Genomic DNA, 114,584 nt, shown 5'->3' with positions numbered 1-114,584 from the left:
TTCTTTAACAGTCTTGCTGTTGGGGCTGTTTTTTACGGCTGCGGAAATATTGTTATAAACGTCTGTTAACCGCGCATCCGCAAAAACCCGGACGGCAGATAACAACAGTATTATTAATAAGCAGTATTTCCTCATATATATATTCTAAAAGAGGGAAATAAAACAAGCAAGGGCCTAATGGCCCATATTGCATATAGGACTTTAGGCCTTTGGTTTAAAAGGTGAGTTATTTTTTTCTTTTTTTCAGATTTTCGTAAACTGAGGACAGCAGTATGTACGCCGCCATAAATCCGCTTACTAAAAAACCTATTAAACCTATTACCGGAATATCATTCCATCTGGGAGCTATGTTTGCGTGCACCATGATAGACGAACCTATTATAAGCGAGCCCAGCGCAATGCCAAATACCAGACGATTGCTGGCTTCTTCCAAGCTTCTTCTTAATTTGCCCAGATGTCTGTGCTCAAACTCAATTTTTATATGCCCCTGTTTTGCTTTGTTGAGAATCTCCCGTATATCGCGGGGGGCGTTTTCAATAAGTTTTTTTGTTTCCATTAAGGTTATTATGGAAGACATCGCAAAACCTTTGGGGCTAAGGCGGTTTTTTATTATTGTTTGGGAAAATTCTTTTATTACCGCCATTGCGCTAAACTCGGGGTCTAACTGGCGGCCCACGCCTTCAATGGTAATTAAAGATTTTACCATGAAAGAAAAGTTTGGCGGCATATTTAGTTCAAATTCAGGCAGCATTTGCGTTAAAGATAAAAGCAATTCGCCAACGTTTATTTCTTCAAGCGGCAAGTCAATGTAACGCTCGATAAGCTTTTCAACCCTGTATTCTATTTCGCGCGTTTGGAGGTGGTCAGGCCTGTTAACTATTGTAAGTATTGTGCTTGTCACAAGTGAAGAGTTGCGGTACATCAGCGCCACTATTAAGGTGCCCAAATCATCTTTTTGCGATTGGCTCAAACTGCCCATCATACCAAAATCAATAAAACATATTTTATTGTTTTCTAAAATTATTATGTTGCCCGGGTGTGGGTCGGCATGAAAAAAGCCATCTATGAAAATCTGTTTTAGAATTATCTGCGCGCCGTTTTTGGCTATCAGCCCGCGGTCGTAACCTTCAAGGTTTTCCTCAGCTATGCGGCTTACTTTAACGCCTTCTATAAGTTCCATGGTAAGCACGCGTTTGGCGGAATATTTTTTGTGCGCTTTTAATACGTGCACGCGTCCGTCTTTTTGGAAATTTCTTTGAAACCGCTCTATATTAAGTCTTTCTTTATTAAAATCAAGTTCTTCTTTTATATGTTCTTCAAATTGTTTAATTATGCCCACGGGGTTAAAATATTTTAATTCCGTGATATTATTTCCCGCCAAAGAGGCAAGATTATGCAGTATTTCAACGTCTACGCCAATAATTTCTTCAATACCCGGGCGCTGCACTTTGACAGCAACGGTGGTTGCATCAGGCAGCCTTGCTTTATGCACTTGTGCAATAGAGGCAGCGGCTATAGGTTTTTTACTGAAATAGGAAAAATTTTCACTTATTTTGCCTTCAAGTTCGCTTTCAACTATTTTAACAGCCTCTTCATGCTCAAAAGGGGGTACGGTGTCTTGCAGTTTTTCAAGTTCTTTAATTAATTGCAGGGGAATAATATCCGGACGGTTGCTTAACATTTGCCCAAGTTTTATGAATGTTGGGCCAAGTTCTTCCAATGCCATTCTTATATTTTCCCATTTGTTAAAAGAAGAAACGGATTTATTATCCACTTTGGGAAGCAGTTTTTTTGTGAAGGGAAACATATCCGTTATTTTAAGGCTGCGCATTATGTCGCCCATTCCGTATTTAACCAAAATGGTAACAATTTCCGTATAACGGTGTGTATGGCGTATGGTTTTTGAAACAAATCCAAACATATAATTTACCCCTTTAAATAATAATCCCGCGCGCTTTAGCCGCGCGCGGGATTTAAAACAATTTTATTTCTTTTTATAAGTTGTTTTTTTTGCGGTTTTGGCTTTAAGCTGTTGTTTTAATTTTGCTATTTCAGCTTTAAGCGCGTCCGCTTCTTTTTTGCTTACAAACCCCATTTTCATTACGGCGTTTTTAACACTGTCATCGATATGTTTGGATAATTCTTTTTTAGCTTCTTCAGCTTGTTTCACCGCTTTGTCAACAAACATTTTGCCTTCTTTGGCTTCCATTTTGCTGTCTTTTACTAATTTTTTTGCGATTTCTTCAACTTTCTTTTTTCCTTTTAAAGCCATTCCTATGCCGGAATAAAATGCCGTTTCTAAGTTTTTCATAGCAGTACCCTCAGACTAAGATAACTTCTAGTATGATTGTACTAAATTAATGCTTTGTTTTTTTGTAAATAAAATGGAGGTTTTTACTTGTTATGCCGGAAACAAAATACGAAAAGTTATTTTTTTCTTTAATTATGGTGTTTGTAATGGTTTATTTTATGACTTTATATAACGCCGTTTATAAAACAGGTTTTAAAGGTTATGTTCTTTTATACGCCTTGCTTAGTATGTGGCCCGAAGCGTTGGGTGCGTTTTTTATGCAAAAGTTTATAGGTGGGCCGCTTTCTTCTAAACTGATTTATTATTTTATAGATTTTAAAAAAGCCGATAAAAAAACAATTATCACCGCGAGAAGGTTTTGCACAGTGCTTGTTATGGCGCCGTGTATGACTTTATTTGTAAGTATTTTACATAATGGCCTAAGCGCGCGCTTACCTTTATATTGGGGAGCATCACTGGCGCGCAATTTCGGCTTTGCTCTTTGTTTGCAGCTGTTCTTAGCAGGTCCGTTTGTAAATTTTGTTTTTCAAATAGTTTTCAGAAGGAAATCCGAAGCGTAAAAAAAGCCCGCTTAAAAGCGGGCTTTTTGTTTTTTTACTGTTGTTGTTCAAAAGGGTTAAAAATTAATAAAACTTTTTCGTCATTATTGTTTTTTGCATAAAGAAATAACTGGCCTTTTGAATATGACCACTGGTAAACTTTTGACATAAGCTGAAAGTATTCGTGTTCAGCCAAACCTTCGGGGGTTTTTATACCCATCATCATTGTGCTGCCAAAGTGTTTAAAAGAAATTTCGTTTTTTTCGCCCAATGTAAACGGGCCGAAGTATCTGTTGGGAGCGGCTTTGCCAGAAACGCGGTCTTCACTAAACTGCAGGGTATAAATGTCCCTAAAATATTCGTCCTGTTTAAGGTTGGCGTGGTCAAAGGTTACTTTGCCCGCTGTTTTTACCTGTGAAAGCTGCCATATGGTGCCTTTAACGTCATTGTTAAAATCGCCTTCATTTTTTACGGTTTTAGACGCTGAGCATGCTGCGAATAAAAAGCCGCATACCGCGATAACAGCTGTAAGAACAGTTGCTTTTTTTATATTCATATTAGTTTCCCTCACCTTTTAATTTGTCACTTATATTATATTAATTTTATTAATAAAATTAATTTTCAAACTGAAAATATAAATTACTTAGCAAAATCGGAAGCTCTTAACACAAACTCCCTTACCCCTTCGGGCGGAGTATCATGTCTTTCCAAAGGGTGGTTAAAATGGAAAACAACAGTTTCCTCTTTAATTGAAGGTTTTATTAATTTAAACGTAAAAGTCTGCGTGTGCGGATTGCCAAGCCTTGTAGGTTCAAACGCGCCTTTGGTACTTTCTTCCGATACCAGTTGCACCATTTTAAGATTTTCAGGCTTGTTTAAAAACCATATATAACCCGTGTCGCCGTTATACATTAAAGAAAGCGAATGCGTTTTATACGCATTCAAATCTTTTTGCTGGCGGTTTTTATCCTGTTTGCCTGCGCAGGCCGCTATAAAAAGAACAATAGCAAACAACGCTATGTATTTTTTCATAAGGAACTCCTAAAATAAATTTCCTACGTTTATATTTTAATAAAATTTTAAAACGCGTACTTTAAACTTAGGCCTATCATTTGGCTTCGGGCGTTTTCATATTTCGCGGGGGTGCCGTGTTCCGTAGTACCGGATAAATCTTTTACATACATATAAGAATAGGATATATCCGCGCCCCAGTTGCTTCTTTTATAACCTAAACCCGTGCTGAAGATATGCCTGTCATCCGCGGGTACCATTGTATCCATAAAATCAGGGTTAATGGGGGATTCGTCATATACATAACCAAAACGTATATCCCAATTTTCTGTTACCGCAAATTCCATGCCGGAAGAAAGGCGGAAAACGTCCCTATAATGCTTATACTCGTTTGAAGATCCTTTTGACAAATCGTCATAATCGATTTTAAGCTGTTTATAAGAACTCCAAAACACGCCGGTGATGCCCGCTTCAAGAATAAGCCTTTCTGTAGGTGTAAACGAAAGGCCGAAAGCTAGCTGATCAGGCAAAGCGAGCGCGGCGGTAGCGTCGCCCGTGGCGGGGCTGTATAAACCGTGTCCCGTTACCTTTCCGCTGGCCAAATGTCTTGTTTTTGTGCGGTAAGTAACGGCGGCGGCCCATTTATCAGCCCATTCGGGCTTATAATGAAGGCCGAAGTTAGCGCCCCAGGTTATGGAATCACCTTCAATTTCAATTCTGTTTGCGTTGCCGGGGCCTTTTTCCTCTGTTAAACTGGCGTACATAATTTCAAAACCGCCTGCTAAAGAAAGCTCGTCCGTTACTTGGGAAGCCATAACCGGGTTAAAGGAGTATGTTACCAAATCCATTCTGTAGGACTGTCTTTCCGATATCGCGGGCAGCCAGGTGCCGTAATCTTTATATTTGCCGCCAAGCCCAAAGCGTGAAAAGAAACCCACGCCTAAGACTATATGTTCTCTCATTTGCTTGGTAAAATAGAAGGTCGGCAGGTAAAAAACGCCTGTTTCTAAATCTCTTTTATCATTGTTTAACGAGGTTGAACCTTCAACTATAATGGCTGTTACGCCCGCTTGTATTTGGGCACCTTCTAATTGTGTGATAAGAGCGGGGTTTGAAGCTATGGAGGCGGGTTCCGCTTTGTTTGCCAGTACGGCGCCGCCCATGGCGTTGCCCCTTGCGCTGAATTCATAAAGCGCGAATCCCGCCGCGTTTAAATAAATTCCACAGCAAAACGGCATTAAACATAATAATGCTTTTTTTAATATTTTAAATTTCATAAATTTCCTTTTAATTTTTTTCGTTCCAAACGCTTTAAATACCCTAAACTGGCGTAAAAGCGGAAATATTGCCCGCCATGGGCAATAGAATTAGGTTAATTAAAAAGAATTGCTATACCGGAGTGAAGAAAGACCTAAAGAAGTTAAGTTCCTGCAAAAGGGATAGTTTTTGAAAGTTTTCCTTAATAATAAAATTATATACATAAACATTTTTTAAGTTTTTGTTTTTACTTTTTTTTGAAACGGGTAAAAAAAATGCCAAAACCTTTACAACTAAAAAAGGCAAAATTAAGGCAAATAACGAAATTATTATTAAAAGAATATTTTCCATATAAAAAGTTATCCTATTTGTTAAGTATAACAAAAAAAGAATTTAACCGCTACATTTAAAATGGGAGTTGTTTTGATAATGCTTAACACATCTTGTTTTATATTAAAACGCTGTGTTTGCCGGGCGCTTATACGGTATATTGTGCCTTTCAGCGTCGGAAGAAGTGGTTTTGCTTTACGGACAGGCGTTTATTTTTTACAAATAGCTATAGTGATGTTTTTTGGTATTTCTCACCCCATTTATACAAAGAATCTAAAACAGGCCTTAAACTTAATCCTTTTTCGGATAAAGAATATTCTACCCTGGGCGGAACTTCCGCATAAACTTTTCTTAATACAAGGCCGTGTTTTTCCATTTCTCGTAAATTGGAAGTTAAAACTTTTTGCGTTACCGATCCTATGGATTTTTTAAGTTCTCCAAAGCGTTTTGTGCCGTTTATTAAATCCCTTATTATCAATACTTTCCATTTATCTCCTATTAAAAACAGTGTTACTTCAACAGGGCATAAAGGTAATTTTTTTTTCATAAAGAACTCCTTTTTATGTTTACAATAGTATCTAAAAGGATGCTAGATAACTTTTAAGTGCTTACTTTACAAAACATACTAATAGTTATTATTATACTATAAAGGTTTAAAAAAGGAGAATAAATATATGTCTAAAAAGATGGAAATAACTAAGGAAGAAGCAAACTTCACTGCGTTAAATATAGGGAAATTTGATGATTTGTCTAAATATACCGAAACAAAAGGAAAGGTGTTTTTAAAAGAAATGATTAAAGCCACTTCGGTTGAAATTTCTTTTCAGCTGCTTCCCGCGGGCACAAGACTGCCTTTCGCGCATATTCATAAACAAAATGAAGAAGTTTACATAGTTATAAAAGGCAAAGGAATTTTTGAGGTTGACGGCGTTTCTTTTCCTATAGAAGAGGGAAGTCTGGTAAGAGTGGCACCCAAAGGCAAAAGGATATTGGAAAGCGCGCCAGACTCCGAAATGGTGTATATGGTTGTGCAGGCCAAGGAAAATTCCTTGCGGCAATGGACGCAAAATGACGGCGTAATCGCTTAAATATAAATAAATTAAAACCCCGCTTAAGCCGGCGGGTTTTTTTTTATTTTTAAAATGATTTGGGTATAATGATTCGGATATATAGATAAGGTGCAAAAAACAGTTTTACGTATATCTTTTTTAAAAATTATATATTGAAAATCAAAATATTGATATATAAAATATTGATATAATAGATTATATCGGTAAAAGCGCCTGAAAATATGAGCGGAAAGCGCAAAACGGGATTTGAGAAAATCTTTGTTTAAGTAAAATGCGGCTAAGGAAGTAGGCTCATATAGATTTATTAAAAATGTTTACTTTCCTTGTCGCTTCTTTCCATAAAGCTCCTTAAGTTTTCAGTAAGGGAGCGGTTTTCATTTAATATAGTTCATTGTAAAGGTTTATTATGGATAAAGGCAAAGTACTTATAGTTGACGGATACTCCACAGGTAAATATTATGCTGACCGCCTAAAAGAAAGAGGCATTACTCCTTTTCACCTTACTTCGGGGATGGAAAAAAATACTTCACTTCCGCAAGATGTTATTGAAAAATACATTGCCTCGCAAATAGGGACAAGTTATCAAACAACTTATCTCATGCCTGATTCACTCCAGTCCTTGTTGGAAGAATTTGGCAAACATAATTTCGCCGCTGTTATACCCGGTACGGAAAGCGGCGTGGAAGTAGCGGAACGTTTGTCCGAATACTTTAAACTGCCTTCCAATGATTTTAAGACAGTTGCCCTTAGAAGGGATAAGCACCTTATGCAGCAGGCTCTTAAAAACGCGGGCTTAAAATATATCTCTTTTTTAAAAACAGCCAAGGTTGAAGAGGCTCTTTCCTGGATTGAAAAAAATAATTTTAAAAAAATTGTTATAAAACCGCTTATGAGCGCGGGAACTGACGGTGTTAAAGTTTGTGAAGATAAGGACAGCGTAAAAAAGGCTTTTGAGTCTTTGATAGGCACAAAAGACGGCTTTGGCAGAAAAAATGACGAGGTTTTGGTTGAGCAGTTTATAGAAGGCAAAGAAATTGTTGTTAACTGCGTTTCGCGCGGGGGGGAGCATATTTTAACTGATGTAATGATTTACAACAAAATATTAACCGTTGATAAAAACCCTGTATACGACGCTTCTCTTTTAATAAAAAACCTTACTCCGGAATTTAAAGAATGCGTAGATTATACTTTTAAAGTTCTTAATGTTTTGGGTATTAAATACGGCGCGTCCCACACGGAAATAATGCTTACACCCGAAGGCCCGGTTCTTATAGAAACAGGCGCCAGAGTTATGGGAAGGCTTAGCGAAATTTATTGGGAAGCCTTGGGCCGCAACAGCATTGATTTGATTCTTGACAGCTATCTTGACGGCGTAAAGCATAAAGAAAATATGCTTAAGCCTTATAATCCCAAAAAATCTTTTCTTTATAAATATTTTATTTCTTATGCGAATGCGGAAATATCTTCCCTTCCTGTTTTTGACAGTTTAGGGGAGCTTCCCTGCGTTAGAGAGCTGACTTTTGCGCTTGCCCGGCAAAGTATGCGCGTTAAAAAAACTATTGATATGCCTACAATGCCCGGTGAAGGTGTTTTTATAAGCGAGCAAGAGGAAGAGATTATAAACGCCTATAAAACCGCGCGATTTTTAGAAGTTTGCGCGCCCGGCCTTTTGTATGAGCCTAAAGACGCCGTGCCTATGGCTTTTGAAAAGGAACTTTTAGCAAAAATTAAGGATAAAGGCTCTTTATGTGATGAATATGACACTCTTTTTAAAGGTTTTGAATTAAAATATAAAGATTTTGAAAACAGTGTTTTATATGTTTTAAATGACTTAATGCTGCCCTGCCTTAACGGTGAAATTGGAGATGTGTATATAGCGGGCAAACAGCTTTATGAGGATAAACGGACTAAAGAAACTCTTATCCCTAATCCGTTTTACAGCGTTTTTCTTCCCGTGGCCGCGGAGCCCTTTTTATTTAAAACAGGAGATAAAGGCCGCATCGAAAAAACCGGGGAAATAAAAATTTTATAATTTTAAGGAAACCTATCATGCCCATACAACAAAGAAAAACAACTCCCGAAGTTTGGCCCCTTACATATAATGAACGCCAAATAATTACAGAATACGGCATAAACCCCGGCAGCACTGTATATAACATTAAATTTGAGTTTACAATAACGGGCGAGCTGGACGAAATAAAGTTTGAGAAAGCCCTTTGCCGTCTTATTGAAAGGCATAGGATTATGCGTTCCCACTATCCTTTGCGGGAAAATAAATTTATCCGTAAAATTTTTGATAAAGTATCAAATGTTCTTACAATCAAAGAATGTTCCTTACAACTCGCTAAAGAAGAAATAAACGCTTCCAATAAACCGTATGATATCTCCAATGATAAATTATTCCGCTTTACTCTTTTTAAAGTCGGACAAAAAAAGAATATTTTTCTTTTTGAGGCGCACCACATAATTATTGACGGCATAGGTATAAGTATTTTTATAAATGAACTTTGGCAGCTTTATGAAAATGAAAATCTAAAGCTTCCTTTACAGGCTGATTATCTTGACTTCGCCGTTTCACAACAAAACAATGAGGAAGAACTTAAAAAGAAAAAAAAGTTCTTTAAAAATATTTTCGTTGACGGTGTGCCTGAAAATGACATGCCCATCGCAATAGCTAAAAGGCCTGACGTGCTGCCCGCAAGCAACAGCCGTTTGGAAAGTGTTATAGAAGCAAACATGATTTTAAATAAAGCAAAAGAGTTTGGCGTAATGCCTTATGTTATTATAATGGCGGCCTGCGCGGTAACGATAGGCAAGTATTGCGCGAGTGAAGATATTACATTCGGTTCAGCCATGAGCGGCAGAGATACGGAAGAAACGAAAAATATTGTAGGTATGTTTTCAAATATAATTCCGCTTCGTTTAAAACCAAAAGGGGATATGCTTTTAAAAGATTTTATTGCCGAAGCGGCAGTCCTTTTAAAAGAAGCTAAAAAAAACCAGTCCTATCCTTTGTCTTCGCTTGTTTCTTCTTTTGTGTCGCGCCGTGATTTAAGCAGGCATCCTCTATTTGATGTTATCGTAAATTATTTATATGAGTTTCCTGACGTGAATGTGGCAGGCCTTACAATCAGGCAGGAGCCGCGTAATACGGAAGGCTACCCGGTTGATTTACAATTTGAATTTCTGCGGCGGGGGGATATTATCAGGCTGGTTTTGTCCTACTCGGATATTCTTTATGAAAGCCGTATTCCTAAAAATATTTTAGAGCAGCTTGAATTTGTTATTAAAAATATAACCGCAAAAGGCAGTGAGGAAAAGAAACTTTCTTCTATTTCACTCCTTCCGGAGCCTCAAAGAAACCATATTCTTAAAAAGTTTAAAGGTTCGGAAATAGAATATGATAAAACAATGACGGTGATTGACGTTTTTGAGCAAAACGCCAAAGATTTTCCCGAAAATCCCGCAATAAAATATGAGGATAAAGTTTTAACTTATAAGCAGGTAAAAAATATTTCTGACAATATTGCCGCTAAACTTAGGGAGAGGGGAGTAAAAAAGGGTGACTGCATTGCTATTTTGGTAAAACGAAGCGAGCTTATGCCCGTTTGTGTTTTAGGCGCGGTTAAAGCGGGCGCGGCTTATGTGCCTTTTGATTTTGTGTATCCGCCCGAAAGGCTTAAATTTATGTTGCAGCAAACTAAAGCCAAAATTTTGATAGCCGACGAGGATCTTCTTTATCTTTTGCCGGAATGTGAATGCGGTGTTTTACTTACGAAAGATATTTATTTTCTTAAATCGCCTGAAGATAAAAAAGATATTGCCGGCGTAGCCCCTTCAGATTGCGCGGTGGTGCTTTATACATCAGGCACGACAGGCACTCCTAAAGGCGTTATTATAACGCATGCTAACATTATGGCTTTGTGCGTTTGGGTTAAGCAAAAGCTTGGCGTTAAAAATACAGACAATATGGCAACTTACGCCAGCTTTGGTTTTGACGCTTCCATGATGGATATTTTTTCTTCCCTATACTGCGGCTCTTGCCTGCATGTAATAGCCGATGAACTTAAACTTGACCTTACCAGGTTAAATGATTATTTTGAAAAAAACAGCGTAACAAGCGTTTTTATGACAACTCAAATGGGCCGCAAATTCGCCGAAACAATAAGCAATAATTCTTTAAAATACCTTATGGTAGGCGGGGAAGCTTTGGTTCCATTAGAACCGCCAAAAGGCTATCTTTTATATAACGGCTACGGCCCCACGGAGTGCACCGCCTGCGCCAGTATGTTTATAGTTGATAAGTTATATGAGCGTATACCTTTGGGTAAGCCTGTGCCTAACAGCGCTATTTTTATGCTTGATAAATATAATAACATAGCTCCCGTAGGAGTAGTGGGTGAACTTTGTATAGCAGGCCCGCAGCTTGCAAAAGGTTACTTGGATAACCCCCAAGAAACTAAAGAAAAATTTGTGGAAAATCCTTTTATCCGTGAAGCGGGTTTTGACAAAATATACCGAACAGGCGATATAGCCAGATATTTACCCGGCGGGGATATTGATTTTATGGGCAGGCGTGATTCCCAGGTAAAAATACGCGGTTTCAGGGTTGAGCTTACCGAAATAGAAGGCAGAATACGCGCATACCCCGCCGTAAAAGACGCGGTTGTTATTGCTAATGACGCTCCGGGCGGCGGTAAAAGAGCGCTTGCTTATATAGTGGCGGATAAAAAAATTGATATAACAGAGCTTCATAAGTTTATTGAGCAGGAACTTCCTTCTTATATGGTGCCCGCCACTACAACTCAGATTGAGGCTATTCCCTTTAATCCTAACGGTAAAGTCGCTCACCGCAAATTGCCGCCGCCGGTATTCGGAGTAGTCAGGAGAGATAATTTTGCCGCTCCTCAAGGCATTGCGGAAAAAGAAATTGCAATTATATGGGCTGAAATTTTGGGAATAAAACTTGATAAAATAAGCGCTAATGACAATTTTTTTGATCTTGGCGGAACTTCTTTATCAACAACGGAACTTGTTTTAAGGATAAGGGAAATTTTTAATAAAAAAATTAACCCCGCGGAAATTTTTCGTTACCCGGTACTTAGGCAGCAATCCGAATATTTGTCTAAAAACAACCCTTTTCCAATGATTCATGTTTTCTCTGATAAAGGGGCCAAAAATCCTATGTTTTTTGTGCATACGGGCAACACCGGGCCGGAAGCGTATTTGCCGCTGGCAAGAAAGTTAAGAAAAGACTGTCCTTTTTACGGGATAGAGCCGTATAACCTTTTCCAAGATAAGGAAATCATTGCAGGCGTGGAAAATATTGCAAAAAAATATATTCAATATATGCATGCCGTAAAGCCGCAAGGCCCGTATATTTTGGGAGGATGGTCCTTCGGAGGATTGGTTGCTTATGAGATGGCCGCGCAACTAAGCGCGCAAGGCGAAAGTATTGAAAAACTTTTTTTGCTAGATCCGGGCGTTGATTATTCCGAGCAAAGAAAAAAGCTTAATGATAAATTAAACCAAACATCTTTCTTTCATGACTATCTTAAAAATGACCCTATGTTTGAAAGATTTAAAAAGCTGGGCCTTACAGAAAGGCTGGTTGAAAACAATAAAAGAATGATGAATGATATTTTTTCCTATAATCCCAAGCCTTACGGCGGTAAGGTAATATTGTTTAAATCTACAAAAATATCACCTGTTCCAAGAATGATTAAAGGTGAGTTAAGAGAATTGCTTTTTACCGCCCAGACAGAAGAGATTGGGAGAATTGATAACGGCTTTTCCAAATATGTAAATAATTTGGAAATTATAAAAATAGAGGCTGTTCATGACGATTTTATGAAAGGCGGCGCGCTTGAGAAAATAATTGCCAGAATAAATAAGGATGAGTAACAGTGAAAATAAAACAATATTATAATAATATTTTAGGTGAAAATCTGGGTAGTTTTTTAAAGGCCAATATAATGGCGTTTATAGGCCTTAATATAGGTATTATCGGCGTTAACTGGTTTATTATAAACGTTACGGGGCAAAACAGGATTTTAGGTGTTTATGGGGCGGTTTCATTAATAGCGTCTTTTTGCGCGTTGCTGTTTTTCGGCTCTCTGGCTGATAAATATAATAAGATAAAAATACTTAAGTTTTGTCTGCTTATAGAAGCATTTATTTTTATTGCTGCGGCAGGGCTTAATTATTTGAACTTTCCGGTTATTTTTCTTATTTACGGTTTGGCTGTGTTAAGCATGCCTGTTATGATGCTGTATGCGGCGGTTTCCCGCGCCGCTTTGGCGCAAGTTGCTCCCGCGCAAAAACTTATTAAAGGCAATTCTGTTTTTGAAATAGCAATACAATGCGGTGCAGTTTTAGCGGCGCTGGCTACCGGATTTATATACCACGGTTTCGGGTTTAACGTTCTTATGCTTACCGCCTCTTTTACTTTATTGCTTTCTTACATTATGTTAGATGAAGATTTGGCCGGAACGGATTTAAATTCCAAATCTCACGCGGGGAAAACCTATTTTGAAAATTTAAAAGAAGGTTTGCGGTATTTTAGAGAAAATAAAGTTTTGCTGCTGTTTGGTTTAATAGTGTTTTTCCCAGGTATAGTTATCGCTGCGTCTAATACTGTTATTCCCGGTTATGTTGAGCAGTTTTTAAAGCAGGATTCAAGAGTATACGGAGCGGGGGAAATGTTTTTTGCTTCCGGCGCGCTGCTTTCGGGTTTTCTTACAGCGTGGGTTTCGTCATTTATAAAAAAAGAACTCCTGCAGTTTGTTTTATTTGTTTTATCTGCCGCGGTGCTTTTTAGTTTCTCATTAAACAGATTTGTGGCGGGTTTTTATATCGCGATATTTCTAAGCGGTTTGTTTATAGCTTCTTTAAGAATTATTTTAAACGCTAAATTTATGGAGCTTACCGGCAAAGAATTTCTTGGGCGCACCATTGTGTTTTTAACGGCAATTACAACCGTTTTTCAGGCCGCGTTGGTTTATTTTATAGGTTATTATATGGACGTGTTTAAAGTTACCGACGGATATCTGATTTTAACAATAGTGATTTTGGCGGGATTTGCGGGGGTTTATATTTTAAAACCGGAACAAAAAAAAAGAGAGCCTTAATAACTCTTCCTCAAGTTAATTTTTGTTAAAAGCACTTATTCCAAAACGTATTGCGGGAATAATGGCAAACTTAAAATAAAGATTGCAAAACCTGCGGATATGCGTTTAAATGAAATTGATATATTTGCTAAAACCCCTCTTAAACCAGCGGGGTTTTTTTATTATAATTAACTTTTTGTTTACAGTATCAGGCGGGTTTTAAAGCTATTTTCTCTTTGAGGCGGCATTTTATTAATTTAAGAGCCATTATACACTCAAGTTTCTATAAAAATACAGGAGGGAAAAATCCTTAGTTGTTGTTTTTTAGTAATTAATATTAATTATTTTATTTAAATATGTTGTAGAATAGGTTGCAGTCAAAATATTTGGAGGAGGCTTTAGTATATGAGGAGAGTTTTTGCAGCGTTTATTTTTATCGTAACAAGCATAGTTTCCTATGCTCAAATTGCCGACCCTTTGTTTATGCCTAAAAAAGGGAATTTCGTGTCGGAAACAGAGTTTTCTTTAAATAAACTTTACCGCGGTCTTGGGAGTAATTTTCCAATGTTTGCGTCCGATCCAAAAATATATACGGTTAAACAAACCATAGGTTACGCTGTAGCGGATAATCTTTACATAAGTCTAGGAATTGGCTACGGCAAAGTGGATATCGACGCCAACCCGGCCTTAACTTCGGATGATTTAAGCAAGTCCGGTTTTACTGACCCGGAGTTAACTCTTCGCTACAGGATAAGCGATGATATAGGGCAAAATATGCTGTTAGATGTTGTGGCGTACGCAAGGGTTTCTGTTTTTGACAGCTACCTTAAAAACGAGAAAAGTTTTGACATAACGGGCGGTGCGCCAACGGTAGACATAAACAGCGGCCCCGCTTTAGGTGCAGACGAATATTACCTTTATTTTTTAACCGGTAAAAAAGTTGACAATATTTCTTTTGCTCTTAGGGCCGGAGGGGGATATATATCAGCCATAGAGCTTGTTGATAATTTTGAAAACCAATGGTATTTTTGGGCGGGTTTCAGCGGCAGATATTATCTGACCGAAAAGCATGCGCTGGGTTTTGATTTTGATTATAATTACCACAGCTCTATTATAGATGTTGGCGGCAACAGCCAGCCTGATACGGAAAGGAATTATACAAATATAGTTTACGGGGTTTCTTATGATTTCAGTTTAACCCAAACCGTGGCTTTTAGCGCTTTTTACCGTGAGCAGATATTTGATATAGCGGTAGATAAAAAGCCTTATAACTTAGGTTTAAAAATGAAAGCTTTATTTTAAACAGTGTTAATTTATATATAAAAACCGCGGCGTTTTGTAAGAGCCGCGGTTTTTATTTTGTGTTTTAAACACAAAAAGGATATTATCCGCGCTCTATGTTAAATAAATAAGTAGCACGATTGCGCGGCTTTGAAATGCCTGCCGCGTATAAACATAGTATAAAAAACTATGCTTTTTAAAATTATGTTCTTTCATATCTTAAAGACAGATTTCTGTGGAGTGAATTAATATGCTTATGACTGCAACATAGGTCTAAATACCTATAATAAAGTAGGTCTTTAGACCCCTGTTTTTATCTCTCTCTATATGCTATGTTTATATATGGAATTTTCTTATATGGAGGTAGTATGAAAAAACTAATTATCTTTTCAGGGTTGCTTATATTGTGCATTTCCATATTTGCGCAAAACAATCCAAAAAAAAATTCTAATAAAGAATTGAATACTGAAATCAGTTCTTTGCAAGATCTTTTCCCAACAAACCAAGCTATTAACCTCAAAAATATAGATATTGAACAGATACTAACCCTTCATCCATCCAATGCTTCCAATTATAAAAGTCGAATTTTTAAAGAGGATGGCAAAGGAATTTCAAAAAAAATTGAGGCCTTGCAAACAAGGCTGCAAAAAAATAAGATATCAAACAAAGAGAAAGAATTCCTTTCTGACGTCATAGCTAAGTTATCGCTAGAAAACTCCAAACCTGTGATATCCCAAGATTATCGCCCAGGATATATAGAAACTATAGAAAGATTGATGCTATCCCCTGAAAAAATTAAAAAACACTATGCTTCTAAAGTAAAAAACACCATTAAAATGCAAAATCCTTTTGAAGTATTAAAGAGCAGAATTATTCTTTTGGGTGAAAATCACGTATATAGATCCCCTTCAGTATCTATGGTAAAAAACATCATTGCTTACAACAAAACCGCCAAAGAAGAAGATAAAATAACACATCTATTACTTGAGTTTGATGAAAGTGTAAATTTTGGATATGATTTTCTAAAACAAAACATTAATATTATTCAAGATGAAAAAGAATTATTGAACGCTGCCGTTGTGTATGCTAAGGAACACTATCCCAACATTGCGACACATGAACAACTAAAGCATTGGATTTATTTGACGTATTTGATACTAAAAGAATCTCCTGAAATTTATTGTTACGCCTATGATTCAAACGGAAGTGTTTCTACTAGAAATAGAATTGCCGTCTCCTTTATCTCTTCTTTGGCTTCTGCTCAAGAAAATAAGATTGTTGTGATCGCAGGTATGGGCCATATAATAAAAAGTAATGTTGATAATTCTCTTGCGCTTGCTTATTATAACGTAAAGTACAGCATTCCTTCTATTCTAAAACAATATATACCAGAAAAGGAAATACTCTCTGTAACAATTGTTGGCGGGAAACCGTGGAGAGAAGGAGAAATATTGTTTGGCGCTTCCGCTAAAGACGAATTTTTAGATTATTCAGATTATATCCGTTTTGAAGCAACAAAAGCATCAAGCAAAAAATTTGCTCTAAAACTGGACCCAAATACAGATGGGTTTGATTATTTATTATATTTTGATGAAACCTCGTCCTACCAGTAATAAAAAATACCGCGCAATATTGCGCGGTATTTTTTGTCCGGTTTATAAATAAATGCCTTTCTTTACTTAGTAGGTTTTAGGACTATCTTGATAACTAGATAACAAGGTATATTACGGTTATAAAAAGGGGTTTTGTAGTGCAAAAATAAAGGCCGCGCTAGCGCGGCCTTATGAACAATGGTTCTATTTACGTCTCCCGAAAATTAAAGAAAGTATAAATAAAATTACCGCCACTATCAAGACAATTTTACCTATCCAAGCCGCAGTGCCCGATACTTCCCCAAACCCAAGAAACGCCGCACCTACGGCTACTATAAAAAATACTATCGCCCATTTAAACATAAGCTTACCTCCCCAGTTTTTTATTTTTAAATTATTATTTTAATCTTGTTAAAAAACTACCCCCTTAATATACTCTAACATACTATGCAAAGTTTAACAGTACTAGTATGTTTTGCGCAAAATGAATTTTTATATAGTCTAAAAGCATTCTTCCTAGTGTAAGGAATTGCTTGCTATATCACTTTTATTAAGGTCTACTCTAATTGTAATTAAATGAAAAGGGAGAAAAAATGAAAAAAACAGCGATAGCGGTATTTGCGCTTATATTAATGAGTTTATCTGCAAATGCGGAAGTATTTGTGGGAGTAAAGGGCGGTATCGGCGCCAGCGACGATAACGTCAGAGATCTTATGAACGGAGATTATTCTTATTCTGACCGGGACGGTATCATTGGCGCGGAAATAGGATATGACTTTAACTCCGGACACTCCAGCAGAATAGGTGTTAAAGTGGGGTTAAATTCCTTCGGTAAAATAGATTCCGAGGATAAAACCGTGCATGAGGATTTATTGCTTAAAAACACAATAACTGTTCCTTTAACGGTTTATTATAAATATGCTCCTAATGAGACGGGTGTTCATTTTTGGATTGGTGGCGGCGCCACCTGGGCCAGCCTTAAATTCCAAAATGATATAGATAACCTGAGCGGAACAGAGACAGAAATCTTTCCTCATGCGGCTGCAGGCGTGGAGTGGAGGATAGTAAAGCTTATAGGTGTAGGTTTGGATGTCGGCTATAACTTTGACGCCAAGATATCTAATAACGGAATGTACCGGGATTTTACCGGGCTTGAAGGCTTTGCGGGAGTTAAGATATATTTCTTTTAAACTTATGACAAAAGTCTAAAACAAAAAACTCACCAATTCTTAGACCAGTGAGTTTTCTGTTTTAGAAATGGCTTCCGTTACTTAGTAAATTTTATGAGTATCTGGAAAGTTTCTAAGGGGCATTTATGTTTGTTATTTCTTTGGGTTAAGAACTTTTTTAGCCCATATCAAATTACATGTGTTACAGCGGTATGTAAATTTGGTTTTTCCTGTTTGGGTAGGGGAAATAGTTTTATTACATTTTTTGCATGTATCTGTTGGAAGGCTCATTGTTATTTAAACTCCTATGTGTAGTTATGATATATGCAGGGAAAGTTTTCTCCACATATGGACAAAAATTATTTACTACTGTTATTCATATATAAGTATATAATTTTTTGTTTGATTATATAGTAAAAGCAGACTTCAGCACGGGTATTTATTTTAAATGCTCCTTGCCACTACAAAAGAAATTCTAAGGTGGTCCGGAACGTGGTTGCTTTAGGCTGAGTTTTTAAGATGTAAAAAGCAAAACCCCTCTTAGTATCTCTAAGAGGGGTTTTCTAAGGTGAACTCCCCGGGCTGGATGGGCCTCTCGGGAATGATTTTTCTGACGTGTTTTTTTAAGAAAGGTATTTTTACGTCGGAGTATTTAGTATTATTGATATTTTTAGTAATGGCAAACCGAACTGGCATTGTCATCCTTTTTGTCATCCCTAAAACATTGTGCCTTTGATTTTTGTTTTATATTCTTGGATAACCTTCGCCTCAGTATCGTGTATATAAATCATGGTTGTTTCCAGTTTGGAATGACCCATAGCTTTTTGAATTGAAAAAGGGTCAATGCCTTGCTCGGCAGAAAAAGAGCCGAAGTTGTGTCTTAATAAATGAAATTTTGTATACGGAATACCTAGCTCGTGCGCCAATCTTCTAAACAGAGCAGATATAACTTCAGGGGTCTTAGGGGAACTGCCATCTTTAAACGCCACAATATGAGTGTTTTTTGAAGAACCCTTGTTTTTCAATAAATATTGTCTTAGTGGTTTTAGAAGAGGAATTTCTCTATCTTCATAATCCTTAGGGATATAATTCTCTTTCTTTTGCACATAAATAACACCCCTATCCCAGTTAACATCCGTCCATTCCGCCTGAAAAACTTCTTCTACTCTCATACCAGCATAAGAGCCCAGCATAATGGCCGCCTTAAGCATTGAGTCGGCATTCTTATATAGTTTTTTTAAATGGTCTTTAGAATATTTTATTAGACGGCCTTTGGCTTCTTTAAATTTAGGTACAAGTTTCCAAGAATGTTTTGGATAATTATAATCTTTGATTTCTTCTGCTTCTCTCAGCATTTTAATGATTACACGGCGTTCTCTATTTATAGAGTATTTGCCACGCCCTTCTTTGTCCATTTCGGAGACAAATTTTGAGACGGATTTTTCATCAATATCTATCAAATATTTAGGAGCAATGATTCTGTTGAAGTCTTCTATGGCTTTGTTTACAAAGCGTTTAGTGGTTTTATCTTGAATGGAGTATTTATCTGTATAATCCCTGCAATAGGCTCCCCAGAGGGTTTTTTCCTTGAGTGTGTCCAAAGGCGTGGGCAAGCCTGCAAGTTTTAATTTAACGTAGTTTTTAGCGTCATTAACATTGCTTCCTAGCGTTTTGCGATGCCTGCCAATCTCTGCCCGGTAAAAATCACAAAGATATATATCCCCAACCTTAAATAGTCCGGGGCAATCTTTAACTGGGATGCGTTCAGTGATTTTTCGGGGCACTCTTTTTCCTTTTTCGCTTCTTAGGATTCTTATTTGTAAAGGTTTTTTTCTTCTTCTGGCATTAATTTATATATCTGCGATTATTTGAAGAACATCATTAACAAAGTTTAAGGTTTTTCCTTTTTGTCGATAATTACACCATACTGAAACGCCATAGGCAGACTCAACCTTGCGATCCTCTAAGCAAACACCCCAAGATGCCTCTACTTGATGTTTGGTCATCCCTACTGAAATTTCGCCTTTATTTATCTTGTCTAGTGTAGATTTAGACCAATTCGCTCCGTAGGCTTTTATAACAATATCTCTATATTTTTGTTGTTCCTGTTGAGCTTTTTTGTCAGCCTGTCTTTGTTTTATAAGAGGGTTTATATCGGTAAATGAGTATGGGATTTGATCCGGCAGTTCTGCAGTAATATAATTATCGTCATCTATCATTAATTTAAAAGCGGCGGAGTCATAATTTCCCCATTTCACATCTTTAATTTTATATGGTTTGTTTTTTTCTGCATCATAACTTGTTGTATATCCTTTCTCGTTATCTCTGCTAATACCCCTAAATATAGATGTTGGATATAGCGTTTTTCCGATATAAAAATCCCTTGCAATATCTAAATCCTCTAGGATATCAACACAATCTAGTGGATATATTTTTTTTGTTTTTATAGTTTTTGTTTTCCCATTATCTTTAGTTTCTTCTAAAACCAAGGACTTATTTTTATAGTCAATATCTTTAATAAGAAGGACCTTGTCGACATACTTATTTTTTTCAAACTTCTTATCGCCTATTCTGCAATGGGTGCCCAGAACAGTTCTTTGCTTTAAAAAAATAAAGTGCTTTCCAATATAGCGTTGATAGTTGTCTGCATTTATCTTTACTGCGAATGCAGGCACAACAAATAAGCAAAAGAGTAGAGTGAATAATAGTTTTTTCATATATTACCTCGCTAAAAAGAAAATAATAATTGCATCAATCACTACGAATGAAACAAGTTGCCAGTTTTTAAATGGCGTTGGATAAGTCTTATTTAATAGTTTGTGTGTGAGTAGATAAGCAGCGTAGAAGAGAGCAAGTATTAAAACGATTAGTATTATCGTCTGAGTCATAACATCCCCCTATTTTTTGTTTTTTTCTTCTAAGAATTTAGGTCTCCTTTTTCTTGCAGGAGGTCTAAACTCGTCAATTACTTTGGCTTGAATTTCTATCTCATGTATGGACCCAAAAATAGGTTCATATGCATCATTATCAGGAATAAGCCAAATAGTATTACTTTCTAAATAAAAGCGTTTTAATGTACATTCATCTTCTAGTCGTGCAATTACTATTTCTCCTTCGGAGACATCTGTTATAGTGCATTTCCTTAGAATAATGGTAGTTCCTTCTTTTAGTGATGGCTCCATACAGTCGCCGCGAACTTTTGCGGCATAATCATTATCATCTCCACGAAGAACAGGAATATAAAGTGAAGGAGTCTCCTCGAGTATCGCACAGTTAAATCTATCGGCGTAAATTTCCCCCATAAACGGTACATAGTTGTTGATACGAACCATCTCCATTGTTGGCAAATCTTTTTTACTTTTATCCTGAATGCCAAAAATTTCTTTTATTTCTTTTTCAGACTTTTTAAATATTTTAGATATGGCAATAATATTGTCAGATCCCGGCTTTATTCTTCCCGAAATCCAACCAGAAACGGCACTTTCGCCAACATCTAACTTGGTGGCTAATTTTTTTTGAGAGCCTTTTAAAACGCCATTGTTCCACTCTTTTAATAGAGCTTCTATTTTATTCATATCCTCACTCCTCGTCGTAAAATGAGGGCATAAGACACCCCCTTGACTTTCTTCACTATTTTTACTAAACTTAATATAGATAGTGAAGTGAGGCTTGTTCCTAGTCAAACTGGACAAATCTTGCAGAGGGCGGCGGTGAAACAAAAGCTAAAGCGCAAACGGCCGAAACCACCGAACCTCAAAAATAAAACCGCAATGCCAAAGCGGACTTATGCGATAGATGAAAATTTAGGTAGCAAAATTTAGTTCAGGTTATGACCTAAGCTAATAAGTAAAGTCTTAACATCGCATAAGAACCGCAAACCTTAAAAGCAGAGATTAAACACCTCTGTATCCTGGCAGGATTATTTTAAGGGCTTGCGGTTTTTATTGTACCAAATTTAACGAAATTAGACTAAGAAGAGAGGTTTGAGATGATAGCAATAAAAAACACATGGGAAGAAAAATCTGCCCTATACAAACAGAAGTCGAAGGTTATTACGCGTCAGGGGATAGTGTTCATAAATTCCTTTGAGGTTGCCCTCCGATTAGGAGAGGACGTGAAAAACATTCAATGGAAGGCCAAATACGGACGCTTTAGGGATATTGCAAAAAGATGGGGAAAGCTGTATTGGTTCCAAGAAAAAGACATTAACAGACTTATGGGAGTGTAATATGGCCACTATAAAAAATTTCATTTTGATTTTTGAAGGCAGGCGCAACCCACGCAAAAATGAAAAGCGCGTCTTAACAGTTTTTGCAGTTCTTATATATATTGCACTTTTGGCAATTTAAAGCTTATGAAAAAATATTTAACACACTTTTTAATCAAAACTCTAAGCCGTGTAGATTACACCTTTAAGGCACCTTTAAAAATAGATGTGTGGGTGCTTGTTGGGCCGGACGGTATGGATTGGGATTGTGAAGAAATAAGCATAAGACACATTGGCAAAGGGATTTTAAACTATGGGCCTGTGTACCCAATGCTTAGGCATATAGGCGATACAAAAGACCTGCTACGGCTGTTTTGGGCGTATTTAATAAGGGATTAAGAATGACATTGCAAGAAGCTTTAGACAAGGCGCGGCGCGCGGCAAATGGGGCAATACAAATATGGGGCTTAACGGAGCCAGCGCAAGCCAATGCAATGAAGCAAATACAAGAAATTTACGAAGGTTATTTAAAACAAGTTGAGGTTAAAGAAAATGGAACACAATCCAAGTGTAAGAATTAAGAAGGTTAAGGACTTTGTTAAAACACGCAAAATTGAGCGCGCGCAGATGAAAGCCGCCAAAGCCAAATTAACCCGCAAAGAAAAGAAAGCGGCAAACTTTTACGGCTTAAATATTTACTTTAAGGGTGCGGCTTGTGATAAGTGTGGCGTTCTTAGAGATCGCACCGGAAAGAAAGTCAAAAGGCCGGCAAAATAGGGGATCTTATGGCAAAAAAACTAAACAGTTTCAAGGACACCGCGGGCAAGTTATGGGTTGCCTGTTGTGAATGTGAAGCCGGCGGCAATGGAAGTGCTGAAGGCAAATGTGGAGGCGGTTCTACTGCTAAGAAGTTTAACGGAATGGGCTGTTTTGCCGGAACGCTACTTAATAATTTACAGGGGGTTTTATGAGCAAAGAAATAATAAGTTTACAGCTTGAAAACATAAAAAAGATTAAGGCCATAACCATAAGGCCGGAAGGCAATTTTGTAGAAATATCGGGCCGTAATGGGCAAGGCAAATCTACCGTGCTTGACGCTATATGGTGGGTGCTGAAAGGCAAAGATAATATACAGCAAATGCCGGTACGCCAAGGGCAGGAAAAAGGCACCATACGCCTTGAACTTAACGACCTTATTATAGAGCGCGTATTTAAGGTTAATGAGGTGGGCACCGATTATACCACCACCATAAAGGTAACGAGTAAAGACGGGGCCAAATACTCCAGCCCGCAGGCCGTGCTTGATAAGTTTACTGGCATTTTAGGGTTTGATCCGCTGGCCTTTATGCGCATGAGCGCAAAGGAGCAGTACGAATTTATCCGCAAAAACGCCGATTTAAAGGTGGACATTGACGAACTGGACAGGAAACACAAAAGTCTGTACGAGCAGCGCACCGAGGTTAACAGGGAAGTTAAACGCCTTGAGGCCCAAATAGAAAGCATGCCCATAGTTAATGTGCCCAAAGAGCGCGTGGACGTGGCTACTTTAATGTCTGTTCTTCAAAATGCGCAGGAAAGCAACCAAAAAATACAAAAGGCCAAATACGCACTGGACAGCCTTACCCAAAAGAAAATCAGCAAACAGGACGAAATAAAAAGGCTTGAGGCGCAAATTTTAAGCATTAAGTCAGACGTTGAACAGCTTGACGTGGATATACGCCGCGGGCTTGAGTTTATGCGCAGCAACCAGCCCATAGACACCACGGACATTGAAAGCAAAATCAAAGACGCGGAAACCATAAACGCCGCCTTTGATGCCGCCGTTAACAGGGATAAACTTGTTACGCAAAAAATAAACGAGGAAGCCCATGTTATCCATTTAAATAATGAAATGGAAAGCCTGGAAAACCAAAAGAAACAGGCCATAGAATCCGCCAACCTGCCCGTAAAAGAGCTGGGCTTTGGTAATAACGAGCTGCTTTACAAGGGGTTACCCATAAAGCAGTTAAGCGCGGCGGAGCAGTTAAAGCTAAGCATGGACATTGCCACGGCGGAAAACCCTGATTTAAAGGTAATTCTGCTACGCGACGCGAGCCTTTTGGACGACGAGAGCCTTGAGTACATTAAGCAGCGCGCGGAAGAAAGCGGCTACCAAATATGGGCCGAGCGCGTGGACACCACGGGCACCAAAGGCTTTGTTATTGAGGACGGAGAGCTGAAAGCATAACTGGCGCACTGTTACCCCGGGGCGGCCCAAACCCTGCCGCCCCTATGTTTTTAATTTTAAGGAGATATTTATGAGCCATTTTACAGTAATAGTATTTGGAAAAGACCCAGCAAAACAGTTGCAGCCCTACCATGAGTTTGAATGTACAGGGCAGGACGATAAATATGTACAGGATATAGACGAAACGGAAAAGCTGCGTAAAGAATACGAAACCATGACAACCACACGCTATAAAGACGCTGAGGGCAATTTATTTGTAACTTGGGCGGATCAATTTTACAGAGAACCTACAGCGGAAGAATTGTCCAAACATAACCCTATGGGACATGGCTGGGGCGGCGGTATTTCTTGGACAAGCAAGGATTGGGGCGATGGTAAAGGTTACCGCCCAAAAATTGCCTACATTCCCGAAGGATACACCAAAGTTGAAGTGAAACAAAGCGCAGTTATGACATTTGCTGAATATTGCACAGAATATGAGGGTAAAACTGTCCTTAACCCCGGTGAAACACTTGACCTTAATGAAAAACACAAATACGGCTATTGCCTTATTGATGATAAAGGTGAGGTAGTAAAAGTTATAGACCGTACAAATCCCAATGCTAAATGGGATTGGTTTGTAGTCGGCGGCCGCTGGTCTGGTTTCTTTAAGTTAAAAGAGGGCGCGGAAGGCATTTTAGGCAAAAAAGGGGTAATGGGTGCTAATCGTAATCACAAGCCCGGTTATGCAGACATAGCCAAAAAGAAAGACATTGATTTTGCAAGCATGGAAGAAACTGCCTCCAAAAAAGCTGCCGAAGTTTACGATAAAGTCGCCGCCTAACACCGGCTATGGACTGGGAAACATGGGAAAGCGCACGCACGCGCATAAAAAACATTGATGAGGCAAGGGAGTTTTACAATAACCAGCCTGCAATTAAAGCCATTAACGAATCTAAAAAATTTGGTTTTTATTTTGAACAAGACGAGCTTTTAGCCGGCAGAGAAGCCTATATTGAGGCGGCTAAAACAGAATCTTATAGACCATATGCCTTTGTAAAGGACGGTAAATGGTTTGGTAAGGGCAGAATGGGTTGGTGGGGCGCGTCCCATGACGAGGATGAAGTGGCGTATAACAAATTATTTTTGGAGACGCTTAAGGCCGCCACGCCAAACACAATCCTTACAGTTGTTGATTGCCATATTTAACGGAGACAATTATGCAAATTTTAACAGATAAAGAATATTTTGCCTACCCGGCAATAAGCAAAAGCCAGTTGCACCAGTACGATCCGCTTAACCCCATAGCCTTTTGGCGCGGGTGTAAGCTAAACCCGCAATGCACGCCGGACAAAGAAACGGACGCTATGGTTAACGGTAAGCTGCGCCATATGTTACTGCTGGAGCCGCAGAAGTTTGAGCAGGAGTTTTTGGTTATTGAAGGCGGTTACGGCTTTGGAACGCGCAATACAAAGGCTTTCCAAAAGGTAATAGAGGACAACCCCGGCAAAACCGTAATAACGCAGGAAATGCTGGATACAGCCAAACTGCAAATAGATACGCTTAAAAGCTACTCGCTTATACAAAGCGTACTGGAGGGCGCAACGGTGGAAAAGGCCTTTTTATGGACGGATGAGGAAACAGGCCTGCCGCTTAAATGCAAGCTGGATCTTATCAAAAACATAGCCGATGGCCTTGTTATTACCGAATACAAAGGCGCAAGCAATATGGACAACATAAGTAAGGGTATAGACATACCCGGCTGGCAATGGGACGCGGGCATGCAAACAAAGGCTATTAAGGCCAAATACGGCGTAACCCCGTTTAAAATGCTGTTTATTGTGCAAAGCACCATAGTAGGAGAAGAGCACAAAATACTGCCCATAAGCATTGACAGCGAAACGTGCGAGTTTTGCGAGGACTTTGTAAATATTGCCCTTGGCAAAATAGCCGCGCGTATTGAGAAATACAACGCCGGCGACCCCGATGCCTGGCGCAGCGAGCTGATGGAGCAAACCTTTATGGGCACCAACGGCACCTGCTTCAGCTACGGCTTTGACAGACTTTTTGAGGCAATAAAAGGATAGGTTTATGACTACGGAAAATATACAAAGAACGCCCGCTTTGGGCATATTGTTGGAGCAGGCACCTTTTTACAGCAAAGCGCAAAACCTTGAACAAAAGAAAATTGAGGACATGATGGTCAGCTTTGCCTACATAGCGCATAAGGTAATAAAAAGACACCAAGATAAAGGCCGTGGCGAAGTGGACGTACAAAGTATTAAAGAGGCTTTTAAATGCTCTATGGATACCGGCATACCTGTGGACAACCGCCGCCTTGCTTACCTTACCATTGTTAAAAATAACAGCACAGGGAAGTACGAAATACAGTATGAGCCCGGCTATATGGGGTTTGTGCATAAATTGCGCCAGATTAAGCCCGGCGCGGTGGTGCAAACAATACTTTTATGGGAAAAGGACGTTTTTACCTACAAAAGCACTACCGGGGTGGCGGAATATTCCTATGTACCGGAAAAGCCCATGCGATCCGATTTTAACCACATTATAGGCGGCTTTTGTTACATATCTTACTTTGAACACGGGCGCGAGTACAGCTTTGTAACACCCATGACAAAGGCAGAGCTTGATCTGGCGCGCGGCAAAGCCAAAACGCAGGATGTTTGGGGTGTATGGCCGGGCGAAATGTACAAAAAGGTAATTATCAAGCGCGCAGGCAAAGTGGAGTTTATTGGCGAGCCGGAAATGGAAAAACTTAACGAAATTGACGATCGCAGTTATACCGGCTTTGAACGTAAGCAGCCTGCCAAAGTTGACTACAGCGCGGTAAAACCGTTGCCGCAGGAAATAACCGAAACCGAGGCTTTGCCCGCACCCGGCGGCGATGATACTGTGCAAGACGTATTTAGCATGGAGGAGCCCCAATGAGGCCTTTTAACCCACGGCGTAAAGGCTTTATACCGCTTAAAACCAAGCGCAAAGAGGACTTGGAACACCTTTTACAGCGGGAAATATGCACTTTTTTGGACAACCAGTCCGCGCGTATACCCTTTATATATTTTGCGGTGCCAAATGCCCTTAAATTTTTAAGTTTCCTTGGAGATGCCACACGCATAGGCGCGGCGTACAAAAAAATGGTTGCGGAGGGGTTTAAGCCCGGCGCGCCGGACTTGTGTGTGATTGTGCAGCATAACGGCCTTAAGGTTGGCTTTTTTGAACAGAAAAAGCCCGAGGTTAAGGAAATAAGCCCGCTTACAGGCAAGCTACGTATCAAAAGCCCTAAGGGGCAGGTAAGCGATAACCAGCAAAAGTTTTTAGCGGAAGCGGTTAATATGGGCATTTTTTGCGCGGTTTCCTACACCTTTGAGGATTTTTTATCGCACTGGAAGGACTTTTTAGAACATTAGGAGTGCCAAATGGCCATACCTTACATAAAATTTTACCCGGAATTTTGGGCCTTATTAAACAACCTGAAAGCCAAAGAACAGGCCTCTATTTTGGATGCCGTAAAGCATTACCAAATGTTTGAGGAATGGCCGGAAATTTCCAAAAAATTTGAAGAAAATAAAAATTTTCTGATGGTTTTTTCAAAAATTCAAGAAAAAGTGATTTTGGACACAGAAAAGTATTTAGAGAAAAGTAACAAAGCGCGGGAGAGTGTTTTAAGTCGGTGGAACAAGAAAGAGAAAGGATACGAACGTATTACAAACGAAGAAGAAACGAACAACGGAAGTAATACGGACGAAATACTATTTATATTAACAATTAACAATAAACAATTAACAATTAAGCCCGAAAACTTCCCCTTAACTTTTTTGCTTGCCGATTTAATGAAAGCCAACAACCCAAATGTTAAGCTGCCAGCAAACCTTAAAGCTTGGGCCAAGGAAGAAGACCGCCTTGTGCGCATAGACAAACGCCCTGTAGAAGAAGCTTTGCAGGTGCTTAAGTGGTGCCAAGCGGACGGGTTTTGGAAGTCAAACATTTTGAGCATACCGAAGTTTAGGGAAAAGTACGACACGCTTAAACTTCAAATGCAAAACAAGCGCGGCGCCGGCGCTAAATCTTCCGCGCTGCCAAGCCCTGACGGGAAATACAAGGTTTAGGGGGTATCCGATGAATGACGAAGAAAGAAGGCAAAAATTAGAATTACTTAAAAAAAGCGGCTTTGAACCCGTACACATGGCCTATACCTTTGAAGATTTTGAGGTTACAGGCCCTACAAAGAATAACTATGACGCTTGCCGCGCCTTTGTAGAAAACCCGCTTAATTTGTACGTTTACGGCCCTGCCGGCAATGGTAAAACGCGTTTAGCCATAACCGCGATTAAGAACCGCCTTTTAAAATATGCGGATGAGTACGGGCGGGTTATCTTTTGGGAAGACTTTAAAAACGCCGTAATGGCCGATATGCGAAACGATAGTACGGAATACATAGACAGCCTAGCGCGCCGTAAATGCCTGCTTATAGACGATATTTTTAGAAACGGCGTGAACGAAACCACGAAGGCCGCCATAATACGCCTTTTTGAAAAGTGGGGCAACCACGGCAAGAAGAAGCTTATTGTAACGTCCAACAAGGACATAGAGCAGCTTAGCAAGATTTTGGAAGACGACCGCGCGGTAAGCCGAACCGTAGGGCTTTTTGACATGATCATAGAAAACGCCGGGGAAGACTACCGCGTAAGGAACCTAAAGGAAAAGGTTGTAAAGGCTGGACAGGACTTTAACGCGCGCGCCGTAAGCTTGGGGGTTATGAAATGAACGAAGCAATCCATACCTTAAAGGTGCAAATTCATAGGTGGAAAGATACTAACTACCGTATGAAGTACAACATGAAGAAAACGCGCTTCCGTATTAAGCGCAATGAAGAACGGATAAAAGCTCTACAAAAAGAATTAAAGAGGTTAGAGAAATGAGCGAATATAATAACGTACTAGAATATGCTTGCACGTATGAGAATAAGAGGTTAATTGAATCAATAATTAAAGATACAGAGCATAGCCTTAACGGAAAGTCTGTCTATAATTATAAAACCAGGCATTTGCAAAGTTGCTATGGAAAATATGAAATCCATGTTATTAAACGCAGAAATATAGTCATAGAGGTGGTTTGTATAAATGGAATGATACAAGCAAACTCTGATAAATCAGGAGTAAATATATGAGCGAAGAATTAAAGCCGTGTCCGTTTTGCGGTAGCAAAGATGTACATACAAACAATGCCTACCCGCACTATATTTTTTGCCTTGCCTGTAATGCTATGTTCCGCGTTGCAGGGCTACAATGGGAAAAAGACGTTCCCAAACTAATAGAAGCATGGAACAGGAGGGCAAGATAATATAAAAAATTACTTTAGGAGAGAAAAGCTATGGCTACTTGTATTTGGTGTGACGGCAAGATGGTAAGGAAAGAAAACGACAGGGGGCATAAGCAGCTTCAATGCGAAAACTGCGGCTTTACAACTTTAACCCCTTTGAAAAAAGACGAGTAATAATATGGAAAATTTTAACGCAAAAATTTATATAAGCAGTGCCATGAGCAACAAAGAAAACTTTAACCAGCAGGCCTTTTTTGAGAAAGAGGCTGAGCTCCGCAGCCGCGGGTACAAAAACATTTTAAACCCCGCCGTAATAGGCCAAAAGCACGGTTTTAAAAAGCCTTACAGCTTTTACATGCGCGAAGCCATTAAAATGCTTGCTGACGCGGACATTATGGTGGTTTTTGGCGACTGGCAAAAAAGCAAAGTTTGATATTCCCGTGAAAATTGAGAGGTAGGTATGAGAAAAGAGATTATTGGCAACTGCACGCTGTATTTGGGGGACTGTTTGGAAGTTATGCAAACCATTGAACGTGTGGACGCAATTATTACCGATCCTCCTTATGATGAAAAAACACATAACGGTGCGGATAAAAAATTTTCTGACATAAATTTTGCGCCTTTAGAAAGCCCTGCTTTATTGGCTAAAACATTACTGGGAAAAAGCAGATTTTGGGTGTTGGCATTTTGTTCATTTGAACAGTTAGGGCAATATAGGGACGGCGCAGGGGAAGCTTGGATTAGGGCTGGAATATGGGACAAAATTACGAACATGCCACAAATGACAGGAGATAGGCCCGCGCAGGGTGGAGAAGGTATCGCCATCATGCACAACAATGGCATGAAAAAATGGAATGGTGGTGGTAAGGCCGCTATTTATAGATATTTAGTTGAGCGCGGTAATAAACAACACCCCACCCAAAAACCCCTAGAACTCATAGAGGAACTGATAAGTCTGTATACCAATGAGGGACAGTTAGTATTAGACCCTTTTATGGGTAGCGGCACCACTGGTGTTGCGTGCGCACGCTTAAATCGTAAGTTTATTGGCATTGAAATTGACCCAAAATATTTTGACATATCATGCCATCGTATAGAAGCTGAATTACGGCAAGGGAAATTATTTTAAGGAATAGGTATGCAGAAAAACACAGCATTAATTACACAGCTTAAAGAAAGCGGGCAGGATTTTGAGTTTTACCCAACTACCAAAGAGATGGTAGCCACAATATACTGCAATGCCAAAGAGCGCAATATAGACAGCGTTTTGGACATCGGCGCGGGCAATGGCGGCTTTTTAAATGAGTTTGCGGCTCTCTGCAAAAGCGAAAAAGAAGGAGGGCGCGAAATAACAAAATATGCGATTGAAAAGTCCGATATTTTAATGAGCCGCTACCCCGCCGATATTTTTATTCTAGGCACAGACTTTCACCAGCAGACTCTTATAGACAAAAAAGTGGACATGATTTTTTGCAATCCACCGTATTCACAATATGAACTCTGGGCGGCCCGGATTATCAAGGAGGCTAATGCAAAGCACGTTTATCTGATTATCCCACAGAGATGGAAAGATAACGAAGTAATCAAAGCCGCGCTTAAAAAGCGTAAGGCCCGCCACTATGTCATAGGCCACACAGATTTTAAAGACGCTGAACGCGCCGCCCGCGCCGTGGTTGACATAATCAGAGTTGACCTCTGCGAAAGCTACAGAGACCGTGCAGAAGTTGACCCATTTAAAACGTGGTTTGAAGATTTTTTTAAGTTGCAAGCTGACAAAACGGACGATAACGCCTATGCTCGCGCAGAGCGTAAAGCCGATGATATTAAAAATGGACTTGTGAAAGGTCAAAACCTCATAGATAATCTTTGCGAACTCTACGGCGCAGATATGGCAAAAATCCTTAAAAATTACAGAGTGCTTGAAACGCTGGACGCTGATATATTCAAAGAGCTTAATGTCTCAGTAGAAGGACTTTGTGAGAGCTTAAAGACAAAGTTAGAGGGCACAAAATCCCTTTATTGGAAAGAACTTTTTGACCACATGGACACTATCACCGGCCGCCTTACTAGCGGCAGCCGAGCGGACCTGCTGAATACCTTACAAGAACACACCAGCATTGATTTTACTTCGTCCAATGCCTACATGGTTGTCCTCTGGGCGATTAAGAACGCCAACCGATATCTGGACAAGCAGCTTGTGGATATGTATTTGGATTTGAGCGATGCGGAGAACGTTTCAGCTTATAAGTCCAACAAAGTTTTTAAGACGGACGATTGGCGGTGGAATAGGCGGAATGAGAGAAAAGAAACGCATTATAAGCTGGACTATCGTATTGTCAAAAATGTGTGGAAGTGTTTTGCACAGAGCAGTTATGAAGCATATTCATACCCTAATGGCCTCCACAATGACTGCCATGCGCTTTTAAATGACCTTTGCACCATAGGCAAGAACCTCGGTTTCAGCGTTCATCAGAACAGCTTTAACTTTGAATGGACACCCGGCGGACAGCGCACTTTTGAATATGGAGACGACAGCAAGCCCTTCATGGAGGTGCGCGCTTATAAAAAGGGCTCTATCCATATTAAATTTGCGCTTGAGTTTTCAAAGGCTTTAAACATTGAAGCCGGGCGCATATTAGGCTGGCTCCGCAACGCTGAGGACGCAAGCCAAGAGCTTGATATACCCACACACGAGGTCAGCTCGTATTTTAACAGAAACCACGGGGCTAAGCTGGGCCACGATATAAAACTTTTAGCTTAAGAGGGTTTTTATGGACAAACAAATATTAGATGTATGTTGCGGCGGAAAGATGTTTTACTGCGATAAGGACGATTGCCGGGTTTTATTTTGCGACAAAAGATATGAGCCCGTTCGCAAAATGTCAAATGGCGGTTATTTCGGGGTTATGCCGGACAAAATACACGACTTCCGAAATATGGATTTTAAAGATGACTCTTTCTCTTTGGTTATATTTGATCCGCCCCATCTTTTTTGCGGCAAAAAAAGTTTTATGTACACAAAGTACGGAACGCTTGAGCACTTCGGCAAATGGAAAAAGGATTTAGCAAAAGGCTTTAGTGAATGCTTCCGCGTATTAAAGCCGGCCGGTACGCTTATTTTTAAGTGGTGCGACGCCGACATATCCTTAAAAGAGGTTCTAAGCCTTACGCCGGAAAAGCCGGTAATTACACACACCGCCAAATCAAATAGCGGGTTTAAAAACACATATTTTTGTGTATTTTTCAAGGAGGCAAAATAGTATGAGCAAAAAAGAATCTATGAATGATATGGCGCGTAAAGAATGGGAAAAATCAGGTTTAAAGTATTCTGATATTAGCGAAGCAATGTTTTTAAGGCTCGTTAAAATCCTTGACGAAACTTTAAGAAAAAACACTTCAGGAATTAATGACCTATGCGTAACAATGAAACCCAAAAAATATGCCCCAGTATTTAAAAAAGATTACAGGGGGGGCATGCGGGAAGCATATATCTACTGTCGGGCTGATTATTTTACAGGAAGAGAGGCCATATCTTTTAATAGCGACGGTTTTATCGGGTTTTGTGGTTGGGCTTGCACAACCACTACGGAGCCTTTTATAGAGGCGTTTAAGATATGGATTAAAGAACTTTTGGAGGAATAATGCAAAGAAAAATAAAAGAGCTTTATTTGCAATTTCAAATTATCGGCGCGGCTTTGAAAAAAATAGCCGAGCTCACAAGGCAAGACCTTAACGAAGAGGGCGCAACTATTTCCATCATCAACAAGTGGGTCCTTAATAATCGCGCCGATATGGAAAAGTTGGCAAAAGAACAAGAGGTAGATTTATGAAAAAATTACCTCACGGCAAACGCGAAAAGCGGTGCTGGGAATGCGCCCTATACTGGCGCAATAAAGGCCAATGCAGCGGCGGCTATAAAGGTTGCATAAATTTTAAAAAATGGGAGCCTAAAAATGTTATCGGTAATAATTAAAGGCAACAGGCTTTGCCCTCATTGTATAAATGAGGTACCAACGCCAAACCCGATAAGGAAAACTCGTTCGCATAAGTGTTTGGGAACAGATAAAAATACACACAGAATGTACAGAAATACACCAAAAGATTGTCCATTGCGGGAGGTGGGTAGATGAAAATAGAACGTAGAAGTTTATTGCAAAATAGCTTTGGCTTGTTAGGCGTATGTCTTATGAAAGATTTATGTGCAGCATGGGTTGTGGATGATCGCATAACGGTACTTAAATTTGCCGATGGACATTACTCTTTTAAGGACCACTCTACCGGAAACGAACCGTCAGAGAAACTTAAGACGGAAATTTTACAAAATATTGAGGTTAAAAATGAAAAAGAAAACAGGCACTAAAGAATGGAGCAGCCACTCTGTAAATAGCCAAATAGGCTGTATACACGGGTGCATATATTGCTATGCGACGCGCATAGCTAAGCGCTTTAAACTACACCCTACGGGGAAGTATACCGAAGAATACACCAAGGAACCTAAAATCTGTAGGTACAAGGGCGTTATTATGTACCCAACAACGCACGATATACACGAAAAAAATTACCGCCATTGTTTTAAGATAATACAAGACCTTTTAGACAGGGGCAACAGGGTTTTAGTGGTTAGCAAGATGTCATTAAGAGTGGCACGGGAATTTACAAGGCATATAAAATCTGATGAACTTATAGAAGTAAGAATAACTATAACTTCACAGGTGGAAGCGACAAGCGCACATTTTGAGCCGAACGCGCCAAGCTATGAAAGCCGTTTAAGAGCCTTGGAACATTTGCATAGATGTGGCTTTAAAACATCCGTAAGCATAGAACCGTTTTTAACCGAGCCGGGCTTGATTGTCAAAGCTGTAGAGCCTTTTTGTACAGGCGATATTTGGGTAGGGTGTTTAAATGGCTTTAAGCTTGACTATAAAAACGAGCCGGAACAGCGCCTAACGTGGCTTTTATATAAGCGGCTGTCATATATTTACAACCGCCTAAAAGATAACCCCAAAATAAAGTTTAAAGAAAGCTTTATGCGAAGAATTAAATGACTGCAAATTGTGCGGTAATTGACTTTGTAGGGGGCTTCTAACTATGGCTATGAGTAAAGAGGAACAAGCAGAGTTAAAGGCTGCCAAAGAAGCAGCAAACGCCGCCCAAACAGGAAGCAGAGGAGGCGGTATGAAAGAGAAAATATGCCATGACGAAAATGTTTGTACGGGTATGTGTATAAGGCCCCAGTGCAACTGCCGCCTTAAAGATAAAAACCTAAAGCCTTGCCCATTTTGCGGCGAAAGGGCTGTTATAAAAAGGACAGATAGATACCCCCGGCGCGGTGAATTTGAGGGGCAAAGGATTGACGGTTATAGCGTTGTTTGCGGCAACATGAACTGCATTATTTTTAATGCAGATGATAAATACAAATACACCAAACAAGAGGCCATAAAAGCCTGGAACAGGAGGGCAAAATAATGTCGGAAAATAAAAAATATGTGCCGTTTTTAAAAATTAGTAATAGTGGGAAAATAATAAACTTTCCTAAAACCCTAACTCTTGAAGAGATTGTTGAGAAGATAAAAAAAGCGTCAAATTTTGGCCGCTGCTAACAGCCCCAAAACAGCGTTTATAAAAAAGACTTGACTTTTTGGGGACAATATGCTTTAATATTTATATGCGATGAGACTTAGGCAGAAATGCCTTGAGGTTTTGTCGTATTTTTTTATTTAACACCTCTTACATATTAGCCCCCGGTCGACCTTGAGCATAGGTTGGTCGGGGGCTTTTTATGTCTAAAAATGCAGACTTAAATAATATGGACATGTCCACTAAAGCGATTCAAAATCGCAAGCGTCATGCCTTTATCGCCAACTTCCGCCACGCCATCTACACAGCGGCACAAAAATCAATAATCAGTTTCTTCAGCACGGTTTTCTTTTTATTGTTCTTCAAAACTTTAACCCTTATCAAGGTTAGTTTTGGGAACGCTTTTTTATATCCACTCTTTTGGTGGATGTTTTGGTTTATAGTCCGTTGTGTTTTTGCTTACAGGATGGAAAAGAAAAGGAGTAAACATGCAGATATTAAAAATATCGCTTAATAAGATTACTCCCTACATCAATAATGCTAAGGAGCATCCTCAGAGCCAAATAGACCAGATAAAAGCAAGTATTCTGGAGTTTGGCTTCAATGATCCTATTGCCATTGACGAGAACTTTGTAATCATTGAAGGCCACGGCAGATATGAGGCATTAAAACAACTTGGTCATAAAGAAGTTGAAGTTATCCAACTCTCCCACCTTTCAAAAGTTCAAAAGAAACAATATATTTTGGCGCATAATAAAATTGCTTTAAATACCGGGTTTGATATTGAGAAGTTAAAACTAGAAACAGCAGCCATTATTGAACTTGGCGGCAAACTGGACATTCTAGGCTTTACCGATATTGATGAAGTTCAGATGCCGGAAACAATCGTATTAGAAGAAAACATAGATGATTTACCCAGCATAGACAATGCTCCTGCTGTCACTAAGACCGGGAATGTTTGGCTTTTGGGTAAGCACAGATTATTATGTGGTGACAGCACAAAAAAAGAAAGTTTTGACGCAATCTCCGCCAAAGAAGCTGATTTTATATTTACAGACCCTCCTTATGGGATAGATATAGCCAAGAGTGGCGCAATAGGGAGTAGCGGTAAAAAGTATAAGCCGATAATCGGAGATAATGACACCGCCACAGCAAGAGCATTTTATGAGTTGGCAAAAGAACTAAACCTCAAAGATATGTTGATTTGGGGTGCAAACTATTTTGCAGACTTTCTCCCAGTAAGCAGAAGATGGCTTGTATGGAATAAAAGGGGCGAAATGGATTCTAACAACTTTGCTGATGGAGAGATAGCTTGGGTACGAAGTGATGGCAACCTGCGTATATTCAGCCATGTGTGGAGTGGTTATACAAGAGAAGGCAGCCATAAAGAAGAATTAAAGACACGCATCCACCCAACACAAAAGCCTGTCGGCGTATGCATAGATATCTTTAAAGAACTAGAACCCTTTGAAGTTGTCTTTGACGCTTTTATGGGTAGTGGCAGTACCTTAATAGCTTGTGAGAAGATGAAGAAGGTTTGCCTGGGCATAGAGATTGATCCTAAATATTGCGACCTGATTATTGAACGCTGGCAGAACTATACCGGAGAAAAGGCCGTACTGAAGAACACAGGAAAGACTTATGAAGAAGAAAAAAAAGACAGCAAAAAAGGGAACTAGAAGGGTAGGTCGCCCCAGTTTGCTTGATGATGAAGCCTCTGTCCGACAATTGGAGTACGCATTTTCTATAGGTTGCAATGCAGTTCAGGCATGTGTTTTCGCCAAAGTTTCAAGAGACTCTTTTTATTTGGCTCTTAAAAAAGACAGGGAGTTCTCGGACAGAATTGACAAATTGAAGCAAAATCCCGTCTTAAAAGCAAAGCAAACGGTATTTAATGATTTGGGAAACCCACAGACTGCCCGGTGGTATTTAGAGAAAAAGGCAGCAGATGAATTTGGGAATAGGCAGTCATTGACTGTTGATGCAACTGTTGAAAGTAAGAATGTTCTTGATGAAGAGACGATACTTAAAATTATGGCTGAGAAGAAAGCAAAGATGAAAAATGAAAAAAAATCTGCAAAAGGAAGTGCAAAGTGATTTCTATACATTCTATCGGTATGTAGCTAAAGGGCATACCGGATGGTGGCTTAGAGAGTTGTGCGATTTTTTGCAGTATGAAGTCTATTTCAGATTTTTAAAAAAAGAGTTGCCGATTTCAACCATAGAAGCACCAGTACAGCATGGCAAGAGCAGGGTTTTAAGGCATTTTCTTTGTTGGTTGATAGGGTTACATCCTGAGCTGAGATTTAACTTCTACACCGCAGCAGAAGATTTAAGGGATGAGACAAAGATTGATGTCGATATTATTTTGGAGTCGCCAGAATACATGGCGATATTTGGACAGAGAAAGTCCAGCACTTTGAAAGATACATCTGAAACATTTCAGATATACAACCCGGAAGGGCCAAACGGCAAGGTCAATTTTAGACTTATGGGGGCAGGCAATATAGGCCACCCTTCGCATATCTCTCTTATTGACGATCCTTACAGAAATAAAGAGGACGCACTTTCTAAGACCATGAGAGACAAGATTGCCAGCAGGTTCAGGGCAGATATTATTACCAGAAGGCAGGAACGCTCAATGGTAGTGGTATTGCACAGCCGATGGCATGAGAGCGACCTTATAGGCTGGATAACAAAGAACATAAGCAAAGATGAGCTTATTTCATTTTCTTATCCGGCAATTATGCCAAACGGAGAGGCCCTATTCCCTGAATTAAGGAGCCTTGCTTTCTTAAATAAGCAAAGGGGCATATTAACACCGGGGGAGTTCGCTTCCCTTTACCAGCAAAGTCCTATTGTTGAGGGCGGTAATAAGTTTAAGGCTGAAATGTTTGAGTTTGTTGATGAGTTGCCGGAAACCTTTGACTATACATTCTCCACATCGGACACCTCTTATAAAAAGGGGCAGGAGAACGATTATACGGTTTGTGCTAACTGGGGCGTGTATAAGGATGACTTATATTTAACCAGCATATTCCGTGAGCGTATAGAAGCTAAAGAGGCAGACGGCAGATTAAGGCCGATTATTAAACAGCACTCTGTCTGGGGATATAGGAAGGCTTGGATTGAACCTAAAGGGCATGGCATATTTTTAAACCAGACCTTCAGCGATGACAAAGAATTAATGATGCCGGACGAAGCTGAATTAAAAGAGTTCTTTAAAGACAGAAGCGTAGATAAGGTGGAAAGGGCAAATAATGCAACCGCCTCCCTATCAAATAGAAAGGTCAAGATATACTCAAGAATACATTGTAAGGACGAGATTTTAATTGAGGCTTTATCTTTTCCAAACGGAGACCATGATGACTTTGTGGATACGCTTATAGACGCAATAAAAATTTTAGTTAGTTCTTCTAGCGGTCGTGCAGTTGCAACAGCCATACCAATTAGAAGGAATAGGGAAGAATAAATGAAAATAGGACCATTTGAAATAAATTTTAAAAAGGGCAATAAGAATGAGGCTATCATTACATCTCATTCTACTGCTTCCGGTACAGACAGCCCTAAGTATGGCAACTCTAATGAACCTTTGACAATTCTCAGAGGTTCTGCTGGCGTTAATGTTTATGAAAGAATGAGAAAGGGCGACACCACTATTAAAAGCATCCTATCCTGCATCTCCAGCCCTATTCAGGGTGCTACTTGGAATATAAGAAGCCAGTCAGAAGAAAGGGTTGATATGGACCGTGCAGCCTTAATGTATAAATACTTCTGGGAAGAGGCGGATACCACTTTTTATAAATTACTTTCTACTTTCTTAACTATGCTTCCTTTTGGCTTTGCTGTGTTTGAGAAGGTATGGAAGATGGTAGAGATTGACGGACAGCAAATTCAGGTTATAGACCTGCAGTTCAGACCACAAGTAACCATCGCTGATATTGACCTTGAAAAAAGACAAATCAAACAATCTGTAAAGGGTAAAGAATACTTTATTCCCTTTGAAGATTTAATTTTCTTTGTGTTTGACCAGGAAGGCGAAGATTACTGGGGCAACAGCCTGCTCAGACCCAGCTATGAAGTCCATAAGATTAAAAGAAATCAGCTCAGGAATTGGGATAGTGCCGGAAACAAAGCCAATACTGGTATTTTCCATTTTAAAGTTGATGAAAAGAGCGCTGATCCTAAAAGCCAAGATTATAAGAATTTAGAAGCTATATCAGTAGCTGTCGCAGAAGATAAATCAGTAGGAATGATAACCTCAAACAAAGTAGACCTCAATGTCATCTATCCTCAGGCAAATGTCGCTTTTTATAAAGAGACTGTTTTCTCTATGGACGCACAAATGCGTGATAGCGTACTTGCCAATTTTCTCTCTTTAGGCTCTACTGGAACAGGCTCTTATTCTGTAGGCGAAACACAGTATAAAATGTTCATGCGTTCCGAGCAGGCCGTGGTTAACTACATAGAAGAGGTCTTTAATAAAGAGATTTTAAAGGCTATCTGCCTTGTTAACTGGGGGCCTATGGATTATTATCCGGAACTCATCTGTAATAACTTTAACAGAGATGAGATTTTGGCTAACCTTGATAAGATTAACCAGTTTATCGTTAACGGAACCATCAGCACGACCCCTCAGGACGAGCAAGATATCCGCTATAAGCTGGGCATGAGAGAACTTACCGATGAAGAAATGAACGAGAATATTGAGAAGCAGAAAAAAAATCCTCCGCCTACTCCTCCTGTGCCTCCATCCGAACCGCCTGCAGAGCCTGAGCTGGAAGATGATGAAGAAAGGGAATTTCCCCCGGCTGTAAAGAATTTAAAGAACGCTAAGACTGATGAATGGGTTGAAGGCGTTAATATGTATGTCAATGACCTCACACGCTTTATGAGAGGACAGCTTTTAGTTTTAAGTGAGAAAATAGTTTATAAAACACGCCGCCATCTTGAGACAAAAGGGGCTAATGGTATTGCAGATATGCTGGATAACATCAGCTATGCCGAGTATCAATCTCTCCTTAAACGCAAAATAGGCTGGCTCTGCAGTCAGGGTTGGTTCTGGGCAGAAGAATATACCAAAGCTAACGGTGTGCAGTCCAAGCATAAGCAATACAGCAAAGATAAAGGCATACCGGAAGAGGAATGGAAGGATATACCTATACCTCTCAGAGCCTTTGTTTCTAATACCGCTAATGTGCTATCAGAAAACCAATATAAAAAACTTAAATCTTCTGTTGTGTATGCAGTAACTAATAACGCTAACAGCGGACTCTCTATTGATAACATCATAGCCAAAGTAGGACTGGCCCTTGACGATTATACAGAAGGAAATGCGATAGAACTTGATGCCGATATGACGGTTGTTCAAGCTGTCAATACCTCTGAAAGCGCCTATTACAAAGACTCTCTTAATGACGGAGATATCGCTTATTTTGTCTACGTCTTAGGCAACGCACATGAGCATACCGATTATTGTTTAACATTGGACGGCAGGGCATTTACTCCTTTTGGTACTGAGTATGGAATGATATTTCCGCCTAAGCACTTTGGATGCACCGCCCACTTGGTTCCTGTGTTCTGGTATCCGGGCATAGTAATGCCTGATGATATTGATAATTTATCTGGCGTGGATTTAAACTTTCAGCAATTTTAGGAGATTTATGTATAGCTTAACATACACAAAAAATGGCCTTAGAATTACAGAGAACTTTCCTTGCAAAAGGAAATGCAAGACACATCTTGATTTTGCTTTAACCAGTCCTCTTTGTTCTGACATAAAAGCCTATAAAGAGGGTAAAGAAATAAGCATAGAGGAGATAAGAAATGTATAGAGAGATTTATATAACAGCGGATATAAGCAAAGAAACCGCAACTGATATTGTGGCTCAGATTAAAGCGATGTCTGAGGGTATAGGAGCAAATCAGCCTATTAAAATGTATGTCAATTGCTTTGGCGGTTCCGCTACAGCAATGTTTACCATTTTAGACGCTATGGCGACCTGCCCGTGTGAGATTATTACAGTTAACCTCGGAGAAGCTGATAGTGCTGCCGCCCTGATATTTAGTGCTGGGAGCAAACGCTTTATTACCGAGAATTCAAGGGTAATGATACACGAAGTTAGATTAAGCACCCTTTATAGTGCGGAGCCTTTATCACAAATTGAAGCGGAACTCAAAGAATTCCAAATCCTTAACGATAACATGTTTAAGGCTCTTGCAAAGAACACAGGCAAAAAACCGGAAGAGATTAAAGCCGATGTATTTGGCAAAGATTTGTACTTATCGGCGGAGGAAGCCATTGAATATGGCCTTGCCGATGCTATTCTAACAACTGAAATAAAAGAAAAATACAGCTTAAAAAAAGTGGACTTAGAAACTGTCAGAGGCAGTAAGACCACAAAGGAGAAAAGAATGATAACTAAGGAAGAAGCAATCAAGGCTTTAAAGAACGACTTTGATATGGATGTCGTGGCTATTAAAGCAGATAACGAGGCTAAAACAGCCGAATTAACATCCTTAAAAGCCGAAAAGGAACAACTTACAGCCTCTAACACAGAGCTCACTACGAAAGTTGAAACCCTTGAAGCTGAAAAGGTGGCGGAAGCGGCAAAAGTAGTAAACGCCAAGAAAGAAGCCGCATTTGATAAAGCGGCTGGCGAAGGCCGTATTCCTTTAGCGGTAAAAGAGGAAACTCTTAAAGCGTTTAAAGGTCTTGAGGATCTTGAAGGCTACCTTGCCAAATTGCCTGTTGTGTTAAGCAATAAAGCAAAAGGCAGTAGCGAACCTGGTGCTGTTGTTGAATTAACAGAAACGGAAAAAGCAACCGCAAAGAAAATGGGCGTATCTGAAGAAGATTTCAAAAAAACAAAAGCCGCCCAGCAAACCAAATAAGGAGATAAAAGACTATGGCTTTAACAGACAATCTTATTGATAACGGCAGAAAATCAGGCGAATTAGTTTGCCATACTGCCGGGGCAGAGATTTTTCTCGGCGCATTACTGTGCCATGACGGCGCAGGCGCAGTAGTTCCTGCCGCGACCGGGTTAGTTTTTGCTGGTATAGCTGACGGCTATGCCAAAGAAGGCGAACCTGTCAAGGTATGGAAAACAGGGGTCTTTGAAAGACCTTCTACTGCCGCCATCGCGGTTTCTAACATTGGCACACCCGTCGCCTTTGATAGCGATGACAAAGTAAAGGCAACTACTGGGGGTACCGACGCTTGCGGTATCTTAGAAGATGTCAAAGACACCACAAACGCTATCCGCATTGACGGCTATGCGAAATAAGGAGAACCAATAATATGGCTATTACACAAGAACAATTAGACGCGCTTAATATAGCGGCGCAGGGCAAATTCCAGCAGGCCATTGAGAAGTATGACATGGGATTTTTGGGCCAGTTGGCATTGAGCGTTACATCCACTCACGCCAGCGAAACCTATACTGGCTTAAACCAGTTGCCGGATTTAGACAAGTTTATCGATGAGGTTAAATACACTCAGATACTTGGTAAATCCCACATGATTGAAAACGAGGAGTTTGCCGGGGGCGTAACCATTCAGAGCAAGGACGTGGAGGACGATAACCTCGGTTTATTCCCTTCTCGTATCTCTGATTTGGGTACGGTTGCTGCAAACAAACCTCTCAGGCAGGTTATCAAGATGTTAGAAAACGGCAATAACTCTTCAATGGGTATTGCTTATGACGGTTCTAACTTCTTTGCTACCGACCACAAAGACGGCAAAGCCTCTTACTCCAACCTCTTAACAGGCTCCGGCACAACCGCCAGCCAGTTTGAGGCGGACTTCACAAAGGCTGTCGCCGCTCTTAAGAGACTGCCCAATGATGCAGGTAATCCCTTCTATGGCGATTTATCTGTATCCGCCGCCAATCTTTTAGTTGTCGTACCTACTGAACTTGAAATTGTGGCTCAGAAGGTTTTGACAACTACATTTGGGGCAAATGGTGCGGATAACGTGCTTAAGAACAGAGCTCAGATTGCATCCCCTGCCTTATTGACTGATCCGAATGACTGGTATTTAGTTTTTACTGGTTCTTCTATGAAACCTATCATCCATCAGAACAGAAAGGCTCCTGAAATAGTATTGCCTACACTCAATGACGAAAGCTATAAAAAGCATCTAAAATTAGAGTACATGGCCAATACTCGTTTTGGTACTGGCTGGGCATTCCCTCAGTTAGCTCTCAAAATTGTTAACGGTTAGACAAATCTGGGGCGGTTCACGCCGCCCCAATTTAGGATAGGAGATTTATATGGAAATTATAGTTACTGCAAAGATAAACAAACGCTCTATTGAAGGGCATGTTTTCACAAGGCAGGAAAAAGAGGTTGACGCTGATCAGAAACTTTTAAAAATCTTAACTTCAGATCCTTATTTAATGGTTAAGGCCAAAGTTAATAAAGAAGATATTGTCAGCGTTGAAGAAGTCAACGAAGTTCCGGCGGATGCCAGCGTTGTTGAAAGCGTAGAAATCACGGAACCAGAAGAAACTACTGCAGAGGAAACAATTGCCCCGGCTGAAACTACGGAAGATACCCATGCGGCCGAGCCTGTGTCTGGCCTTGCACTTTTAGAAGAGAAGTATGCAAACCTTAAAGACAAAAGATCTGCTAAGGCGAAAGACCTCAAAAAACAAATTGAAGTTTTGAAAGAACAGGCAGGTAAATAATATGGCATATTGCACAGTTTCCGATGTTCAGGCTTTCTTCCAAAATTACCAGTTTGGAGCGGATGAGCCTGTATCTTCAGTTAAGGTTAACAGCCTTATGGAAGAGTGGACCGCGCGTATAGATTCTGTGCTTAGAATGCGTTATGTTTTACCAATTACAGAAGCCTCGGATTTAAGTTTACTCAAGCAAATATGCTCAAAGTATGTTGCCGGGGATATAGATGGAATAATGAATGACGGCAAAAGTTCTTATATGCAAAAACCTGAAGCAAGAAACAGGGATTTGAAAGACGAAGCTAACACATTACTTGAAGAACTGCGTATGGGTCAAATATCATTAATAACTCCGAGGCTTCCCATAACAAAATTAACTGTAGGAGGCAAAAGGCATGGCTGTAAGGGTTGTTTATAGCATAGACAGCAACAGCAAGAAAGTCCTTGAAAGAATGGGCGATATTGCTGTCAAAAGCTGGAAGAGCGTCCTTTTGCAGTTCGGCTACCAATTTAGAGCCGGGATGAGTGCTATTTTTGCCAATAAAGCCGGACGTGTAAACAGTAATATGGTTGACGGCCCTGTTTGGAGGCCTCTTAATGCTAAATATCAGGCCATCAAATCTAAGATAGTGCCTCTTGCAGGTACTCTTGTTTGGAATGGGAAGTTAAGAAAAAGTTTCACAGATACTGGCGACGGAAATAATATCAACCTCATCAAAGATACTGAAGCCGAGTTTGGTTCCAGCAATCCGCTTGCCCGGTATCATCAGGACGGACATAGCAAAGGATGGTATCCTGCTCGTCCTATAGTTTTTGAAAGTCCTAAGCGTAATGAAGAGTTTGTCCTTATCCTGATCAACTATTTCAATGCAATGTTCAAAGCTAAGGGCCTTAATATGAGGGTTAGATAAATGAATCCAAGACCAAAGAATATAGGCGATGTGCTAGCTATAGTCAGAGACGATATTATCAAGCCTAAACTCAACTGTGAAATACAAAGAATTAACAGCAGATACGGAGACAGAATAGTCCTTCCGGAAGTAACTGAAAAGGCTGTTAAATTAAATCTTTTAGAAGTATCAAACATTACCCCTTTTGTTTGTATTGAAGCCAACGGCATTGAACCTAGAAGCAATAAAGGGCAGGTGGCTAAAGTGTTTAACCTCAATGTATTTTTAGGTCTTATGCCTATAAACAAAGCCGGAGATGATGACACTATAGCCTGTTATAGATATGAGGAAGCAATAACAAACACCTTCAAGAATTATGATTGTGCATTGTTTGACTTGAAGTATGAAAACAGCGAAATAGGTGCTATGCAAAGAGGCAATCACGTTGTTTACGGAATACTCTGCAGGTTCTCCTGCAGCATTGTTTAATAAGGAGATAGATATATGACAAAAGTGAGCAAAGAAGATATAAATGCGGCTGTGTCCGCAAAGAAAGCAGAGTCTGTAAAAGCAGATTTCAACGATAAGAAACCGGAAGAAACAAAATTCAATGTTGATGTTCAACCTCTCAAAGGTAAAATCATTGATTTGTCCGGCAAAAAACTAAAAAGCAATTTTACAGTTGTTAGAAACGGTCAGGCAATTACTTTTAAGAAGGGGATGCCTTTTGACGATATCCCTAACGAGTATAAAGTCGGCCCAAACAAAATACTGTTCAAAGAATCACACTTTGAATAGACGGAGAAAAACATGAGCAGAAAAATACAAAACATATATGGTGGGGAAGCCGTGATTTTCTATGACCGTAACACTAAAGAAATTATGATGATTCTTGATGTCATCGCAGGTGGCGGTCTTGAAAGAACAGTTGAATCCACACCTCTAAATGGTGGAAGCTATCAAGGGGCTGTTAAGTTGGAATACGGTATCCCGGAGAACTCCTTTACAGTTACAGCCCGGCAAATTGCCAAAGGCATGTTTGTTACCTACGAAAACACTCCTGCCAAAGAACACGCACCTGAAGCAAATGGCTATGTCGGGGCAGTCAAAAGCATTTCCGGCACAGTAACTGGCTACACAGCTTCCATCATTACAGGTAAAGAATCCAATCTTCCATTTGGCAACGCTTTAGTCAGGATCGTCTCTGACGGTTCAAGCGGCGTTAATGCCCAAGTGGTAGTAATGGGCTCTTTAGCACAAGGTCCTACTGGATGGCTTGAAGAGAATGGTCAAGTAATTGCCGAACTTCCTGCAACTGCTGAAGGCACTATTCAGGTTGAGAATATCGGGCTTGAATTTACACTCGGCACAGATGTTTCTGCAGGGAATGTGGCTTCTTTCGAAGTAAGGCCTCCTAACAATGGCGGCTACAGCGTGAGTGTCGGTAAAAACGGCGTAGGCAGAGAAGTTGGCATCATGGTAGTATTCCCCAGACAGTCAGACGGCTCCATGTTCGTACTGGATATGCCTCGCTGTTCTGTAGGCGGCTTGCCGCTTGCATGGGATGAAAGGGCATGGGCAGAGTTAGAACTTGCAGCAACGCCTTTAATAGACCAATGCACCGGAGAAGTCTATAACCTTAAGACTTTATACCCTGCGCAGTCTTGCTAAACAAATAAAAAGGGGATGGTTTAACATCCCATCCCCTTAATTTAGAAGTACCAAATTTTTCAGTTTAAAATAGTGTGGTTTTTGGCGTTGTTATCAAACTTGTTTTCATTATCCAACACGAAGGATATGAGTTTATAACAAAGCACAATAGGGATCGTAATCAAAGGAATTATGATCGCCAGTAATACAAGAGTAAAAAGTATGTTTGTCATACTTATAGTTTACAAATTTTTAAGCAAAAATCAAGGTTGGATAGGAGCCTTTATGTCAGGAAAAGACGCATTGCAAATAAAAAATTTTAAAGGAGAAGTTATAGAACAACATACCTTTGACAGTATTTTTAACAAAACAAAAGTAAAAATAGACGGCAAATATAAAGAACTTAACTTCTCTGTATTTGCAGAAATGTGGCTACAAAATGAAGGCATCAGGGTTGGGAATATAGTACCCAATATAGCAAACAAGTCTATTGAAACATGCCTTAAATTGGTCTTTGCCGGACTCCCTCCGGAAGAGTATCGAGATAAGATGTCCTTTGTGGAATTTAGAAAGCATCTTGAAAGTAATGAGGAAGGAAAAAAAGAAGCCGGGGATATCATTGAACGTACCGATTATATAATCGCATGTTTTCTTAAACACTTGATGGCTGTAACTGAAAAGGTAGAAGTTGAAAAAATTATGAAGATGTCCGATGAAGAGGTAAAAAAAAACTCCTTGAAAACGTCAACTTCATCGCAGTCAATTTAGGTTGGGATTATAACAAGATAGGCAACTTAACCAGACTGGAAATAGATCAGCTTATTTCAGGAATACAGAAAGAACATGCCAAGCATTCAATGCATAGGCTGACAACAATGAGCGCAGTAGCTAATGCCGGTACCAGAACAAAAGAAGGTATTGGAATGGCAAAAAAGACTTTAGATAAACAAAAAGCAGAACTAACAAAAACGATTAATTCATGAGGTTTAAATGGCAGGAGATAACGAAGTTAAAATTAGGGCATCAATAGATGATGATTACTCTGGAAAAGCAGAGAAAATAAGTGATGCTACTAAAGATGTTACCAAAGCACTTGAACAGGTAGAAAAGCCTGCTCAAGGTGCTGGCGACGCTTTATCTAAGTTGTCAGAAGAGAGTAATAGCCTTTCTGGAGACATAGACTCTGTTAAACTAGCTTCATTAGATGCCGCTGACGCTGAAATGACATTAACAAATGCTACCGGAGAAGTTGTTGATAGCACGAAAGAAGCCTCTAAGAGTCAAGAAGAATTAGCGGATAAAACAAAAGAAAGTAAAAAAGAAACTGGCTTATTGGATAAGGCATTTAAACAATTAAACCCAACAATGATAGCCAGTAATCTTGCGGCCGGATTAATAACAAAAGCTGTTAATATGGCTACAAATGCCATAAAAGATTTAGGCAAGTTTGTTGTAGATAGTGTTTATGCTTTTGCTGAAAGCGAAATGGGGTTAAATCGTTTAGAAGCATCTCTCCGCAATGTTCACATAACCTCGCCTTATGTAATCGAAGATTATAAAAATTTTGCATCCCAGATGCAGAAAACAGTCGGCGTATCTGATGACCTCATATTAAAACAACTTACCCTTGCAACGAACTTCGGGCTTTATGGAGATAAGGCCAAACAAGCTACTGAAGCCGCCTACGCGCTTAGTATTGGCTTAGATCAGGATCTAAATACCGCCATGATGACAGTTTTGAAGGCTTCTGAGGGTAATACCGCCGGGCTCAACAAACTGGGCCTTAAATATGAGAAAACAGGCGATCAGGCAAAAGACTTTGAAAATATCCTCGGCGCGATAAACTCTCGCTTCGGTCAGTTATCCGGCGCGAACATGGATAACCAGATAACAAAGACCAATGTTCTTAAGGAAACATGGGGAGATTTTTCAAAGGCAATAGGCAAAGCCTTTGAACCGTTGGCAAAATTTTTTACAAATTTTCTTATCTCTTCTGTGGAATGGCTGACGGATTCTTTTGTTTTTCTAACAGACAATACAAACATTCTTTCTGAAAGTTTCGTGAAGGGTTTTATGTATGCCGAGTTAGCAGTATTGAAATTGAAAGCCGGCATATACTCTACAATGGTTGGTTTTCAAGAGTTTGGAAATAAAATAGGACTGGTTTCTGATGCCGCACTTCAGGGGGCAAAAGATATTCTTGATAGCACTATTAAAGATGAGAATGCAAAAAAAGAGCAGATAAGACTTTACGAGGAAATGACATCTGTTCTCGATAGCCAAAGAGATAGTATCAATGCTAATACAGAAGCAAATAAAAAGCTAGGACAAGAGCAGGTCAAAGCGGCTGAAGAGGCATATAAAGCTGATAAGGATCGTATCGCAAAAGAAGAAGAACTCCGCAAGCAAGCCGAGCAGGCGGAAAAAGACAGAATAAAACGCATGAATGATTTTATCGTTAATGCGCGTGAAGAACGCTTTAAGCGAATTAGCGAAATAGTAGCTCTGGAAACTGCTGAAGAACAAGCTGAACTTATTGTTCGTCAACAAAAAGCCTATGATGCTCAACTGACTGCTATTGATACAGAACTCTCTTTATTAGATGGTAAAAATCAGGCCGAACTTGAAAAAATAAGAGAGTTGGAAGAACAAAAAAGAGTTATTAGAGAAGAATTTGATGCCTATAATGCCAGCATAGATGCTCTGCAGGAAGAACAAAAGATAATAGCGAGTGATGCTGATATTGCAAGAGCAAAGCACGTCGCTGAATTAAAAGCGCATTATGCCAGCGCAACATATCAGGCACAAATACAAACTCTCTCAAATTTAGCGACTTTCCAAAACGCCAAAACAAAAGAATTGGCGGCTGTAGGAAAAGCGGCGGCGATCGCGCAGGCTTATATGGACACATATAGGGCTGCAAACTTAGCAATAGCAACAGTCCCTCCACCTTGGGGATACGCGCTGGCGGCAAGCAGTACCGCTTTGGGGTTAGCGAATGTGGCTCAAATATCAGGTGTTCAGCTTGCAGTCGGTACTGGCTATGTTCCTCACGATATGGATGCCAGAATACACGAGGGCGAAATAGTAACGCCTGCGCCGTTCTCTGCCAGTTTAAGAAGTGGCGAACTGGCTATGGTCAACCCTTCTGCGCTTGCAGGATCAAGCGGTGGCGGCGGAGATATCAACGTGTATCTGACAGTGGAAGGTGATGTCATCGGAGATACATCAGAAAACCTTATAACAGGCATACATGATGGGATGAATGAAATGATAGCGCAGGGCAGGCTTACGCCAATAGCGACCGGGGAGGCTATATGAGCGAGTGTATCTTTAGCGGCATTAAATTTTTTGGCAGGAATAATGCGAATTTATATTTCGGGGGAACTGCTACTGCATCATCTGCTTCGGATGACGCGGCAGAGGCATGTAATGGGGATTTTAATACTGGCTGGCAAAGTGAAGGCGAAGGCACAGATGGAACTCAGGTTTTTTGGGAGAGGAATTTCCCAGATGGGATGTCTGGCGACACCATATATCTAGCAAATCACAACATAGCAGATATTCAGCTTAGTTTGAATGGCGCAGCGGCGATACCTCCTTCTAAAACGGTCCGCGCTGATGACAATGCTTATAGTCTTTTTTCTTTTCCATATAGGGAGGATATAACGGATATAAAAATCACAGGCAGTAAAACCTTTGTAGTAAACAATGAGAAGCAAATCGGCGAAGTTTTATTGCTTGAAACAGTGGGACAGTTTGAGGAACCGCAGGAGCTTACTCCCACGCGCAACAGAGGCACGGAAGATTTAAAACTGCAGAACGAAAAGAGCTTTGTATATAACGGCGGCGAAGCGTGGTCATTTACTCTTGATATTTTTTCTTTATCACAGATAGATATAGACTTGCTTGAACTTATACAAAGAATTGGAACAGAAATGTATATATGGCCCTGCGGCGGTAATGAGAATCAGTTTTTATTAAAGCGCAGGCCGAACAGATTTCAAGATTTAATCAAGGTCTCTATAGTTGGAAATAGTAACCCACGCTTTAAAGAGAATAATTATAACAGCGGATTAAGAGACAGCATAAAATTTAAAGAGGTCGAGTAATGCCAACAAATAAAGAAATCTATCTCAGGGACAGTGTAATCGGGCTGAAAAAGAAATTTTCAATTCAGCGGCGTTTGGCTGTGCCTGTGGATGATGGGATTGAGCTGTTGGTTAACAGGGATTTCTCTACTACCGATAACTGGATAGCGCAATCTGGCATAAGCATTTTAACCTCTCAAAATAGGGCTGTATGGACTAGCGGCAATAATAACTCTTTATCTCAGGCATGCAATATTATTAAAAGCACTTGGTATCGCGTAGAGTTTGATGTTTTGGAATATCAGCAGGGAGATATAGATGTATTTGCAGGAAATGAAGGACGCAGAGTACGCGCGGAAGCATATCAGGGGCATATTTCTCTTGATTTATACAGTAATGGGGATAGTATTCTCTATATCTATGGGCGCGATAATTTTAGAGGCTCAATAAGTAATATCAGTTTAAAAAAACTCGTTTTCTATGAGGAAAACTGGCTTGATGTAACGAAATATACTTTTAAAGATAGCCTAAGCAGCGTTAGCGATAGCATTGATACAAAATCATGGGAATTTGGCGAGGTTAAACAATCTAACGCCTCTCTTAAATTTTTAAATCTTCATGGCGAATTTTCTGATGAGGATAATGAAGAAAGCATATTTCATGGATACCAAAGGCATAACAGCAAAGTAAAAATAGAGGTTTTATTTGAAGGGGGCAGTTCAGACGTGCTCTTTAATGGGCTACTTGATGATAGAAGTGCAAAGACAAAGGTAAAAGGCACTCAGGCTATCATAGAAAATATTACAGCCTTCTCATATTCTAAGACGTTGAGCGATATAACCATTTCAGAACTGGGTACTATTGGCGGCGCGACCGTTAATGAACTTGTTTATAACATTATGACGCGTGGTTTCTTCACAGATTTATTTACAGTTGATTTTGCGAATATTAAAGCCGGGTACAATGCCGAAGTAGATTATACGGTTTATGAACAAGGTGCAAAAGTATCCGAAGTGTTAAAAGACCTTGCCAAAGGGCATAGTATATTCGGGGTTGATACAGATAATAACTTTTATTTTAAACCAGTTGAGCCTACTGAAGAAGTCATGATTGAGCTTGGTAATTATCCAGAGAGAAAAATACAAGTTACTGACTACGAAAGCGGAAGCAATAGGGTTATAGAAAACTTTTACTGGGAAGAAAGCACGGAAAAGTTTGAATTAGCCGTCCCGAAATATAAAACAAATAAACAGATTAAAGTATCTGGAATAACAAACAGCGCATACAGGCAAGGGCTTTTAAATTATTTGGGCGTTAAATTTAGCAAAAAACTTTTTGCCTTTTCTGTAGATATTCCTCTTTGTCCTTTTATAAAACTGCTTGACCGCGTAAAAGTGCAACAAATAGGCGCGGTTAATGATAATACTTTTATTCTTAACATTTCAAAATTGGATATAGGTAGACTTGAACTTCCAATAGGGGCAATTCGCGCATCTTTTGATAACGATTTTGTTGTGTATGATTTTAAGCATTCCGGCAATAAAACCAGCTTAATAGTCATTGAGTACGACCCGGAAAACTATAGCAGGCTCCTTTTAAATCTCGTCTCTGTCTGGGAGTTTCAAGGCAATGGTGACGATAGGCTTCGCCAGAATAGCGGCAGTCCTATAAATATGGTCTATGAAAATATGCCTTCTGTCTTTGATTTGGGTAGCTTATGTGGCGTCTTTGATGGGACTTCTAGTTATATAAACGTACCTTATTCAACTTCTTTGTCCCCGGCTGGTAAAGAAATCAGTATTGAAGCATGGATATATAAGAGCGTGGCAGCTCCTATTGCTGAAAAAATAGCATCCAAAACACAAAATGGAGGTTATGGCTTATTTGCAAGTACAAGCGGACGTGTCGGCGCGCAGGTTTATACAAACGGCGCGTATAACACGGTTTACAGCCATAATAATGCCCTTACGCTTAATGCCTGGCATCAAGTTGTTATGGTATATAACGGCTTTGATATTACACTCTATCTTGACGGCGTTGTCGTTGGTTCTATTTATGCAGCTGGGAAGATGACATATTCAGTAGAGAATAACTTAATTATAGGTGCTGAAGCCAGTGCTGCGGACACTCCTGAAGCAACAGGTTTCTTTAATGGCAAAATAGCAAGTATAAAATTTTGGAATAGAGAGCTTTCTCCCAGAGAAATACGAATGCTTTATAACAATGGCATGGGGCTTTCTTACAGGTCAATTTTAGGAGTTTAATTATGGCAAAAAAAGAACAAACAAAAACATATAGAAAGTATGAAGTTTTAAAATCACAAGACCTTAATAGTTCTTTTGGCGATGTCGGTTCTATAGAGGGATTATTGCCTTATGGCGCGGATAGAAAAGTAGATAAAGGTATGCGATATGATATTGGCAGAAAAGATGCTCCTTTCGGCAATCTTTATGCTAAAGGTTTAAATATCTTTACAACCGCAGAGGTTTTAGCTTTTGCGGCAGAGGGCATTTTAACTGCAGAAGATAGGATGCCTTTTGTTAATACTGCTGATGGTCAATGGTATTTATGGAACGGCAGTCAAATTGTGCCTATGGGCGGTTCAGGAGGAACAGGTATGGATTATTTATATGGAGATGGTTCTGATGGAGATATAACAGCTGTTGCAAATAGTAATTTTACAAAAGCATATTATCAATTTAATAACTTTACTCTTAATCCAGAGGTAACCTGGGGCAGCACATTACAAGAACCCATTGTTTTAAGCGTTAAGGGACAGTGCAGGCTTTCGGGCTCTATAAATTTAAACGCGAAAGGATTACTTGGAGGCATATTTGGTGCAAGTGGGCAAGACGGGAATAGTATTTCATCAAATATTGCGGGTATGGCATTAGGGGGGTATTATGGTAATGGGTTACATTATCAGCCAAACGCATTGGCTGTACTCGCATCTAAGAAGGCTCCCATTGCGGCAAATAAAGAGTTGCTCATTCTTGCAATCAAAAGTGGCTTGTTGTTTATTAACCCTATTTGTGGCGGAGGCGGCGGAGGCGGAGCCAATGGAGCATTAGCAAGCGGAAACGGCGGAAACGGCGGAGGCGGGTTGATAATTTATGCCAATGAATTAATAATTGACACAACTTTTTCTTTTACCGCAAATGCAAGTAATGGAGGGACATCAGCTGGAGGAGGAGGAGGTGGCTGTCTACTTGCAGGATATAAAAGTGGCACAATAAATCCCCACAATTTTTCTGCAAATGCGGGACAAGCAGGAACGACTAATACTTCATCTGCAAATAATAATGTTGGCGGTAATGGTGGCAATGGAAGTGGTGCTGGCGGCTATGGAGGCGGAACTTCTGTAGGTGGTGCTATTGCAGGTACCGCCGGCCTTGAGCTATTTGTACAAATGCAATAGGAGTTATTATGTTGAAATTTATTAAATGTAAAAATTGTAAAACGATAATCAGTGTTGAAGGAAAACTGGATAGGCCTTTTAATGATGATATCCTTACTCTTGCTAATGACGAAAATACTATTGCAGGCGAAGTTCTTTGTGCTGAATGTCAGTCTATCGAGGACGAAAAGAACAAGTCGGCTCCTATGCCTGAACCGACAGAAGAAGAACTCTTTGAACACGCAAGGCAGAATAAACTTGCTTGTGTTAAGGTTTTGCGTGATCAGAAAGAGCAGGGCGGTTTTGAGTATTTGGGAAAGGTGTTTGATAGTGATACTGTTTCTGCCCAGCGATTGTCACTTGCCGGGCAGACAGCAAGTATCTGTATTATGCAAAATCACCCTTTTAGCGTGGTTTGGACTGTAAAGGATAACTCTACCATAGAACTGACTGCGGAACAGCTTCTGGGGGCTATTTTGGCATTAACTATGCATGCTAATAAATGCCATCAGGAAGCAAGCGAACTGAAGGAGAAAATAAATAAGGCTGAGACCTTAGAAGAATTGGAGGCTATAGAATTATGAAATATGGAATAAAAATACTCATAGCATTAGATCAGTTGGCAAATGCTTTAATGAACGGCGACCCGGACATTACAATGTCGGCCGCCTGTTACTATTATGCTCGGATAGGCAAACAAAAATCATTATGGCGGCTCTTTCTTTATAAGTCAGTAAATATGCTCTTTTTTTGGCAAGAAGATCATTGTTATCAGGCATATCTAAGCGAAAAAGACCGCTTGCATGCCTCTGAGCAGTTTAGATAAATCTTATAGGGATATTAACTATGGAAAATCTTGCAAAGGATGTTTTGCTCACTAACGGAATTTTCGCCCTTATCTCCTGCGCGATAGGGTGGGCGTATTGGAAGCATGTGCAAAATGAGCGCAAGGAAACGGTTGAACGAGAAAAGCTAGATAGAGAAACTGCACTCCAAAGAGAAAAAGAGTATTTGCAAATTATTAAAAGTAATCAGGATGTTATTGCGAAGCTGGTTGAGGAAGTAAAAGCCTATGGCATGAAGCAAAACGAAATAGGCGGATTACAACGCAAGGAACATGAACGCATGATAAATGAACACACCCTTATCCTTCAGGCGATAGATAGAACCAATGGGGCTATAAGCAATACCAATGGAGCTATAGATAAAATTTTAGACAAAATGAGAATTGATAATACGGGTAAATAAGGAGAGAGATATGACAGATACACACTCAACAGATAATAAAGTGCTATCCCCACATTTCAGCTTTAAAGAGCTGGTCAATACGAGCAATGAAAAGTTTGTAATGGCAAATTGGAATTATGGCCTTTTAAATATGAGCCAGCTTGTGAAGTTGGCAAACTTCGGAGAGACAGTCCGCACGGTTTTGGGAGTGCCTATGATTATAACCTCTGCCATCCGTTGCCCAGAGCTGAATGAATCTATCGGCGGCAGTAAGACAAGCCAGCATATGAAATGCGAAGCCATAGACTTTATTTGCCGGGGGATTGGGGTTGCTCGTATTTTTGATCTTATCCGTGAAAGCAATCTGACTTTCGGACAACTCATTTTGGAGCAGGCTGGAGGCAAAGAGTGGATACATATTAGCATTGGTAATAAAAATGAAGTTATGAAATATGACGGTAAAAAATATATAAGGATGGAAAGGTAATGAAAAATGAAAAAATTATTATTCTTGTTCTTTTTGGGGTTATTCTTTTTGGCTCCGGCTGTTGCCCAGCAGTCAGAACCCCAGCCACAGTACAAAATGATATTGAGCGACTCCGAGTCTATAATCAACGTCTTGAAGCTGAAAATGAATACCTTACAGGCAAATTCAGCGAGCTTACAAGCGCAGCTGAAGAGTACGCGGGCGGAGTTAGCCAAGTCGCAGGAGAAAGCCTCTCAGACCTTGACCGACTCCAAGCAAACAATACTTTGCTTGGAAACTGCATACAAAGAATCCTTACAGATTTATCAGAGCGAAATAACAAACCTGAAAACCCAGATCCGGTGGAACCAAATTAAGTTTTATATAGCTTTGGCGGTATCCATAGTTCTTGGTTTTATACTTTTAAAGAAGATGTTGTTAATATAATTAAGCCGTGCTTAAAAAAAAGAGGGATGACTATGGAAAGTTGTCTTCCCTTTGTCATCCCTCGTCTCAAAATTGCTCCCCGGGCTGGACTCGAACCAGCAACCCTTCGATTAACAGTCGAATGCTCCACCATTGAGCTACCGAGGAATAAATTTGTTTTTTGTTTTTTTTAATTATTACTACAATAATATTTTAGCAAAACTTCCTTTTATTGTAAAGGCGCTTGTTTTGCCAAAATATTTTAACTTATTGACACGCCGGGCAGGTTTACCCGGCTTTAGCAAAACTTCCTTTTGTTGTAAAGGCGCTTGTTTTGCTTCTGAGATATTTTACATTACTTATAATATCAACATGCTTTTTCAGACTTTTGTAAAAATCTTAGTTAAAAAAGTTCAGATTTTAAGATAAAAAATACAACTGCCGGTTTTATTTCTATAATATATTTGGTGCTTTATATGGATATAACTATAAACATATGGCACAACGGCAATAAATAAATATAGGATGCCGTTGTAATAATGTGTGTTACGCACAAGATATTTATGTAAAATATATTTGTATGATAAATTTAGGAGGAAGTATGAAAAAAATAGTTTTAACAGTAGCAGCAGGTGCTTTAATTTTAGCTGCCTGTACAACCCCCGGTAAAAACACCGGAATCGGCGCGGCAACAGGCGCTGCGGTAGGCGCAGTTGGCGGCGCTGTTATCGCTCATAACACAGGCGGCAAAGCGGAAACAGGCGCTATTATCGGCGGTCTTGCAGGCGCGGCTTTAGGCGGCGGAATAGGCAATTATTACGATAAACAGGCAAAAGAACTTGCCGCTATCGCGACAGTTGAAAGAAACGCTGATGGCAGTATCAGAGTTATTATGAAAAATGATATTTTGTTTGCCACAGGCAGCGCGGAGCTTTCCTCACAGGCTATTAACGATATTGCCGCTATGAGTAAAGTTTTTAAAAAATATCCCTATAACATAATCGTGGTTGAAGGGCATACTGATTCAACCGGTTCAGCTTCTTTTAACCAGACATTATCTGAAAACAGAGCCAGGGCTGTATATAACCAGCTTATCGCAAATAATGTTAAAACCTACAGCATCGGGTACAGAGGTTACGGCGCTTCCAATCCTATTGCCAGCAATGACACAGCAGCTGGCCGCGCTCAGAACAGACGCGTAACCCTCAACATCAAAGCCGATAAAAAGACTGTGGAAGCAAACTACAAAGGCTAATCAAGTAATTATTTTTGCAAAAAAAGCTCTGCCTATAAAGGCGGAGCTTTTTTTATTATAGTTAAATGCAATAAAAAAGCAGTTTTGTGCGTTTATGTAATGAAATCATATAAATGGTTTTATTTAATCAAGAATATGTATATGTCAATAAGGAGACATTAACAATAATGAAAAAAGGGTTCACCTTAATAGAAATAGCTGTGGTAGTTTTAGTAATAGCTATTTTAGCGGCTATAGCTTTGCCGCAGTACAGAAAGTCGTTAGAACGCTCAAGAGCTGCCGAAGCTTTTGACATCCTTACAGAGATAAGGAACAAACAAGAATCCAGGGATTTACTTGGCACGGGCACCGCCAAAGGCTATACTGTAAAGTTTAGCGATTTGGGGGAAGTAATAGCGGGCAAAACCTCCACAACAAACACGTTAGACACAAAACTTTTTTCATATGTTCTTTCAGATAATCCTTACCCTCAGGCGTACGCCAAAAGAAAAGATTTAGATTATTCAATAGTTCAAACCAAAGGCTACCAAGACAGCGCATTGTGTTGTATAGGCAAAGACTGCGATATGGTAGATAATGTTTTAAAAGGGTGTGAGAAGACAGCGTGTCCTACAACATGCGCGGCTGGATATAAAAGAACAGGGTACTTTTTTTCGGAAGACGGGCCTTGCTGTGAAGCTAAAACGTCGTGCCCGACAACATGTCCTACGGGACAAAAAAGAAGCAGCGTGCAGTATACGGAAGATGGAGCGTGCTGCGTAGCCAAAACATCATGCCCGACAACATGTCCTACAGGCCAGCAGAGGACAAGCGTACAATATAGTGAAGACGGAGCATGCTGCGTATCAAAAACGTCGTGTCCCGCAACATGTCCTACAGGTCAAAAGAGAACAAGTGCCCAATATTATGAAGACGGAGCATGCTGCGTATCAAAAACAGCGTGTCCTACAACGTGTCCTACAGGACAGCAGAGGACAAGCGTACAATATTATGAAGACGGAGCCTGCTGCGTAACAAAAACAGCGTGTCCCGCAACATGTCCTACGGGTCAAAAAAGAACAAGTGCCCAATATTATGAAGACGGAGCATGCTGCACGGCTAAAACAGCGTGTCCTGCGACATGTCCTACGGGCCAGGAAAGAACAAGCGTGCAATACAGTGAAGACGGAGCGTGTTGCCAAACCAAAACCTGCGGCAGCGGACAAACCCTTGTTGGTGGAGTATGTAAAACAGCGTGTCCCGCCACATGCCCCACGGGCCAGGAAAGGACATCCGCGCAATACAGTGAAGACGGAGCGTGCTGCAAAGCAAAAACATGTCCCACAGGGCAAACCCTTGTTGGTGGAGTATGTAAAACAGCGTGTCCCGCCACATGTCCCACGGGCCAGGAAAGGACATCCGCGCAATACAGTGAAGACGGAGCGTGCTGCAAAGCAAAAACATGTCCCACAGGGCAAACCCTTGTTGGTGGAGTATGCAAAACATCATGTCCCATTACATGTCCTATAGGCCAGCAGAGGACAACCGTCCAATATACCGAAGACGGAGCATGCTGTAAAAGTAAACCATGCCCGTTAGTCCCGCAATCGATAATTGATGATTGTAACAATGCTTCTTATGCCGTGTGGAACGAAAGTGAATGCGGTTGCAGATGTTGTAATAAGCAACATGGGAATCCATATTTAGAACCTTCTACAGGTATTGTAAGATGTCTCCCCACAGGTGTAGCAGCATATTTATGTGCGGTGTAATATAAATTATGTTTTATTAATTTTAAAAGCCCCGATAAAAGCGCACTTTAAAATTTTTACAAAGATAAGAATTTTGGGTGAAGCAAAAAAACGGGGCTTTAAAATTTACAAAAACCCCAGGTGTGAGCCTGGGGTTTTTATACGTCATTTTAAAGTGTGCTTATACATGTTGCAGCTTCACTTCTTAAATAAGACGGGGTGTAGTAAATTTTAAAAATTACAAACTGTCGCCAAAGTCTTTTTTAAAAGCGGTTAAAAGTTTGTCCTGCCAGTCAGTTACGGGTTTTAATTTACCTAAGAAGAATCTAAGGATTTTAGGTTCGTCAAAAAATTCCAACCCGCCTATTATGCCTGCGTTTTTATACAGCCATGTAAGCCTGTCAACCGTATATTCCACTTGTGATAAAGTAAACACGCGCCTCGGCAAGGCAAGACGCAGCAATTCCATGTCGGAAGGCACGTCGTTGCCGTTTTCGTCGCGGTCCATGGAAAGGGTGCCGCGCTCCATTCCCCTCACCCCTGAAATTAAATAAAAGGCCGCCGCCAAAGCGCCTGCGGGATAGTCGGAAGATTTTAAATGCGGCAGAAATTTGCCCGCGTTTATATGGCAGCCCAACCCGCCCGAAGGGGTTACAACGGGAACGCCCGCTTTTTTAAGTTTGCAAACCATATGTTCAATAAATAAAGGGCTTTGGCTTATAACGTCCTCGTCCATAGTTTCATCGAGACCTACCGTAATGGCTTCAATCTCCCGCACGCTCATGCCGCCGTATGTTAAAAAACCTTCAAAAAGGGGAACAAGTTCCTTCATTTTTTCATAAAACTCTTTATTTGTTGTGCAAATGGCCCCGCCGCGGGCAAAACCGAGCTTTCGGGCGGAAAAATAAATTATATCCGAGTTTTCGGCAAACTCTGCGGTTATTTGACGTATTGTTTTATCTTTGTATTCCGACTCTTTTTTCTTTACAAAAAACAAGTTTTCAGCAAGAAGGCTTGCGTCTAATACTAAAAAAGCTCCGTATTTTTCGGCCAATTTTTTTACGGCTTTTAAATTGCTTAAGGCAAACGGCTGCCCTCCTATAAGGTTGGTGCCCGCTTCCATGCGGATAAAAGCACTGTTGCCTTTTTTAAGGTGGGTTTCAAGCTGCTCAAGATCAATATTGCCTTTAAAAGGAAAATCACTTTCAAGCTCAAAACCTTCTTTGCATAAAAGCTCAACTACTTTGCCTCCGTTTAGGTTAATATGTGCTTTTGTCGTGGTAAAATGGTAGTTCATGGGAACAGTGCTTCCGGGTTTTACAAAAGTACGGCAGATTATGTTTTCACAAGCGCGGCCCTGGTGGGCGGGTAAAACAAAAGGCGTACCGAAAATTTCTTTTACTTTTGCTTCAAAACGCTCAAAACTTTCGCTTCCGGCGTAGGCGTCGTCCGCTTGAAGCATGGCGGCTTGTTGGCGGTCGCTCATGGCGTTAACGCCCGAGTCCGTTAACATATCTAAAAACACGTCTCTGTTTTTTAGTAAAAATGTGTTGTTACCCGCCTGAGCAAGTTTTTCTTTCCTTTCCTCAATGGGAATAAGGTTTAATTTTTGCACTATGCGTACTTTGTGCATTTCAATAGGCAAATTACTGCGTGAAAAAAATTTTATGTTGTTCATATATAACCTCTACGGTACAGAATAAAGCTGTACTTTTATTATTTTGATTTTTGTGGTTTAAAAACGGCAAACTGCGGATTTTTGGCAATAAAATATAGTTGGCGCTAGGCGCCGTAATAGATGTAGAGGTAAGAAAAGTTTAATCTATTTAATTCCATTGGATATATAATACCATAAAAAATTTCCGCTGTCAGTGACAACAGTTACAAAAAAATTTTATTATCTTATAAAAATAAAAAATTGTTTTTTATTCTTAAAAAAATTCTACAATAAAAATGTAATGTTAAACTTAACTTAAAGGAGACAGTAATGAAGAAATTACTTGGATTACTTCTGGTCCTTGCTTTAGTAGTACCTGCTAAAGCAGATATACTTAAAAACTTAAAATCAACCGGTGAGATACAAGTCATCGGCAATTCCGTTAACAGAGAATTTATGGGCCCCGGCGGTTCATACAGCAATATTACACTCAGAGTTCTCTATGGTCTTAATTTTGACCTGGCTGAAGATGTTAAAGCTAACTTAACAATGGCATACTACAATATGTGGGGCCAAAACACGGGCAGTAGTTATATGGGTATAGACCATACAGGCCGCTCACTTCAGGATTATCTTAACGAAGTTGACCTTATTGAAGCAAATGTCGTTTTAAGCAACCTTTTTGACTGTTTGGAAGCCAAGGTAGGCCGCCAGTTTTATGGTGATGAAGACAGCGCCATAATATATTTGGGTCCTAATCACTACAATACAAGACAGTTGGATTACAGGCAGGCTAAGTCAGTTGACGCGGCTGTAATCTCCTACGCGGGTGAAATGGTGTCATGGGGCTTTATCTATTCTAAAGTTAATGAATTAGATACTGCTGCGAATTTGGACGCTACCATTCTCGGTTTAGATGTGAAAGCAAACGTAAATGATAACTTTAAAGCCCAAGGTTACTTTTATAATTTCAGAAATGACGATAGCTCTAGCTTTAGCAGTGGTACTACTGAAAAATATTTAGGCATTTACGGCGCGAAAGGCACATTTAACGCTGATATATTCACCTTATCAGCGGAATACGCCAGAAACGTAGGCGGGGAAGATGCTTTTGATCATGATAAAGGCAGCTTACTTAAAATTGATGCTTCCGTTGATCTCGGCGCGTTTACGCCCAGAGGCACAATCGTTCGTGCTGAAAACTTCAGATCATACGGTAACTACAGACCTGGTATTATTGTAGGCCAGGAAATTAATAACAATGCTATAATGACACAGGATTTCTTCTTTGAAGATATTTTTGTAGGCAACTTAGGCGTTGACATGAAATTCGCGGCTTTAGATAAATTTGTATTCTCGGTAGACGGTTTTGCTTTTAATGACAGAAATATTAAAGACTCAACCTCCTATGAAGCGAATGCTATGGCGAAATACAATATGAACCCTAACGTTGAACTTCATGTAGCTGTAGGCGGCTTCCATGAACATTCAATAGATAATGTTTATAAAGCGCAAGGCGGCATGCTGATAAGATTCTAATTTTAGCTTAAACTGAAATAAAAACCGCCAATTTTGTATTGGCGGTTTTTTATATGGTTAAACTTTGATATAAAAAATATCAGCTTTTCAGTTTTAAAAAACAATATTTTATTTTGTTTTTTTAGAAGATAAAACCTTTTAATATCTAATAAGTAAATATTGCAAAAAGCATAGTTAATAAATTAATATCTTGCTGTCAAGTCTTTTCGCTGAAAATCTGCTCAAAAAGACTTGCTTTTCTTTGGTAAAAGTTTCTACAATAAGGGTGTAGTGTTAAACTTAACTTAAAGGAGACAGTAATGAAGAAATTACTTGGATTACTTCTGGTCCTTGCTTTAGTAGTACCTGCTAAAGCAGATATACTTAAAAACTTAAAATCAACCGGTGAGATACAAGTCATCGGCGATTCCGTTAACAGAGAATTTATGGGCCCCGGCGGTTCATACAGCAATATTACACTCAGAGTTCTCTACGGTCTTAATTTTGACCTGGCTGAAGATGTTAAAGCTAACTTAACAATGGCATACTACAATATGTGGGGCCAAAACACGGGCAGTAGTTATATGGGTATAAACCATACAGGCCGCTCACTTCAGGATTATCTTAACGAAGTTGATCTTATTGAAGCAAATGTCGTTTTAAGCAACCTTTTTTGCTGCTTAGAGGCAAAAGTAGGCCGCCAGTTTTATGGTGATGAAGACAGCGCCATAATATATTTTGGTCCTAATCACTACAATACAAGACAGTTGGATTACAGGCAGGCTAAGTCAGTTGACGCGGCTGTAATCTCCTACGCGGGTGAAATGGTGTCATGGGGCTTTATCTACTCTAAAGTTGAAGAATTAGATACTGCTGTGGATTTGGACGCTACCCTTCTCGGTTTAGATGTGAAAGCAAACGTAAATGATAACTTTAAAGCCCAAGGTTACTTTTATAATTTCAGAAATGACGATAGCTCTAGCTTTAGCAGTGGTACTACTGAAAAATATTTAGGCATTTACGGTGCGAAAGGCACATTTAACGCTGATATATTCACCTTATCAGCGGAATATGCCAGAAACGTGGGCGGGGAAGATGCTTTTGATCATGATAAAGGCAGCTTACTTAAAATTGATGCTTCCGTTGATCTCGGCGCGTTTACGCCCAGAGGCACAATCGTTCGTGCTGAAAACTTCAGATCATACGGTAACTACAGACCTGGTATTATTGTAGGCCAGGAAATTAATAACAATGCTATAATGACACAGGATTTCTTCTTTGAAGATATTTTTGTGGGCAACTTAGGCGTTGACATGAAATTCGCGGCTTTAGATAAATTTGTATTCTCGATAGACGGTTTTGCTTTTAATGACAGAAATATTAAAGACTCAACCTCCTATGAAGCGAACGCTATGGCGAAATACAATATGAACCCTAACGTTGAACTTCATGTAGCTGTAGGCGGCTTCCATGAACATTCAATAGATAATGTTTATAAAGCGCAAGGCGGCATGCTGATAAGATTCTAATTTTAGCTTAAACTGAAATAAAAACCGCCAATTTTGTATTGGCGGTTTTTTATATTTTAAAAGTAAAATCCGTTGTTTTAAAAAAGGAATATAAATAACCTGGTGCTATTTCCCGCGCGTAACCGCGGAGAAGGCGGGGGTATTTATTGTTAAGTAAAGATCAATTTTGATATGAAATAAAATAGTTTATTAGAGTTGTCAATTTAATTAACCTGAGTTAACAGATAATGTCGCTGCGTAATAATGGGCTTGCGCGTTTTTGTGTTTTAAAAATTATGTATTTTATGTTTACCCGGCTAAAGCGGCGGTTTAAAAATAAAACCCCCCCGGGGATTATCCCCGGGGGGGTATTGTAAAAAAGTTATTTAGCGGCTTCTTTTTTAGCTTTTTTAACGGGTGCTGCTTTCTTTTCATCGCCCGCTACAACTATTTTTTTAATTTTAACCACAGGTTTAACTTTGGATTTTGCTTTGACTTCGGTTTTTGGTTTTCTTGAAACAATTTTACCGTCTGTTTTCGCAAATTTTTTGTTAAATTTATCAACTCTTCCTTCGGTGTCTAACATTTTTTGTTTGCCTGTGAAAAACGGGTGGCATTCTGAGCAAATGTCAAGTTTAATTGTTTTCATTGTGGAGCGTGTCATAAATTTTGCGCCGCAGGCACAAACAACTTCCACTTGTTCATATTTGGGATGAATTTTTTCTTTCATTTTATTATAACCTCTAATTTAACTTCCTTAAAATTGGTTAATTCATTATATCATTTTTTATAGCTTTAGCATTATTTTTAATAATGTGGGTCTAAAGGCCTATAAGATTTTGGGCCTTTCGGCTCATGTTTTATTAGCCGCTTAACGCATAATAATAAAGATTTGTAAAATAAATTACAGCGGTAAAACGCTTGCTAACATAGTATAATTAATAATAAACATTTCTATACTTGATATACATGTCAAATTGCGGGGTAATATGGCTGAAGAGACAAAAAAAGAAGACACTTTAATCGGGCAGGATATTTCCGGCTGTGAAATTTTAGAAAAAATAGCGCAGGGCGGCATGGGCGCCGTTTATAAAGCTAAACACAAAGCTTTGGAAAGAATTGTCTGTGTTAAAATTTTAAGTCCTTCTTTAGCGGAAGATGAAAAGGCCGTTGAGCTTTTTATGACAGAAGCCCGTGCTATCGCCGAGCTTGACCACCCCAACATTGTTAACGTATATAACGTAGGCCGTGAAAAAGGACTTTACTTTATAGTAATGTCTTTTATTTCCGGCGACACGGTTTCAAATATAGTCCGCAGAAGGCCCAATTTGCCGATAGGTTTTGTTCTTAATATTTTCCAAGGCGTGCTTAAAGGCTTATCGGTAGCGCATGAAAAAGGCATTATTCACCGTGATATAAAACCATCTAACATTTTAATTAACGAAAAGCTTGAAGCTAAAATCGTTGACTTCGGTATAGCCAAAAAAATTGAAAAAGATAAAACCGCCACTAAAACAACGGAAATGGCGGGTACGGCTTATTTTATTTCACCTGAGCAGGCTTTAGGCGGGGAAATTGACGTCCGTGCGGATTTGTATTCCGCAGGCGCTACTTTGTTTTTTATGTTAACGGGTCAGTTTCCGTATAAGGGCAAAAACTCAATTGATATTATTCAAAAACATATTAATGACCCTATTCCCAGCCCGGGCGACATAAGGTCGGATATTCCGGCATGGCTTTCTCTTACGGTGCAAAAGCTTATGGCCAAAAAACCTAATGACAGGTTTCAGAGCGCGCAGGAAACGCTTGACCATATAATGAAAATGCGTGAAGAAGAGCAATTTAAAATAAAAAGAGGGGCGGACGCTGTTTTAGATATCCGTTCGGAAGTGCCTTTAAAGGTGCGTCCAGAAAATATACGCAGCAATACTGAAAGTATAAGGCTTAAAAGGTTTGCCCAAAGCAACATAAAAAAACTTAAGCCCGATACTATTACATCAACCGGTCCCAGAATGCCAATTATAGGAGCAGGCGGCAAAGCTTCCAAAGCGCCTCCGGCGCCGATACCGGAAACCAAGGCCGCGGCGGACCTTGCCTTCTTAGAGGATCCTTCAGTAACAAGAAAAAAATTGGAAAAAGAAGCCCGCAGTTTAAAACGTTCCACCAGCAAACTTCCAAAAGCGTTTGCTAAAGTTTTATTTCATATTCCTGTGTTTTTTATTATTTCAATGTTTTCATCTTACGTGCTTTATAACTTCGGTAAAGCGGCGGCTTCTGTTTTAGCGGAGGGTGAAAGCGCGACATTTTTTGGTTCTTTTAAATTTTTTGCCAGCATGGACGCTTTTACCGCCAATCCTTCAATAACGGTGCTTACGCTTGCCGTATTTATAATGATGTTTATAATGCTTTGTTTAAAAGCATACGCAAGGCATACGCTTTCTTTGATAGCTGCTTTAGGTTTTGCATATCTGGCAGGTTTTTTTAACGTTCCCGCCGGATTCGGGCAGGCTTTTTCCCACGGGTTGGAAAATATGTCTTTTCAAGACTATACTTTGATATACATGGTTATAACGGGTGTGTTTGCCTGGGGTATTATGATGAGCAAAACGCCCTCTTTTCCCATGCGCGTACTTTGCGCAATGGCTGTTTTGCTTACTATATTATTTTGTAAAACTTTTGTAGATCTTAACGTTCCGCCTTCGGAAGATCCTGTGGTTTCTTTAATTTTCTATTCCGCGGTTCTTTTAACGGTGTCCTGCATAGCCGTGGTTTTACCGAGAACATTTATTTTCCACAGTCTTTTACCCACTATTTTACTTTTTATGAGTATAGCCGCTGTTTGGGGTTATATGATATCGGGCAAAGTTTATTCTGATGTTGACATATTAATGGAAACAAAAGAAATAAGCAAAATTACTCCCGCTAAGGATAAACCCGCTCTGCAATTCAGTAAACCTGTGCTTGATTTAAATTTTGGTTCAGGTCTTTTGGGGATAGCTAAAATGGTTGAATCCACTGCCGAAGCAACTTCGGAGGACCCGAAAAAAGCCTCTGCGGAAAAAGACAGTCCGTTTAAAAAATATGTCGATATTTATACGGCAAAAGGCAAACGCGCCATGGTAAGGGAAGTTTGGAAAGATGACGCCGTGTTGCCTTTTACCAGAGTGTTGATGAATAATGAAGAATCACTTATTTTTAAATACGCAGTGGTTTTGATACTGCTTTTGGGTAATATTTATTTTGTTGTTCATACCATAGCCAGAAAGGATTTATAATTTAAATCTATGAGATATAGATTAAAACTGACGGCTTACAGTGATATCGGTAAAATAAGGGAGAAGAATGAAGATATGGTTTTTATTTCTTCTGACCTTGGTTTCGCCGCAGTGGCCGACGGTATGGGCGGGCACAGCGCGGGTGAAGTTGCAAGCAATGTGGCTATAAGTTCTTTTGTCGATACTCTTAACAAAATAAATGAGAACAGAATTTCTCTTCCCAAAGACTTTCTTCCGGATCTTTCTAAAATAGAAAGAAAAATGCTTATGGCGGCGGACTATGCGAACTATACCGTTTATAAAATGGCGCAGGATAACCAAATGTATAGAACTATGGGCACTACGCTTAGCTGTGTGCTGATAGATTCAGATAACGCTTATATAGTTCATATAGGGGATACCAGAGTGTATCTGTACAGGGCGGGGGCATTTTCACAGGTAACTACGGACCATTCTTTGGCGGCGGAACATGTAAAAAGGGGTATTTTAACAAAAAACCAGGCTGAAAAATCTGCAGTGCAAAATGTTCTTACGCGCGCTATGGGCATTAAAAAAGACGTTGAGTTTGATATTCTACAGTTTAAAATAGCTCCGGGGGATATTTTATTTTTATGTTCTGACGGCGTTAACAAAGGGCTTACGGATGAGGAAATAAAGCAGTTTATTTCTAAATCAGGCAAAACTTCTATTACAAAAATTTGCAAGGCCATTGTAAAAAAATCTAATGAAAAAGACGGTAAAGATAATGTTTCCGCCGCTATGATACAAGTTCTTTCCGCCCCGGGTTTTTTAGGGGATAAATGGTATAAATTTAAAAGTATGTTTTTTTAATTCCTTTAATATTTGATAAACCCCCCGGCTTATAAAGCCGGGGGGTTTTTTATTATATTGTAAAAACTTTCTTACGTAAGCCGGGGTAAGGGTAGGTTTTAACGTGCGGCTTTTTCGGAATAAAGACGGAAGTAGCGCGCAAATACAAAGCTAAGTATTGAAATAAAATAAGCTCCGGTCTTTACTCCGGACAGTTTTATTTATATTTACTGCATCCTAAAGATGTTATACTGCAACTTTGGGCTGCCGTCTCGGTAAAGCCGATAGCTTTGCATAAAGATTCATTTGCAGCTGTGTACCAGCAACAGGTATTATGGCAGGAATGTGTTGGCGGGGTTAACTGCATTGCAAGGTAAAGGGTGTTTGAGTTTCTAACCCTTGTAGCGGTTACAATCGGCGATCCTGTGCTGTCGGAAGCTCTGCCCACTCTGTATATAAAATTTCTTGTCTCTATTTTATTTAAACCTGTGCTTCCGGATATTTTAGCGCCGGGTATTTCAATAGATAAACTTTCAATGTCCAAATGGTCTATGTCGCCGCCTTCCATAAAAAAGATATCCACGGATTTTTTGAGCGAGCTTAAATTGCTAAGCATTTCCACCGCGCGCGATTTTTCCACAGCCTTGTTATACTGTGGCAATGCTATTGCGGCGAGTATTCCGATTATTAATACCACTACCAATAATTCAATTAATGTAAACCCTTTTTTCATATCTTAATTTCCTGTAGCTTTAATGATAGAAAAAAATTTACCGTTTGTAAACAAACGTGATATTTAATTACGGAATTAATTAGCACTCCTTGTTCAAGTTTGACAATAATAGAAAAATTTGTTAAATTAGCATTAACAGGCAAGGAGTGTTAATTTTGCTCCGCCTGATAAGAAATTTTAAAATATTGAGGTTTTGCCTTAAAGCAAAACTAAATTGGAGGATTACATTATGGGTGAAGTAAATATAGCACCTCTCGGTGACAGAATAATAGTAAAACCTATTGAGCGTGAAGTTATGAAAAGCGGTATTATCATACCCGATACCGCGAAAGAAAAACCTATGGAAGGCGAAGTTGTTGCGGCAGGTCCCGGCAAACTCGGCGAAAAAGGGGAAAGAGCGCCTATGGACGTTAAAAAAGGCGACAAAGTGCTTTACGGTAAGTATTCCGGCACGGAAGTTAAAATTAACGATAAAAACTACCTTATCATGCATCAGGACGATGTGTTGGGTATTATTAAATAATTGTTTCTTTTTAGATTTTTCCGTGAAAAGCGGGGATATTCTAAAGTTGGAAATAATTTAACAATTAATCAAATAACTAAGAAATAACGGAGAAAGATTTTTATGGCAAAACAGATTGTATATGGTGACGAAGCCAGGGCTAAAATGAAAGCCGGCATTGAAAAAGTTGCAAAAGCTGTAAGCGTTACGTTAGGGCCTAAAGGAAGAAGCGTTGTATTGGAAAAGAAGTTTGGCTCGCCTTTGATTATTGACGACGGCGTAACAATAGCTAAAGATATTGAACTTGAAGATAAATTTGAAAACATGGGCGCGCAGTTAATTCGCGAAGTCGCCTCAAAAACCAATGATATTGCGGGTGACGGCACCACAACGGCAACCGTTTTAACGCACGCAATTTTAACGGAAGGTATTAAAAATATTACAGCGGGTGCAAACCCTACTTTAGTTAAAAAAGGTATTGAAATGGCTGTGGAAACAGTTAAAGAAGAACTTAAAAAAATGCAGCGCCCCGTAGAAACAAAAGAAGAAAAAGCACAAATCGCCACAATTTCAGCCAATGACCGTATGGTAGGTGAACTTATTGCCGAAGCTATGGAAAAAGTGGGCCACGAAGGCGTTATCACCGTTGAAGAAGGCAAAACAGCAACAACTGAACTTCAGGTTGTTGAAGGTATGCAGTTTGACCGCGGTTATATCTCACCTTATTTTGTAACCGATTCCGAAAGAATGGAATGCGTGTTGGAAGACTGTCAAATTATTTTAGCCGATAAAAAAGTTTCTTCAATGAACGAACTTTTACCCTTACTTGAAGGCATTGTTAAAAACGGCCGCAACTTCTTAATAATAGCCGAAGACGTTGACGGCGAAGCCCTTGCCACATTAGTTGTTAACAGGCTTAGAGGCACATTAAAAGGTTGCGCGGTTAAAGCCCCCGGCTTTGGAGACAGACGCAAAGAAATGCTTGAAGATATAGCCATTTTAACAGGCGGCCAGGTAATCGCTGAAGAACGCGGCATGAAGCTTGAAACAGCCACTTTAGATATGCTCGGTTCAGCAAAAAGAGTTGTTATCGATAAAGAAAACGCCACAATCGTAAGCGGCGAAGGCGACAAGAAAAAAATTGAAGCGAGAGCCGAACAAATAAGAAAACAAATCGAAAACTCAACCTCAGATTACGATAAGGAAAAATTACAGGAACGCCTTGCAAAACTTTCCGGCGGCGTAGCTGTTATCAGTGTAGGCGCGGCTACAGAAACGGAAATGAAAGCCAAAAAAGCTAAAGTTGAAGACGCTAAAAACGCCACAAAAGCGGGTGTTGAAGAAGGCTTAATCCCAGGCGGCGGCGTGGCTTTAACAAGATGCGAAGGCGCGGTCGGCAAATTAAAAGCCGATAACGAAGATGTACAGACAGGTATTAACATCGTTAAGAAAGCTCTTACCGCTCCGTTATATCAAATTGCGTTTAACGCCGGCTTGGATGGTTCCGTAGTTGTTGAAAATGTACGCAACGCTAAAGGAAACCAAGGTTTTGACGCTGACACCGGCGAATATGTTGACATGATTAAAGCCGGCGTTGTTGACGCTGTTAAAGTTGTCCGAATAGGGCTTGAAAACGCGGCCTCAATAGCCGCGACAGTGCTTTTAACTGAAGCGCTTGTAGCCGACATTCCTGAGGAAAAGGGCGCGGCCCCCATGGGGCACCCCGGTATGGGCGGTATGGGCATGATGTAAGCTGTTTTTAGTATCAAAAAATAAGGCGTAGCCATAGGGCCACGCCTTATTTTTTGTATAAAAGATTGCTTTTGTTTAAAATAGATATTACATAAATACTGAAAAAATACTATATTTTATTGACGGGAAAGAGCTGTTCATAATTTAATTTATTTCACATTGCCGCTTTCATCTATCTGTCTTTCCGGTATTTGTATGTTGCGGGCGGAATCCACGGCTTTTTTTAGGTTGGAGTGGTAATTGGTAACCTCGTTTTGCACGGGTTTGGGGGGAGTTTTATTTTCGGGTTTTTGCTCGCATCCCGTTAACAGTAAAAATACGGCTAAAACGCTTAAAACAATATATTCTTTTCTCATAAATCCGCCTTTAAAATTTTAATTTTGACTAACTCTAATATACTAAATTAAGCGGTAAGTTTTATATTATAGGCCTTTTTTTAGTTTATAAAACATTGTAAGGCTTTGTATAATATAAACATTGTGATTTTTTAGAGTAAGGAGAGATCAATGGAAATTCAAGAAAAACAGCCCGCCGGACTATGGCTTATTTGCGCGACTGAAGTTTTTGAACGTTTTAGTTATTATGCCATGAGGGCGCTTTTAATTTTATATTTTGTTTACGCGCTTAAAATAGAAAAGTCTGCTGCTTCAAACATGTACGGCACTTTTATAAGTCTCGTATATCTTTCGGGCATTATCGGCGGTTATGTGGCCGATAAATTTATAGGACAAAAACTAGCCATTATCGCCGGCGCGGTTATGATAGCCGTGGGCCAGTTTATGCTTGGTTTTGAAAATATAGGAATGATTTACAGCGCTCTGGGCCTTCTTATAATGGGCAACGGTTTTTTTAAAATAAGCATAAGCACGTTTGTAGGCTCCTTATATGGTAAAAACGATCCCAGAAGGGACGCCGGTTTTACCTATTTTTATATGGCTGTTAACCTGGGCGCTTTTTTTGCTCCGCTTATCGGCGGCACATTGGGTGAAAAATTTGGCTACCGTTACGGTTTTTGGACGGCGGGTGTAGTTATGCTTTTGGGCCTTATAGTGTTTTTAATAGGCAAGGAAAAATTTTTTAAAGGCGTGGGCGATGCTCCCGTGAAAATTGATAAAGAGGAATGGAAAAAGGCGGGCTTATATCTTATTACCTTTGGTTCAATAGCTTACCTTATGTGGAACTTTGGTTTTTGGGCAGGCGCTTTTACAATTGCTTTAACGCTTTTGGCTTTATGGATTAAAGATAAAATAAGCAAAACACAAAGCGCAAAATCCGAGCTTACTATCGAGGAAAAGAAAAAAGTAGCAGTTATTTTTATTATGGCTTTCTTTGTTATATTTTTCTGGACGGCGTTTGAGCAGTCAGGCGCGGCTTTAACGTTGTTTGCTAAAGAAAACACCAATAGAATGGTAAATTTATTCGGTTTTCAGTTTGAGTTTTTAACAACCTGGTTCCAATCGGTTAACCCTTTCTTTGTGGTTGTTTTGGCGCCTTTGTTTTCCAAAATGTGGCTTACTCTTGCCAAAAAAGGTAAAGAGCCTTCAACCCCAACCAAATTCGTTTGGGCCTTGTGGCTTTTGGCGGCGGGATACGGCGTTCTTTTAATAGCTTCAATGCAAATGGGGCCCGGCGTAAAAATAAACATGCTTTATTTAATACTTGCTTACGCAGTGTTTACTACAGGCGAACTTTGTTTATCCCCTGTGGGGCTTTCGCTTGTTACTAAACTCGCGCCGGTGCACCTCGTAGGCACGCTTATGGGCGTATGGAAACTTGCCAACGCGGCCGCTAATAAACTGGCGGGTTTTTATTCAAGCTATTTCGGTGTGGTAAGTAATGAGGCTTTTTTCAGCGGGCTTATAATAGCGCCAGTGGCGGTTTCGATAATACTTATTGTTATTATGAAGCCTGTAAAGAGATGGATGGGCGACGTAAGATAATACTTTTTTACTGTAGTTAAAAAAAGCCCCGCTTTTTAGCGGGGCTTTTTTCTATCTCATTTTATTTATATATTCTTCAAGCTTAGGTTTGATTGAACTTACTTTAGGCCCGAATACTACCTGTAATCCGTTGCCTTTTAAAAGCACGCCCAAAGCTCCGCCTTTTTTTAATAAATCTTTATTAACTAAAGAGGGGTCTTTAACATTAAGTCTTAATCTTGTGGCGCAAGAGTCAAGATTTTCAATATTATCCTTACCGCCCAAACCTTGTAATATGGTTTCAAGCTGCTCGTCTTTAGAAGCGGGCAGTGCTGCCGACGGGGTTGTTTCACTTTTACCGTCTTGCTGTTTGGCCTGGTAATCTGCTTTTGTGTAAAGTTTTGTGTCTTGTTCGTCAGGTTCTCTGCCGGGGGTCATAAGATTCCATTTTGTTATAACAAACCTGAAAAAGAAATAATAACCTATAAAATAAACTATAAATATGGGTATAAGCCACATCCAGTTTGTTTTCGCGTGTCCTTGCAAAATACCGTAAAGGGTAAGGTCTATAAATCCGCAGGAAAACGTGGTTCCGACAGCTATTTGTAATAAATGAGTAAGAACAAACGCTATGCCGGCAAAGCCGCAGTGTATAATAAATACAACCGGCGCAACAAAGAGGAATGTAAACTCAATTGGTTCGGTAATACCTGTTAAAAAAGAAGTTAAAGCGGCTGAGAACAAAAGCCCGCCCACAAGTTTCTTTTTATGGGTTTTAGCTGTGTGGTACATGGCAAGCGCCGCACCGGGAAGACCCGCTATCATAAATGGGTATTTGCCGGTTAAGAACCTGGCCGATTCAATTGTAAAGTGCTGTGTGTTGGGGGAAGCCAGCTCCGCAAAGAAGATATTCTGCGCGCCATATACCATAACGCCGTCTATTAACTGCGCTCCGCCAAGTCCCGTCTGCCAGAAAGGCATATAAAAAACGTGGTGCAGGCCGAAGGGTATTAAAGCGCGTTCCATAAAACCGTAAATAAACGAGCCAAAATAGCCCGATTTAATAACCAGCTGCCCGCTTGCCAAAATTAACTTTTGTATAGGCGGCCATACAAAAAAGAAACCTGCGCCGACCAAAAGAAACACAAATGTGCATATAATAGGCACAAATCTTATACCGCCGAAAAAAGATAAAAACACGGGCAACTCTATCTTGTAAAATCTATTATGTAAAGCGGCCACGCCCAAGCCTACCACGATACCGCCGAACACGCCCATTTCAAGCGATTGTATGCCAAGTACCGTGCCTATGGTTCCCGCCACAACTTTTTCGGCCAGGGCGCCGTCGGGCAGAATATAGCCTGTAAACAAAAGCATTTTGCTTATTGTAACGTGCATGATAATAAAAGAAATGGCCGCCGATAATGTGGCGACCGCTTTTTCTTCATTGGCCATGCCCAAAGCTACCGACATGGCGAAAATTAAAGGCAGGTTAGCGAAAACTGCGCCGCCCACCGCGCTCATAATTATAAAAGTATAGTTGAGAAACGTACCCGCGCCCATTATACTTTCAAGGCCGTAATCCGCAACCGTTGCCATATTGGAAAATGACGCCCCGATGCCCAGCAAAAGCCCGGCTACGGGAAGAATTGATATGGGCAGGAAAAACGAACGGCCTACTTTTTGCAATACAGTAAAAACTTTGCTTATAATACCGTTTTCAGACATAAAGTGTATAATCTCCGTTTGATTAGATTGTTAATTAGTGAAGCTAACTTCATTCTCCCATAAAAAGCCAAACAAGTCAATAAAAAACCGAACACGACGATAAAACGCCCCGCCAAAGCCGTAAAATATTTTACAGGTTTGGCGGGGCGCTAAAGCTTTTGCTATTTTACGCCGTGCATCCAGGCGTTGATTTTTTTAGACAGCAGCAACAAGATTACCGATGCTATTATAGGAATAATCATGAGCCATGTGAAAAACTTATCTAAAGGCCATGAAGCTATAAAACCGGAATAGAAGCCGGCTATTTTATTAGCCGCCGAGTTGGCTAAGAACCAAATGCCCATCATTATAGACACAAACTTAGGAGGCGAGAGTTTGGTAACCAGCGAAAGACCTACAGGGGATAAACAAAGTTCGCCCATGGTAAAAAAGAAGTAAGCCGCAACAAGCCACATCATACCCATTTTCATGCCGGGGCCAAGCCTCATGGCGGCCATTAACAATACGGCGTAACCTATGGCTATAAGCCAAAACGCTATTGAAAATTTGCCCGTTACAGAAGGCTCTTTACCTTTTGTTGAAAGGCCTATCCACATTTTTGAAAATACCGGGGCAAATAAAATAATAAATAACGGGTTAAAAGACTGGAACCAGGTTGTAGGCATTGTCCATCCGAATATAGTTCTGTTAACGCTGTGTTCAGCCAAAAGGTTAAGCGCCGCGCCTTTTTGCTCAAACAAAACAAAGAAAAATATTGAGAAAAACGCCATAATGAAAATAACAGCTATTCTTTGTATTTCCTGTTTGGTAAGAGGTTTCTTTTCTTCTTCTTTACCGGCTTCTTTTTCTATTTTTGCGTAATGTTTGGGGGCGTGGCCTTTGCCTTGTAAGAATTTATCTTTACCCCAGATAAAAATGATAAGGCCTAAAATCATGCCGAAACCCGCCGTCCAAAAGCCGTATACCCAGCCCACTTTTTCGCCTATTGTGCCGGCTATTAAGTTAGCTAAAAAAGAACCAAGGTTAATACCCATGTAGAAAATGGTAAAACCGCCGTCTCGTCTTACGTCATTTTTTTCATATATTTCGCCTAAAATGCTTGAAATATTGGGTTTAAAAAAACCATTACCCAAAATAATAAGGCCCATAGCAACGTAAACGGCGCCTATGCCGCCCGTACCCATAACAAACTGGCCCGCGGCTATTAAAATGCCGCCTATTATAATAGAACTTCTTTTACCGAGCCACCTGTCGGCCATATAACCGCCCAAAAGGGGCGAAAGATATATAAGACTGGTAAACGTGCCGTAAAGACTTGTGGCTCTAGGCACGTCAAAAGCTAAAGCTTTTGTTAAGTATAAAACGAACAAACCTCTTAAAGAGTAGTAGCTGAACCTTTCCCACATCTCCGTGGCGAAAAGTAAATAAAGGCCCGAAGGCTGTTTTTGTTTAACTGCTGTTTCCTGGGTCATTTTTTCTCCAATAACCATATAAGGTTAACTAAAATAATATATCAAATTTTAAAACGGCGCATTATTTTTTTGTATTATCTTAAATAAAGGTTTGTAGAGGAGATTGCTATGAAAAAATTGTTTGCCTTGTTTTTTGTTTTAGTTTTTTTCGCCTGTGAAAAAGAGGCTCCTGCCGAGCAAAAGGATGTTTTTGCCTCCGCCCAATCGGCGGAAGAGGAACTTTTGCCCGTAGAAGGCGCCGTGACTTGCAGCGGCCTTGCCTTAAAACTGCAAACCTGCGAGCCTGCGCAATGTGTTAACACTATAAATTTTTTTGGTACTGATATTTCCACGCTTATTCAAATAGAACCTGGTAACGGCGGCAAATGCGCTTACAGTGAAACAATGCTCTCCGCGGATGAAAACCAGGTAATTAAAACCTGTAATTTTACAAAGCAACAACTGCCTGAGGTATCAGAATACCTTGCCGGAGTTTTTGCACCCGGGGCGGAAAATGATATTTACGGATCCCAGGAGGATAACCCTTTCAGCAGATATTTATACGACGGCACCTGTTCCGTACCCAGTACTGAAGAACCTTTAGAGCCAAGCTGTATGGGCGGCGAAAGCATTACTATACAGGAATATGACAAAAGCGGCAATTTAACCGAACGGGTTATAGAGTGTTCTTCTATATAAGGAATAAATATGACAATAAAAATAAACTATAAAAGAATGATGGACAATTTTTTGGAACTTGTTAAAATCGAAAGCCCTTCCAATGAAGAACTTAATATGCAGCTTTACGCCCAAAAAAAGCTTAAAAGCCTTGGCTGTAAAGTAACGGTTGATAACGCGGGCAAAACCTTTCCCACAAACGCCAAAGGCAATGTTATAGGCTTTTTACCCGGTACGATAAAGTCCGAGCCTTTTGTTTTAGCCGGGCATTTAGACACCGTAAAGCCCTGCAAAAATATTAAACCCGTTATAAAAGGAAACAAAGTTACATCTAGCGGTAAAACTATTTTAGGGGCGGACGATAGGGCAGGACTTGCCATTATTTTTGAAGTTCTTAATGTTTTAAAGGAAAATAAAATACCGCATCCGCCGATATCGGTGCTTTTTACTCTTTGTGAGGAAAACGGCATGTACGGCGCGAAAGGTTTGGATATAACTAAATTAAAAGGGCGCGAAGGTATAATTTTAGACAGTTCAGACAATGATAAGCTTACCGTAAGCGCTCCTGAGGCAAACACTATTGACGTTGAAATCACCGGCTTTGCCGCCCACGCGGGCGTTGAGCCTGAAAAAGGAATTTCCGCTTTAGAAGTTGCCGCTTACGCTTTGTCAATAATGCAGCTGGGCCGTATAGACAAACTTACAGTAGCTAACTTCGGCGTTGTTAACGGGGGGGAAAGCACCAACGTGGTAATGCCGTCTCTTTTTTTAAAAGGCGAAGTGCGAAGCCGCAACCTTGCAAGCCTTAAAAAACAAATTAAACATATGCAAGATTGTTTTGTAAAAGCTCAAAAAAAGTTTACAAAAAAAGTTAACGGCAAAATGGTAAAACCCGTTATAGATTTTAAAGTGGGTTTAAAATACCCTATTTTAGATATAGCGGTTAACTCGCCTCTTATTAAACATATTACGGCCGAGGCTAAAAAACACGGCGTTAAAATAAAACCTTATTCAAGCGGCGGCGGTTACGACGCTAACATTTTGTCGGGCAAGGGGCTTCTTACTCCTATAATAGGCGTGGGTTATCGCCAAATGCATACATTAAACGAATGGCTTGATATTAAAATGTTTAACCAAACGGCGGATATTATTCTAGACATAGTTTTAAATTATAAAAAGTAGGTGTTTTATGGGGAAATATAATTTTGATTTAGTTTATGACAGAACAAATACAGGGGCGGAAAAATATGATTTCGCGGGCCACGGAATAAAAGACGACGTTATACCGATGTGGGTGGCCGATATGGATTTTAAAACGTCCGATGAAATTATTTCCGCTCTTGAACGGACTGCAAAGCACGGCATATTCGGCTATACCGACGCCGGGGCTGATTATTCGGTAGTCCTTTATAAATGGTATAAGGAGCGTTTTAACTGGGAAATTATGCCCGGCTGGATAACAAAAGTGCCCGGCGTTGTTTACGCTATTTTCTCGGGCGTGCGTGCTTTAACTAAAGAAAATGAGGCCGTTATAATATGCCAGCCTGTTTACCACCCTTTTGCCCAAATAGTAAACGCTTTAAACAGAAAACTTGTGGTTAACGAACTAAAACTTAACGGGCAAAAATATGAAATTGATTTTGAAGCCTTTGAAAAACAAATTAAAGAAAATGACGTAAAACTTTTTATTTTATGTTCGCCTCATAATCCCGTGGGAAGAGTGTGGACAAAAGAAGAACTTGCAAAGTTAGGCGATATCTGCCTTAAGCATAACGTGCTTGTAATTGCGGACGAAATCCACGCCGACCTTGTTTTTAAACCGTATAAACACACCGTTTTCGCCTCAATAAGCGATGAATTGGCTGGTATAACAATTACCTGCACGGCTCCTACAAAAACTTTTAATTTGGCGGGTTTGCAGGCGGCTAACGCTTTTACTAAAAACGCGGATCTGCGCGCCGCTTTTGAAAAAGAATGTGCTAAAACAGGTTATGGTTTGCTTAACGCCATGGGGTTAGCGGCCGCTAAGGCCGCTTACAGCCGCGGCGCGGAGTGGCTTGAAGAACTTCTTGAATATTTGGAAGGAAATAAAGCATATTTAAAAAAGACTTTGGAAGAAATGAACTGTGGTATAAACCTTATTCCTTGCGAGGGCACTTATTTAATGTGGCTGGACTGCCGCGCCCTTAAAATGACCGATGAGGAACTTAACAATTTCTTTTTAACTAAAGCCAAAATTTGGCTTAATAAGGGCGTAACTTTCGGGCGGGGCGGCAGCGGTTTTATGCGTATGAACATAGCCTGCCCAAGGGCAACTTTAGAACGCGCCTTAAATAACTTAAAAAATGCTTTTGCTAAATAGCAAAAACCGCCCTTTTAACGGGGCGGTTTTTTTATTATATATAATATATTATGATTAAAAATTACTATACAAAAATTAAAAAATTTATTTTAAAGCAAATCCCTAAAATAAAGGATTTTTTTAACCGTTACAAAAAACCTGTAAGGATTGTTTTTTATGTTATTTCTTTTATTATAATTTTTCTTTTATGTTTAGAACTTACGCTTAGATATTTGACGCCTACTGATTTTATTAAAAATAAAATTACGGCGGCAGTTTCCCAAAATTGTAACGCTGATTTGGAGTTAGGAAAAATAAGGGCTGGCCTTAGCGGCGTTGAAATAAAGAATGTTTATATTACAAGTGAAGGTGAAAACATAGCCTCTGCCCGCAGAGTGCTTTTAAAACTTTCCTTCCCGTCAGTTTTTAAAAGGCGTTTTAACGTAAACAAAGTTTTAGTTGAAGGGGTAAAACTTAATATTTTAAGAGATAAAAACGGCGTTTTTAATTTTGAAAGAATTTTACCCGCCGAAACACAGGGGGATAAAAAACAGCAAGGCAGTGCATCTTCCGGCGCGCCGTTAATTAAACTTCTTGTTCAAAGAATAAGAATTGACGGTTCCCAAATTATTTTTACGGATGAAGTTGAAGATATTAAAATAAATGTAAGCAGCCTCGGCCTTGACGTTGAGGATTTTAATTTCGATAAACCTTTTCTAATTACTTTAAACGCTATTTTTTCACTTGGGTATAAAAATATGGAGGCGGCGGATATAAATGTGGGTTTTTCCGTTAACGCCGATTTTGCTTCTTTTAATTTTGAAAAAGCGTTTGTGGAAATTAAAGACCTTATAGCCTCTTTTAATACCTCTTCGTTGTACTTAAGAGGTAAAATAGTAAATTTTAACGCGCCCAAAATAGTTTTTAATACGGGAACGCACAGATTGGTGTCTGAGTCTTTTAAAGAAATTATTCCTGATTTACCCGAATTTGATTTAACTTCTTTTAAAACAAACACTTCATTAAATGTGGATTTGCCCTCGCAAAAAATTACAATTAACTCTTTTAATTTAAATACTGTTTTTACGGACATAAATGCGGAAGGTTACTTAAAAGCGGGACAGACTTTAGAATATGATATAAAGACTCAAGGCATGCTTACTTTAGCTCAACTGCCTGACGCTTTGCCTATGGCGGCCGAATATAAGCCGCAAGGCGCAGTGGAATGGGATTTAAAAGCCGAGGCTAATGACATAAGCGGAGCTTTAGCTTTTAAAGATATAGCCGCTTTTTTACCGCAGGCGGGTGATTTAAATGAGGTAAACGCCGAGGTTAACATAAAAAGCGTAAAAGATATTTCTATGCCCGAGCTTAAAGGCAAGCTTAATAAACGCGATTTTTATGCAAAGGTTAAATTTTTAATGACTGATACGGCAGGCAGTTTAGATGTGATTTTTAAAGCGCAGCGGTTGTTTATTAACCCTACCGCGGAAGTCCGCAAGCAAATGTTTGCCCCTGCGTCCGCTAAGGAGGATGCTAAAGCCGAGGAAAAGATAAAAGAATCGCTTGAACAGACCCAGCGCCGTATCACGGAAAAACTGGGCTTGCCGCCTTTTAGGATTAAACTTGATTTTGACGTAAAAAGTTTAGACGCGCCGCTTATTTCAGCCGAAAACGTAAAATTTAAAGCCAATATGAAAGATGTTACCATAATGCTTGATAAAGTGCGCGGTAATATGAGCTTAAACGCTTCTGACGGACAGATAAAGGACATTTACACTATTACAAACGCTAACGCCGTAACTAGGGTTTTATTTATGTCCGTAAACGTTGTAAGCCGTGTTATTAACAGTCTTAATGTTATTGGCGTGCTTAAAGGTTTGGCGGGTAACGTGGCGTCTGTTACAGGCATTAGCGGGAGTAAAGACGAATCGGAAGATATTGATTATTCCTCCGAAGATGGCAGCTATAAAATAAAAGGCAAAATGGATTTTGATATTTTTGCCACCGCGCTTGATTTTAACGGGGGAAAGACTACAATAAAACAAGGTTCTTTTGTTTCCGAGTTGCTTTCGTTTAAACTCGCGGGCGATATGAACTTTAACACAAGAGATATAAAAATGACGGTTAACGCCGCCCCCGGCAGACATAAGGAAGAAGGTATTATGCCTCTTACCATTAAAATAGGTGGTACTATAGACGAACCTCAGGGAAGCATGAGTATGCTTTCTTCGGTGGCTTCGCTTTTAAAAGGAACTTTATTAAATAACCCGGCCAGCAATTTAATAAAAAGCGGCGTTGTAAGCCTTTATAATGATAATGGGGAAGAAGTAGCCACCCCTGAAGAAGCTGCGGAAGAATTTGACCAAAAATAAAATAAAAACGGTTTAATTTATTCGCGCCCGGCAAAATCAAGGCTTTTAAAAACTTTAATTTGTCTTACGCGGGTAATTAAACCGTTTTTTATCAGAGTACGAAACATCTTCTGCGTAAGTTTAGTGATGGATTCCCCACTGATTTCACAACACCTCCGCTTTACCGCTGCGGAGGTGTTGCTGTTTGTTGTTGGGTGAAATCGCAAAACTAAGCTTAGAAATAAAGAAAACCCAGGCGTAAGCCTGGGGAATTTAATTTATAAAACTATATTGTAAATTTTTTAAAACTTGTAAAACAGCGATACCCCGAAAGAAAAGTAATTCGCCCTAGGGTAAAGTTTTACAATATCGCCGGATAAGGTTGTTTCTCTTGTATTAAAGGTATTATGGTTGTATTTTAGCTCCACTCCGGTACCCCATCTTTCGGTTAAATCATATTCTGCCCCCAAACCTATTTTAGCGGCAAAGCCAATATCGTTAAATTCTTCTTTCCTGTCTAAATTAATATTTGCTTCAATAAAAGCCACACCCAAAGACACAGGCATATAATATTTTATTTTCCCTTTAGGATTAAAGTAATATTTGGTTAAAAACATAATATTAAAAATATCAGTGCCTACTCTTTCATCTACGCCGCTTGCAACTCTTTGAAAAAATTCATTATGCCCCGTTTTAAGGCCTACAGCCCAGTGGGGGTCTAAGAAATATATAACTTCAAAGTCGCTTCCTACGCTCCATTTACCTAATTTAGCGTCATGTCTGATTCCCTGCGTGTAATTGTTAACATAGTATTCGCCGCCCCATGTTCCTAAGAACGGATAGGCTGTTGATATCAATATACCCACATGTATATCGCCTTTTTGGTTTTCAGCCGCTGTTACCGTCGTGGCCAGAGTAAAAGCAAAAAGCAGTAAAACTAATCTTTTCATAATAAGCACCTGTTCCCACACAAAAGTATTCTGCATAAATATTATATGATATATTTTGCAAAAAATCTACCGCTCGGTAAAATATTTTATGTCGGAACAAACAAACAAGCGCTCTTTTAATGAGCGCTTGTTTTTTGTGCTGTTTCTATCCTAATATTTTTTTTAGGTCTTCCTTTGGCGTAGTTATCGGGTGCAGTTTGAAAGTGTCAACTATTATCTTTACCACGTTTGGAGATAAGAATGCGGGAAGCGTGGGGCCCAGATAAATATTTGTAATGCCAAGCGATAATAACGTAAGCAGAATGCATACGGCTTTTTGCTCGTACCAGCTTAAAACAAGCGTAAGCGGAAGTTCATTAACAGGCAAGTTAAACGCTTTGCTTAAAGCAAGGGCAACTTGTATCGCGCCGTAAGCGTCATTACACTGGCCCATATCCATTATTCTCGGCAGGCCGTCAATATCTCCTATATCTAAGTCATTAAACCTGAATTTTCCGCAGGCCAAGGTCAGTATAATAGTGTCCTTGGGGGTTTCTTTAACAAAGTCCGTGTAATAATTTCTGCCCGGTTTTGCTCCGTCGCATCCGCCCACTAAAAAGAAGTGTTTAATTTTGCCTTCTTTAACAGCTGCTATAACTTTGTCGGCCGCGTTTAAAACCGTTTGCCTTCCAAAACCTACAGTAAGTTCGCTGCCGCCGTTAATACCTGTCATTTTTTGTTCTTTTGCATATCCGCCTAGCTTAATAGCGTGTTCTATTAAAGCGCTAAAATCTTTATGTCCTTTAGCGTCGGCTTCTATATGCTTGGTTCCGGGGAAAGCCACTACGGAAGTTGTATAAACCCTGTCTTTATAGCTTGCCTGAGGTATCATTATGCAGTTTGTCGTCCACAATATAGGCGCGGGTACATTGGAAAACTCTTTTTGCTGGTTTTGCCATGCGGTGCCGAAGTTGCCTTTTAAATGCTTATATTTCTTTAGTTCCGGGTAAGCGTGCGCGGGTAGCATTTCACCGTGGGTATAAATATTTACTCCTTTATCTTGCGTCTGCTCAAGAAGCATTTTTAAATCTTTTAAGTCGTGCCCGGTTATTATAATAAAAGGGCCTTTTCTATATTTGTGGTAACCTTGGCGGGTTCGGGCGTTCCGTAAGCCGCGGTGTTGGCCTGGTCCAGAATTTCCATACAACGCAGATTAACTTTGCCAAATTCCATTATTAAGGAAAGTCTTTCTTCTATAGTTAAATTCTGTGTAAAAGAATTTAAACCTTTAATAAACCAATTGTTGACCTCCTCATCTTCAACGCCGAGCACTTTTGCGTGGTGAGCGTAAGCGGACATGCCTCTTAAACCGAAAAGAAGCGTGGAACGCAGTGACCTGTCGTCCGTATCGCCCTGCCAAAGATCTTGCGGTTTATAAAGAACGCTTGTTATATTATTTTCTTTTTGTATTTTTTCGCGTTCTTTTATCACCTTTTCTTTTACCTCGGCTACTTTAGCATGGTCAAAATCTACGTTTGTGACACATGTAAAAAGCCCGTCAATAATAAGCTCAACAGCTTTTTTTGAGTGTTTTGAAGAAATAGTAACCGCCGCCGCTAAATTAATCATTTCGGCGGTAAGATTATCTTGTTCTAATGCGGTAGGCACGTCCTTGCCGCATACTCCTTGTATTGTACACCCGGTTCCCTTCATTGTTTGTTCGCACTGAAAACAGAACATTGACATAATTTCACTCCTCCTTTTTTATATTCCTTGTATGTTACCGTCTAAGGTTATTGTTTTTACGCTCCATGGTATTATGGCGCCGCTTTTTTTAAGCGCTTCTTTTAACATCATTTCTAACCCGCCGCAGCACGGGACTTCCATTTTAACAAGCGTTATACTTTTGATGTAATTATTTTGTATTATTCTAGCAAGTTTTTCAGAATAATCCTCATTATCTAGTTTAGGGCATCCTATAATGGTGACTTTGCCTTTTATAAAGTCTTTATGAAAGTTCGCATAGGCGTAGGCTGCGCAGTCGGCCGCTATTAAAAGATGCGCGTCGTCAAAGTATGGCGCGTTGGCGGGCACAAGTTTTAATTGTACCGGCCATTGGGAAAGCTCCGAATTTAATACAGCGTTGCTTGGCGCAACCTCAGGTTCGGATTTAGGTTCAAGTTTTTTTACGTTCATGCCCGGACAACCGCATGGAAGAACCTCTTTCTCTTTTTCTGTTTTTTTCACTTCAATTTCTTCTTTATTTTTTTCTTTTTTCATAACTTCCTTATCACTGAAATTTATAGCGCCCACAGGGCACGCGGGCAAACAATTGCCAAGGCCGTCGCAATAATCCTCTCTTACAACTTTGGCCTTGCCGTTTACCATTTGTATCGCGCCTTGAGCGCAGGCGTTAGCGCAAGCTCCGCAGCCCACACACTTTTCTTCGTTAATTTCTATAATTCTTTTTTTCATACGCACCCTCTTTATTGCTTTATTAACTATAGTCTAGTACAATAAACAAAAGGAGGCTGTTGCATATGCAACAATGATTTTTATGCAAGAATATATAACTTTACTCAAAAAAACGGTGTTATTTAAAAATCTTACAGAAACGGAGATAAAAGATTTTCTACAAAAAACGTATCCTGTTATAAAAAAATATAAAAAAGATTCTTTTATTATAAACGCGGGGGGAGAGGTAACAGAAATCTGTGTGTTGACACAAGGCAAGTGCCATATTATAAAAGAAGATTTGAGCGGAGCGCGTAATATAGTGGCAGAGGTTACGGGGGGAGATATTTTTGCCGAAGCTCTTGCCTGCGCCGGGGTAAAACGCAGTCCCGTGGCGGTAAGGGCGGTTATGGATTGCAGCGTACTGATGCTCCGTTTTGCCAATTTGCTTACGTATGAAGGCGGGGGGAAAAATAAAATTCTTAATAACCTTGTTACTTTACTTGCCAGAAAAAATGTTTTTTTAAATAACAAAATAGAACATATATGTAAACGTACTATACGTGAAAAACTGCTTTCTTATTTTTATGAAAGGAAATTGGAAAGCGGCGGCAGTAAATTTTCTATACCGTTTTCCAAAACCGACTTGGCTGATTTTTTATTTATTGACAGAAGCGCCATGAGCAGGGAACTTTCCAATATGAAAAAAGAAGGCCTTATTGATTTTGACGGTAGTTTTTTTATAATTAATAAAAAAGCGGGTTATATTGACTAAGGACTATATTTTCAATACCATATAATTAGGATATATTATATTACGTTTTATCTAAGGTTAAGAATGAATATAAATTTTGTTTTAAAAAAGATTTTTATTTTACTTTTTTTATTAGCGGCGGGGTGCAACTTTGCAGCTAAAAATAAGCTGCCCGAAACTGATTTGCCCAATCAGTATAAAATAGAAGATTACAGCGTTTTTGACAATGAAAAATGGTGGGAAATTTTTGAAGATCCCACCCTCAACATGCTTGAAGAAACCGCCCTTGAATATAATAAAAATTTAGTTATAGCTTTTGAGCGCGTTAATATGGCCAGGGCGGAGGCGGGCATTATTTCCGCCAACTCAATGCCTCAAATAGGTTTTAACGTGGGCGGCATGCGTTCGGGCGGGTACAGGGTTAGAACAAACAACAGGTTTTCCGCAGGCGTAGGCGCTTCCTATGAAATTGACTTATGGGGCAGGCAAAGAAACTTACAGGCGGCTATGAAGGCTCGCCTTCTTTCCAGAGAAGCGCAAAAAGACGTTGTGCGTCTTACTATCACGGCGGACGTAGCAAAAACTTATTTTACTATTTTGGCGTATGATTCTATTTTGGCTAAGATAGACGCCGCAATAAAAGATAAAGATGATAATATCGCGCTTCATAAATCAAAATTTTTAAAAAACGCTTCAACGGAACTTTCTCTCAGGCGTTTGGAAGCGGAAAAAGACAATATGAAGGCAATTTATCTTGAGTACAGAATTGCGTTGTCGGCCAATGAAACAGCCCTTTCAACTTTAATAGGCGGTTCCGCCCGTGAGATTATAGAAGAAAGCATACCGCGTGAAAGGCCTTTAGAAAAAATGGCTGTTGTTGAAAAAATGCTTTCGCAGGTGCCTTCAAGCATTCTGCATAACAGGCCCGATATACGCGTGGCGGAAATGGACCTTTATGAAGCGGGCGCCAACATAGGCGTTATAAGAGCGGGGTTCTTTCCCAGCATATCGCTTACTACGGCCACTGTTTTGGTAAGCGAGTCGATGAAAAGGCTTTTCTCCGGAGGCACATGGAACTTCGCGGGCATTATAACAGGGCCGATATTTCAGGGCGGCAGAAACAGATTTAAACTTGAAGAACTGCAGGCGCAACAAAGAATACTGGTTTCAACGTATGAATTAACGGTGCAAAAAGCTTTTAAGGAAACTTATGACGCAATTACTTCAAACAATATAAACCATGAAATTCTTGCTACGCGCGAGCGGGAAGTAGTAACGCTTAACAGAAGCGTTACTTTGGCAAGAAAAAGCTATTTGTCTAAAAAGATAACGCTTACGGATTTACTGGAAATTCAGAGAAGGGCGCTTGACGCTGATATTGATCTTTCGCTTACTTTAAGAAACCAACTTTATTTTATAGTAGATATTTGTAAAACATTAGGCGGCGGTTTAAGGTACGACCACGCCCCCGGGGAAGAGCCTTCAGACGCTAAACCTGAAGTAGAAAAAGAGCCCGCCGAAGATACAGATAAAGAAATAAAAAAATAAACAGTTTTTATAAACTTTAAACCAAAATATAATAACGGCGTTTTATTAAAGAGTCGTTATTTTTTTGCGTAATTCATGATATATTTTTATAATAATAAAAGAGGATGGTTTTTATTATATGACTAAAAAAGAAGAACATTTACATGTCTGTGCCTGTTCACACGGGCATAAACAAGGACATCACGCGCATGCTCTCCACGAGCACGGGCACCGCCATCACGACCATGGTGCGGGCGCAAGCAAAAAAGCGTTGCTTATAAGTTTTATTTTAATAATAATTTTTATGGTTGTTGAGCTTGCCGGCGGGCTTATTTCGGGCAGTCTTGCCTTGCTTTCGGACGCGGGGCACATGTTTAGCGACGCGTTTGCCTTAGGCCTTAGTTTAACAGCTGTTATAGCGGGGCAGCGTGCGGCAACCAAAACAAAAACTTACGGCTACAGAAGGTTTGAAGTGTTGGCCGCTTTTTTTAATGCTATCACAATATTTTTAATAGCTGTTTTTATTTTAAAAGAGGCTGTAGTAAGAATACAAAACCCCGCCCCTATATTAAGCGGATATATGTTTATAATCGCCGTTATAGGGCTTTTGGTTAATATAGCGGTTCTTATGATTTTAAGAAGAAGGGAAATTAAGGATAATATTAACGTAAAAGGCGCTCTTTTACACGTGTTGGGCGATATTTTAGGCTCTGTAGGCGTTATAATAGCCGCTGCGTTAATTTATTTTTTCGGCTGGTATATAGCTGACCCGATTATAAGCGTTATAGTGGCGTTTCTTATTTTATACAGCGCGTGGAAAATTTTTGCCGAAACGGTTAATATCCTTTTAGAAGGCGCTCCCGGGCATATTAATATAGAAGCTTTAAAATCCTCCGTATGTGTCATTAAGGGCGTTGTTGACGCCCATGATATGCATGTTTGGTCAATATCTTCGGGTTTTTTGGTACTGACGGCGCACATTACAGTAAGCGAAGACGCCGACAGGGACTTAGTTTTAGAAGAAGCCCGTAAAATAATAGCGGATAACGCAAGTATAGAGCATGTAACAATACAAATAGAATCTTGTGAGCATAAAAACAGCTGCAACGGCAGATGTAATTAGAAGTGTTTTTAAAATTTAAAAGCGGGCCCTTTTAGTTGGGGGCCCGTTTTGATATGGGTTCGGAAAAGCCTAAATCCGTTAATAATGTATATTTATCTCAAAAAACCAATATGATATAATTTTCATATGACAAACAAAACTCATCACGAACATGATTATGTAACAGGGCTTGTTGTTAGGCTCATTAAATTTTTTCAGGCGCACAGGACAATAATAATTGCAGGTGTGCTTATAATTGTTATTTTTATCGGCGGATTTTTCGCTTATGAATACAGGCAAAGCAAAATTAAGGAAGATTCTTGGAAAGAGCTGACTATGGCTATTCTTTTCGGCGAGCCTGAAAATTTAACCGCTGTTACGGAAAAATATCCCAAAACAAACGCGGCTTTATACGCCGCCTATTATATGGGTGATTATAACTATGAACAAGGCAATTACCCGGAGGCGGTTTCTCTTTATAAAAAAGTAGCCGAAGGTAAAAATAAAGAACTTGCCCACGTAGCGCAAATTTCTTTAGCCGCCGCTTATCAGGCAAATAAAGATTATGAGGCAAGCATTCTAACCGCCGAAGATTTTATAAATAAAAATCCGCAGCACTACGCTATTGCTCAGGTATATCTTACAAAGGCGCTCAGCCAGGAGCTGGCGGGTAAAAAAGAAGCCGCCGCGGCTGACTATAAGATAATAGAATCACGTTTTCCTAATACTTATTTCGCTGCGTTTGCTAAAAATAAATTAAAAGAATTAAATAAATAATTTTATTTACATTTAAAACCCCGCCCAAATAACCGCTTTCGCGGATTTTTGGGCGGGGTTTTTTCTTTGGGGATTTTGCTTTCGAAAATACGCTAAGGCATTGTAATCTTGGCAATTAGCGTATTAAAACCCTGTTTGCAAAAGTTAGTTTTATTAAGAATGTTCGTAATTAAAAATAAAATAAATTGCCTTATTTCAAAAAAGGTATAATTTAAAAGTACAGTTAAGCATAACTGTATGATGTGTCTTTTGAATACAAAGGAGACTTATGATAAAAAGTAATATGTTTAAGTTGTTAAAAGCAGTATTTGTAATATGCCCGTTTGTTTTTGCCAGCATGGCGGATTCAGCGGGTTTTGCTCTTTATGAGTTTAGCGCAAGAGGCAATGCCATGGGCGGCGCGGTTATGGCCAACAAGGCGGAGCCCGCTTCAATAGCCACTAATCCTGCGCTTATCACCCAGCTTGAAGGCACACAGCTTCAAACAGGCATAACGGCAGTTATTGTATCCGGTTCCACAACCATAGGAACCGAAAAAAGAGATTTGGAAACAGGCGCATTCTACCTTCCCGCTTTCTTTCTTACTCAACAGTTAAGGGAAGATGTTTTTTTCGGTTTAGGTTTTTTTCCGAGATATGGCCTTGGCGGCAGATATAAAGATTATGAAACATGGTCAATGGGCACCGTTTTAAGGGAAGCTTATACGGTAGACTTAATGACTTATTCCTTTAACCCCAATTTAGCGGTTAAAGTAACGGATGACTTGTCTTTCGCTATGGGTCTTGAGGTTATGTTTCTTGATTTTCAGGAAAGGAAACACCTTGTCGGCGGCGCAAAAATGGATATTTCCGGTAATTCCACGACATGGGGCGGAAATTTTGGCGTTTTGTATAACCCCGGCTGGGCCGAAAAATGGGCTGCGGCTTTAACTTACAGAACAAAAACAAGGCACGTAGCCACCGGCAGGGTAAAAACCCCAGGCTTGGCGCTTCCTCCCGCTATATCTTTTGACGGTAACGCCTCCGCCGCACTTACGCTGCCTGACCAGTTGGCCTTCGGTTTGTCTTTTACTCCTACAAATAAACTTACCATGGAAGCCAACATTATGGGCATTTTTTGGAGTTCTTACAGCCAATTAAAAATTGATTATGACGACCTTAGCCAGTCGCCGGGCGGGCCGGGTAATCCTCCGTATTTAAACGAAAACAAAAATTATAAAGATGTTTTCCGCATAGGTTTTGGCGTTGAATACTCTTTAAATCCCACATGGGATTTAAGGGCGGGTTATGTTTTCGATAAGTCCCCTATTAATAAAAAGTATATGGATACTCTTGTTCCTGCAGATGACAGAAATATCTTCAGCGTCGGCGCGGGGTATAACGTATCTGAAAGAATGGGTATAGACGTTTCTTATTCATATGTTTTAATAAGCGACCTTTCCGGCAGAAACGTGGAAAAAGGAAATACAGTGTTTAAGTATGAAGACGCTTCAAGCCACATGATAGGCTTATCCTTTAAATACGCTTTTGGAAACGGCCCCTTAAGTAACAGAGTTATATAATTGTTAAAGCTTAAAAGCCCCGCTAATCTGCGGGGCTTTTGCTTTTCTCAACAGTGCACCCTCTCTCTTACTGCGTGACGCGGATATAAAAGCCTTCCGCTACGAATTTTAGCATTGTTGCCGCGAAAATTTAGTTATTGTGACGGCGGGCTAAAGCAGCGCTTTAAGACAGACGGTTATCCCTTGCTTGCCGGGAGAAGTAGGGAATATTAAAGAAAACGCCTTGCGTGTTTGCAAGACGTTTTAAAATTTTTAATGGTTTATAAAAAATTTATGACCAGTTTTTTGAAAGTTTTTTAAGTTCTTTTTTAATTTCAGGTTTTAATTTCGGGTCGGCGTGGTCAATAAATATTTTGCCGTCTAAATGGTCAATTTCATGCTGCAAGGCTTTTGCTAAAAAACCTTTGGCGTGTATTTCTACGGGAAGCCCTTTTTCGTTTAAACAGTGTACAACAATACTTTCGGCCCTTTCAATTTCCACCCATAAGCCGGGAAGTGAAAGGCACCCTTCCTCATCGGTAACGCAGCCTTTTTTTGATACTATAACAGGGTTAATTACAACATATCTTTTAAATTTTTGAGCCTCGCCTTTTGGGGTTTTTTCGGGTATGAAAATCATGGCTATGCGGTGCGTAAGCCCTATTTGGTTGGCTGAAAGCCCCGCCCCTTGGAAAGACATGCAGGTATCGTGCATATCTTGCAAAATGGCGTCAAGCTGCGGTTCTAAAGTCTTAAAATCAACAGGTTTTAGTTTTTGCCTTAAAATATCTTCGCCGTATTTAACTATTCTTCTGACTGCCATATATATATTTTATCAAAAATAAGTATTAACCGCTATCGGGTTAATATTTATTTAATTATGAGAGTATGGAATACCCGCTGCGTAAGTCGGGGTTGGGCACCCTCCTGATTTCACAAACCCTCCGCCTTGCTGTTGTGGAGGCGTTGCTGTTTGTTGTTGGGTGAAATCACAAAACGAAGTTTTGAAACAAAAGAAACCCCGGGTGTGAGTCCGGGGTGTTTTAATTTAAATTTTATAGTTTTGAACGCTATTTATAAGAAATGCCTTCTAAATCAAGCAGGAATTTTTTTACGTTAAGCCCGCCCGCATAACCCGTAAGACTGCCGTTGGAGCCCAAAACCCGGTGGCAAGGAACCACAATCATAAAAGGGTTTTTATTACATGCTCCGCCCGCCGCGCGTGATGCTTTTGCGTTACCCGCTTTGGCTGCTAACTGCCCGTAAGTATAAGTTTTGCCGAAAGGTATTTTAGCCATTTCTTTCCATGCTTTAAGACGGAAGGGGGAAATTCCTGCTCCAAAGTCCAATAGTAAATCAAAATCCTTTCTTTTTCCGTCAAAATATTCAAGCAGCTGTTTTTTAGCGCTTTTTAATATTGGCGGCAGCGTTTTGCTTTCTTTTACCGTTTTTGTGAAGTATATTCCTATTAAAGCGGTGTCATTTGAGGTTAACTCAAGTATACCTACAGGCGTTTTAAAAGATAAAAAATATTTTGTGGACATAAAATCTCCTTTTAGACATTATATAAAAAGTCTGCTAAAAATATTGGCCTTTTTAAAAAGAAAGCCAAATGCCTTGCGCCTGTTAATAAGCCTGTTATAAAAGTGTTAAAAAAGGCCCCTTTTTACAGGGGCCTTTTAAATTATTTTTTATTTTTTTGTTTTTTTGCTTCTTTAATAAAATCCCTAAACAGCGGATGAGGGTGCATAGGGCGTGAGCCAAACTCAGGGTGATACTGCACTCCGATAAAGAAGGGGTGGGTAGGAAGCTCTACAATTTCGGCAATCTCGTCTGACCAGCCGCTTATCTTAAGGCCTGCTTTTTCCAAAACGTCAACATATTTTGTGTTTAAAGCGTATCTGTGGCGGTGGCGTTCCTCAATATTGTTTGTGCCGTAAACTTCAAAAGCTTTGCTGCCGTCTTCAATTTCTACTTTGGCGTTGCCGCAGCGCGGTCTGTCTTCTTTATATTTTTCCATTAAAGTAATGACAGGATTTTTTGTTTTGGTATTAAATTCGGCAGAGTCCGCGTCTTTAAGCCCGGCTCTTCTGGCGCTTTCAAGGAAAATGCACTGCATGCCCACACAAAGGCCGAGTAACGGTTTATGTGATTCTCTCGCTATTTTAACGGCTTCAATTTTGCCTTCCATACCTCTGGGGCCGAAACCTCCGGGTATTAAAATACCGTGTACATTGGCAAGTTTTTCTTTAATATTATCCTTCTCGGCGTTAACGTAAATGATATTAACGTTTACTTTATTGCTCATGCCTGATAAAAATAATGATTCGTTAACGGATTTGTAAGCGTCTTTAAGGTCCGAATATTTGCCTACCATGGCGATATCAACCGTTTCTTTATGTTCAAGGTTTTTGTTAATAAAGTTAAACCATGTGGCGTCAAACTTTTGTTTGGGTTTAAGGCCTAGCATTTTCATTATCTGTTTATCGGCGTTTTGTTTGTAAAAGTTTTCAGGCACCAGATAAATAGACTCTTTATCGCTGGCTTCTATAACAGCTTCTTTGGGAACCGAACAGAAAAGCGATATTTTTTGCTTTATAGAGTCTGAAAGAGGCCTGTCCGTACGGCAAAAAAGCATGTCGGGGTTAATGCCCAGCTCGCGCAGTTTAATAACGGAGTGCTGGGTAGGTTTTGTTTTCAGTTCGTCAGAGCTTTTGATGTAGGGAATTAAAGTTAGATGTACGGATAAAACTTTATTGGGGCGTTCAAGCTTAAGCTGCCTGGCCGCTTCAATAAAGGGCAAACTTTCAATATCGCCCACAGTGCCGCCTATTTCAATTATGGTAACGTCATAATCTTTTTCAAAAGCGGTAAAGCGTTTTTTTATTTCGTCCGTTATATGCGGAATTACCTGCACTGTAAGGCCGTTGTAAAGGCCTTTTCTTTCCCTGTCTAAAACCGTTAGATAAATGCCGCCCGCGGTGTTGGTGTTAGCCCTTGTTGTGGGCACGCCTAAAAATCTTTCATAGTAGCCAAGGTCTAAATCAGTTTCCGCGCCGTCAACGGTAACAAATACCTCTCCGTGCTGAAAAGGGCTCATATTACCCGGGTCCACGTTTAAATATGGATCGCACTTAATCATGTTTACTTTAAAACCGTTAAGCTGCAAAAGTTTGCCTAAACTAGCGCCCGCAATGCCTTTACCTAAAGAACTTACTACTCCGCCCGTAACAAAAATGAACTTTGACATACTTCTCTCCTTGTAATTTTTAATAAAAATATACAAACGTTTTTATCCGTATTATAAAATACAGGTTTTAAAAAACGCGGTTTTAGTTGTTTCTTATATATTTTCTTGCTTCGTTTAAATCTTCCGCAGTATCGATAGCGGGCCCTGCAGCTTCAATTAAAATTGATTTAATAACCATGCCGTCTTCCAAAGCGCGCAGTTGCTCAAGCTTTTCAAGTTTTTCTAAATTAGATGGCGGCAGGTTTACAAAGCGTTCAAGCGCGGTTTTTTTATAACCGTAAATGCCGCAGTGTATATAATAGGGCGCTTTTTTAGTTTCTTCAGTCAGTTCTCTTTTATAAGGAATTGCCGAACGGGAAAAATAAAGCGCGCGCATATCTTTTGTAAGCACCGCTTTTACGGCATTGGGATTTTTGTAAATATCGTCATTAAACGTAGGGTAACAGGCTGTGGCTATATCTATTTTGGAATCTTTTTTTAATAATTTTATAACGCCTTTAATAGTTTGCGGCTTGACAAAAGGCTCGTCGCCCTGTAAGTTTAGCACGTAATCTTCGCTGCCGTTTTTAACCGCTTCGTAAATACGGTCTGTTCCGCTTTGGCAGGCTTCGCTTGTAAGCACCGCTTGAGCGCCAAATTTGGCGCAGTGCTCAACGATTACAGGACTTTCTGTGGCTATAAGAACTTTGCCTTCGCCGGCCGCTTTAGCGGCGCGCCAAACGTGCTCAACAATGCTTTTGCCGTCAAGCTGTTCCAATACCTTGGCTTTAAGCCTGGTAGAGCCGTACCTCGCGGGAATAACAATAATTGTGTCGCCCATAACTATCCTGTATTTTATTAAATCATAAGCGGCCGTTAAGACCGGTAAAAGTTATTTAAGAACTTTTAAAATTTCCTGCTGCGTAACCGTGGCTGTACCTACTTTGCCGACAACTATTCCCGCGGCGTAATTAGCTAATGATGCCGCTTCTTTTAAACTGGCTTTCGCCGCAAGGGCAAGCGTTAAAACGGATATAACCGTATCACCCGCGCCCGTAACGTCAAATACTTCGCGCGCAGTTGCTTTAACGGAGGATACCTTTACCTTACCGCCTTTTTCTTTTTCAAACAGGCTCATACCTTCCGCGCCCCTTGTTATAAGTAAGGAAACGGCGTTTAATGTCTTTAATATTTTATTACCAAGGTCAAAAAGAACTTTCTCATCAGAAACCTGTGCCACGCCCATGCCTTCGAAAGCTTCTTTTGTGTTAGGCGTCATACAGGTAATATTTTTATATTTTTTAAAGTTTTCTATCTTAGGGTCAACGCAAACGGGTATCTTGTTTTTGTTGCAGATATCAACAATAGCTTTAATGTTCGCTTCCGAAAGCATGCCTTTGCCGTAGTCCGATATAACTACTCCATCAGCTTTTTTAGCTAAAAATTTAAAGTTTTCCATACATATTTTGCCGATATCGGAAGATACGGGATTTTTGCTTTCCCTGTCATAACGCACAACCTGCTGGTTTTCGGCTAAAATACGTATTTTTTGCGTTGTCGGGCGGGAAGTGTCTAAAACCACAAAGCTTGTGTCAACACCCTGTCCGGAAAGGAAATTAGAAAGGTCCTCACCGCTCCTGTCCTGTCCAACTACTGATAAAATTGTTGCTTTCGCGCCTAAGGCCGCTAAATTAACGGCCACGTTTCCCGCGCCGCCGGCCACATAGTACTCTTTTGTTACGTTTACTACAGGCACAGGGGCCTCGGGTGAAATTCTGCTTACGGTTCCTTTTATAAAATGGTCAAGCATAATATCGCCTACCACTATAATTTCTTTACCGTTAAAAGCGGTTAAAAATTTTTTAAGATTTTCTTTTTTTACTGTATTCATAGATAACACCTGTTTAATTTTTAGAATATTCTTCCAAAGACGCGCTTACATTGCCTATAAAAACCTCAGTCTCCATTTTTACGGGTATGCGGCGTTCATCGTCCGTGATCCACACTTTTAAACTTTTGCCCTGTTGTATAAAAATGCCTTCGCCCCTGAACTGCGGTTCAACCACAATGCAGTTAAATTTGCCGGCGGGCACTTTAACGGTTTCTTTTTTAACGAATTTAACCACCAAAGGATATACTTTTTCCCTGTTGGCTACATCAAAAATAAAATCTTTGCCTTTGCTGAAGTCCTGCGCGCGCACAAAATATAAAGAGCTTAACATGTCATGCACTTCGCCGGGCAGTTCGCCCTTAATGAATTTAGGGTCGCCTTTTTTCTTCATCACTCCGCTAAATATTTTATTTTTGGCGTCAAAGGTTATCCACTCGTCTCTTACGTATCTTCCTTCGCGCAGGCTTTGCGAATAGCCGAAAGATGAGTTTCCGTTAACTTCAATCCAGGAATAGTTAATGTCGCGCACTTTAAAAACAGAGTCAATTACTTTTGCCGAGTTGGCCAAAGTTTCTATTACGTAAGCGGGGCCGAAGTCCGTTTCCACCACGCCTTTTGTTGAAATATGGGCGGTGCCCGCGCGCACAAAACCATAATGTACGCCGAATTTCATTTTTTCATTACTCCATAAAGCGGGGTGAAGCTCCTGTCCGTTTTTTATAAATTTTCTTCCTACCCAAGGGTGAAAGTGCCTTCCGTCCCTTATATAGGATTTGGGTATGTTCTGGTCGGCAGCTTCGGTAACGGTTTCTTTGGACGACTCCTCAGCTTTGCCTTTGGGCGTTATTGTTGACGGAGTTAAGGAAAACGCGGGCGTAAAATCCTGTTTTTTTTCATCCCCGGGCTGTTGCTGCGCGGGTTCGCCGATTACAGGGTGAGCGGTTTGGTTTGCTTCTTGAGATTGGGAAATTTCTTCAGGCGTTTTATATTCGTAGATTATAACTTCTTCTATGATAACTTCTTCATTATCGGGGGGGAGTGGGACTGAGCGTTTGCAGTTACAAGTGCATCCGCCTACTAAAAATACTGCCAAGACAACCGTTGTCAACGGTATTAAGTGTTTCATGTTTTGCTCTCTATATATTTTGCGGCGCCTAAAAGGTTTGACGCTATTTTTGCAGCTTTTATGTTTTTACCGTATTTTTTGATTTGCGCATTACCGTTAGCAGTGCGCACTAATACGGGAACGGCGCCAAGATTTATGCCAAAGTCGACATCGGACTTTTTGTCCCCTATCATAAAAGACTTGCTTCTATCTATATTATATTTTTTTGCGAGTTTTTGCCCGAGAATCGGATTTGGCTTTCTGCACAGGCAAGTTTGCCAAGGGGCATGCGGGCAATAAACTATATCCTCAATAACATAAGGTTTTATCATTTTTTTAAGATGTTCATGCACTTTATCAACCTGTTCGGAGGTAAAATAACCCCTGCCTATGCCCGACTGGTTTGAAACTATAAAAATTTTATATCCGAGCTTAGTTAATAATTTAAGCGCGGGCATAGAAGATTTATACAAAACCACTTTTTCAGGGGAGGAAAGATATACCCCCGGTTTTTCGTATATAAGAGTGCCGTCCCGGTCTAAAAATACGGCTTTTATTTTATTTTTATTCATGTTCAGCCTTGTATTGCGGGGCGTTATGCTCTCTTTTCCATCTGTTATGCGCCCAAAGCCAGTCGGAGGGGTTTTCCCTTATCCAATCTTCATAGTATTTGTTTAAAACGTCTATAAATTTGTTAACTTCTTCCTGCGAGTATTTTTCAGCAGGTTGGATGGGTTCTAAAAACTCTATAATAAATTTGCCGCTTTTCCTATATAATTTCACGGGTATTACCGGTATTTGCAGTTTTAAAGATAAAAGCGGCGTTAAAGGCGAACACGCGCAGTAACGGCCGAAGAACTTACGGTAAACCTCGCTTTTGTAAGAGTTTTGGTCAGATAAAATGCCCAAAAGATTGCCTTTTTTAAGCCATTTTACGCAGGCAAAAAACGGATTGTCCGTATCTATAACCGTGCCGCCGTAAGCGCAGCGCATTTTGGTTATTTCTTTATTTATATATGGGTTTTTTTGGCCTTGTGCTATAACGGCTTTTTTTATTCCTAGCGCGCTTACGGATATGCCGAATATTTCCCAGTTTGGAAAATGCCCCGTGTGTATAATAGCCGCTTGGCCTATATCTATTTGGTGTTGTAAATAGTGGAAGTTTTTAAATTCGGTAACCGCTGAAAGCTCTTCTTTACTCATGTTATAAGCTTTTATAAACTCAACCATTATCCTGCCCATATTTTTCCATGAGTCCATGCAAATGCTATAAACTTCTTCAGGTGATTTTTCGGGGAAAACGCGGGCTATGTTTTGCATATTGAGGCCAAAGCGCTTTTTCATTACTTTTGCCGCTACGCCGCAGGCTAGCATAGCTATTTTACAGCCCAAATTTAAGGGAAGGATAATGAACAACCAGCTTGATACTTTAAGCACGGTAAAAGAGAGTAGAAAAGATATTCTTTTGCTCATTTTCATATGTATATTATATCAAAAAGCCCCGTTCCTTTGGGAACGGGGCTTTTAAAGCTTGGTTATTTAACCGTTATTGTCATATTCGCGCTGTGCGCGGCGAATTCCGGCGCGAAAGAACTTTGCATCTGCGCCGCGCCTACTTTATAAACACCGGGCGTTGTGGGGCGCATTCTGTATTTAAGCGTATAAATACCGTGCGGCAGCCAGTCCACAAAGAAGTTGGTTAAACTGTCCCTAGGTTCCTCGTAGCGGCGCAGCAAATCCCATTGCCAGCCGCTGAGCAGCGTTTCGGCTTCAAAGCCGGCGCCTCTGGGGTCTTTAATATGAACAAATTCAAACTGGCTGCTTGTTGTTATTGTAAGCTGCACTTCAATTTCATCGCCCACATTAACGGCGCCTCCGTCCGCTATAGGTTTAAGTTTATAAACGGCCCCTTCTTTTTCACGCAGGAAATACTGCCTGCTTATGTTTAATAAACCTTTTGGTGATTCCTCAACCTTAGCGTTTGTTGAGTAAACCGCAGTTAATGAGGCAAAGTCAACGGTTTTACCTTTTTTATTAACGGACGCTTCCAGGAAAGTGCTGTTCGCATCGCTTCCGAATACCGTATATCTTAAAGGTTTGCTTACGAAATCAAAGGGTTCAAATGATTTTGTTTCTTTTATATTGCCCCATTTAACTTCATAAGCGGTTTTTGATTCAAACGCTCCTCTTGCTTTCATAACATCAACTAAGCAGTATATAGCGCTGGCGGTTGATTTGGTTGAATCCCAATTGTTGCCTTTCCTGTTGAAAAGAAGCCATTTGGTCATGTCGTCGGCTAATTTTTCATTTTCAGGGCGCAGTTTTAAAAGAGTGCGCAGCGTAATAGCGTGTGTTTCAAGAGTGTCGTGATACCATAACCAGGATTTATCCTCAGGTTGGAAATAGGCGCCTACCGTATCGTCAACTTTTACCGCGTCAAGCACCATGTCCAAATATTTATCCGAATTGGCTTTATCGCCCAACCTATGATAAACGTTTGCCGCATAAATTTTGCCCAAAGGCGTCATGAACTGGGGATATTTTGACGCGTACTCAATCCAGCCTTTGGCTTTTTCAAATGCGGTTTTGCTTTCTTTCCATTCTTTTGGGAAAGATGTTAAAACATAAGACGCGTACAAGCTTGCCACTATTTGGGAAGCCCCCGTGTCCTTTACGTTTTTAATGTAATCATCAATAGTCTGCGTTACGAACCGCATGGCGTTTTTTGTCATTTGTTCAGGTACTTTAACGTCTTGGTTGGCGGCTTCGGCAAGGCCGTCTAAAACGTAAAGCGTCATAAATATATTAGACTCCCCGCCCTGGAACCAGGAAAATCCGCCGTCTTTATTTTGGTATTTTGAAATCTTTTCAACCATTTGGCCTTCATACTTGGCGACAAGTTTGGAATCAAACATATCTATTATTTGCCCAAAGGTAATTTTTTTGCCTTCAGCCTCAAATATCCAAGGCGTTTCCGCAAGAACCATTTGCCTGGAAGGATTGTCGTTTTCCCAAGGGGGTGTAATTGAGTCACGCTTAGGTAAAGCGGCTACAGCTTTTTTAAGTTCCGGGTATTTTTGGTACAGGTTGTTGATAATCGCTAGCGGAACATATTTTGCCGTAAGTGACGACAAACTTTCAAAAGGGTATTGCACCAGCATGGGCAGACTGTTCATTACGGGTAGAAGCAGGTTAGGGTCAATCTGCAGGGCTATAAGGTCATACTCTCTTGTGGGATCGTCTTTTTTAAGAGTGTCTAAAGTTATGGTGTTGGAGCCTTCTTTTAAGGCAGTTACTTTGCTGTCAACAAGCCTTTCTCTGCTGGGAAGTATAGGAAGTTCCTTTACTTCGCCGTCAGAAACTTGTCCCGCCCTTGCCGTAGCCGTAAGTGTGAGAACGCGCGCGCCGTCCGCCACGGCGGCTTCCCAAATGACAGACGCTTGTGAATTTGCTTTAACCGTAACCGTTTGTCTTGTGTCTGCTAAATTAAGTGCGGAGTAGGCGTTTTGCCCGTCTTCTTTAACTAATAAAACTGTATTAACGATTAAGTCTTTGTTTGTATCGTTAGTTATAATACCTTTGATTTGGCCTTTATCACGCTCTCTGAAAAATCTGGGCGTTTCAAGGCGTATCATAAGGTCCTTTCTTGTAACGGTTTGCGCTGTTACCGTGCCTAAAAGAGCGTCCTTAGTAATGGCGTTAACCGCTATATTCCAAGAAGTAAGCCGTTGCGGCATTGTAAAACTTACCTTGCCTTTACCGTTTGTAATTTTTGTATGCGGGCCGAAGTAGGCTGTTTCTGACATATCTGTCCTGGCCTCAACACGGCCTGCTTCTTTATCCATTTCAACGGCGGCGCCTGTTGTTACGGGAGCCTGGGTAGGGGCGGCCGCGTTCATTTGGTCAGAATCATAAACCGCGGATGTTTCCATCACTGCGTCTATGTACTCACCAGCGGCAGACTCCTCGGCTATATTGGCTTTTGCGAACGATTTTCTCATTTCCAAGCCGCCTAAACTTCTGGAAGAATAATTCCTGTAAGAATATTCCGCAAAGAAGTGCGGCAGCGGCATTATTGAAATATAACGCCTGTCAAGAAACTCAGGAGTGTAAAAGTTTACAAAGTAAGTATTGAACTGGGAGTTGGATATATCTCTTCGGTAGTAATATCCGGAGTCAGAACTGGCAGGATATAAATTAGCGTGGGTAAGCTGCTCATTATTTGTTTGGTAATAATCAAGCGAGCGGTCATACACCTTAACCGTGGCTTCAGCGTTGACAGGCTTTTTTTGGTAATCCGCAACGTCTATAGACCAAGTTACCTTTTGCCCCGGCAGTACGCTTTTGGGCGGGTTTATTTTTAAAGTAAGTTCTTTGTCGTTATTAGGGATTAACAGATTTATTTCATCCGTAAAAGTCAGATAATCGCTTACCGCAAACCAGCGCATTGCTATGCCGCCTCTGTGGTTATTAATAATGTTTACTTTATAAATGCTTGCGCCGCCTTCTTTAACCGTGTCTTGCGCCAGCAAAAAGCTGTCTTTATAAAATTCAACATATTTCGCTTTTTTAATTTTGCCCGAGCCGAAAAGTATTCTTGCCGTTTCACCGGGATAATATTTACTGTGTTCTGCTATGGTAATTAAAGGCAGGTCAAGTTTGGGGTTGGCCGATACAACTAAGAGTATCACGCTTTGCTCGGCCGTGCCGTTTTTATCTTTTAACCTTATTTTATAAACGCCTTCTTTCATGCCGGGTATAGTTGCCGTTGTTGGCTTTTCTTTATTAAAAGATAAAGCTACGGAAAATACTTTAGCCGTTTCCTTAGCATTTTTGTAAGCCTCTTCCAAGGAGGGGCTGTTGTTTCTCCTGCCGGATGAGACGGAATTTTCCTCAAATTTATTTTCTAAACCGTAAACTTCAAATTCCGCGCTGCCTTCTAAAGGGTTGCCGTTAATGTCAACCATGCTTACATCTACTTTGTAAGGGGTGTTTTCATTAGCGAAACCTGTAGGAAGGTCTATTTTAAAGAAATTTCTTTCCTTTGCAGCCAAGAAAGAGCGGCTTGCGCTTATTGTTCTGCCGCCTTCGTCACGCACCGCAACCTCAACCGTAAAGCGCGATGATTTGCTTTTTTCGTCTTTAGCGTCTCTGGGCTGGGGTATAAAGTCAAAGTTAAAATTACCCTGCTTGTCCGCTTTTACCAAACCGTGGGCGACTTCTTCTTTAGCCGAAGGTTGGTACCATCTGAACCACCAGAAGAAATAGGGCACATAATCTTGCCTGTATACCGTGTATTCAACAGCAGCGTCAGCCGCTCCGCCGCCAAAATAATATTTGGCCGTACCGTTAACGACGGCCTTTTCCCCATAAAGCCAGGGGGCGGAAGGCTCGGCAATGGTTACCTCAAATTCAGGTCTTTTATATTCCTCAACGCTAAAAGACGCGCTTCCGGAGGTATTTCTGGCAGGGTCCTTTAAATCAACTATTATGCTGTAACTGCCTAAAAGCCCTTCTTTAGGCAATGTAAACTTGTAAGAAGCTGAACCGAAATCATTTAAAGTAAGAGTTGCTTTGGATATTTGTTTATAGTTTGCGTTTCTTAATTCAATAGTGGGTTTTGTTTGCCTTGAGTAAGTTTTAAACCCTCTGGGTACGCGCTCAAGCACGGTTACTTTAACCTCAACATTTTGCCCGGGGCGGTAAATACCGCGGTCGGTTTCAACAAAAATTTCAAACGGTTCGGGCGGGTTGTAAGACAAGTTTGGCATGCTGTTTAAATAAGCTACCGAGTTGCCTTTCCTGGCAATAGGATCAAGCCTAAAGTTATTTGAATAAAAGTTAGAGAGTGAAATAACTCCTTTAAAATTTGTAACGCCCTCGGCGTTTGTAAGGGCGGAAAGATTAGAAACTCTGTTATTGTGGTCCAAAAACGCTTTTACGGTTACATTATCAAGCGGTTCGCCCGTTACGGGGTTTAATGTATACACTTTAAATATATTTGCCTCGGGTGATTTTGCTTTGCCGGTAAGGTCAAATAAGAAATTATTGGGGTTGCCCTCAACCGCGCTTGTTGCTGCCATCATAATGTCCGTAATATTTAATATAGCGGCGAGAACGGGCGCCGTTGTCGTATTAAAATTTTTATCACGGCTGATAAGCGTGATATAAAGACCTTTTTCGTCAATTTGGGGGGCGTTAAAAACCTCATCTCTTAAGAAAGAATATTTTTTATCATATTTTACGTTTTGCTGGAATTCACGCACGGGTTTTTTAGACATTATTTTCTTTAAAACATCTTTTTCAAAAGCATGTTTTTTTAAGTTTCTTAAATGGTCATAAGATTGGTTTGGGTAATAATAAGAATCTTTTTTTATAAAACTTTTAAGTTCCTCTTCCGTGGTTTTATATATTCTGGCGTAAACGGTGTTTACGTTACGGAGATCAAGTTTATACTGTATGTTTTGGGGGTCTGGCGCTATAGGGGAGTGGGTTACTTCTAAAACAGGCTCTTCTATGTTTTTAACAAGTTGTTTGCACAGGTCCGCAAAGCTGCCGCCGCCTTGTAAATTGCCGCAATAAGAGGCTGTGGCGTGGGCTTGTTCATATTGGTTAATTCTGTTAAAAAGGTTTGCGCTGTTGTGGGCGGCAAAAGCCTGCGCGTAAGGAGTAAATTTAGAATTACTTTTTTGGGAGCCGAAAAGCCTTTGAAAGAAACTTGTTTTTACTTCTTCTTCTTTTGTAAATCCCGCCCAAACGCTTAAAATTTTAGCCGCCTCCTCAGCAGTCGCGTCCTTGTCATTAAAGTCAAAAGATCTATCCCGGTCAAAAGGAATCATTATTCTTTGTACTTTCCAAAAGCCTCTGGCATCGTTTCTTAAATTACCTTCAAGTTTGGAGGCTTCCTCATAAACAGAGGCAAGCCTTTCAATGTTCCATTCCGTAACATTTCTGCCGGAATAATTTTGAACAATAAAATTTTTGGCTTTTAATTCTGCCTTTGCAAGAGGATAATATCCGCTGTCAAGCAAAGATACAAAACCTTCAATGCGCGTTACGGCAAAGTCTAAAAGGGTGGGTATTCTTTTTGTATCGGTATCTTTTGTGTTTATGAAGTCGCTTTCATCCTCAATAGCGGCATTGATAAGTTTAGGCGCTATAGACCAAAGCAAATCATAATCTTGCCCTATTTTATTTAACCACTGGTCGCGGGTAAATTTGCCAAGGTCCTCGGTTTCGGTTTGAATTTCGTCCGTATCCATGGCAAAGCCGTAGTTATTAATTACCTGGGTTCCCGTAAAAGCCCTAAAAAGTAAAAATCTGGCTTTCCAAATATTATCTTCGGGGAGGGAAAAGGAATAGGCTTTTTTTGCCGCGTTTTCATATTGGAAAAGCCCTAAAAGGGAAGCCACACTTTTTAACTGCGCCGTATAGGCTGTGTTTTTATCCGAATTATTTATAAGTTGTTCGTATTCGGTAAGGGCGGCCTGGAATTGTCCATTTTCAAATTTTTTATTTGCGCTTGCCAAAGTTTGCGCCGTGGCGCTAAATGCGGTAAGCATTAAAATAGAAACTAACGCGGCTAATTTTTTCATAAATCCCTTCTCCTTTTAATGTATACATTTATCATGTATAAACACATATATACATGCTAATATATTTTTTGCCTTGTAAACAAGGTTATTTGGTTGTAATAATGCTAAACTCCTGTGGGTAAAAGTTGTTATTTGATTTTGGGATTTGGATGTTTTGGAATCAATTAATGCCAAAGGCAGAGGCTTTGCTGAAAGCAAAAGCCTTGCAACCCTGCAAGGCGTATCAATAGGTTTATGCCGAAGGCAGAGGCTTTGCGTAAGCAAAAGCCTTGCAACACTGCAAGGCGTATCAATAGGTAAATTAGCTTTGCGTAAGCAAAAGCCCCGCAAGTGTGCGGGGCTTTAAATTAATTTTTTAAGGCTTAAAACTACATTTCTTCGGGCGCGCTTACGCCCAAAAATTCAAGACCTTTTTTTATACGCTCTCTTACCCTGTCGCAAATAAGCAGCCTGTGCGCGGTTGTTTGGGGGTTATCTTCGTCAACCACTCTGCATGCGTCGTAAAAAGAGTGGAAGTTGCCCGCAAGCTCAATAAGATATGTTGTTAAATGATGGGGGGACATATCTCTTACGCAATTTTTTAAAGCGTGTTTAAACCACAGTATTTTTATTAAAAGGGTGCGTTCTTGCGGAGTCAATTTAAAATCAACAAGGTTTTCGGCCTGTTGTAAATGCTTTTGCTCTGCCATTCTGGCTATTGAAGCGGCCCTTGCGTGTACGTATTGCACGTAGAAAACAGGGTTTTCATTAGTTCTTTTTTTTGCTAAATCAATGTCAAAGTTCATGTGCGCGTCGGGCGTGCGGGAAGCGAATAAGAATCTGCAGGCGTCAGCTCCAACTTCTTCGGTAAGTTCTTTTAATGTTATAAACCTGCCGGAACGTTTGGACATTTTAACCTTTTCACCCCCTTCGATTAAATGAACAAGCTGGTGTATTATCGGAACAAAAGATTCTTCGTTCTCGCCTAAAGCTTTTACAGCCGCTTTCATGCGTGGAACATAACCGTGGTGGTCGGCGCCTAAAATATCAACAAGCGTTGTAAAACCCCTGTCATATTTATTTTTATGGTAAGCGATATCGGCTAAAAAATAGGTAGGTCTACCGTCAGCGCGTACTAAAACGCGGTCTTTATCGTCATTATCTTTTGTCGTGCCGAACCAGACAGCGCCGTCAGCCTCATAAGCAAGCCCTTTTTCTTTTAAAAAGTCCAACGCCTTCGCGGGTAGGCTTTCTTTGTAAAGTTCCGACTCTCTAAACCAACGCGTAAAATTAACGTTAAAAGCCTGCATGTCGCGCTGATGCGTTTTAATTAAATATTCAATAGCATATATGGAAAACTGTTCTTCTGTCCAGTCTTTGGACATTTCTCTAATTTCGTCGGCCATTTCTATAAGATATGAGCCGTGATACCCGTTTTCGGGCGGTTCTTGCCCGTTAACGCGCGCTTTTAAAGAAACGCCTAAAAGCATGGCCTGGTTGCCCGAATCGTTTACATAATATTCTGAATCGCACTGTATGCCTAAAGCGTTAAATATGCGCACAAGGCTGTCGCCCAAGCTGGCGCCCCTGCCGCTTGCCACGTGTAAAGGGCCTGTAGGGTTGGCCGAAACAAATTCAATAAGAACGCGTTCTTTATTTTCACCGGCGGTTTTGCGGTTCTTTAACCTGCGGTCTAAAGCGCTTGATGAGATAAAACTATCTTCCAGTATTATATTTATAAAACCGGGAGCAGCGTAAGAAGCCGATGCCACAAAAGTAACCTCGCTGATTACTTTTACTGCGGCTTTGGCTATTTCAAGCGGATTTTTCTTTAATGTTTTAGCCGCGCTCATTGCCCATGTAAGAGAAATGTCTGCCCCTGTATGGGGGGGGGCGGGGGTAAGATCTACGGGAGGTAAGACAGCGCCTTCAAAAACTTCAGCGTTAAAAAGCTTGGTTTCAATATCTTTTTTTAAATTATCTAACATAGTTATTTCTTTTTGGTTGTTTTCTTAGGAGTTTTTTTTACAGCCGCTTTTTTTACAACTTTTTTAGGAGCCGCTTTTTTTACAGCTTTTTTAGGAGCTGCTTTTTTAACGGTTTTTTTTACGGCCGCTTTTTTTGCCGTTGTCTTTTTTACGGCAGTTTTCTTAACAGCGGCTTTTTTTTGGGTCGTTTTTTTTGTTGCTGCTTTTTTGACAGTTGTTTTTTTAGCAGTTTCTTTTTTTGCGGCGGTTTTTTTAACTTCTTTAATTTGGGGCTTTTCCTGCCAGTCAATAACTTCGCCAAAGCTAAATATTTTGTCTAAAGCATAAAAATCCCTGGCTTCTTTTGTCATTAAGTGAAGCATAAACGCGCCGTAGTCCGACACGCGCCACATGTTTGATTCGCCGCCATCGCGCTTTGTTTTAAAGAGATTAACTTGTTTTAAATTGGTACTCACTTCCTGTTCAACGGCTTCTAAATGAGGGCGGGAGGTAACAGTAGCCAAAACAATATAATCACAAAGGGACGACATCCCTTTCAAATCTATTACTGTAACGTTTTCGGCTTTTTTTTCATCAGCGTAACGAGCTGTAAGAAAAACTAATTCTTTTGTATTCATACATTCTCCCTTTCTTTACTTTTCCATTTATGTAATATTTTAGCATTTTACAGGGGAATTGGCAGAGTTTTTATACTGTTTTTTTTATAATACGGCAGAAGATTTTATCTGCAGTTTAGGCTATTTCGGCATTTTAAAATTTTTGCCTATAATTATTTTCGCGTCGCAGTAGGCGGCGGGGGCATTTTCATTAAAAAGGGCATTGTCGCGAAGGCCCAAGGCCACGCTTAACTGTTTGATTTCTTTTATGCGGCCGCTGTGGTCAATTATTTTTGTCTGTTCTTCTGTTTTATTGTAATTATCATACTGTAAAACGTCAATGTTTATAAGCCCTTTTTCATTTATATTTCTTAAATATTGCGTTAAAGCGAGCGCGGCGCCCTTTTCGCCGGAGGCGTTATAAATTTCAACAATTAATGGGCGGTCTTGCGTGGTTAAGGGTGAGTTGCCGCCTTTTTCCTCATTAACCGAGGTTTGTTTTTTTGATTTGGGTAAATCAAGCGTTATGCTAAAATCGGTAGGTTCTTTATTAAGCAGGCCTAAAGTAAGGAGGGCAAATTCATAAGGGCGTAAATTTGTTCTTTTTTGGGCTATTGCTTTAACATAACCGTAAACATAAGCCGCGCAGAGAAGCGGGTTATACCTCCAATTTGAAAAAGTGTTTATAAATTTATTCCAATTTTCTTCCGAAGTTTTTAAAGAGGGGTTAAAAAACCTATAGTTTTTAGCGCTTATGTTTTTTTGTTCCAACAATTTAAGCGCTTTTTGGTTATCGGTAAGTTCAGGCGGCGGATTTTTAGTTTTTTTAGCCGCCGGTAAGGAGGCATTTGCCACGGTTACAAGGTTTTTTTCCGGCGAGTATGTCATTATAATGGCCGGTTCCGATAATATTATAAAGTTAAAATTATCCGCCGCTTTACCCGTATAAAGCTGCGCTATAAAGCTGTTTCTCTGCGCGAAAAAAGCGCAGGCCATAATTATTAAGAAAATGCCGATAATTAAATAATTTTTTATTTTTTCGATACGAGATTGTTCCATACGATGTTTCCTTCCGGACAAAGCCATTTGCCGGCTTCAACGGTAAAAATTAATTTCATTCTTGTGGCAGCTACGAGCGCCGTGTCTAAATCTTTTAAGGCAAGGTCGCGTACGGTAAAAGCGCCTTTGTATTTTCTGTCTTTTGAACCGGTGTCTGCAACATATAAAATTTTAGAATAAACGCCCATGTTTACGGCGCCCAAAGTATGCTCGCGCACGGCGGCTAAAATTTCCTCATCGGTAATTTTAAAAACATGCTGAGCTATATGCGCCGAAACAAAAGAATGCAGCAAATCTGGCCCGTTTTCACATATTTCTTTATAATAGGGCAGGCGTATATTGTGCTTGTCACAATAGGCTATTAATTCTTTTGGGGACATGCTTTTGCCGCAGTCGTGCAGTAAAGCCGCCAGGGCTGACCTTTCAGGGTAAACCTCATTAATTAAAGCAAGTTGCGCGGCTAAAGCGGAAACCGCTTTAGAGTGAAGATACCTGTTTTCTTTTAAATTTTTTTTAAGCCAGTCATGCAAATTTAAAAAGTAAAGCCTGTTGTCGTCAATAATCTTTTTTATGGGGCCAAGCTCCTCTGAAGCGGCGCCGGAAATCATTATTTCCAAACGTATTTGTGAGGAGGATATTCTTGGCAGCCTGGCTTTAAGAGTATGGTATTTAAAGGGCAGTTTTTCTTCAGCCGCGAGGCCCACCCTTTTACCCGCCACGACAATTACGTTTTTAAAAAGGTACTCCGGGTTTGACCATTTGGGAATATCGTTAAGCGCGTCGGTTCCAACAAGCATAAATATTTTGGGGTTTTCATATGTTTTTTTAATATGTTCCACATTTTGCCATGCAAAAGTTTTTTTGTTTTGCCTCTGTTCAAAATTATCAAAAATTATATTGACTTTAATATCTTTAAAAGCTTGGCGCACCATATCCATACGCAGGTCAAAAGGTGTATTTGAACGTTCCTTAAAGGGTGAATGAAACGCCGGAATAATATGTATGATGTCGGGTTTTATTTCTTTTACGGCGGCTTTTAAAAGGGCGGTATGCCCTCTGTGAACAGGGTCAAAACTACCGCCGAAATATAATATTTTCATAAATGGTTTCCGTTAGAGAATATGTTAATATTTTACAAATTTTGAACCCTATGGTTGTTTGGCGGATGCTTCATCTCCCAAAACTTTGCCTTCAAGCAGGTTGCGTTCCATAAAAGAATACTCCCAACTGCCGTAACGCCCCGCACTTACAACATTGTGCTTGGCCAGCGTTTTTGTTAAGCAGGGAACAATTGTTTCCCTTTCCAAGTTATAGCAGGCGTAAGCGGGATTTATTGTCAACCAAAGGGAAGTAAGAATTTTATCTTCCTTTTTTATGATATCACATGATACAAGGTTTTTTATAATTTCTTTTTGAAGTTCTTTAAAATTAGGTTTTTTAGCGCCCGGTTTGGCGGATATTTCAACATATAAAGCGCCGGCTCCCGGGGGGGCGACTTCCTGAGAAAAGCTGCTTTGCACGCCCACTCTGTAAAATTTAAACTTTTCTTCCGGGAAGTATATCCAGCTTATATTTTTTATTTCCCTGTTTACCCCTAAATTTAAAACATATACCACATTGTGTTTTAATTTATCCGCTTTTTCATAAACTTCCTGCGGAAGGCCTTTACATAAAGAGGTAAATGGTTTTAAAGGGGTTGTGTTAATTATAGTATTATATTCAAACTCACCGTTATTTGTTATTACTTTTTTGTTTTTTAAATCAATTTCTTTTACCTGTGTATTGTAAATGATATTATTTGTTTTTTGGGCTAGAGCTTTTGTAAGCGCGCCTATACCGCCTTTTTTTGGGTAAAAGAAGTGTGTGTTATAGCCAAAATTTTCCTTTTGTTTAAAATACGCGCCCTTTATAATATCTTCTAAATCAGTTTTAGGTACGTAAGTTGAGCACCAGGCGGTGCTTAATTCTTCAACCTTAGCCTGCCAAAGTTTTTCATTATAAGGAAACATGAAATATTTGCAAATTCCCTCTCCATACGTGGCGGCGGCCCATTGTTTAAAATTATCAAAAGATTTTTTTTTGTTTTTGCTTTCTTTCATAAGAGCGCGCACGCACTCTTCCACAATATCTTCTTTTAAATATGACAGGTTTGCCTGGAACGGGAACGGAACCATTGTATCTTGAAGATAGGCAAAAGCCTTTCTTTTAACTATAGAAACATTTTTCGCGAGCAGTTTTTTTAACAGCGCTCTTACATATTCGCTTTGCACATGGGCCACGTGGCCGCTGTAGTCAAATGTGAATCCGTCTTGCTCGATACTTTTGCAAAGCCCGCCGGGTTCGGAATCTTGCTCAAGCAGCAAAAAATCACGTTTTTTACCTATGTGGTAAGCCGCGCTGAGGCCGGTTATTCCCGCTCCTATAATTAAGATATCGGTTTTCATTTTAATCCTTTAAATTTATAAATCATATGCGCGGCGGCGGTCATATCAACCATTGAAAAGGCGAAGATAATGTATGTCCAAAAATCGGAAACGTTTATTACTATCAAAGCCAGCGCACCGTAACCTATTGATGCTGTTAAAAATAAAGCCAGTATGGTATTTGGCGTTAAGCCTTTATTTCTTAAAAGAATAACAGCGTGGTCGGGTGAACCTAAAAAAGGGTTTTTACCCTGTATTGTCCTTACTAAAAACACAAAGCCCGTGTCCCACAAAGGCACGGCTAAAATAAGAATAGGCGCTAAAACGGCCATAGGGTTTTTTGCGGAATATTCCGTTCCCAAAGATACCGCCGCTAAAACAAAACCCAAAAACATGCTTCCGCCGTCGCCCATAAATATTTTTTGCCTTTTGCTGTGGTTATACGGCCAAAAACCTAAAGCCGCACCTAAAAGCGCCGCCGCCGTAAAATTAACGTAAATATGTTCGGAAGGCAGCGCGATTATAATGAAAAATAAAGAAGCGCACGCCGCCTGGCTTACGGAAAGGCCGTCCATAATATCTAATAAGTTAAAAGCATTTGTAAGACCTATTATCCATATAAGAGTAAGAGTGTTTGCAATCCAAACATTTTCGATAAAATTAATTTTAATGCCGTAATGTATTAATATGTAAGCCGCTGCCGCCTGTCCAAGCAGCTTAAGGCCGGGGTTTATGCCTTTGGGCTTTTTTAAATCGTCAACTATCCCAGTAAAGTAAATTATAAAACCGCCAAGAAAAATGCCTCTTAAGCTGTGCAAAGTGCCGCTCGGGAAGTCAGTAGTAAAACGGATTATTAAAAGACTTATAAAAAAACCCGCCACTATAGCAGTACCGCCTACAAGCGGTATGTTTCCGATGTGATTTTTAATGCCGCCGGGTTTATCGGTAAATCTGCCGTTTGTTATAAACACAAGCGCGGGCGCCAGTATTGAGGAAATTAAAAGCGCGCATAAAGTACAAAACACATAAGTCGATAAATTTTGCATAATATATATAATATATAAAAAATTAAGGAATGATAAAATGTTTAAAAGGATTACAATACTTCTTATTGCTGCGGTTTTAACCGCGGGTTGCGCTGGTTTCGGGGGAAAAAAAGATTATGAAGCCATGAATAGAGGAAGAGGAATCCCCTCGTATTTCAGTCATGGCGAAAGCGCCGTAGCTTTTAAAATTCAGGCAGGTATAAGGGATTTAAAACTTGAAGGCGTTTTGATATTTAAAGAAATTGATTATAATGAATATTCAATTAAAATGCTTGGACCTTTGGGTACAAAAGTTATAGACGCGGTTATGCAAAACGGCGTTATAACATATAATTACATTTTGCCCGATATTAACACGGGTATAATAAAAGGAAGGTTTGAAAAATTTATTTACGCTCTTTTATTAGAGCCGGAAGAAGTTAACAAAGTTAAACTGCGCGCCGATAATTACCTGGAAGTAAAACGAAAGCATAAAATAGGCAAGGTTACGTATGTTTACCCATTGGGCAATGAATTTCCGATACACATGAGTGTGGGTAGCATAAAAATGAGTTATGAGGATTACCGTGAGTATAATAACTCAGTTTTACCTTACAGTTTGTATTATTATGATACTTTCGCTGAGGTAGATTTAAAATTTGAGCTTATTTCAATAATTTAAGCTGTTTGGTAAAAAATTAAAAATGATAGTATAATAAAATTATGAGCATAACTTTTATATTAGCAGCCGTTGGCTTTACAATTACTTTTGCTTTGCTGTTCTATTTTACGGCAAAATACCGCGAATCCGCGGCCGATGAAGGCGTTTTTATAACTGAACCTCCCGCTGCGCAAACAGAGAACGATGTTAAAACGCCGTCTTCTATAGCGGCTACTATAAAACGCGCCAGTATGGGCGGCCCGTATGGGGAATTATCGTTGGAAATTGATGATTTAAAAGAAAAAATAAGGGATATTCATTACCATAATGAGGAATTGCGCCTGTTAAGCGAAAACAGAACTACCGAGCTTCTTAAAGCCATATCAAAGCTTGAAACCAGGCTTAACGCTTTTGAGGAAGAATATGTAAATAAACTCCAGCCTACGCTTATGAGTCTTATTGAAGATTTGGAAAAGATGAAGCCTTCGGAAGAGTAAAACTTACCATTTAAAACCCCCGCTTAAAGCGGGGGTTTTTTATGGTTAATATTAAAAATCTTTTGGTACTGTAAAAGTTATAAGACGGGTTTGTCCTAAATTATTTTTTACAAGAAGAGTAACTTCCTCACCCGGGAGTAAACGAGGGAAAAGCTGGGAAAGGTTTGCGGGGTCAATGCCTTGTTGATTGGTTGTGAGAAATGCTATTTTTGTTTTATTCCTTTCAAGCGAAACGCTTGAAACGGTTTCATCAATATTTATTGATTCCCCTATATTTTTGTTGTTGTAGGTTAAATTTATTTCATATTTGCCGTTGTTTTTACGCGCGTTTAGTAAATGCGTTATAACATTTGAATTTACGGCAAAACTTCTGGTTTTGCTTATATCGCTTGCGTTATGCACGCCTACAACATAGCCGTTTTTATCAAGCAAAGGGCTGCCGCAGGATTTATCACTTATCCCGTGGGGAAAATTAAACGTTGTTGTTATTTTCATACCTGAAATATCAAGAGTTTCCCTTCCCGGCACTTTTATAAATTTGCCTTCGGGGTAACCGAAAGAAGTTGTTACAGACCCTTTTTTTAATGTCGTGTTTGCCAGTTTTAAAGGAAAAATATGGGGCAGTAATTCCTCAGGCACGTTAAGAAGGGCTATATCGGCGCCGCCCGTATTAGTTGTACCCATTGCGGCTATGTTAGTAATAATATCGGTTTGTTTATCGTTTACTTTTAAACTTATCGTATGTTTTTCATTTGTCCAGCCCATATTGCCTTTTTGTGAAAATGCCGCGTGCGACACTATAACCCCGTAAATCTTTTTTTGCCCGTCCAGTTCCACTTCTGCAAAAAAGCCGCTTGCGCGAACCTTTTTAGTGGCGGGGTTTTTTAATTTAAAAGTTGCTTTTTTTATGTTTTTTTCAACTTCTTCAAAATTGTATACTGCTTTTGCCTGTGGGGCCGCTTCAGCGGCGGACTTTGCTGAAAAAACCTCAGGTTTTATAGAAGAGGCAGGGTTTTCTAATAAATTATATTTCAATGCTTTTTCTTCCATTTTTTGTAAATCAAGCAAATCTTTATTAAAAGGTTCCTCTTCTTTTAAAGGTTCTAAATCATAAAGTTTTACGCTCATTTTGCCGTCGGCTGTTCTTTTAATAGGAAGGTTATATTGAGTATCCCCATGTACCACGCCGTTTTTATTTAAATCTTTAAAAAGCTCGTAAAGCTGGTTCATTTCCTGTTGTGTCATCGGTTTGCCGCCCAAATGCTCAATAGCCGCGGGTAATACAAACTCGTACGGGTTTACTCCGCTTACGTCAATGGCGGTCATAATAAAAGGATATTCGCCGTAAAATCCGCTTTGGTAAGGGCTGTTTAAAAATTTAGCGTAATCAACAGCCAGCATTTCTTCGGCTTCCTCAGGCAGGTTTTTAAGGTTGTCTGTAACTACTTTAGGATATTCAATATCCCAAAGGTTGTATTTTTCAAAAAACCCTTTTTTGCCCAATGCTTCTAACTTTTTTAAATTAGAGGCCTCTTCGGGGTATGAATATTTTAAATAAAAAGCGGGTTTATCATTAGCATAAAGCGCCCATACGGGTTTGCCTGAATATTGCTCAATTACGGTAATATCTTTTAAAATTTCTTTTACGGAATTTTCTTTGCTATCTTTTGTTTTTATTGCAGGTTTGCCGATCGTAGGCGGCGCTTCAAGTCCGTCTATGGATTTAAAATTAATCCTGCGCTCTCTCTGTTGTGAATCGGTAATATTTTTATTATTTATTTCTGTTAAGTTATTATACAGAAACTTTGACACAAGGCTGGCGTCGGATTTTTGAAATTCTTTAAAATATATAATATCACCGTTAAGGTTTAGTCTGCCCGTTTCGTCACTTGGTTTTGGGTGAAGCAGATCGTAAGAATAGTTTGCCACGAGAGAAGTGCCCGTTCTTTTATCAAAACGGTGTTTTCTTATGTGAAAATGCCATCGGTTAAGTTCCTGTATTTCATGGCTGCCCTGGCAAAAAGAATCTCTGTAAATATATTCTTTTGTTTCATATGTAACCGTTACTTTACCGTTTTCAATATCGGCGGTAACCTCTGTATTAAAGCCGTGGTTGTCTAGCGATTCTCTCATTAGGGCCAAAGCGAAATCAGGGTAATTTCTGTAACGGAAAACCCCTTGCCTTATTTCATACTCAAGGGTGGGAACGTATTTCGTTTGCCCGTTATATGTAATTTGTCTGGGGGCAAATTTAAAAAACATTTCCTTTTGTGTATTATCTATTAATTTGAACTTATAGTTTTTTGCTAGATTAATTTGCCTTTCGGATTCGGCTTGCATATAATTTTTTTGAGCGTGCGGCTTTAAAAGTTCAATTTGGTTGCGCCTGAGCGTCATTATAGCCGTGTTAAA

The 114,584-nt window shown here is 39.9% G+C and carries 115 protein-coding genes, 1 tRNA gene and 1 pseudogene (2 of these 117 running past the window's edge); 79 read left to right on the top strand and 38 right to left on the bottom strand.

Annotated elements, in window-relative coordinates; genetic code table 11:
• The 3 genes from EMIN_RS05145 to EMIN_RS05135 all read right to left on the bottom strand — a co-directional run.
• A protein-coding gene (locus tag EMIN_RS05145; protein WP_012415174.1) for a hypothetical protein crosses the window boundary here: on the bottom strand, positions 1-135 show its beginning. It extends 936 nt beyond the left edge of the window; 135 of the gene's 1,071 nt are visible here — the first part of the coding sequence; the start codon lies at positions 133-135; the stop codon falls past the left edge of the window.
• A 91-nt stretch (positions 136-226) separates the two neighbouring features.
• Complete coding sequence (locus tag EMIN_RS05140) at positions 227-1,921, bottom strand: ABC1 kinase family protein (protein WP_012415173.1); 1,695 nt, start codon at positions 1,919-1,921, stop codon at positions 227-229.
• 63 nt (positions 1,922-1,984) lie between these two features.
• Positions 1,985-2,311: a phasin family protein gene (locus EMIN_RS05135; RefSeq protein ID WP_012415172.1), complete on the bottom strand. Its 327-nt coding sequence runs from the start codon at positions 2,309-2,311 to the stop codon at positions 1,985-1,987.
• A gap of 92 nt (positions 2,312-2,403) precedes the next feature.
• Here EMIN_RS05135 and EMIN_RS05130 point away from each other — a divergent pair, with 92 nt between their 5' ends.
• Positions 2,404-2,871, top strand: coding sequence for a DUF2798 domain-containing protein (locus tag EMIN_RS05130; protein WP_012415171.1), 468 nt, complete (start codon positions 2,404-2,406; stop codon positions 2,869-2,871).
• A gap of 34 nt (positions 2,872-2,905) precedes the next feature.
• Here the strand turns inward: EMIN_RS05130 and EMIN_RS05125 are convergent, their stop codons facing one another.
• The 4 genes from EMIN_RS05125 to EMIN_RS05105 form a co-directional block, all read right to left on the bottom strand.
• Positions 2,906-3,406, bottom strand: a complete 501-nt coding sequence (locus tag EMIN_RS05125) for an META domain-containing protein (protein ID WP_012415170.1) — start codon at positions 3,404-3,406, stop codon at positions 2,906-2,908.
• 83 nt (positions 3,407-3,489) lie between these two features.
• Complete coding sequence (locus tag EMIN_RS05120) at positions 3,490-3,882, bottom strand: protease inhibitor I42 family protein (RefSeq protein ID WP_012415169.1); 393 nt, start codon at positions 3,880-3,882, stop codon at positions 3,490-3,492.
• 47 nt (positions 3,883-3,929) lie between these two features.
• Positions 3,930-5,138 (bottom strand): OmpP1/FadL family transporter, encoded by a 1,209-nt coding sequence (locus EMIN_RS05115; RefSeq protein WP_012415168.1) that lies wholly within the window; start codon positions 5,136-5,138, stop codon positions 3,930-3,932.
• A 536-nt stretch (positions 5,139-5,674) separates the two neighbouring features.
• Positions 5,675-5,995 (bottom strand): winged helix-turn-helix transcriptional regulator, encoded by a 321-nt coding sequence (locus EMIN_RS05105; protein ID WP_012415166.1) that lies wholly within the window; start codon positions 5,993-5,995, stop codon positions 5,675-5,677.
• Between the two features lie 127 nt (positions 5,996-6,122).
• On the opposite strand from EMIN_RS05105, the gene EMIN_RS05100 reads away from it, so the two are divergent.
• From EMIN_RS05100 to EMIN_RS05075, 6 genes are all read left to right on the top strand, one after another.
• Positions 6,123-6,536, top strand: coding sequence for a cupin domain-containing protein (locus EMIN_RS05100; protein ID WP_012415165.1), 414 nt, complete (start codon positions 6,123-6,125; stop codon positions 6,534-6,536).
• 388 nt (positions 6,537-6,924) lie between these two features.
• Entirely contained in the window at positions 6,925-8,550 is a 1,626-nt protein-coding gene (locus tag EMIN_RS05095) for an ATP-grasp domain-containing protein (protein ID WP_012415164.1), read from the top strand.
• Positions 8,551-8,567: 17 nt separating this feature from the next.
• A complete protein-coding gene (locus EMIN_RS05090; RefSeq protein ID WP_012415163.1) occupies positions 8,568-12,422 on the top strand; it encodes a non-ribosomal peptide synthetase in 3,855 nt (1,284 codons plus the stop codon).
• Positions 12,423-12,424: 2 nt separating this feature from the next.
• Positions 12,425-13,648, top strand: a complete 1,224-nt coding sequence (locus EMIN_RS05085) for an MFS transporter (RefSeq protein WP_012415162.1) — start codon at positions 12,425-12,427, stop codon at positions 13,646-13,648.
• A gap of 384 nt (positions 13,649-14,032) precedes the next feature.
• Positions 14,033-14,929 carry a hypothetical protein gene (locus EMIN_RS05080; protein WP_012415161.1) on the top strand — a complete coding sequence of 299 codons (897 nt, stop codon included), beginning with the start codon at positions 14,033-14,035 and terminating at the stop codon, positions 14,927-14,929.
• Between the two features lie 347 nt (positions 14,930-15,276).
• Positions 15,277-16,521 (top strand): hypothetical protein, encoded by a 1,245-nt coding sequence (locus EMIN_RS05075; protein ID WP_012415160.1) that lies wholly within the window; start codon positions 15,277-15,279, stop codon positions 16,519-16,521.
• A 183-nt stretch (positions 16,522-16,704) separates the two neighbouring features.
• On the opposite strand, the gene EMIN_RS08600 is transcribed toward EMIN_RS05075, so the two are convergent.
• Positions 16,705-16,863: a DUF1328 domain-containing protein gene (locus EMIN_RS08600; RefSeq protein ID WP_012415159.1), complete on the bottom strand. Its 159-nt coding sequence runs from the start codon at positions 16,861-16,863 to the stop codon at positions 16,705-16,707.
• A 230-nt stretch (positions 16,864-17,093) separates the two neighbouring features.
• On the opposite strand from EMIN_RS08600, the gene EMIN_RS05065 reads away from it, so the two are divergent.
• A complete protein-coding gene (locus tag EMIN_RS05065) occupies positions 17,094-17,690 on the top strand; it encodes an outer membrane beta-barrel protein (RefSeq protein WP_012415158.1) in 597 nt (198 codons plus the stop codon).
• A 695-nt stretch (positions 17,691-18,385) separates the two neighbouring features.
• Here the strand turns inward: EMIN_RS05065 and EMIN_RS05060 are convergent.
• From EMIN_RS05060 to EMIN_RS08305, 3 genes are all read right to left on the bottom strand, one after another.
• Entirely contained in the window at positions 18,386-19,453 is a 1,068-nt protein-coding gene (locus tag EMIN_RS05060; RefSeq protein ID WP_012415157.1) for a tyrosine-type recombinase/integrase, read from the bottom strand.
• Positions 19,454-19,519: 66 nt separating this feature from the next.
• The gene (locus EMIN_RS05055; RefSeq protein ID WP_012415156.1) at positions 19,520-20,386 is read right to left on the bottom strand and encodes a hypothetical protein; all 867 of its coding nucleotides are present in this window, start codon (positions 20,384-20,386) and stop codon (positions 19,520-19,522) included.
• 180 nt (positions 20,387-20,566) lie between these two features.
• Positions 20,567-21,244, bottom strand: a complete 678-nt coding sequence (locus tag EMIN_RS08305; protein WP_052545822.1) for a LexA family transcriptional regulator — start codon at positions 21,242-21,244, stop codon at positions 20,567-20,569.
• Between the two features lie 779 nt (positions 21,245-22,023).
• On the opposite strand from EMIN_RS08305, the gene EMIN_RS05040 reads away from it, so the two are divergent.
• The 40 genes from EMIN_RS05040 (at position 22,024) to EMIN_RS04865 (ending at position 46,244) form a co-directional block, all read left to right on the top strand.
• A complete protein-coding gene (locus tag EMIN_RS05040; protein ID WP_012415153.1) occupies positions 22,024-22,275 on the top strand; it encodes a hypothetical protein in 252 nt (83 codons plus the stop codon).
• Between the two features lie 2 nt (positions 22,276-22,277).
• A complete protein-coding gene (locus EMIN_RS05035) occupies positions 22,278-22,457 on the top strand; it encodes a hypothetical protein (RefSeq protein ID WP_012415152.1) in 180 nt (59 codons plus the stop codon).
• Positions 22,429-22,653, top strand: a complete 225-nt coding sequence (locus tag EMIN_RS05030; protein ID WP_012415151.1) for a hypothetical protein — start codon at positions 22,429-22,431, stop codon at positions 22,651-22,653. The genes EMIN_RS05035 and EMIN_RS05030 overlap by 29 nt, the downstream gene beginning before the upstream one ends.
• Positions 22,654-22,661: 8 nt before the next feature.
• A complete protein-coding gene (locus EMIN_RS05025; protein ID WP_012415150.1) occupies positions 22,662-22,847 on the top strand; it encodes a hypothetical protein in 186 nt (61 codons plus the stop codon).
• A complete protein-coding gene (locus tag EMIN_RS05020; RefSeq protein WP_012415149.1) occupies positions 22,844-24,103 on the top strand; it encodes an ATP-binding protein in 1,260 nt (419 codons plus the stop codon). The genes EMIN_RS05025 and EMIN_RS05020 overlap by 4 nt, the downstream gene beginning before the upstream one ends.
• Positions 24,104-24,173: 70 nt before the next feature.
• On the top strand, positions 24,174-24,926 hold the full coding sequence (locus tag EMIN_RS05015; RefSeq protein WP_012415148.1) for a hypothetical protein: 753 nt from the start codon (positions 24,174-24,176) through the stop codon (positions 24,924-24,926).
• A gap of 8 nt (positions 24,927-24,934) precedes the next feature.
• Positions 24,935-25,291, top strand: coding sequence for a hypothetical protein (locus EMIN_RS05010; protein ID WP_012415147.1), 357 nt, complete (start codon positions 24,935-24,937; stop codon positions 25,289-25,291).
• 11 nt (positions 25,292-25,302) lie between these two features.
• Positions 25,303-26,169, top strand: a complete 867-nt coding sequence (locus tag EMIN_RS05005; protein ID WP_012415146.1) for a PD-(D/E)XK nuclease-like domain-containing protein — start codon at positions 25,303-25,305, stop codon at positions 26,167-26,169.
• A 4-nt stretch (positions 26,170-26,173) separates the two neighbouring features.
• Positions 26,174-27,028 carry a recombinase RecT gene (locus tag EMIN_RS05000; RefSeq protein WP_012415145.1) on the top strand — a complete coding sequence of 285 codons (855 nt, stop codon included), beginning with the start codon at positions 26,174-26,176 and terminating at the stop codon, positions 27,026-27,028.
• Complete coding sequence (locus EMIN_RS04995) at positions 27,025-27,507, top strand: VRR-NUC domain-containing protein (protein WP_012415144.1); 483 nt, start codon at positions 27,025-27,027, stop codon at positions 27,505-27,507. Before EMIN_RS05000 ends, EMIN_RS04995 begins: the two co-directional genes overlap by 4 nt.
• Positions 27,508-27,516: 9 nt before the next feature.
• Entirely contained in the window at positions 27,517-28,206 is a 690-nt protein-coding gene (locus EMIN_RS08300) for a hypothetical protein (protein ID WP_012415143.1), read from the top strand.
• A gap of 10 nt (positions 28,207-28,216) precedes the next feature.
• Positions 28,217-28,864 (top strand): DnaA ATPase domain-containing protein, encoded by a 648-nt coding sequence (locus tag EMIN_RS04985; protein WP_012415142.1) that lies wholly within the window; start codon positions 28,217-28,219, stop codon positions 28,862-28,864.
• Complete coding sequence (locus EMIN_RS08920; RefSeq protein ID WP_187146152.1) at positions 28,861-29,019, top strand: hypothetical protein; 159 nt, start codon at positions 28,861-28,863, stop codon at positions 29,017-29,019. The genes EMIN_RS04985 and EMIN_RS08920 overlap by 4 nt, the downstream gene beginning before the upstream one ends.
• Positions 29,020-29,263: 244 nt before the next feature.
• Positions 29,264-29,440 (top strand): Lar family restriction alleviation protein, encoded by a 177-nt coding sequence (locus tag EMIN_RS08595; RefSeq protein WP_012415140.1) that lies wholly within the window; start codon positions 29,264-29,266, stop codon positions 29,438-29,440.
• A 30-nt stretch (positions 29,441-29,470) separates the two neighbouring features.
• Positions 29,471-29,593 (top strand): hypothetical protein, encoded by a 123-nt coding sequence (locus EMIN_RS09495; protein ID WP_012415139.1) that lies wholly within the window; start codon positions 29,471-29,473, stop codon positions 29,591-29,593.
• Positions 29,594-29,597: 4 nt separating this feature from the next.
• A complete protein-coding gene (locus EMIN_RS04975; protein WP_012415138.1) occupies positions 29,598-29,852 on the top strand; it encodes a DUF4406 domain-containing protein in 255 nt (84 codons plus the stop codon).
• A gap of 27 nt (positions 29,853-29,879) precedes the next feature.
• On the top strand, positions 29,880-30,548 hold the full coding sequence (locus EMIN_RS08915) for a DNA-methyltransferase (protein ID WP_012415137.1): 669 nt from the start codon (positions 29,880-29,882) through the stop codon (positions 30,546-30,548).
• Positions 30,549-30,557: 9 nt separating this feature from the next.
• Entirely contained in the window at positions 30,558-32,180 is a 1,623-nt protein-coding gene (locus tag EMIN_RS04965; protein WP_012415136.1) for a class I SAM-dependent methyltransferase, read from the top strand.
• Positions 32,181-32,190: 10 nt separating this feature from the next.
• Complete coding sequence (locus tag EMIN_RS04960) at positions 32,191-32,679, top strand: class I SAM-dependent methyltransferase (protein ID WP_012415135.1); 489 nt, start codon at positions 32,191-32,193, stop codon at positions 32,677-32,679.
• A gap of 1 nt (position 32,680) precedes the next feature.
• The gene (locus tag EMIN_RS04955) at positions 32,681-33,061 is read left to right on the top strand and encodes a hypothetical protein (RefSeq protein ID WP_012415134.1); all 381 of its coding nucleotides are present in this window, start codon (positions 32,681-32,683) and stop codon (positions 33,059-33,061) included.
• Complete coding sequence (locus EMIN_RS04950) at positions 33,061-33,249, top strand: hypothetical protein (RefSeq protein ID WP_012415133.1); 189 nt, start codon at positions 33,061-33,063, stop codon at positions 33,247-33,249. Before EMIN_RS04955 ends, EMIN_RS04950 begins: the two co-directional genes overlap by 1 nt.
• 296 nt (positions 33,250-33,545) lie before the next feature.
• On the top strand, positions 33,546-33,779 hold the full coding sequence (locus EMIN_RS04945) for a hypothetical protein (protein ID WP_012415131.1): 234 nt from the start codon (positions 33,546-33,548) through the stop codon (positions 33,777-33,779).
• Complete coding sequence (locus EMIN_RS04940) at positions 33,757-34,464, top strand: radical SAM protein (protein ID WP_012415130.1); 708 nt, start codon at positions 33,757-33,759, stop codon at positions 34,462-34,464. Before EMIN_RS04945 ends, EMIN_RS04940 begins: the two co-directional genes overlap by 23 nt.
• A gap of 43 nt (positions 34,465-34,507) precedes the next feature.
• On the top strand, positions 34,508-34,885 hold the full coding sequence (locus tag EMIN_RS04935) for a Lar family restriction alleviation protein (protein WP_012415129.1): 378 nt from the start codon (positions 34,508-34,510) through the stop codon (positions 34,883-34,885).
• Positions 34,885-35,019 (top strand): hypothetical protein, encoded by a 135-nt coding sequence (locus EMIN_RS09490; protein WP_012415128.1) that lies wholly within the window; start codon positions 34,885-34,887, stop codon positions 35,017-35,019. Before EMIN_RS04935 ends, EMIN_RS09490 begins: the two co-directional genes overlap by 1 nt.
• A 179-nt stretch (positions 35,020-35,198) precedes the next feature.
• Positions 35,199-35,510, top strand: coding sequence for a hypothetical protein (locus EMIN_RS04930; RefSeq protein WP_041691266.1), 312 nt, complete (start codon positions 35,199-35,201; stop codon positions 35,508-35,510).
• Complete coding sequence (locus tag EMIN_RS04925; protein ID WP_012415127.1) at positions 35,485-36,675, top strand: site-specific DNA-methyltransferase; 1,191 nt, start codon at positions 35,485-35,487, stop codon at positions 36,673-36,675. Before EMIN_RS04930 ends, EMIN_RS04925 begins: the two co-directional genes overlap by 26 nt.
• The gene (locus EMIN_RS04920) at positions 36,638-37,093 is read left to right on the top strand and encodes a hypothetical protein (RefSeq protein WP_012415126.1); all 456 of its coding nucleotides are present in this window, start codon (positions 36,638-36,640) and stop codon (positions 37,091-37,093) included. The genes EMIN_RS04925 and EMIN_RS04920 overlap by 38 nt, the downstream gene beginning before the upstream one ends.
• Positions 37,059-38,468, top strand: coding sequence for a terminase large subunit domain-containing protein (locus EMIN_RS04915; protein ID WP_012415125.1), 1,410 nt, complete (start codon positions 37,059-37,061; stop codon positions 38,466-38,468). Before EMIN_RS04920 ends, EMIN_RS04915 begins: the two co-directional genes overlap by 35 nt.
• Positions 38,469-40,652, top strand: coding sequence for a phage portal protein family protein (locus EMIN_RS04910; protein WP_012415124.1), 2,184 nt, complete (start codon positions 38,469-38,471; stop codon positions 40,650-40,652). It abuts the gene before it with no gap.
• Positions 40,653-40,659: 7 nt separating this feature from the next.
• Positions 40,660-40,830 carry a hypothetical protein gene (locus EMIN_RS08910; protein ID WP_012415123.1) on the top strand — a complete coding sequence of 57 codons (171 nt, stop codon included), beginning with the start codon at positions 40,660-40,662 and terminating at the stop codon, positions 40,828-40,830.
• Positions 40,823-41,890: an ATP-dependent Clp protease proteolytic subunit gene (locus EMIN_RS04905; RefSeq protein ID WP_012415122.1), complete on the top strand. Its 1,068-nt coding sequence runs from the start codon at positions 40,823-40,825 to the stop codon at positions 41,888-41,890. Before EMIN_RS08910 ends, EMIN_RS04905 begins: the two co-directional genes overlap by 8 nt.
• 14 nt (positions 41,891-41,904) lie before the next feature.
• The gene (locus EMIN_RS04900; protein ID WP_012415121.1) at positions 41,905-42,285 is read left to right on the top strand and encodes a DUF2190 family protein; all 381 of its coding nucleotides are present in this window, start codon (positions 41,905-41,907) and stop codon (positions 42,283-42,285) included.
• A 14-nt stretch (positions 42,286-42,299) separates the two neighbouring features.
• Positions 42,300-43,223, top strand: a complete 924-nt coding sequence (locus EMIN_RS04895) for a Mu-like prophage major head subunit gpT family protein (RefSeq protein WP_012415120.1) — start codon at positions 42,300-42,302, stop codon at positions 43,221-43,223.
• A 49-nt stretch (positions 43,224-43,272) separates the two neighbouring features.
• A complete protein-coding gene (locus EMIN_RS04890; RefSeq protein ID WP_012415119.1) occupies positions 43,273-43,689 on the top strand; it encodes a hypothetical protein in 417 nt (138 codons plus the stop codon).
• A gap of 1 nt (position 43,690) precedes the next feature.
• Entirely contained in the window at positions 43,691-44,101 is a 411-nt protein-coding gene (locus tag EMIN_RS04885; RefSeq protein ID WP_012415118.1) for a phage protein Gp36 family protein, read from the top strand.
• Positions 44,079-44,594, top strand: coding sequence for a phage virion morphogenesis protein (locus EMIN_RS04880; RefSeq protein WP_012415117.1), 516 nt, complete (start codon positions 44,079-44,081; stop codon positions 44,592-44,594). The genes EMIN_RS04885 and EMIN_RS04880 overlap by 23 nt, the downstream gene beginning before the upstream one ends.
• Positions 44,595-45,062 carry a hypothetical protein gene (locus tag EMIN_RS04875; protein WP_012415116.1) on the top strand — a complete coding sequence of 156 codons (468 nt, stop codon included), beginning with the start codon at positions 44,595-44,597 and terminating at the stop codon, positions 45,060-45,062.
• 15 nt (positions 45,063-45,077) lie between these two features.
• Positions 45,078-45,371 carry a hypothetical protein gene (locus EMIN_RS04870; protein WP_012415115.1) on the top strand — a complete coding sequence of 98 codons (294 nt, stop codon included), beginning with the start codon at positions 45,078-45,080 and terminating at the stop codon, positions 45,369-45,371.
• A gap of 12 nt (positions 45,372-45,383) precedes the next feature.
• Positions 45,384-46,244: a hypothetical protein gene (locus tag EMIN_RS04865; protein ID WP_012415114.1), complete on the top strand. Its 861-nt coding sequence runs from the start codon at positions 45,384-45,386 to the stop codon at positions 46,242-46,244.
• 59 nt (positions 46,245-46,303) lie between these two features.
• Here EMIN_RS04865 and EMIN_RS08905 read toward each other — a convergent pair whose 3' ends face one another.
• Positions 46,304-46,456, bottom strand: a complete 153-nt coding sequence (locus EMIN_RS08905) for a hypothetical protein (RefSeq protein WP_187146151.1) — start codon at positions 46,454-46,456, stop codon at positions 46,304-46,306.
• Positions 46,457-46,508: 52 nt separating this feature from the next.
• Here EMIN_RS08905 and EMIN_RS04860 point away from each other — a divergent pair, with 52 nt between their 5' ends.
• The 10 genes from EMIN_RS04860 (at position 46,509) to EMIN_RS04815 (ending at position 55,781) form a co-directional block, all read left to right on the top strand.
• Positions 46,509-46,991 carry a hypothetical protein gene (locus EMIN_RS04860; protein ID WP_012415113.1) on the top strand — a complete coding sequence of 161 codons (483 nt, stop codon included), beginning with the start codon at positions 46,509-46,511 and terminating at the stop codon, positions 46,989-46,991.
• Between the two features lie 222 nt (positions 46,992-47,213).
• Positions 47,214-49,544: a coiled-coil domain-containing protein gene (locus EMIN_RS04855; RefSeq protein ID WP_012415111.1), complete on the top strand. Its 2,331-nt coding sequence runs from the start codon at positions 47,214-47,216 to the stop codon at positions 49,542-49,544.
• Complete coding sequence (locus EMIN_RS04850) at positions 49,541-50,335, top strand: hypothetical protein (RefSeq protein WP_012415110.1); 795 nt, start codon at positions 49,541-49,543, stop codon at positions 50,333-50,335. The genes EMIN_RS04855 and EMIN_RS04850 overlap by 4 nt, the downstream gene beginning before the upstream one ends.
• Complete coding sequence (locus EMIN_RS04845) at positions 50,335-52,578, top strand: LamG domain-containing protein (RefSeq protein ID WP_012415109.1); 2,244 nt, start codon at positions 50,335-50,337, stop codon at positions 52,576-52,578. Before EMIN_RS04850 ends, EMIN_RS04845 begins: the two co-directional genes overlap by 1 nt.
• 2 nt (positions 52,579-52,580) lie before the next feature.
• A complete protein-coding gene (locus tag EMIN_RS04840) occupies positions 52,581-53,732 on the top strand; it encodes a hypothetical protein (RefSeq protein WP_012415108.1) in 1,152 nt (383 codons plus the stop codon).
• An 8-nt stretch (positions 53,733-53,740) separates the two neighbouring features.
• A complete protein-coding gene (locus EMIN_RS08295) occupies positions 53,741-54,295 on the top strand; it encodes a DUF4376 domain-containing protein (protein ID WP_012415107.1) in 555 nt (184 codons plus the stop codon).
• Positions 54,292-54,537 carry a hypothetical protein gene (locus EMIN_RS04830; protein WP_012415106.1) on the top strand — a complete coding sequence of 82 codons (246 nt, stop codon included), beginning with the start codon at positions 54,292-54,294 and terminating at the stop codon, positions 54,535-54,537. Before EMIN_RS08295 ends, EMIN_RS04830 begins: the two co-directional genes overlap by 4 nt.
• A 20-nt stretch (positions 54,538-54,557) precedes the next feature.
• Complete coding sequence (locus EMIN_RS04825) at positions 54,558-54,959, top strand: hypothetical protein (protein WP_012415105.1); 402 nt, start codon at positions 54,558-54,560, stop codon at positions 54,957-54,959.
• 10 nt (positions 54,960-54,969) lie between these two features.
• Positions 54,970-55,425, top strand: a complete 456-nt coding sequence (locus EMIN_RS08290) for a D-Ala-D-Ala carboxypeptidase family metallohydrolase (RefSeq protein ID WP_012415104.1) — start codon at positions 54,970-54,972, stop codon at positions 55,423-55,425.
• Positions 55,425-55,781, top strand: a complete 357-nt coding sequence (locus tag EMIN_RS04815; protein ID WP_012415103.1) for a hypothetical protein — start codon at positions 55,425-55,427, stop codon at positions 55,779-55,781. Before EMIN_RS08290 ends, EMIN_RS04815 begins: the two co-directional genes overlap by 1 nt.
• 145 nt (positions 55,782-55,926) lie before the next feature.
• Here EMIN_RS04815 and EMIN_RS04810 read toward each other — a convergent pair.
• Positions 55,927-55,998: transfer RNA gene (locus tag EMIN_RS04810), tRNA-Asn, on the bottom strand.
• Between the two features lie 433 nt (positions 55,999-56,431).
• Here EMIN_RS04810 and EMIN_RS04800 point away from each other — a divergent pair.
• Positions 56,432-57,085, top strand: a complete 654-nt coding sequence (locus EMIN_RS04800; protein ID WP_012415102.1) for a YiaD family glycine zipper/OmpA-like lipoprotein — start codon at positions 56,432-56,434, stop codon at positions 57,083-57,085.
• A gap of 167 nt (positions 57,086-57,252) precedes the next feature.
• A complete protein-coding gene (locus EMIN_RS09485; RefSeq protein ID WP_012415101.1) occupies positions 57,253-58,836 on the top strand; it encodes a type IV pilin protein in 1,584 nt (527 codons plus the stop codon).
• A 217-nt stretch (positions 58,837-59,053) separates the two neighbouring features.
• On the opposite strand, the gene EMIN_RS04785 is transcribed toward EMIN_RS09485, so the two are convergent.
• Positions 59,054-60,493 carry a tryptophanase gene (locus tag EMIN_RS04785; protein WP_012415100.1) on the bottom strand — a complete coding sequence of 480 codons (1,440 nt, stop codon included), beginning with the start codon at positions 60,491-60,493 and terminating at the stop codon, positions 59,054-59,056.
• Between the two features lie 309 nt (positions 60,494-60,802).
• On the opposite strand from EMIN_RS04785, the gene EMIN_RS04780 reads away from it, so the two are divergent.
• Together EMIN_RS04780 and EMIN_RS04775 are read left to right on the top strand one after the other, a co-directional pair.
• The gene (locus tag EMIN_RS04780) at positions 60,803-62,011 is read left to right on the top strand and encodes a hypothetical protein (protein WP_012415099.1); all 1,209 of its coding nucleotides are present in this window, start codon (positions 60,803-60,805) and stop codon (positions 62,009-62,011) included.
• A gap of 299 nt (positions 62,012-62,310) precedes the next feature.
• Positions 62,311-63,519, top strand: coding sequence for a hypothetical protein (locus EMIN_RS04775; RefSeq protein WP_012415098.1), 1,209 nt, complete (start codon positions 62,311-62,313; stop codon positions 63,517-63,519).
• A gap of 361 nt (positions 63,520-63,880) precedes the next feature.
• Here the strand turns inward: EMIN_RS04775 and rpmE are convergent, their stop codons facing one another.
• A complete protein-coding gene (rpmE, locus tag EMIN_RS09670) occupies positions 63,881-64,228 on the bottom strand; it encodes a 50S ribosomal protein L31 (protein WP_012415097.1) in 348 nt (115 codons plus the stop codon).
• A 259-nt stretch (positions 64,229-64,487) separates the two neighbouring features.
• Here rpmE and EMIN_RS08280 point away from each other — a divergent pair, with 259 nt between their 5' ends.
• Together EMIN_RS08280 and EMIN_RS04760 are read left to right on the top strand one after the other, a co-directional pair.
• Positions 64,488-66,773 (top strand): serine/threonine protein kinase, encoded by a 2,286-nt coding sequence (locus EMIN_RS08280; RefSeq protein ID WP_012415096.1) that lies wholly within the window; start codon positions 64,488-64,490, stop codon positions 66,771-66,773.
• Between the two features lie 9 nt (positions 66,774-66,782).
• The gene (locus EMIN_RS04760; protein WP_012415095.1) at positions 66,783-67,604 is read left to right on the top strand and encodes a Stp1/IreP family PP2C-type Ser/Thr phosphatase; all 822 of its coding nucleotides are present in this window, start codon (positions 66,783-66,785) and stop codon (positions 67,602-67,604) included.
• Positions 67,605-67,800: 196 nt separating this feature from the next.
• Here the strand turns inward: EMIN_RS04760 and EMIN_RS09480 are convergent, their stop codons facing one another.
• The gene (locus EMIN_RS09480) at positions 67,801-68,316 is read right to left on the bottom strand and encodes a pilin (RefSeq protein ID WP_012415094.1); all 516 of its coding nucleotides are present in this window, start codon (positions 68,314-68,316) and stop codon (positions 67,801-67,803) included.
• A gap of 229 nt (positions 68,317-68,545) precedes the next feature.
• Between EMIN_RS09480 and EMIN_RS04750 the strand changes: the two genes are divergently transcribed.
• Entirely contained in the window at positions 68,546-68,839 is a 294-nt protein-coding gene (locus EMIN_RS04750) for a co-chaperone GroES (RefSeq protein ID WP_012415093.1), read from the top strand.
• A 102-nt stretch (positions 68,840-68,941) separates the two neighbouring features.
• Positions 68,942-70,570 (top strand): chaperonin GroEL, encoded by a 1,629-nt coding sequence (gene groL / locus EMIN_RS04745; protein ID WP_012415092.1) that lies wholly within the window; start codon positions 68,942-68,944, stop codon positions 70,568-70,570.
• 149 nt (positions 70,571-70,719) lie between these two features.
• Here the strand turns inward: groL and EMIN_RS04740 are convergent, their stop codons facing one another.
• On the bottom strand, positions 70,720-70,926 hold the full coding sequence (locus tag EMIN_RS04740; RefSeq protein WP_012415091.1) for a hypothetical protein: 207 nt from the start codon (positions 70,924-70,926) through the stop codon (positions 70,720-70,722).
• A gap of 150 nt (positions 70,927-71,076) precedes the next feature.
• Here EMIN_RS04740 and EMIN_RS04735 point away from each other — a divergent pair, with 150 nt between their 5' ends.
• Positions 71,077-72,510, top strand: coding sequence for a peptide MFS transporter (locus EMIN_RS04735; protein ID WP_012415090.1), 1,434 nt, complete (start codon positions 71,077-71,079; stop codon positions 72,508-72,510).
• Positions 72,511-72,561: 51 nt separating this feature from the next.
• On the opposite strand, the gene EMIN_RS04730 is transcribed toward EMIN_RS04735, so the two are convergent.
• Together EMIN_RS04730 and EMIN_RS04725 are read right to left on the bottom strand one after the other, a co-directional pair.
• Complete coding sequence (locus EMIN_RS04730) at positions 72,562-74,217, bottom strand: PTS transporter subunit EIIC (protein WP_012415089.1); 1,656 nt, start codon at positions 74,215-74,217, stop codon at positions 72,562-72,564.
• A gap of 161 nt (positions 74,218-74,378) precedes the next feature.
• A complete protein-coding gene (locus tag EMIN_RS04725; protein ID WP_012415088.1) occupies positions 74,379-75,689 on the bottom strand; it encodes a peptide MFS transporter in 1,311 nt (436 codons plus the stop codon).
• Positions 75,690-75,797: 108 nt separating this feature from the next.
• Between EMIN_RS04725 and EMIN_RS04720 the strand changes: the two genes are divergently transcribed.
• From EMIN_RS04720 to EMIN_RS04705, 4 genes are read left to right on the top strand one after another with little or no spacing between them, the layout of a single operon-like run.
• Entirely contained in the window at positions 75,798-76,367 is a 570-nt protein-coding gene (locus EMIN_RS04720) for a hypothetical protein (protein WP_012415087.1), read from the top strand.
• Positions 76,368-76,376: 9 nt separating this feature from the next.
• A complete protein-coding gene (locus EMIN_RS04715) occupies positions 76,377-77,528 on the top strand; it encodes a M20/M25/M40 family metallo-hydrolase (protein ID WP_012415086.1) in 1,152 nt (383 codons plus the stop codon).
• Between the two features lie 7 nt (positions 77,529-77,535).
• Positions 77,536-78,708: a MalY/PatB family protein gene (locus EMIN_RS04710; protein WP_012415085.1), complete on the top strand. Its 1,173-nt coding sequence runs from the start codon at positions 77,536-77,538 to the stop codon at positions 78,706-78,708.
• A 50-nt stretch (positions 78,709-78,758) separates the two neighbouring features.
• Positions 78,759-81,062 (top strand): AsmA family protein, encoded by a 2,304-nt coding sequence (locus EMIN_RS04705; protein ID WP_012415084.1) that lies wholly within the window; start codon positions 78,759-78,761, stop codon positions 81,060-81,062.
• Positions 81,063-81,343: 281 nt separating this feature from the next.
• Here the strand turns inward: EMIN_RS04705 and EMIN_RS04700 are convergent, their stop codons facing one another.
• The 3 genes and pseudogenes from EMIN_RS04700 to EMIN_RS04690 all read right to left on the bottom strand — a co-directional run bounded on the left by EMIN_RS04700 (position 81,344) and on the right by EMIN_RS04690 (position 84,445).
• Entirely contained in the window at positions 81,344-82,027 is a 684-nt protein-coding gene (locus EMIN_RS04700) for an outer membrane beta-barrel protein (protein WP_012415083.1), read from the bottom strand.
• A gap of 109 nt (positions 82,028-82,136) precedes the next feature.
• Positions 82,137-83,716: pseudogene (gene hcp, locus EMIN_RS04695) on the bottom strand (hydroxylamine reductase).
• A gap of 18 nt (positions 83,717-83,734) precedes the next feature.
• Entirely contained in the window at positions 83,735-84,445 is a 711-nt protein-coding gene (locus EMIN_RS04690; RefSeq protein ID WP_012415082.1) for an ATP-binding protein, read from the bottom strand.
• Positions 84,446-84,518: 73 nt separating this feature from the next.
• Between EMIN_RS04690 and EMIN_RS04685 the strand changes: the two genes are divergently transcribed.
• The 5 genes from EMIN_RS04685 (at position 84,519) to EMIN_RS04665 (ending at position 90,145) form a co-directional block, all read left to right on the top strand.
• Positions 84,519-85,199, top strand: coding sequence for a Crp/Fnr family transcriptional regulator (locus tag EMIN_RS04685; RefSeq protein WP_012415081.1), 681 nt, complete (start codon positions 84,519-84,521; stop codon positions 85,197-85,199).
• 63 nt (positions 85,200-85,262) lie between these two features.
• The gene (locus tag EMIN_RS04680) at positions 85,263-86,726 is read left to right on the top strand and encodes an efflux transporter outer membrane subunit (protein WP_012415080.1); all 1,464 of its coding nucleotides are present in this window, start codon (positions 85,263-85,265) and stop codon (positions 86,724-86,726) included.
• 118 nt (positions 86,727-86,844) lie between these two features.
• The gene (locus EMIN_RS04675) at positions 86,845-87,828 is read left to right on the top strand and encodes a cation diffusion facilitator family transporter (RefSeq protein ID WP_012415079.1); all 984 of its coding nucleotides are present in this window, start codon (positions 86,845-86,847) and stop codon (positions 87,826-87,828) included.
• Positions 87,829-87,954: 126 nt separating this feature from the next.
• The gene (locus EMIN_RS04670; protein ID WP_012415078.1) at positions 87,955-88,584 is read left to right on the top strand and encodes a tetratricopeptide repeat protein; all 630 of its coding nucleotides are present in this window, start codon (positions 87,955-87,957) and stop codon (positions 88,582-88,584) included.
• 268 nt (positions 88,585-88,852) lie between these two features.
• The gene (locus tag EMIN_RS04665) at positions 88,853-90,145 is read left to right on the top strand and encodes an OmpP1/FadL family transporter (RefSeq protein WP_012415077.1); all 1,293 of its coding nucleotides are present in this window, start codon (positions 88,853-88,855) and stop codon (positions 90,143-90,145) included.
• Between the two features lie 271 nt (positions 90,146-90,416).
• On the opposite strand, the gene def is transcribed toward EMIN_RS04665, so the two are convergent.
• From def to EMIN_RS04620, 9 genes are all read right to left on the bottom strand, one after another.
• Entirely contained in the window at positions 90,417-90,947 is a 531-nt protein-coding gene (gene def, locus EMIN_RS04660; RefSeq protein ID WP_012415076.1) for a peptide deformylase, read from the bottom strand.
• 247 nt (positions 90,948-91,194) lie between these two features.
• Positions 91,195-91,668: a methylated-DNA--[protein]-cysteine S-methyltransferase gene (locus EMIN_RS04655; RefSeq protein ID WP_012415075.1), complete on the bottom strand. Its 474-nt coding sequence runs from the start codon at positions 91,666-91,668 to the stop codon at positions 91,195-91,197.
• A gap of 140 nt (positions 91,669-91,808) precedes the next feature.
• Positions 91,809-93,374, bottom strand: coding sequence for a CTP synthase (locus EMIN_RS04650; RefSeq protein WP_012415074.1), 1,566 nt, complete (start codon positions 93,372-93,374; stop codon positions 91,809-91,811).
• Between the two features lie 82 nt (positions 93,375-93,456).
• Positions 93,457-94,194: a 3-deoxy-manno-octulosonate cytidylyltransferase gene (gene kdsB, locus EMIN_RS04645; protein WP_012415073.1), complete on the bottom strand. Its 738-nt coding sequence runs from the start codon at positions 94,192-94,194 to the stop codon at positions 93,457-93,459.
• Positions 94,195-94,245: 51 nt separating this feature from the next.
• Positions 94,246-95,244, bottom strand: coding sequence for a D-glycero-beta-D-manno-heptose-7-phosphate kinase (gene rfaE1, locus EMIN_RS04640; protein ID WP_012415072.1), 999 nt, complete (start codon positions 95,242-95,244; stop codon positions 94,246-94,248).
• A 13-nt stretch (positions 95,245-95,257) separates the two neighbouring features.
• Positions 95,258-96,370, bottom strand: a complete 1,113-nt coding sequence (locus EMIN_RS04635) for a DUF3108 domain-containing protein (RefSeq protein WP_012415071.1) — start codon at positions 96,368-96,370, stop codon at positions 95,258-95,260.
• Positions 96,367-96,921 (bottom strand): D-glycero-alpha-D-manno-heptose-1,7-bisphosphate 7-phosphatase, encoded by a 555-nt coding sequence (locus EMIN_RS04630; RefSeq protein ID WP_012415070.1) that lies wholly within the window; start codon positions 96,919-96,921, stop codon positions 96,367-96,369. Before EMIN_RS04630 ends, EMIN_RS04635 begins: the two co-directional genes overlap by 4 nt.
• Positions 96,914-97,828 (bottom strand): lysophospholipid acyltransferase family protein, encoded by a 915-nt coding sequence (locus EMIN_RS04625; RefSeq protein WP_012415069.1) that lies wholly within the window; start codon positions 97,826-97,828, stop codon positions 96,914-96,916. Before EMIN_RS04625 ends, EMIN_RS04630 begins: the two co-directional genes overlap by 8 nt.
• Before the next feature lie 56 nt (positions 97,829-97,884).
• The gene (locus EMIN_RS04620) at positions 97,885-103,944 is read right to left on the bottom strand and encodes an alpha-2-macroglobulin family protein (RefSeq protein WP_012415068.1); all 6,060 of its coding nucleotides are present in this window, start codon (positions 103,942-103,944) and stop codon (positions 97,885-97,887) included.
• A 154-nt stretch (positions 103,945-104,098) separates the two neighbouring features.
• Between EMIN_RS04620 and EMIN_RS04615 the strand changes: the two genes are divergently transcribed.
• Positions 104,099-104,290 (top strand): hypothetical protein, encoded by a 192-nt coding sequence (locus EMIN_RS04615; protein WP_148204463.1) that lies wholly within the window; start codon positions 104,099-104,101, stop codon positions 104,288-104,290.
• A gap of 22 nt (positions 104,291-104,312) precedes the next feature.
• Here EMIN_RS04615 and argS read toward each other — a convergent pair whose 3' ends face one another.
• The 6 genes from argS to EMIN_RS04580 all read right to left on the bottom strand — a co-directional run bounded on the left by argS (position 104,313) and on the right by EMIN_RS04580 (position 111,035).
• Positions 104,313-105,911, bottom strand: a complete 1,599-nt coding sequence (gene argS, locus EMIN_RS04610; protein ID WP_012415067.1) for an arginine--tRNA ligase — start codon at positions 105,909-105,911, stop codon at positions 104,313-104,315.
• 2 nt (positions 105,912-105,913) lie between these two features.
• On the bottom strand, positions 105,914-106,528 hold the full coding sequence (rsfS, locus tag EMIN_RS08275) for a ribosome silencing factor (protein WP_012415066.1): 615 nt from the start codon (positions 106,526-106,528) through the stop codon (positions 105,914-105,916).
• A gap of 120 nt (positions 106,529-106,648) precedes the next feature.
• Entirely contained in the window at positions 106,649-107,566 is a 918-nt protein-coding gene (locus EMIN_RS04595; protein ID WP_012415065.1) for a LytR C-terminal domain-containing protein, read from the bottom strand.
• On the bottom strand, positions 107,539-108,666 hold the full coding sequence (locus tag EMIN_RS04590) for a nicotinate-nucleotide adenylyltransferase (protein WP_012415064.1): 1,128 nt from the start codon (positions 108,664-108,666) through the stop codon (positions 107,539-107,541). The genes EMIN_RS04595 and EMIN_RS04590 overlap by 28 nt, the downstream gene beginning before the upstream one ends.
• Before the next feature lie 48 nt (positions 108,667-108,714).
• On the bottom strand, positions 108,715-110,010 hold the full coding sequence (locus EMIN_RS04585; protein WP_012415063.1) for a protoporphyrinogen/coproporphyrinogen oxidase: 1,296 nt from the start codon (positions 110,008-110,010) through the stop codon (positions 108,715-108,717).
• Positions 110,007-111,035, bottom strand: coding sequence for an MraY family glycosyltransferase (locus EMIN_RS04580; protein WP_012415062.1), 1,029 nt, complete (start codon positions 111,033-111,035; stop codon positions 110,007-110,009). Before EMIN_RS04580 ends, EMIN_RS04585 begins: the two co-directional genes overlap by 4 nt.
• Before the next feature lie 37 nt (positions 111,036-111,072).
• Here EMIN_RS04580 and EMIN_RS04575 point away from each other — a divergent pair, with 37 nt between their 5' ends.
• Entirely contained in the window at positions 111,073-111,696 is a 624-nt protein-coding gene (locus EMIN_RS04575; protein ID WP_012415061.1) for a hypothetical protein, read from the top strand.
• A gap of 41 nt (positions 111,697-111,737) precedes the next feature.
• Complete coding sequence (locus EMIN_RS04570) at positions 111,738-112,172, top strand: Clp protease/crotonase-like domain-containing protein (RefSeq protein ID WP_012415060.1); 435 nt, start codon at positions 111,738-111,740, stop codon at positions 112,170-112,172.
• A 51-nt stretch (positions 112,173-112,223) separates the two neighbouring features.
• On the opposite strand, the gene EMIN_RS04565 is transcribed toward EMIN_RS04570, so the two are convergent.
• On the bottom strand, positions 112,224-114,584 hold the 3' portion of the coding sequence (locus tag EMIN_RS04565; RefSeq protein ID WP_012415059.1) for a serine protease family protein. 1,689 nt of this gene lie beyond the right edge of the window; only the last 2,361 of its 4,050 coding nucleotides appear in the window; the start codon falls outside the window, past its right edge; it ends in the stop codon at positions 112,224-112,226.

Origin of the sequence: Elusimicrobium minutum Pei191 (genome assembly GCF_000020145.1) — a bacterium.
Taxonomy (GTDB): Bacteria; Elusimicrobiota; Elusimicrobia; order Elusimicrobiales; family Elusimicrobiaceae; genus Elusimicrobium; species Elusimicrobium minutum.
The sequence above is the reverse complement of the archived record's forward strand: the minus strand, read 5'-3'. Positions and strand labels throughout refer to the sequence as shown.

Excerpts from the sequence above, each read along its gene's own strand:
- EMIN_RS05140 (WP_012415173.1), bottom strand. The coding sequence starts at position 1,921 with ATGTTTGGATTTGTTTCAAAAACCATACGCCATACACACCGTTATACG.
- EMIN_RS05135 (WP_012415172.1), bottom strand. The coding sequence starts at position 2,311 with ATGAAAAACTTAGAAACGGCATTTTATTCCGGCATAGGAATGGCTTTA.
- EMIN_RS05130 (WP_012415171.1), top strand. The coding sequence starts at position 2,404 with ATGCCGGAAACAAAATACGAAAAGTTATTTTTTTCTTTAATTATGGTG.
- EMIN_RS05125 (WP_012415170.1), bottom strand. The coding sequence starts at position 3,406 with ATGAATATAAAAAAAGCAACTGTTCTTACAGCTGTTATCGCGGTATGC.
- EMIN_RS05120 (WP_012415169.1), bottom strand. The coding sequence starts at position 3,882 with ATGAAAAAATACATAGCGTTGTTTGCTATTGTTCTTTTTATAGCGGCC.
- EMIN_RS05115 (WP_012415168.1), bottom strand. The coding sequence starts at position 5,138 with ATGAAATTTAAAATATTAAAAAAAGCATTATTATGTTTAATGCCGTTT.
- EMIN_RS05105 (WP_012415166.1), bottom strand. The coding sequence starts at position 5,995 with ATGAAAAAAAAATTACCTTTATGCCCTGTTGAAGTAACACTGTTTTTA.
- EMIN_RS05100 (WP_012415165.1), top strand. The coding sequence starts at position 6,123 with ATGTCTAAAAAGATGGAAATAACTAAGGAAGAAGCAAACTTCACTGCG.
- EMIN_RS05095 (WP_012415164.1), top strand. The coding sequence starts at position 6,925 with ATGGATAAAGGCAAAGTACTTATAGTTGACGGATACTCCACAGGTAAA.
- EMIN_RS05090 (WP_012415163.1), top strand. The coding sequence starts at position 8,568 with ATGCCCATACAACAAAGAAAAACAACTCCCGAAGTTTGGCCCCTTACA.
- EMIN_RS05080 (WP_012415161.1), top strand. The coding sequence starts at position 14,033 with ATGAGGAGAGTTTTTGCAGCGTTTATTTTTATCGTAACAAGCATAGTT.
- EMIN_RS05075 (WP_012415160.1), top strand. The coding sequence starts at position 15,277 with ATGAAAAAACTAATTATCTTTTCAGGGTTGCTTATATTGTGCATTTCC.
- EMIN_RS08600 (WP_012415159.1), bottom strand. The coding sequence starts at position 16,863 with ATGTTTAAATGGGCGATAGTATTTTTTATAGTAGCCGTAGGTGCGGCG.
- EMIN_RS05065 (WP_012415158.1), top strand. The coding sequence starts at position 17,094 with ATGAAAAAAACAGCGATAGCGGTATTTGCGCTTATATTAATGAGTTTA.
- EMIN_RS05055 (WP_012415156.1), bottom strand. The coding sequence starts at position 20,386 with ATGAAAAAACTATTATTCACTCTACTCTTTTGCTTATTTGTTGTGCCT.
- EMIN_RS08305 (WP_052545822.1), bottom strand. The coding sequence starts at position 21,244 with ATGAATAAAATAGAAGCTCTATTAAAAGAGTGGAACAATGGCGTTTTA.
- EMIN_RS05040 (WP_012415153.1), top strand. The coding sequence starts at position 22,024 with ATGAAAAAATATTTAACACACTTTTTAATCAAAACTCTAAGCCGTGTA.
- EMIN_RS05035 (WP_012415152.1), top strand. The coding sequence starts at position 22,278 with ATGACATTGCAAGAAGCTTTAGACAAGGCGCGGCGCGCGGCAAATGGG.
- EMIN_RS05030 (WP_012415151.1), top strand. The coding sequence starts at position 22,429 with ATGGAACACAATCCAAGTGTAAGAATTAAGAAGGTTAAGGACTTTGTT.
- EMIN_RS05025 (WP_012415150.1), top strand. The coding sequence starts at position 22,662 with ATGGCAAAAAAACTAAACAGTTTCAAGGACACCGCGGGCAAGTTATGG.
- EMIN_RS05020 (WP_012415149.1), top strand. The coding sequence starts at position 22,844 with ATGAGCAAAGAAATAATAAGTTTACAGCTTGAAAACATAAAAAAGATT.
- EMIN_RS05015 (WP_012415148.1), top strand. The coding sequence starts at position 24,174 with ATGAGCCATTTTACAGTAATAGTATTTGGAAAAGACCCAGCAAAACAG.
- EMIN_RS05010 (WP_012415147.1), top strand. The coding sequence starts at position 24,935 with ATGGACTGGGAAACATGGGAAAGCGCACGCACGCGCATAAAAAACATT.
- EMIN_RS05005 (WP_012415146.1), top strand. The coding sequence starts at position 25,303 with ATGCAAATTTTAACAGATAAAGAATATTTTGCCTACCCGGCAATAAGC.
- EMIN_RS05000 (WP_012415145.1), top strand. The coding sequence starts at position 26,174 with ATGACTACGGAAAATATACAAAGAACGCCCGCTTTGGGCATATTGTTG.
- EMIN_RS04995 (WP_012415144.1), top strand. The coding sequence starts at position 27,025 with ATGAGGCCTTTTAACCCACGGCGTAAAGGCTTTATACCGCTTAAAACC.
- EMIN_RS08300 (WP_012415143.1), top strand. The coding sequence starts at position 27,517 with ATGGCCATACCTTACATAAAATTTTACCCGGAATTTTGGGCCTTATTA.
- EMIN_RS04985 (WP_012415142.1), top strand. The coding sequence starts at position 28,217 with ATGAATGACGAAGAAAGAAGGCAAAAATTAGAATTACTTAAAAAAAGC.
- EMIN_RS08920 (WP_187146152.1), top strand. The coding sequence starts at position 28,861 with ATGAACGAAGCAATCCATACCTTAAAGGTGCAAATTCATAGGTGGAAA.
- EMIN_RS08595 (WP_012415140.1), top strand. The coding sequence starts at position 29,264 with ATGAGCGAAGAATTAAAGCCGTGTCCGTTTTGCGGTAGCAAAGATGTA.
- EMIN_RS09495 (WP_012415139.1), top strand. The coding sequence starts at position 29,471 with ATGGCTACTTGTATTTGGTGTGACGGCAAGATGGTAAGGAAAGAAAAC.
- EMIN_RS04975 (WP_012415138.1), top strand. The coding sequence starts at position 29,598 with ATGGAAAATTTTAACGCAAAAATTTATATAAGCAGTGCCATGAGCAAC.
- EMIN_RS08915 (WP_012415137.1), top strand. The coding sequence starts at position 29,880 with ATGAGAAAAGAGATTATTGGCAACTGCACGCTGTATTTGGGGGACTGT.
- EMIN_RS04965 (WP_012415136.1), top strand. The coding sequence starts at position 30,558 with ATGCAGAAAAACACAGCATTAATTACACAGCTTAAAGAAAGCGGGCAG.
- EMIN_RS04960 (WP_012415135.1), top strand. The coding sequence starts at position 32,191 with ATGGACAAACAAATATTAGATGTATGTTGCGGCGGAAAGATGTTTTAC.
- EMIN_RS04955 (WP_012415134.1), top strand. The coding sequence starts at position 32,681 with ATGAGCAAAAAAGAATCTATGAATGATATGGCGCGTAAAGAATGGGAA.
- EMIN_RS04950 (WP_012415133.1), top strand. The coding sequence starts at position 33,061 with ATGCAAAGAAAAATAAAAGAGCTTTATTTGCAATTTCAAATTATCGGC.
- EMIN_RS04945 (WP_012415131.1), top strand. The coding sequence starts at position 33,546 with ATGAAAATAGAACGTAGAAGTTTATTGCAAAATAGCTTTGGCTTGTTA.
- EMIN_RS04940 (WP_012415130.1), top strand. The coding sequence starts at position 33,757 with ATGAAAAAGAAAACAGGCACTAAAGAATGGAGCAGCCACTCTGTAAAT.
- EMIN_RS04935 (WP_012415129.1), top strand. The coding sequence starts at position 34,508 with ATGGCTATGAGTAAAGAGGAACAAGCAGAGTTAAAGGCTGCCAAAGAA.
- EMIN_RS09490 (WP_012415128.1), top strand. The coding sequence starts at position 34,885 with ATGTCGGAAAATAAAAAATATGTGCCGTTTTTAAAAATTAGTAATAGT.
- EMIN_RS04930 (WP_041691266.1), top strand. The coding sequence starts at position 35,199 with ATGTCTAAAAATGCAGACTTAAATAATATGGACATGTCCACTAAAGCG.
- EMIN_RS04925 (WP_012415127.1), top strand. The coding sequence starts at position 35,485 with ATGCAGATATTAAAAATATCGCTTAATAAGATTACTCCCTACATCAAT.
- EMIN_RS04920 (WP_012415126.1), top strand. The coding sequence starts at position 36,638 with ATGAAGAAGAAAAAAAAGACAGCAAAAAAGGGAACTAGAAGGGTAGGT.
- EMIN_RS04915 (WP_012415125.1), top strand. The coding sequence starts at position 37,059 with ATGAAAAAAAATCTGCAAAAGGAAGTGCAAAGTGATTTCTATACATTC.
- EMIN_RS04910 (WP_012415124.1), top strand. The coding sequence starts at position 38,469 with ATGAAAATAGGACCATTTGAAATAAATTTTAAAAAGGGCAATAAGAAT.
- EMIN_RS08910 (WP_012415123.1), top strand. The coding sequence starts at position 40,660 with ATGTATAGCTTAACATACACAAAAAATGGCCTTAGAATTACAGAGAAC.
- EMIN_RS04905 (WP_012415122.1), top strand. The coding sequence starts at position 40,823 with ATGTATAGAGAGATTTATATAACAGCGGATATAAGCAAAGAAACCGCA.
- EMIN_RS04900 (WP_012415121.1), top strand. The coding sequence starts at position 41,905 with ATGGCTTTAACAGACAATCTTATTGATAACGGCAGAAAATCAGGCGAA.
- EMIN_RS04895 (WP_012415120.1), top strand. The coding sequence starts at position 42,300 with ATGGCTATTACACAAGAACAATTAGACGCGCTTAATATAGCGGCGCAG.
- EMIN_RS04890 (WP_012415119.1), top strand. The coding sequence starts at position 43,273 with ATGGAAATTATAGTTACTGCAAAGATAAACAAACGCTCTATTGAAGGG.
- EMIN_RS04885 (WP_012415118.1), top strand. The coding sequence starts at position 43,691 with ATGGCATATTGCACAGTTTCCGATGTTCAGGCTTTCTTCCAAAATTAC.
- EMIN_RS04880 (WP_012415117.1), top strand. The coding sequence starts at position 44,079 with ATGGCTGTAAGGGTTGTTTATAGCATAGACAGCAACAGCAAGAAAGTC.
- EMIN_RS04875 (WP_012415116.1), top strand. The coding sequence starts at position 44,595 with ATGAATCCAAGACCAAAGAATATAGGCGATGTGCTAGCTATAGTCAGA.
- EMIN_RS04870 (WP_012415115.1), top strand. The coding sequence starts at position 45,078 with ATGACAAAAGTGAGCAAAGAAGATATAAATGCGGCTGTGTCCGCAAAG.
- EMIN_RS04865 (WP_012415114.1), top strand. The coding sequence starts at position 45,384 with ATGAGCAGAAAAATACAAAACATATATGGTGGGGAAGCCGTGATTTTC.
- EMIN_RS08905 (WP_187146151.1), bottom strand. The coding sequence starts at position 46,456 with ATGACAAACATACTTTTTACTCTTGTATTACTGGCGATCATAATTCCT.
- EMIN_RS04860 (WP_012415113.1), top strand. The coding sequence starts at position 46,509 with ATGTCAGGAAAAGACGCATTGCAAATAAAAAATTTTAAAGGAGAAGTT.
- EMIN_RS04855 (WP_012415111.1), top strand. The coding sequence starts at position 47,214 with ATGGCAGGAGATAACGAAGTTAAAATTAGGGCATCAATAGATGATGAT.
- EMIN_RS04850 (WP_012415110.1), top strand. The coding sequence starts at position 49,541 with ATGAGCGAGTGTATCTTTAGCGGCATTAAATTTTTTGGCAGGAATAAT.
- EMIN_RS04845 (WP_012415109.1), top strand. The coding sequence starts at position 50,335 with ATGCCAACAAATAAAGAAATCTATCTCAGGGACAGTGTAATCGGGCTG.
- EMIN_RS04840 (WP_012415108.1), top strand. The coding sequence starts at position 52,581 with ATGGCAAAAAAAGAACAAACAAAAACATATAGAAAGTATGAAGTTTTA.
- EMIN_RS08295 (WP_012415107.1), top strand. The coding sequence starts at position 53,741 with ATGTTGAAATTTATTAAATGTAAAAATTGTAAAACGATAATCAGTGTT.
- EMIN_RS04830 (WP_012415106.1), top strand. The coding sequence starts at position 54,292 with ATGAAATATGGAATAAAAATACTCATAGCATTAGATCAGTTGGCAAAT.
- EMIN_RS04825 (WP_012415105.1), top strand. The coding sequence starts at position 54,558 with ATGGAAAATCTTGCAAAGGATGTTTTGCTCACTAACGGAATTTTCGCC.
- EMIN_RS08290 (WP_012415104.1), top strand. The coding sequence starts at position 54,970 with ATGACAGATACACACTCAACAGATAATAAAGTGCTATCCCCACATTTC.
- EMIN_RS04815 (WP_012415103.1), top strand. The coding sequence starts at position 55,425 with ATGAAAAATGAAAAAATTATTATTCTTGTTCTTTTTGGGGTTATTCTT.
- EMIN_RS04800 (WP_012415102.1), top strand. The coding sequence starts at position 56,432 with ATGAAAAAAATAGTTTTAACAGTAGCAGCAGGTGCTTTAATTTTAGCT.
- EMIN_RS09485 (WP_012415101.1), top strand. The coding sequence starts at position 57,253 with ATGAAAAAAGGGTTCACCTTAATAGAAATAGCTGTGGTAGTTTTAGTA.
- EMIN_RS04785 (WP_012415100.1), bottom strand. The coding sequence starts at position 60,493 with ATGAACAACATAAAATTTTTTTCACGCAGTAATTTGCCTATTGAAATG.
- EMIN_RS04780 (WP_012415099.1), top strand. The coding sequence starts at position 60,803 with ATGAAGAAATTACTTGGATTACTTCTGGTCCTTGCTTTAGTAGTACCT.
- EMIN_RS04775 (WP_012415098.1), top strand. The coding sequence starts at position 62,311 with ATGAAGAAATTACTTGGATTACTTCTGGTCCTTGCTTTAGTAGTACCT.
- rpmE (WP_012415097.1), bottom strand. The coding sequence starts at position 64,228 with ATGAAAGAAAAAATTCATCCCAAATATGAACAAGTGGAAGTTGTTTGT.
- EMIN_RS08280 (WP_012415096.1), top strand. The coding sequence starts at position 64,488 with ATGGCTGAAGAGACAAAAAAAGAAGACACTTTAATCGGGCAGGATATT.
- EMIN_RS04760 (WP_012415095.1), top strand. The coding sequence starts at position 66,783 with ATGAGATATAGATTAAAACTGACGGCTTACAGTGATATCGGTAAAATA.
- EMIN_RS09480 (WP_012415094.1), bottom strand. The coding sequence starts at position 68,316 with ATGAAAAAAGGGTTTACATTAATTGAATTATTGGTAGTGGTATTAATA.
- EMIN_RS04750 (WP_012415093.1), top strand. The coding sequence starts at position 68,546 with ATGGGTGAAGTAAATATAGCACCTCTCGGTGACAGAATAATAGTAAAA.
- groL (WP_012415092.1), top strand. The coding sequence starts at position 68,942 with ATGGCAAAACAGATTGTATATGGTGACGAAGCCAGGGCTAAAATGAAA.
- EMIN_RS04740 (WP_012415091.1), bottom strand. The coding sequence starts at position 70,926 with ATGAGAAAAGAATATATTGTTTTAAGCGTTTTAGCCGTATTTTTACTG.
- EMIN_RS04735 (WP_012415090.1), top strand. The coding sequence starts at position 71,077 with ATGGAAATTCAAGAAAAACAGCCCGCCGGACTATGGCTTATTTGCGCG.
- EMIN_RS04730 (WP_012415089.1), bottom strand. The coding sequence starts at position 74,217 with ATGTCTGAAAACGGTATTATAAGCAAAGTTTTTACTGTATTGCAAAAA.
- EMIN_RS04725 (WP_012415088.1), bottom strand. The coding sequence starts at position 75,689 with ATGACCCAGGAAACAGCAGTTAAACAAAAACAGCCTTCGGGCCTTTAT.
- EMIN_RS04720 (WP_012415087.1), top strand. The coding sequence starts at position 75,798 with ATGAAAAAATTGTTTGCCTTGTTTTTTGTTTTAGTTTTTTTCGCCTGT.
- EMIN_RS04715 (WP_012415086.1), top strand. The coding sequence starts at position 76,377 with ATGACAATAAAAATAAACTATAAAAGAATGATGGACAATTTTTTGGAA.
- EMIN_RS04710 (WP_012415085.1), top strand. The coding sequence starts at position 77,536 with ATGGGGAAATATAATTTTGATTTAGTTTATGACAGAACAAATACAGGG.
- EMIN_RS04705 (WP_012415084.1), top strand. The coding sequence starts at position 78,759 with ATGATTAAAAATTACTATACAAAAATTAAAAAATTTATTTTAAAGCAA.
- EMIN_RS04700 (WP_012415083.1), bottom strand. The coding sequence starts at position 82,027 with ATGCAGAATACTTTTGTGTGGGAACAGGTGCTTATTATGAAAAGATTA.
- EMIN_RS04690 (WP_012415082.1), bottom strand. The coding sequence starts at position 84,445 with ATGAAAAAAAGAATTATAGAAATTAACGAAGAAAAGTGTGTGGGCTGC.
- EMIN_RS04685 (WP_012415081.1), top strand. The coding sequence starts at position 84,519 with ATGATTTTTATGCAAGAATATATAACTTTACTCAAAAAAACGGTGTTA.
- EMIN_RS04680 (WP_012415080.1), top strand. The coding sequence starts at position 85,263 with ATGAATATAAATTTTGTTTTAAAAAAGATTTTTATTTTACTTTTTTTA.
- EMIN_RS04675 (WP_012415079.1), top strand. The coding sequence starts at position 86,845 with ATGACTAAAAAAGAAGAACATTTACATGTCTGTGCCTGTTCACACGGG.
- EMIN_RS04670 (WP_012415078.1), top strand. The coding sequence starts at position 87,955 with ATGACAAACAAAACTCATCACGAACATGATTATGTAACAGGGCTTGTT.
- EMIN_RS04665 (WP_012415077.1), top strand. The coding sequence starts at position 88,853 with ATGATAAAAAGTAATATGTTTAAGTTGTTAAAAGCAGTATTTGTAATA.
- def (WP_012415076.1), bottom strand. The coding sequence starts at position 90,947 with ATGGCAGTCAGAAGAATAGTTAAATACGGCGAAGATATTTTAAGGCAA.
- EMIN_RS04655 (WP_012415075.1), bottom strand. The coding sequence starts at position 91,668 with ATGTCCACAAAATATTTTTTATCTTTTAAAACGCCTGTAGGTATACTT.
- EMIN_RS04650 (WP_012415074.1), bottom strand. The coding sequence starts at position 93,374 with ATGTCAAAGTTCATTTTTGTTACGGGCGGAGTAGTAAGTTCTTTAGGT.
- kdsB (WP_012415073.1), bottom strand. The coding sequence starts at position 94,194 with ATGGGCGACACAATTATTGTTATTCCCGCGAGGTACGGCTCTACCAGG.
- rfaE1 (WP_012415072.1), bottom strand. The coding sequence starts at position 95,244 with ATGAATACAGTAAAAAAAGAAAATCTTAAAAAATTTTTAACCGCTTTT.
- EMIN_RS04635 (WP_012415071.1), bottom strand. The coding sequence starts at position 96,370 with ATGAAACACTTAATACCGTTGACAACGGTTGTCTTGGCAGTATTTTTA.
- EMIN_RS04630 (WP_012415070.1), bottom strand. The coding sequence starts at position 96,921 with ATGAATAAAAATAAAATAAAAGCCGTATTTTTAGACCGGGACGGCACT.
- EMIN_RS04625 (WP_012415069.1), bottom strand. The coding sequence starts at position 97,828 with ATGAAAATGAGCAAAAGAATATCTTTTCTACTCTCTTTTACCGTGCTT.
- EMIN_RS04620 (WP_012415068.1), bottom strand. The coding sequence starts at position 103,944 with ATGAAAAAATTAGCCGCGTTAGTTTCTATTTTAATGCTTACCGCATTT.
- argS (WP_012415067.1), bottom strand. The coding sequence starts at position 105,911 with ATGTTAGATAATTTAAAAAAAGATATTGAAACCAAGCTTTTTAACGCT.
- rsfS (WP_012415066.1), bottom strand. The coding sequence starts at position 106,528 with ATGAATACAAAAGAATTAGTTTTTCTTACAGCTCGTTACGCTGATGAA.
- EMIN_RS04595 (WP_012415065.1), bottom strand. The coding sequence starts at position 107,566 with ATGGAACAATCTCGTATCGAAAAAATAAAAAATTATTTAATTATCGGC.
- EMIN_RS04590 (WP_012415064.1), bottom strand. The coding sequence starts at position 108,666 with ATGAAAATATTATATTTCGGCGGTAGTTTTGACCCTGTTCACAGAGGG.
- EMIN_RS04585 (WP_012415063.1), bottom strand. The coding sequence starts at position 110,010 with ATGAAAACCGATATCTTAATTATAGGAGCGGGAATAACCGGCCTCAGC.
- EMIN_RS04580 (WP_012415062.1), bottom strand. The coding sequence starts at position 111,035 with ATGCAAAATTTATCGACTTATGTGTTTTGTACTTTATGCGCGCTTTTA.
- EMIN_RS04575 (WP_012415061.1), top strand. The coding sequence starts at position 111,073 with ATGTTTAAAAGGATTACAATACTTCTTATTGCTGCGGTTTTAACCGCG.
- EMIN_RS04570 (WP_012415060.1), top strand. The coding sequence starts at position 111,738 with ATGAGCATAACTTTTATATTAGCAGCCGTTGGCTTTACAATTACTTTT.